102 protein-coding genes and 2 tRNA genes (2 of these 104 cut by a window edge) are annotated in these 115343 nt (G+C 55.2%); 58 read left to right on the top strand and 46 right to left on the bottom strand.

All coding sequences use genetic code 11. From position 1 onward, the window contains the following. Positions 1–1274, bottom strand: the 5' portion of a protein-coding gene (locus GWA01_RS01050) for a TonB-dependent receptor (protein WP_146793170.1). 913 nt of this gene lie to the left of the window's left edge; 1274 of the gene's 2187 nt are visible here — the first part of the coding sequence; the start codon lies at positions 1272–1274; its stop codon lies off the left edge, out of view. Positions 1275–1422: 148 nt separating this feature from the next. On the opposite strand from GWA01_RS01050, the gene GWA01_RS01045 reads away from it, so the two are divergent. Further along, complete coding sequence (locus GWA01_RS01045) at positions 1423–1629, top strand: TOBE domain-containing protein (protein WP_146793168.1); 207 nt, start codon at positions 1423–1425, stop codon at positions 1627–1629. A gap of 93 nt (positions 1630–1722) precedes the next feature. Continuing rightward, on the top strand, positions 1723–3147 hold the full coding sequence (locus GWA01_RS01040) for a mannose-1-phosphate guanylyltransferase/mannose-6-phosphate isomerase (protein ID WP_146793166.1): 1425 nt from the start codon (positions 1723–1725) through the stop codon (positions 3145–3147). A gap of 48 nt (positions 3148–3195) precedes the next feature. On the opposite strand, the gene GWA01_RS01035 is transcribed toward GWA01_RS01040, so the two are convergent. Genes GWA01_RS01035 through GWA01_RS01010 form a run of 6 tightly spaced genes read right to left on the bottom strand, consistent with a single transcriptional unit; the run spans position 3196 to position 7216 of the window. Further along, the gene (locus GWA01_RS01035; RefSeq protein WP_146793164.1) at positions 3196–3669 is read right to left on the bottom strand and encodes a molybdenum cofactor biosynthesis protein MoaE; all 474 of its coding nucleotides are present in this window, start codon (positions 3667–3669) and stop codon (positions 3196–3198) included. Then, positions 3666–3905 carry a MoaD/ThiS family protein gene (locus GWA01_RS01030; protein WP_228118263.1) on the bottom strand — a complete coding sequence of 80 codons (240 nt, stop codon included), beginning with the start codon at positions 3903–3905 and terminating at the stop codon, positions 3666–3668. The genes GWA01_RS01035 and GWA01_RS01030 overlap by 4 nt, the downstream gene beginning before the upstream one ends. Beyond that, on the bottom strand, positions 3905–4495 hold the full coding sequence (locus tag GWA01_RS01025) for a molybdenum cofactor guanylyltransferase (RefSeq protein ID WP_146793160.1): 591 nt from the start codon (positions 4493–4495) through the stop codon (positions 3905–3907). Before GWA01_RS01025 ends, GWA01_RS01030 begins: the two co-directional genes overlap by 1 nt. After that, on the bottom strand, positions 4492–4977 hold the full coding sequence (gene moaC / locus GWA01_RS01020) for a cyclic pyranopterin monophosphate synthase MoaC (protein WP_146793158.1): 486 nt from the start codon (positions 4975–4977) through the stop codon (positions 4492–4494). Before moaC ends, GWA01_RS01025 begins: the two co-directional genes overlap by 4 nt. A gap of 18 nt (positions 4978–4995) precedes the next feature. Next, a complete protein-coding gene (moaA, locus tag GWA01_RS01015) occupies positions 4996–6030 on the bottom strand; it encodes a GTP 3',8-cyclase MoaA (protein ID WP_146793156.1) in 1035 nt (344 codons plus the stop codon). Continuing rightward, a complete protein-coding gene (locus GWA01_RS01010) occupies positions 6020–7216 on the bottom strand; it encodes a molybdopterin molybdotransferase MoeA (RefSeq protein ID WP_146793154.1) in 1197 nt (398 codons plus the stop codon). The genes moaA and GWA01_RS01010 overlap by 11 nt, the downstream gene beginning before the upstream one ends. Positions 7217–7360: 144 nt before the next feature. On the opposite strand from GWA01_RS01010, the gene GWA01_RS01005 reads away from it, so the two are divergent. Both GWA01_RS01005 and GWA01_RS01000 read left to right on the top strand, forming a co-directional pair. Beyond that, positions 7361–8350, top strand: a complete 990-nt coding sequence (locus GWA01_RS01005; protein WP_146793152.1) for an XdhC family protein — start codon at positions 7361–7363, stop codon at positions 8348–8350. Next, positions 8347–8973 carry a nucleotidyltransferase family protein gene (locus GWA01_RS01000; protein WP_146793150.1) on the top strand — a complete coding sequence of 209 codons (627 nt, stop codon included), beginning with the start codon at positions 8347–8349 and terminating at the stop codon, positions 8971–8973. The genes GWA01_RS01005 and GWA01_RS01000 overlap by 4 nt, the downstream gene beginning before the upstream one ends. A 7-nt stretch (positions 8974–8980) precedes the next feature. Here the strand turns inward: GWA01_RS01000 and GWA01_RS00995 are convergent, their stop codons facing one another. The 3 genes from GWA01_RS00995 to rplM all read right to left on the bottom strand — a co-directional run bounded on the left by GWA01_RS00995 (position 8981) and on the right by rplM (position 11219). Beyond that, on the bottom strand, positions 8981–10060 hold the full coding sequence (locus GWA01_RS00995) for a branched-chain amino acid aminotransferase (protein WP_146793148.1): 1080 nt from the start codon (positions 10058–10060) through the stop codon (positions 8981–8983). 171 nt (positions 10061–10231) lie between these two features. Beyond that, a complete protein-coding gene (rpsI, locus tag GWA01_RS00990) occupies positions 10232–10735 on the bottom strand; it encodes a 30S ribosomal protein S9 (RefSeq protein WP_146793146.1) in 504 nt (167 codons plus the stop codon). A 10-nt stretch (positions 10736–10745) separates the two neighbouring features. After that, a complete protein-coding gene (gene rplM / locus GWA01_RS00985; protein ID WP_146793144.1) occupies positions 10746–11219 on the bottom strand; it encodes a 50S ribosomal protein L13 in 474 nt (157 codons plus the stop codon). Positions 11220–11516: 297 nt separating this feature from the next. On the opposite strand from rplM, the gene GWA01_RS00980 reads away from it, so the two are divergent. The 4 genes from GWA01_RS00980 to GWA01_RS00965 all read left to right on the top strand — a co-directional run bounded on the left by GWA01_RS00980 (position 11517) and on the right by GWA01_RS00965 (position 18499). Further along, positions 11517–12935 carry a hypothetical protein gene (locus GWA01_RS00980; protein WP_146793142.1) on the top strand — a complete coding sequence of 473 codons (1419 nt, stop codon included), beginning with the start codon at positions 11517–11519 and terminating at the stop codon, positions 12933–12935. Next, the gene (locus GWA01_RS00975; RefSeq protein WP_146793140.1) at positions 12932–13837 is read left to right on the top strand and encodes an SDR family oxidoreductase; all 906 of its coding nucleotides are present in this window, start codon (positions 12932–12934) and stop codon (positions 13835–13837) included. The genes GWA01_RS00980 and GWA01_RS00975 overlap by 4 nt, the downstream gene beginning before the upstream one ends. Positions 13838–14085: 248 nt before the next feature. Next, a complete protein-coding gene (locus GWA01_RS00970) occupies positions 14086–16458 on the top strand; it encodes a TonB-dependent receptor (RefSeq protein ID WP_146793138.1) in 2373 nt (790 codons plus the stop codon). A 13-nt stretch (positions 16459–16471) separates the two neighbouring features. Next, positions 16472–18499 (top strand): phosphocholine-specific phospholipase C, encoded by a 2028-nt coding sequence (locus GWA01_RS00965; protein WP_146793136.1) that lies wholly within the window; start codon positions 16472–16474, stop codon positions 18497–18499. Between the two features lie 198 nt (positions 18500–18697). Here GWA01_RS00965 and GWA01_RS00960 read toward each other — a convergent pair. Further along, a tRNA-His gene (locus GWA01_RS00960) sits at positions 18698–18773 on the bottom strand. A gap of 94 nt (positions 18774–18867) precedes the next feature. Next, positions 18868–19731 (bottom strand): SDR family oxidoreductase, encoded by an 864-nt coding sequence (locus tag GWA01_RS00955; protein WP_146793134.1) that lies wholly within the window; start codon positions 19729–19731, stop codon positions 18868–18870. Positions 19732–19912: 181 nt separating this feature from the next. Between GWA01_RS00955 and GWA01_RS00950 the strand changes: the two genes are divergently transcribed. Together GWA01_RS00950 and GWA01_RS00945 are read left to right on the top strand one after the other, a co-directional pair. After that, positions 19913–21367, top strand: coding sequence for a SulP family inorganic anion transporter (locus GWA01_RS00950; protein ID WP_146793132.1), 1455 nt, complete (start codon positions 19913–19915; stop codon positions 21365–21367). 171 nt (positions 21368–21538) lie between these two features. After that, entirely contained in the window at positions 21539–22720 is a 1182-nt protein-coding gene (locus GWA01_RS00945) for an OpgC family protein (RefSeq protein ID WP_146793130.1), read from the top strand. Here the strand turns inward: GWA01_RS00945 and hflX are convergent. Genes hflX through dusB form a run of 6 tightly spaced genes read right to left on the bottom strand, consistent with a single transcriptional unit; the run spans position 22693 to position 29906 of the window. Beyond that, positions 22693–24000 carry a GTPase HflX gene (gene hflX, locus GWA01_RS00940; RefSeq protein ID WP_228118261.1) on the bottom strand — a complete coding sequence of 436 codons (1308 nt, stop codon included), beginning with the start codon at positions 23998–24000 and terminating at the stop codon, positions 22693–22695. The genes GWA01_RS00945 and hflX overlap by 28 nt on opposite strands. Then, positions 23987–24247 carry an RNA chaperone Hfq gene (gene hfq, locus GWA01_RS00935; RefSeq protein WP_186819481.1) on the bottom strand — a complete coding sequence of 87 codons (261 nt, stop codon included), beginning with the start codon at positions 24245–24247 and terminating at the stop codon, positions 23987–23989. The genes hflX and hfq overlap by 14 nt, the downstream gene beginning before the upstream one ends. Positions 24248–24302: 55 nt before the next feature. Beyond that, on the bottom strand, positions 24303–25694 hold the full coding sequence (gene ntrX, locus GWA01_RS00930; RefSeq protein WP_146793123.1) for a nitrogen assimilation response regulator NtrX: 1392 nt from the start codon (positions 25692–25694) through the stop codon (positions 24303–24305). Beyond that, a complete protein-coding gene (locus GWA01_RS00925) occupies positions 25684–28053 on the bottom strand; it encodes a sensor histidine kinase NtrY-like (protein ID WP_146793121.1) in 2370 nt (789 codons plus the stop codon). The genes ntrX and GWA01_RS00925 overlap by 11 nt, the downstream gene beginning before the upstream one ends. Beyond that, the gene (locus GWA01_RS00920; protein ID WP_229316017.1) at positions 28050–28775 is read right to left on the bottom strand and encodes a helix-turn-helix domain-containing protein; all 726 of its coding nucleotides are present in this window, start codon (positions 28773–28775) and stop codon (positions 28050–28052) included. The genes GWA01_RS00925 and GWA01_RS00920 overlap by 4 nt, the downstream gene beginning before the upstream one ends. A 51-nt stretch (positions 28776–28826) precedes the next feature. Further along, complete coding sequence (dusB, locus tag GWA01_RS00915) at positions 28827–29906, bottom strand: tRNA dihydrouridine synthase DusB (protein WP_146793119.1); 1080 nt, start codon at positions 29904–29906, stop codon at positions 28827–28829. Positions 29907–30018: 112 nt separating this feature from the next. Between dusB and GWA01_RS00910 the strand changes: the two genes are divergently transcribed. Continuing rightward, a complete protein-coding gene (locus GWA01_RS00910) occupies positions 30019–30828 on the top strand; it encodes an alpha/beta fold hydrolase (protein ID WP_146793117.1) in 810 nt (269 codons plus the stop codon). Positions 30829–30832: 4 nt separating this feature from the next. Beyond that, positions 30833–31681, top strand: a complete 849-nt coding sequence (locus GWA01_RS00905) for a sugar phosphate isomerase/epimerase family protein (RefSeq protein WP_146793115.1) — start codon at positions 30833–30835, stop codon at positions 31679–31681. Between the two features lie 5 nt (positions 31682–31686). On the opposite strand, the gene GWA01_RS00900 is transcribed toward GWA01_RS00905, so the two are convergent. Next, on the bottom strand, positions 31687–31902 hold the full coding sequence (locus GWA01_RS00900) for a hypothetical protein (protein WP_146793113.1): 216 nt from the start codon (positions 31900–31902) through the stop codon (positions 31687–31689). A gap of 64 nt (positions 31903–31966) precedes the next feature. Between GWA01_RS00900 and GWA01_RS00895 the strand changes: the two genes are divergently transcribed. The 4 genes from GWA01_RS00895 to GWA01_RS00880 all read left to right on the top strand — a co-directional run bounded on the left by GWA01_RS00895 (position 31967) and on the right by GWA01_RS00880 (position 37602). Next, positions 31967–33040, top strand: a complete 1074-nt coding sequence (locus tag GWA01_RS00895) for a quinone-dependent dihydroorotate dehydrogenase (protein ID WP_146793111.1) — start codon at positions 31967–31969, stop codon at positions 33038–33040. Positions 33041–33162: 122 nt separating this feature from the next. Beyond that, a complete protein-coding gene (locus tag GWA01_RS00890; protein WP_146793109.1) occupies positions 33163–35529 on the top strand; it encodes a DUF3772 domain-containing protein in 2367 nt (788 codons plus the stop codon). A gap of 90 nt (positions 35530–35619) precedes the next feature. Beyond that, on the top strand, positions 35620–36108 hold the full coding sequence (locus tag GWA01_RS00885; protein ID WP_146793107.1) for a hypothetical protein: 489 nt from the start codon (positions 35620–35622) through the stop codon (positions 36106–36108). Positions 36109–36123: 15 nt separating this feature from the next. After that, positions 36124–37602: a glycosyltransferase family 2 protein gene (locus GWA01_RS00880; protein WP_146793105.1), complete on the top strand. Its 1479-nt coding sequence runs from the start codon at positions 36124–36126 to the stop codon at positions 37600–37602. A 6-nt stretch (positions 37603–37608) separates the two neighbouring features. Here the strand turns inward: GWA01_RS00880 and GWA01_RS00875 are convergent, their stop codons facing one another. From GWA01_RS00875 to GWA01_RS00865, 3 genes are read right to left on the bottom strand one after another with little or no spacing between them, the layout of a single operon-like run. Continuing rightward, complete coding sequence (locus GWA01_RS00875) at positions 37609–38619, bottom strand: zinc-binding alcohol dehydrogenase family protein (RefSeq protein WP_146793103.1); 1011 nt, start codon at positions 38617–38619, stop codon at positions 37609–37611. Positions 38620–38649: 30 nt separating this feature from the next. Continuing rightward, positions 38650–39834 carry a 5-demethoxyubiquinol-8 5-hydroxylase UbiM gene (ubiM, locus tag GWA01_RS00870; RefSeq protein ID WP_146793101.1) on the bottom strand — a complete coding sequence of 395 codons (1185 nt, stop codon included), beginning with the start codon at positions 39832–39834 and terminating at the stop codon, positions 38650–38652. 3 nt (positions 39835–39837) lie between these two features. After that, a complete protein-coding gene (locus GWA01_RS00865; protein WP_146793099.1) occupies positions 39838–40440 on the bottom strand; it encodes a nitroreductase family protein in 603 nt (200 codons plus the stop codon). 175 nt (positions 40441–40615) lie between these two features. Between GWA01_RS00865 and hisB the strand changes: the two genes are divergently transcribed. The 8 genes from hisB (at position 40616) to GWA01_RS00825 (ending at position 45227) form a co-directional block, all read left to right on the top strand. Further along, positions 40616–41218, top strand: a complete 603-nt coding sequence (hisB, locus tag GWA01_RS00860; RefSeq protein WP_228118258.1) for an imidazoleglycerol-phosphate dehydratase HisB — start codon at positions 40616–40618, stop codon at positions 41216–41218. Beyond that, the gene (locus GWA01_RS00855) at positions 41215–41604 is read left to right on the top strand and encodes a hypothetical protein (protein WP_146793097.1); all 390 of its coding nucleotides are present in this window, start codon (positions 41215–41217) and stop codon (positions 41602–41604) included. The genes hisB and GWA01_RS00855 overlap by 4 nt, the downstream gene beginning before the upstream one ends. Beyond that, the gene (gene hisH, locus GWA01_RS00850) at positions 41589–42227 is read left to right on the top strand and encodes an imidazole glycerol phosphate synthase subunit HisH (RefSeq protein WP_146793095.1); all 639 of its coding nucleotides are present in this window, start codon (positions 41589–41591) and stop codon (positions 42225–42227) included. The genes GWA01_RS00855 and hisH overlap by 16 nt, the downstream gene beginning before the upstream one ends. Then, positions 42224–43570, top strand: a complete 1347-nt coding sequence (hisA, locus tag GWA01_RS00845) for a 1-(5-phosphoribosyl)-5-[(5-phosphoribosylamino)methylideneamino]imidazole-4-carboxamide isomerase (protein ID WP_186819414.1) — start codon at positions 42224–42226, stop codon at positions 43568–43570. Before hisH ends, hisA begins: the two co-directional genes overlap by 4 nt. Continuing rightward, positions 43564–44325: an imidazole glycerol phosphate synthase subunit HisF gene (gene hisF, locus GWA01_RS00840; protein WP_146793091.1), complete on the top strand. Its 762-nt coding sequence runs from the start codon at positions 43564–43566 to the stop codon at positions 44323–44325. The genes hisA and hisF overlap by 7 nt, the downstream gene beginning before the upstream one ends. 5 nt (positions 44326–44330) lie before the next feature. Next, entirely contained in the window at positions 44331–44720 is a 390-nt protein-coding gene (locus tag GWA01_RS00835; RefSeq protein ID WP_186819413.1) for a phosphoribosyl-ATP diphosphatase, read from the top strand. A 14-nt stretch (positions 44721–44734) separates the two neighbouring features. Continuing rightward, positions 44735–45100 (top strand): histidine triad nucleotide-binding protein, encoded by a 366-nt coding sequence (locus GWA01_RS00830; RefSeq protein ID WP_146795372.1) that lies wholly within the window; start codon positions 44735–44737, stop codon positions 45098–45100. 51 nt (positions 45101–45151) lie between these two features. Continuing rightward, positions 45152–45227: transfer RNA gene (locus GWA01_RS00825), tRNA-Glu, on the top strand. A 330-nt stretch (positions 45228–45557) separates the two neighbouring features. On the opposite strand, the gene GWA01_RS00820 is transcribed toward GWA01_RS00825, so the two are convergent. After that, a complete protein-coding gene (locus tag GWA01_RS00820) occupies positions 45558–45818 on the bottom strand; it encodes a hypothetical protein (protein WP_146793089.1) in 261 nt (86 codons plus the stop codon). A gap of 240 nt (positions 45819–46058) precedes the next feature. Here GWA01_RS00820 and GWA01_RS00815 point away from each other — a divergent pair, with 240 nt between their 5' ends. Next, positions 46059–47690, top strand: a complete 1632-nt coding sequence (locus tag GWA01_RS00815; RefSeq protein WP_146793087.1) for an ABC-F family ATP-binding cassette domain-containing protein — start codon at positions 46059–46061, stop codon at positions 47688–47690. A gap of 127 nt (positions 47691–47817) precedes the next feature. Here the strand turns inward: GWA01_RS00815 and GWA01_RS00810 are convergent, their stop codons facing one another. Further along, a complete protein-coding gene (locus GWA01_RS00810) occupies positions 47818–49038 on the bottom strand; it encodes an MFS transporter (protein WP_146793085.1) in 1221 nt (406 codons plus the stop codon). A 309-nt stretch (positions 49039–49347) separates the two neighbouring features. Here GWA01_RS00810 and GWA01_RS00805 point away from each other — a divergent pair, with 309 nt between their 5' ends. From GWA01_RS00805 to GWA01_RS00790, 4 genes are read left to right on the top strand one after another with little or no spacing between them, the layout of a single operon-like run. Beyond that, positions 49348–50502: an MlaE family ABC transporter permease gene (locus GWA01_RS00805; protein WP_146793083.1), complete on the top strand. Its 1155-nt coding sequence runs from the start codon at positions 49348–49350 to the stop codon at positions 50500–50502. Positions 50503–50506: 4 nt separating this feature from the next. After that, positions 50507–51274: an ABC transporter ATP-binding protein gene (locus GWA01_RS00800; protein ID WP_146793081.1), complete on the top strand. Its 768-nt coding sequence runs from the start codon at positions 50507–50509 to the stop codon at positions 51272–51274. Beyond that, complete coding sequence (locus tag GWA01_RS00795; protein WP_146793079.1) at positions 51274–52236, top strand: MlaD family protein; 963 nt, start codon at positions 51274–51276, stop codon at positions 52234–52236. The genes GWA01_RS00800 and GWA01_RS00795 overlap by 1 nt, the downstream gene beginning before the upstream one ends. Beyond that, positions 52233–52802: a PqiC family protein gene (locus GWA01_RS00790; protein ID WP_146793077.1), complete on the top strand. Its 570-nt coding sequence runs from the start codon at positions 52233–52235 to the stop codon at positions 52800–52802. Before GWA01_RS00795 ends, GWA01_RS00790 begins: the two co-directional genes overlap by 4 nt. Positions 52803–52809: 7 nt before the next feature. Here GWA01_RS00790 and GWA01_RS00785 read toward each other — a convergent pair whose 3' ends face one another. Both GWA01_RS00785 and putA read right to left on the bottom strand, forming a co-directional pair. Next, complete coding sequence (locus GWA01_RS00785) at positions 52810–53754, bottom strand: glutaminase (RefSeq protein ID WP_146793074.1); 945 nt, start codon at positions 53752–53754, stop codon at positions 52810–52812. Between the two features lie 237 nt (positions 53755–53991). Continuing rightward, positions 53992–57564, bottom strand: a complete 3573-nt coding sequence (putA, locus tag GWA01_RS00780; protein ID WP_146793072.1) for a bifunctional proline dehydrogenase/L-glutamate gamma-semialdehyde dehydrogenase PutA — start codon at positions 57562–57564, stop codon at positions 53992–53994. 140 nt (positions 57565–57704) lie between these two features. On the opposite strand from putA, the gene GWA01_RS00775 reads away from it, so the two are divergent. The 7 genes from GWA01_RS00775 to GWA01_RS00745 all read left to right on the top strand — a co-directional run bounded on the left by GWA01_RS00775 (position 57705) and on the right by GWA01_RS00745 (position 66533). Continuing rightward, complete coding sequence (locus GWA01_RS00775) at positions 57705–58157, top strand: Lrp/AsnC ligand binding domain-containing protein (RefSeq protein WP_146793070.1); 453 nt, start codon at positions 57705–57707, stop codon at positions 58155–58157. 432 nt (positions 58158–58589) lie between these two features. After that, positions 58590–59825 carry an acyl-CoA dehydrogenase family protein gene (locus GWA01_RS00770; protein ID WP_146793068.1) on the top strand — a complete coding sequence of 412 codons (1236 nt, stop codon included), beginning with the start codon at positions 58590–58592 and terminating at the stop codon, positions 59823–59825. Further along, a complete protein-coding gene (locus GWA01_RS00765) occupies positions 59779–61248 on the top strand; it encodes an LLM class flavin-dependent oxidoreductase (RefSeq protein WP_228118256.1) in 1470 nt (489 codons plus the stop codon). The genes GWA01_RS00770 and GWA01_RS00765 overlap by 47 nt, the downstream gene beginning before the upstream one ends. Positions 61249–61297: 49 nt before the next feature. Next, positions 61298–63715 carry a TonB-dependent receptor gene (locus GWA01_RS00760; RefSeq protein ID WP_146793066.1) on the top strand — a complete coding sequence of 806 codons (2418 nt, stop codon included), beginning with the start codon at positions 61298–61300 and terminating at the stop codon, positions 63713–63715. Positions 63716–63719: 4 nt separating this feature from the next. Further along, the gene (locus GWA01_RS00755; protein WP_146793064.1) at positions 63720–65006 is read left to right on the top strand and encodes an MFS transporter; all 1287 of its coding nucleotides are present in this window, start codon (positions 63720–63722) and stop codon (positions 65004–65006) included. A 35-nt stretch (positions 65007–65041) separates the two neighbouring features. Further along, positions 65042–65953 (top strand): TauD/TfdA dioxygenase family protein, encoded by a 912-nt coding sequence (locus tag GWA01_RS00750; RefSeq protein WP_146793062.1) that lies wholly within the window; start codon positions 65042–65044, stop codon positions 65951–65953. 28 nt (positions 65954–65981) lie between these two features. Next, on the top strand, positions 65982–66533 hold the full coding sequence (locus GWA01_RS00745) for a flavin reductase (protein WP_146793060.1): 552 nt from the start codon (positions 65982–65984) through the stop codon (positions 66531–66533). 8 nt (positions 66534–66541) lie between these two features. Here the strand turns inward: GWA01_RS00745 and ctlX are convergent, their stop codons facing one another. Together ctlX and GWA01_RS00735 are read right to left on the bottom strand one after the other, a co-directional pair. Further along, the gene (gene ctlX, locus GWA01_RS00740) at positions 66542–67477 is read right to left on the bottom strand and encodes a citrulline utilization hydrolase CtlX (RefSeq protein ID WP_146793058.1); all 936 of its coding nucleotides are present in this window, start codon (positions 67475–67477) and stop codon (positions 66542–66544) included. Between the two features lie 30 nt (positions 67478–67507). After that, entirely contained in the window at positions 67508–68524 is a 1017-nt protein-coding gene (locus tag GWA01_RS00735; protein WP_146793056.1) for an ornithine cyclodeaminase, read from the bottom strand. A 126-nt stretch (positions 68525–68650) separates the two neighbouring features. Between GWA01_RS00735 and GWA01_RS00730 the strand changes: the two genes are divergently transcribed. After that, the gene (locus GWA01_RS00730; RefSeq protein ID WP_146793054.1) at positions 68651–69070 is read left to right on the top strand and encodes an Lrp/AsnC family transcriptional regulator; all 420 of its coding nucleotides are present in this window, start codon (positions 68651–68653) and stop codon (positions 69068–69070) included. Between the two features lie 18 nt (positions 69071–69088). Here the strand turns inward: GWA01_RS00730 and GWA01_RS00725 are convergent, their stop codons facing one another. Both GWA01_RS00725 and GWA01_RS13290 read right to left on the bottom strand, forming a co-directional pair. Then, positions 69089–69991 carry a LysR family transcriptional regulator gene (locus tag GWA01_RS00725; RefSeq protein WP_146793052.1) on the bottom strand — a complete coding sequence of 301 codons (903 nt, stop codon included), beginning with the start codon at positions 69989–69991 and terminating at the stop codon, positions 69089–69091. Between the two features lie 133 nt (positions 69992–70124). Next, positions 70125–70256, bottom strand: coding sequence for a hypothetical protein (locus tag GWA01_RS13290; RefSeq protein ID WP_264818529.1), 132 nt, complete (start codon positions 70254–70256; stop codon positions 70125–70127). A gap of 274 nt (positions 70257–70530) precedes the next feature. Between GWA01_RS13290 and GWA01_RS00720 the strand changes: the two genes are divergently transcribed. Together GWA01_RS00720 and GWA01_RS00715 are read left to right on the top strand one after the other, a co-directional pair. Then, positions 70531–71739 carry a lipase family protein gene (locus tag GWA01_RS00720; RefSeq protein WP_146793050.1) on the top strand — a complete coding sequence of 403 codons (1209 nt, stop codon included), beginning with the start codon at positions 70531–70533 and terminating at the stop codon, positions 71737–71739. Positions 71740–71890: 151 nt separating this feature from the next. Beyond that, positions 71891–72361, top strand: a complete 471-nt coding sequence (locus tag GWA01_RS00715; RefSeq protein ID WP_228118255.1) for a GAF domain-containing protein — start codon at positions 71891–71893, stop codon at positions 72359–72361. Here the strand turns inward: GWA01_RS00715 and GWA01_RS00710 are convergent. Continuing rightward, positions 72351–73310 (bottom strand): LysR family transcriptional regulator, encoded by a 960-nt coding sequence (locus GWA01_RS00710; RefSeq protein ID WP_146795366.1) that lies wholly within the window; start codon positions 73308–73310, stop codon positions 72351–72353. The genes GWA01_RS00715 and GWA01_RS00710 overlap by 11 nt on opposite strands. A gap of 119 nt (positions 73311–73429) precedes the next feature. Here GWA01_RS00710 and GWA01_RS00705 point away from each other — a divergent pair, with 119 nt between their 5' ends. From GWA01_RS00705 to bfr, 4 genes are all read left to right on the top strand, one after another. Further along, positions 73430–75061, top strand: a complete 1632-nt coding sequence (locus tag GWA01_RS00705; protein ID WP_228118254.1) for an MFS transporter — start codon at positions 73430–73432, stop codon at positions 75059–75061. Positions 75062–75077: 16 nt separating this feature from the next. Then, positions 75078–76154 (top strand): HlyD family secretion protein, encoded by a 1077-nt coding sequence (locus GWA01_RS00700; RefSeq protein ID WP_146793048.1) that lies wholly within the window; start codon positions 75078–75080, stop codon positions 76152–76154. Continuing rightward, positions 76141–77679, top strand: coding sequence for an efflux transporter outer membrane subunit (locus GWA01_RS00695; RefSeq protein WP_228118253.1), 1539 nt, complete (start codon positions 76141–76143; stop codon positions 77677–77679). The genes GWA01_RS00700 and GWA01_RS00695 overlap by 14 nt, the downstream gene beginning before the upstream one ends. A 208-nt stretch (positions 77680–77887) precedes the next feature. Next, the gene (bfr, locus tag GWA01_RS00690) at positions 77888–78376 is read left to right on the top strand and encodes a bacterioferritin (RefSeq protein ID WP_146793044.1); all 489 of its coding nucleotides are present in this window, start codon (positions 77888–77890) and stop codon (positions 78374–78376) included. A 45-nt stretch (positions 78377–78421) separates the two neighbouring features. On the opposite strand, the gene GWA01_RS00685 is transcribed toward bfr, so the two are convergent. Together GWA01_RS00685 and pepT are read right to left on the bottom strand one after the other, a co-directional pair. Further along, positions 78422–78670: a (2Fe-2S)-binding protein gene (locus tag GWA01_RS00685; protein WP_146793042.1), complete on the bottom strand. Its 249-nt coding sequence runs from the start codon at positions 78668–78670 to the stop codon at positions 78422–78424. Positions 78671–78813: 143 nt separating this feature from the next. Then, positions 78814–80037: a peptidase T gene (gene pepT / locus GWA01_RS00680; protein ID WP_146793039.1), complete on the bottom strand. Its 1224-nt coding sequence runs from the start codon at positions 80035–80037 to the stop codon at positions 78814–78816. A 373-nt stretch (positions 80038–80410) separates the two neighbouring features. On the opposite strand from pepT, the gene GWA01_RS00675 reads away from it, so the two are divergent. Together GWA01_RS00675 and GWA01_RS00670 are read left to right on the top strand one after the other, a co-directional pair. Continuing rightward, positions 80411–81766: a lipopolysaccharide biosynthesis protein gene (locus GWA01_RS00675; protein ID WP_146793037.1), complete on the top strand. Its 1356-nt coding sequence runs from the start codon at positions 80411–80413 to the stop codon at positions 81764–81766. Positions 81767–81791: 25 nt separating this feature from the next. Then, positions 81792–82640, top strand: coding sequence for a hypothetical protein (locus GWA01_RS00670; protein WP_146793035.1), 849 nt, complete (start codon positions 81792–81794; stop codon positions 82638–82640). Between the two features lie 46 nt (positions 82641–82686). Here the strand turns inward: GWA01_RS00670 and GWA01_RS00665 are convergent, their stop codons facing one another. From GWA01_RS00665 to GWA01_RS00655, 3 genes are all read right to left on the bottom strand, one after another. Then, the gene (locus GWA01_RS00665; RefSeq protein WP_146793033.1) at positions 82687–83442 is read right to left on the bottom strand and encodes a nucleoside/nucleotide kinase family protein; all 756 of its coding nucleotides are present in this window, start codon (positions 83440–83442) and stop codon (positions 82687–82689) included. After that, complete coding sequence (locus GWA01_RS00660; protein WP_146793031.1) at positions 83442–84167, bottom strand: nucleoside/nucleotide kinase family protein; 726 nt, start codon at positions 84165–84167, stop codon at positions 83442–83444. The genes GWA01_RS00665 and GWA01_RS00660 overlap by 1 nt, the downstream gene beginning before the upstream one ends. A gap of 432 nt (positions 84168–84599) precedes the next feature. Beyond that, entirely contained in the window at positions 84600–84803 is a 204-nt protein-coding gene (locus tag GWA01_RS00655; protein WP_146793029.1) for a hypothetical protein, read from the bottom strand. Positions 84804–85046: 243 nt separating this feature from the next. On the opposite strand from GWA01_RS00655, the gene GWA01_RS00650 reads away from it, so the two are divergent. From GWA01_RS00650 to GWA01_RS00630, 5 genes are all read left to right on the top strand, one after another. Next, positions 85047–85826 carry a DeoR/GlpR family DNA-binding transcription regulator gene (locus GWA01_RS00650; protein ID WP_146793027.1) on the top strand — a complete coding sequence of 260 codons (780 nt, stop codon included), beginning with the start codon at positions 85047–85049 and terminating at the stop codon, positions 85824–85826. A gap of 121 nt (positions 85827–85947) precedes the next feature. After that, entirely contained in the window at positions 85948–87528 is a 1581-nt protein-coding gene (glpD, locus tag GWA01_RS00645) for a glycerol-3-phosphate dehydrogenase (protein ID WP_146793025.1), read from the top strand. A gap of 39 nt (positions 87529–87567) precedes the next feature. Next, positions 87568–88458, top strand: a complete 891-nt coding sequence (locus GWA01_RS00640; protein WP_146793023.1) for an MIP/aquaporin family protein — start codon at positions 87568–87570, stop codon at positions 88456–88458. 25 nt (positions 88459–88483) lie between these two features. Further along, on the top strand, positions 88484–90028 hold the full coding sequence (gene glpK / locus GWA01_RS00635) for a glycerol kinase GlpK (protein WP_146793021.1): 1545 nt from the start codon (positions 88484–88486) through the stop codon (positions 90026–90028). A gap of 228 nt (positions 90029–90256) precedes the next feature. Next, positions 90257–90469 carry a helix-turn-helix domain-containing protein gene (locus GWA01_RS00630; RefSeq protein WP_146793019.1) on the top strand — a complete coding sequence of 71 codons (213 nt, stop codon included), beginning with the start codon at positions 90257–90259 and terminating at the stop codon, positions 90467–90469. Between the two features lie 90 nt (positions 90470–90559). Here GWA01_RS00630 and GWA01_RS00625 read toward each other — a convergent pair whose 3' ends face one another. Next, positions 90560–92833: a TonB-dependent receptor gene (locus GWA01_RS00625; protein WP_146793016.1), complete on the bottom strand. Its 2274-nt coding sequence runs from the start codon at positions 92831–92833 to the stop codon at positions 90560–90562. A 222-nt stretch (positions 92834–93055) separates the two neighbouring features. On the opposite strand from GWA01_RS00625, the gene GWA01_RS00620 reads away from it, so the two are divergent. Together GWA01_RS00620 and GWA01_RS00615 are read left to right on the top strand one after the other, a co-directional pair. Beyond that, positions 93056–95365 (top strand): TonB-dependent receptor, encoded by a 2310-nt coding sequence (locus tag GWA01_RS00620; protein WP_146793014.1) that lies wholly within the window; start codon positions 93056–93058, stop codon positions 95363–95365. A 210-nt stretch (positions 95366–95575) separates the two neighbouring features. Continuing rightward, positions 95576–96379: an SDR family NAD(P)-dependent oxidoreductase gene (locus tag GWA01_RS00615; RefSeq protein WP_146793012.1), complete on the top strand. Its 804-nt coding sequence runs from the start codon at positions 95576–95578 to the stop codon at positions 96377–96379. A 47-nt stretch (positions 96380–96426) separates the two neighbouring features. Here the strand turns inward: GWA01_RS00615 and GWA01_RS00610 are convergent, their stop codons facing one another. Next, positions 96427–97578 (bottom strand): glycosyltransferase, encoded by a 1152-nt coding sequence (locus GWA01_RS00610; protein WP_146793010.1) that lies wholly within the window; start codon positions 97576–97578, stop codon positions 96427–96429. Continuing rightward, entirely contained in the window at positions 97575–99698 is a 2124-nt protein-coding gene (locus GWA01_RS00605; RefSeq protein WP_146793008.1) for a hypothetical protein, read from the bottom strand. Before GWA01_RS00605 ends, GWA01_RS00610 begins: the two co-directional genes overlap by 4 nt. Before the next feature lie 301 nt (positions 99699–99999). Between GWA01_RS00605 and GWA01_RS00600 the strand changes: the two genes are divergently transcribed. Beyond that, positions 100000–101283, top strand: coding sequence for a cation:dicarboxylate symporter family transporter (locus GWA01_RS00600; protein ID WP_228118252.1), 1284 nt, complete (start codon positions 100000–100002; stop codon positions 101281–101283). Positions 101284–101333: 50 nt separating this feature from the next. On the opposite strand, the gene GWA01_RS00595 is transcribed toward GWA01_RS00600, so the two are convergent. Together GWA01_RS00595 and GWA01_RS00590 are read right to left on the bottom strand one after the other, a co-directional pair. Next, positions 101334–101996 (bottom strand): TetR/AcrR family transcriptional regulator, encoded by a 663-nt coding sequence (locus tag GWA01_RS00595; RefSeq protein ID WP_186819412.1) that lies wholly within the window; start codon positions 101994–101996, stop codon positions 101334–101336. A 221-nt stretch (positions 101997–102217) separates the two neighbouring features. Continuing rightward, the gene (locus tag GWA01_RS00590) at positions 102218–102748 is read right to left on the bottom strand and encodes a MauE/DoxX family redox-associated membrane protein (protein ID WP_146793006.1); all 531 of its coding nucleotides are present in this window, start codon (positions 102746–102748) and stop codon (positions 102218–102220) included. A gap of 580 nt (positions 102749–103328) precedes the next feature. Here GWA01_RS00590 and GWA01_RS00585 point away from each other — a divergent pair. The 4 genes from GWA01_RS00585 to GWA01_RS00570 all read left to right on the top strand — a co-directional run bounded on the left by GWA01_RS00585 (position 103329) and on the right by GWA01_RS00570 (position 108818). After that, complete coding sequence (locus GWA01_RS00585) at positions 103329–106436, top strand: TonB-dependent receptor plug domain-containing protein (RefSeq protein ID WP_186819411.1); 3108 nt, start codon at positions 103329–103331, stop codon at positions 106434–106436. Positions 106437–106723: 287 nt separating this feature from the next. Beyond that, entirely contained in the window at positions 106724–107017 is a 294-nt protein-coding gene (locus GWA01_RS00580; protein WP_146793004.1) for a hypothetical protein, read from the top strand. Then, positions 107017–108510, top strand: coding sequence for a PepSY-associated TM helix domain-containing protein (locus tag GWA01_RS00575; RefSeq protein ID WP_146793002.1), 1494 nt, complete (start codon positions 107017–107019; stop codon positions 108508–108510). The genes GWA01_RS00580 and GWA01_RS00575 overlap by 1 nt, the downstream gene beginning before the upstream one ends. Before the next feature lie 50 nt (positions 108511–108560). Continuing rightward, the gene (locus GWA01_RS00570) at positions 108561–108818 is read left to right on the top strand and encodes a hypothetical protein (RefSeq protein ID WP_146793000.1); all 258 of its coding nucleotides are present in this window, start codon (positions 108561–108563) and stop codon (positions 108816–108818) included. A gap of 22 nt (positions 108819–108840) precedes the next feature. Here GWA01_RS00570 and GWA01_RS00565 read toward each other — a convergent pair whose 3' ends face one another. Further along, the gene (locus GWA01_RS00565) at positions 108841–109896 is read right to left on the bottom strand and encodes an NAD(P)-dependent alcohol dehydrogenase (protein WP_146792998.1); all 1056 of its coding nucleotides are present in this window, start codon (positions 109894–109896) and stop codon (positions 108841–108843) included. A gap of 22 nt (positions 109897–109918) precedes the next feature. Continuing rightward, a complete protein-coding gene (locus GWA01_RS00560; RefSeq protein ID WP_146792996.1) occupies positions 109919–110974 on the bottom strand; it encodes an aldo/keto reductase in 1056 nt (351 codons plus the stop codon). A gap of 154 nt (positions 110975–111128) precedes the next feature. Here GWA01_RS00560 and GWA01_RS00555 point away from each other — a divergent pair, with 154 nt between their 5' ends. Further along, positions 111129–112043 (top strand): AraC family transcriptional regulator, encoded by a 915-nt coding sequence (locus GWA01_RS00555; RefSeq protein WP_146792994.1) that lies wholly within the window; start codon positions 111129–111131, stop codon positions 112041–112043. Here GWA01_RS00555 and GWA01_RS00550 read toward each other — a convergent pair whose 3' ends face one another. From GWA01_RS00550 to GWA01_RS00540, 3 genes are all read right to left on the bottom strand, one after another. After that, entirely contained in the window at positions 112044–112586 is a 543-nt protein-coding gene (locus GWA01_RS00550; protein ID WP_146792992.1) for a cupin domain-containing protein, read from the bottom strand. A gap of 412 nt (positions 112587–112998) precedes the next feature. Beyond that, positions 112999–114690 (bottom strand): bifunctional protein tyrosine phosphatase family protein/NAD(P)/FAD-dependent oxidoreductase, encoded by a 1692-nt coding sequence (locus GWA01_RS00545; protein ID WP_146792990.1) that lies wholly within the window; start codon positions 114688–114690, stop codon positions 112999–113001. A 46-nt stretch (positions 114691–114736) separates the two neighbouring features. After that, positions 114737–115343: the 3' portion of an MBL fold metallo-hydrolase gene (locus tag GWA01_RS00540; protein WP_146792988.1), read on the bottom strand. Its footprint extends 320 nt past the window's final position; 607 of the gene's 927 nt are visible here — the last part of the coding sequence; its start codon lies off the right edge, out of view; it ends in the stop codon at positions 114737–114739.

The following is a 115343-nucleotide window of genomic DNA, read 5'->3' as shown; positions in this document are numbered from 1 at the left end:
CCAGAAGAATAGGGCTGCGGGCTCGAAAAAGCTTTTGGATTTCCGAGCTGCGCCGTACCCAGAACATAGGACTGAGCGGACGTAGGATTATAGTTTCCCATCGTATAACCGTTAGTCCCCACCACAATCTGATGCTTCAACATCCAAGTGTGAAAAGTCCCGTTCAGATAAGCAAGATTGCTGCCAACCTTGAAGTTCTTGGCTGTCGCAGCTGCCGCTATCGTCTGACGATAGTTGCCAGCCGAATCCAGAAGCTGGTTCGCTGTGGTGAAAACATCGCGATAGGCGTTCTGGTAAAGCCCCCCCAGCGTCAGGCTCCAGTTGTCATTAAAATGATGAATGATCTTTGCCAGCGCCGTATTGGTCTCGGCATTATAGCCAGCCTGAGGCTGTCCATAATGCTCCCGGCTCAGATCAGGTGCCTGCGGCAGCTGAATGCTGGTACTGTATGAAAATGCACCCGGCAGCCCACGAACCGAATAGCTGTATTGACTGGCGTCGATCTGGATCACTGTGTTTGGCGACAGATGAATGTCAAAATCACCGCTGACCATATCACGACGCAGGTGCGAGCCCTGCACATAGCCCGTACCCTGCTGGTGCAGAAGATTCAGGCGATACCCAAACCAGCCATGACGGCCGACACGCCCGGAAAAATCTGCATTTTCCATCGGCGCACCAATGGAATCCACACCCACAACAAAGCGCTCCGTGCGGCGGTCGGTCGGGCGCTTGAGCGTATAATCAAAGGTTCCGGCCGGATTCTGAGGCCCATACAATGCACCGGAAAGGCCATTCAGTACCTGAAGACTGTCAAACTGTTCCGCTGCATATGGCGTCGTCGTGACCATGTTCAGCCCGTCGATACGCGAATTGGCGATAACGTCTGCTTCAAAACCACGGGATTGAGGGCGGCTGGTGTTCGGATCACCACGCTGCTCAAGCTGAACGGAAGGCATATACTGCGCCAGATCATTGATATTGCGCGCTTGCTGGTTGGTAATCACATCATGATTGACGGTCATAACTGAAAACGGCGTATCCAGCAGGGAACGTTCGCCCAGGGGACCCAGAACTGCAGTCTTTGTTCGATAATCCGCGACAGTCCCGGTTCCATTGCGGCTATGGACCGTAATATGCTCGGGCCTGGCAGCCTCATGGGTTGTCGCAACGGGCTTTGACGCATTGCGTTTGTCTGCCGTGTCAGCTGCCGAAGCCGAAAAAGTGAAGAGCAATGATTTCGCCACAAGACACGCAGAAACCTGTCGCTTCATGACCACCTCCCGAAAACTGAAACCTGAAATTCTCTCCGCTCCTTACTCCTCGCTTATTTCGGTGCACAGCACATCAGAGACATGTAACTCCATAAATTACGTTTAAGCCTGACAAGTGTGTCAGAAACACAACAGAAGGACCTTTCTCATGAAACTCAGCGCGCGCAACCAACTCAAAGGCACCATTCACAGCATCACGAAAGGTGCCACCACCTCTCACGTGACGATTGACGTCAATGGAACAGTCATCACGAGCGCCATTACAAATGAAGCCGTAGCAGAGCTGGGGCTCGAAGTTGGCAAAACAGCCTATGCCGTCATCAAAGCATCCAGCGTCATGGTCGGCGTCGACTGAACACAGATTTTCTTCCGGGAAATTTTTGCATGTTTCCCGGAATTGACTATTGCTGATGGCAGTCAGTCTTTTTCGAAGAAGTGCTTGCCTGCCATGAACATAAAAATTGTTCCTGTGATCCTTTCCGGAGGAACAGGAAGTCGTCTGTGGCCGGTATCGCGCCAGAGCTATCCCAAGCAATTCTGGCCGCTGCTGAATGAGCATTCCCTCATTCAGGACACAGCCATCCGCGGCCAGAAGATGGGATTACAAAGCCCGATCGTCATCTGTAACGCAGAGCACCGCTTCATCGTCGCGGAACAGCTTCGGGATGTCGGCATTTCAGATGCAAGAATCGTTCTGGAGCCAGTTGGGCGCAATTCAGCCCCCGCTATCGCAGCTGCGGCATTCCTTGTTGCGGAAACAGATCCGGACGCAATCTTGTGGATCATGGCCGCAGATGCCGCCATTACGGACGAAGAGCAGCTCGGCCTCTCACTTGAAGCTGCGGTCCGTGCGGCCAAAGGCGGCAGGATCGTCACATTTGGCATGCAGCCGACCCGTGCAGAAACGGGGTATGGCTATATCGAGCGTGGCGCAGAAATCCCGGGGATGCCCGGAGTTCATACCGTTTCACGTTTTATCGAAAAACCATCAGCAGAGCGTGCGGCCGACTTCCTCAGTGCAGGAACCTATCTCTGGAACTCGGGAATGTTTGTGGCACGGGCCAGCGTGCTCCTCTCTGAGACCAAAACTTTTGAGCCCGATATTTTTCTGAATGTCGGCGAGGCGGTTGCAAAACGCACAAGTGACATGGATTTCGAGCGCCTCGATCCGGAAAGCTTTTCAAACTCGCCCGAAATTTCGGTGGATTACGCCATCGCCGAACGCACGGCCCTTGCGGCGGTCGTAGCAGGGAATTTTGGCTGGTCCGATATTGGCAGCTGGGATTCCCTTTGGGATCTGAGCTCCAAAGACACTGACGGCAACGCAGTTTTTGGCGACGTTTTCCTTGATCGCACGCGCAACTGCTACGTGCGTTCAGACGGAGGCATAGTGGCGACGGTGACGGGCGTCGAAAATCTGATCGTTATCGTGACGCAGGATGCCGTCATGGTCACGCACCGGGATTGCGCACAGGACGTCAAAAAGATCGTCACACGGCTTGCCGCAGAGGGACGAAAAGAGGCGGCAGAGCATAACCGCAACTATCGCCCTTGGGGCTTTTACGAGAGCCTCACCCACGGCAACCGCTTCCACGTGAAGCGCATCATGGTGAAGCCTCAGCAGAAACTCTCCCTTCAGAAGCATTTCCATCGCGCCGAACACTGGGTCGTCGTCGCCGGAACAGCCCTTGTCACGCGAGGGACTGAACAACTTCTCATTCGGGAAAATGAGAGTATTTACCTCCCGCTCGGTGCGCTACACCGCCTTGAGAACCCGGGAAAAATTCCTCTGGTGCTCATTGAGGTGCAGTCAGGCCCATACCTGGGAGAAGATGATATCGTCAGAATCGAAGACGATTATCAGCGGGAATAAGCCCTTTCGCCATAAACGGGCAGCCCCAAAAGAGCTGCCCGTCTGTTCTCAATGATTGTGATTGCATGATCCATGGTCATGTTCGTGTTCGTGCGGCCGGTGAGTATGGTGACAGGCCACCCACTGGGTGTCTCCATCCAGATAGCGCTCGTTTTTCCAAACCGGCACACGGTGCTTAATTTCGTCGATGATATAACGACAAGCCCGAAAAGCAGCATCGCGATGTGGAGCGGAAACGCCGATCCATACTGCGACATCGCCAACGTTCAGGCTCCCGGTGCGATGCATGGCAACAGCATGGCTGATGTCATATCGCGCCATGGCTTCATCAAGGATGCGCTCGCCTTCTTTTGTGGCCAAAGCATCATAGGCTTCGTAATCGAGACCATCGACCGGACGACCTTCGTTGGTGTTGCGCACCCACCCCTCAAAAGAACAGAATCCCCCCGCCTGAGCGAGATGCAACGCGGCCCGCAAGGTCTCGATGCTAACTGGCTCCGACGCCATCTGAAACCTGTTCATCCGCCTGTCACCGGCGGAATAAACACCACCAGATCCCCCTCCCTGAGTGGCTGCGTCCATGGTGCAAAATCTCCGTTGATAGCCACCCGAAGCCGTTCCGGGCTGAATGGAAAACCGTAAGTCTCGCGAAGCTCATCATAGAGCGGACCAACCGTCTCGTGTGTGGTCTCAACAATTTGCAGCTTCTGACCAGCCAGCTCCCTGAGCTGCGCAAAATATTCCAAATGAATACGCATCAGGCACCTTCTCCAAGACGGCGAGCAGCGTCCAGACGCTCCTGCGGGGTGTTGATATTATCAAGGGCACCAGCATTCACTGGCGCGATCAGAAGCGTGTCACTGTTGATCAGACATTTGCGTGGGCACTTCTTTCCAGCGTCAACCTGCCGTTTTAAAGCTTCAAGAGCTGCCGGTTCCCAGACTGCGCAGAGCGGTTCAGGCAACCCATCGTGCTCGCTCCGATAGGCATACGCATCATACTTTCCATCTCGTGACAGCAAAAGATGATCCAGCGTCCCACGATCCAGAAGCGGCAGATCGCAGGCTACGACCAGCCACGACGCAGCAGGAAACCGCGCATGCGCCGACAATAACCCCGCAGCAGGGCCATCAACCTCAGACTGATCCACGATTACGGGAAATTCTCCCCTCAACGGATCATTCACCTGAGACTGGCGCACCGAAACAAAGCAGGACACCACCACCGACGACACAAGATCAAAAGCAGCTTCAAGCTGTGTGCGCCCCCGATAGATCAGGCCAGCCTTATCCTGCCCCATCCGCGTACTGAGCCCTCCTGCGAGAACCAGACCATAAAGCTCTGTCATGCATTTTCCAGACGGATAAAGTCGCGCTTGCCACCGTCTTTGCCCATCAATCGTACATCACGAATAATCATATCGTGAGACAATGCCTTACACATGTCATAAATGGTCAGTGCTGCAATGGATGCCCCGGTAAGTGCCTCCATTTCCACCCCCGTACGCCCCTTGCACGAGACCCGGCAATCAATCACCGCCTCATCCCCGTCCATGCTGATTTCCACACGGCAGCCACTGAGCGACAGCGGATGGCAGAGCGGAATTAACTGGGATGTCGCCTTGACACCCATAACACCCGCAATCTGTGCAACTGTCAGCACTGCACCTTTGGACGTCATGAAGCCGGCATCTGCCAGTGTCCGGGCAACATCAGACGGGAATACCAGTCGTGCCTGCGCGTGCGCACTCCGCTCGGTGACTTCTTTTCCGCTGATATCAACCATACGGGGATCCTCGCCCCGTTCATTTACATGCGTGAGCGTTTTCATGTTTCTCGGTTCCCCGGTCTATCCACCGATATAGTTCATTTCGATACGATGCGATGTCGGCGTATCGCCGTGCTCCGCACGTTCTTCGCTGTAGCGATCTGTCCTGACCGACCATATACCAGACAGAACATTCCTAAGCTCCTGATCATCTGCGCCACAGCGCAGGATATCCCTCAGATCTGTCCCTTTTGATGCAAACAGGCATGTGTAGAGCTGCCCCTCAGAAGAGAGGCGCGCCCGTGAACAATCTCCACAAAAGGGCGCACTGACGGAAGAAATGAACCCGACTTCACCCGCACCATCCGCATACCGGTACCGCCGCGCAACCTCCCCGCGATACTGCGGACCCACAGCCTCAAGGGGCCAGCGTGCATTGATGCGTTCGCGCAGTTCGGCAGACGGAACAACCTCGCTGCGTTCCCAGTGATTTCTTGTACCGACGTCCATATACTCGATGAAGCGCAACACAACGCCCGTGTGACGAAAGCGCTCCGCAAGATCCAGCACGCCCGCATCATTCACGCCACGCTGCACGACAGTGTTGAGCTTCACTCCTCCACGGAAGCCCAGACCCTGCGCATAAGCAATCGCTGACAAAACAGGATCAAGCTGTGCTCGCCCCCCGCTCATCCGGGCAAAAACAGCAGGGTCCAGACTATCCAGACTGACCGTAATGCGCTGAAGCCCGGCAGACTTGAGAGCATCTGCATGCCGCTCCAGCAGAACAGCATTTGTCGTGAGCGCAACGTCATTTACGCCATCAATAGCGGCCAGCCGTCCCACCAGATCCGTCAGTCCCGGACGTAGCAGCGGCTCACCGCCCGTAAGGCGCAGCTTCGTAACGCCCAGAGAGACCGCAACGCGTGCAACACGTTCGATCTCGTCAAAGTTCAAGCGCTCTTTTGGCTCAAGAAAGCGAAAATGCTCATGATACTTTGCTTCCGGCATGCAATAGGGACAGCGGAAATTACAGCGGTCCATGACCGAAATCCGCAAATCCTGAAGCGGGCGACCGTACTGATCACGGACGTGGCGCGACCGCTCACCAGGCATGAAACACCGCTCGGGTGCCCGCAGGCGCCTGCTCTTGCCCCGGATCAAGCTCAACAAAACCATCCGTGGACGCCAGATGACTGAAATCCCCAGACGTAGACATCGGCCGTGATGTTGCCAGAACACGACCTTCGTCGTCATGCCGAAGAGAAACAGGCAGAAAACGTGTCAGGGTTGGTATGCGGTCTGTGGCACTCTCCAGGATAACAGGATAGGTTCCGTCCGAACGCAGTCCCTGTCCCGCCAGCAGAAGCGGCACGACATAGCGCACGCCACAGCTTGTCGCCGATACCGGATTTCCGGGCAGGCCAAAAACCTGCTGTCCTTCCGGGCCAATCCCAAACCAGAGCGGCTTTCCGGGACGCTGTGCCACCTTGTGAAAGACGCGCTCCACGCCCAAACGGCCCAGAGCCTTTGGAACATGGTCGAAAATTCCCATTGAGACACCACCACTCAGAACCAGCACATCATGCCGTGAGAGTTGCGCCTCGAGAGCTTTAGTCGTCGCCTCCAGATCGTCTGGCACAATTGAGCGCTCAAGCCGGGTAAAGCCGCGCGAACAGAGCGAGCCCGTAATGGCATATTCATTTGAACGACGGATTTCCCAACCCCGCACCGGGGCATCCACATCAACCAGTTCATCACCTGTGGAAATGATGCCAATGGAAGGAATCCGTGAAACTTCCACCGAGGCGCAGCCATTAGCGGCAAGCACCGCCAACGCTGGTCCACCCAGGCGCACACCCCGCGACAAAAGCTCCGTGCCTGCCTCGCAGTCCGAAGCCCTACGATGAATGAACTGGCCTTTCTGCGGCGTATAACCAGACTCAAGCCGAAGAATTTTTCCGTGTCGCGACAGGCGCTCAATCGGGACGACCGTATCCGTACCCTCTGGCAGAACAGAGCCGGTCATGACTTCGATACATCCACGCCCGTCTCGCAAGCTCACGGGTGCTCCCCCAGCCCTCAAAACCCCTTCGCAGGGAAGATCCGGCCCGCTCCCACAACGCATTGCGATGCCGTCCATCATAACACGGTCATAAGGAGGCTGGGGACGCTCCGCCCTTACGGACTGCCGCAGAACACGGCCAGAAGCCGCTTCGATCGAAACCGTTTCTGTTCCAAAGTCACCCGCATAACGGAGAACAAGGTCAACAGCCTGTGCCACGCTCAGAAGTTCGTTCATCCCTGCCCCGCTGGCCCGTCATGCGAAAATACACGCCTGTCGATATAGACCTCCTGTGGTGCAGATCAACAGCCTGTATGGAAAGGGTATGTCATAAATGGATTTGGGGTTAGTCTATCGCCGCTGATAAGTGAGGAGGCGTTCATGACCACAGAGGATACGATCTCCCCACTTCCGGAATGGCCTGAATACGGTTTGGTGGAAGATCTGCTGCCCACACTGACCCGCTGGACTACCGAGGGAAGACGCGCAGCACTTGCAACCCTCGTAGGCATTACTGGTTCGTCTCCACGTCCCATGGGAAGCGAGATGGTCATTGCCGATAACGGCGAGGTTGCTGGGTATGTCTCTGGGGGATGTGTCGAAGCTGCCGTCATGCATGAAGCTCTTGCTTCACTCGCAGATGGCCTGCCCCGTACACTCGACTACGGCGCCGGCAGCCCCGTGCTGGACATCCAGCTTACATGCGGCGGTCGAATCACAATTTTCGTCCGCGCGATCACGGATCTGTCTGTCTATGTGAGTCGCCTGAGCGAAGCCCGTAAAGACCGGCGCGCCCTGACAGTGCTTACCAACCTCAAGACCGGCGAGATGCGATTTTCCGACGCTGAACATACGGCGGCGGCTTCTGGCGAATTCGCCAAACTGCATGAGCCTCCGACCCGCCTCATCCTTGCGGGGGGAGACCCCGTGACGCTCGCCATCCTCAAGCTCGCCCGCAGTATGGACATGGAGACTATCCTTCTGCGTCCGCTTGGTCCCGAACAGGGACCGCCCGGCCTAAGTGCCGCCAGCTATGATCGCCGTAATCTCGACAGGGCTTTCGAAAAGCTCCTTCCAGACCGCTGGACCGCTGTCTATACCCTGACGCATGATGCCTTCACCGATCTTCGCATTGCAGAATACGCCCTGAAATCCGCAGCTTTCTGCGTAGGCATTCTTGGCAGCCGTCGTAAAATTGCGAGCCGCGTTGATGCCCTGCGCAAGGCTGGCATCCCGGACGCCACATTGAAGCGCCTTCATCTGCCTGCTGGCATAGAAATTGGTGCGCGGTCTCCGGTCGAAATCGCAGTATCAATTCTGGCGCAGATTACCGCATCGAGAAACGCAACCCTGCCTCAAGTGACGCGATGAGCCGCCACGCTGCAATTCTTCTTGCCGCCGGGGGAAGCTCACGGCTCGGATTCCCTAAACAATTACTCCTGAAAAACAGCGTTCCACTGGTTCGTCAGATGGCTCAACTGCTGCTGGAAACCAACCCCGCCAGAGTGATTGTCGTGACCGGTGGAGCGTCAGAAGACGTCATGGCGGCACTACACGAATTACCCGTGGAGTGCGCTTTCAACCCGGAATGGAGGACAGGGCTTGCGAGCTCTGTTCAAAGCGGCATCCTCGAATTGCAGGGCACACGCTTCGAGGCTGCCCTGATCACTGCCACGGATCAGCCATTTCTGACGCTCAGCCATCTGCAACAACTCGTGGAGAGCCGCCCTGAGAATGGCGACATTATATCTGGATACGGTGTTGGCAAAGGGGGCGGAATACCTGTCTGCCTCAGCAGACGGACCACCGCCCGCCTGAGCGAACTGGATGGAGACGCTGGCTTCCGGAAGCTATGGAACGCTCACGAGCGGCCAGAGAGGATCGAAAACCCTGATCTTCTTTACGATATCGATACAGTGGAGAATCTGAACCTCGCGATCGACCGGGGCGTCATGGACGCTATTCAGCCGATCACGAGCTTCAATCATGCCTGAGAAAGCCTCAGACGATGCGGTGCACCCAGTTGAATGCATCATTCGTCCGGCCGCCCTGCAAATCAGTCAGAACTTTTTTCAGGCGCAGGGACACTGGGCCTGGCGTTGTACCATCGCCAAACTTTGCTTCGCCCGCAGGACGACGTAGCGAGCCGATTGGTGACAGAACAGCGGCTGTGCCACATGCAAAGGCTTCAACATATTTACCTGACGCCGCACCTTCGAAGAGCTCATCAATTTCGATCTGCTCCTCAACAACCTCAACGCCTTCTGCAGCTGCAAGCTTGATCAGGCTGTCGCGCGTAATGCCGCGCAGAATTGTACCACCAAGTGGCGGTGTAACGATTTTACCGTCATTGCGGACAAACATCACGTTCATGCCGCCCATTTCCTCAACAAACCTACGCTCACGCGCATCGAGGAACAGCACTTGATCACAGCCCTGCGCTTTGGACTCTGCCTGCGCCACGAGGCTGCCAGCATAGTTGCCACCACACTTGGCTTCACCCGTGCCGCCGATTGCAGCACGCGTGTAATTCTCCGACACCCAGACCGAGACGCAACCTGAACCGAAATATGCACCAACCGGACACGCAATCACGATGAACAGATATTCAGTTGCGGGCTTAACACCCAAAAATACTTCATTAGAGATCATGAAGGGACGCAGATAAAGGCTCTGCCCCTCGCCCGATGGCACCCAGTCCTGATCAATTTTTACAAGTTCATCGACCGCCTGCAAAAACAGGTTTTCAGGCAGGACAGCCATTCCCATGCGCTGTGCAGAAGCCGCAAAACGTGCTGCGTTGGCCTGTGGACGGAAACTGGCGATATGGCCATCCTCACCACGATAAGCCTTCATACCTTCGAAAATTTCCTGACCATAATGCAGGACGGTAGAAGCCGGATCGATGCTCAGAGGACGACGTGCCGTAACCTTCGCATCATGCCAGCCATCGGCTTCATTATAACGGATAATTGCCATGTGATCGGTGAAGACGCGACCGAACGAAGGATTGGCAAGCAGTTCTGCGCGACGCTCAGGAGCGGTGGGCGCGTCGGTTTTCTCGATGGTGAAAGTCGTCATGGAAAAACGGTTCCGGAAATGGCGTCAAATCAGTGCGTGCACTGTGCCACATAAACCGTCCAACTGGCGAGAGGCCAACAATCTCTTGCTACAAGCCTCTGACAGAAAACAAAAAAAAACCGGCCACATCGTGACCGGTTTTTTTGTGCAGTATCGAAACTTGCCGAGAAATCAGCGCTTCGAGAACTGGAAGGAACGACGTGCCTTGGCGCGACCGTACTTCTTACGCTCAACCGTACGGCTATCACGTGTCAGGAAGCCAGCAGCCTTCAGGATGCCGCGCAGACCTGGCTCGTAATGTGTCAGTGCACGGGAGATACCGTGACGGACTGCACCAGCCTGGCCGGAAAGACCACCACCAGCGACGGTGCAATACACGTCGAACTGGTTGTAGCGATCCACGATCAGGAACGGCTGGGTGATGAGCATACGCAGGACAGGACGTGCAAAATACGTCGTGACCACGCGGCCATTGACGATGATGTCACCCTTGCCAGGCTTGATCCAAACACGGGCAACGGCGTCTTTACGACGACCGGTTGCGTAGGAACGGCCCTGTGCATCGCGCTTCACTTCGTGAACCGGTGCAGAGTTGGTGGTGACAGGAGCAACGCCGGCAAGATCCTGCAGCGTGCCGGTGCGCTCGGCGGTGGGGCGCTCTTGGGTCTCGGACATGATACAGGCCTTACGACTCGTGGTTCAGGGTGTTCTTGCGGTTCATGGCGGCCACGTCCAGCTTGACGGGCTTCTGACCGTCATGCGGATGCTCTGTGCCAGCATAAACGTACAGGTGCTTCATCTGGGCGCGCTGCAGCGGGCCGCGCGTGATCATGCGCTCAACAGCCTTCTCCACAACATGGCCCGGGTTCTTGCCCCCAAGGCGCTGCGTGATGGTGCGCTGCTTGATGCCGCCCGGATGACCGGTGTGGTAGTGGAAGAGCTTCTGGCCAACCTTGTTGCCGGTCAGAACAACCTTCTCTGCATTGATAATGACGATGTTGTCGCCGCAATCAACGTGAGGGGTGAACTGCGGCTTGTGCTTGCCGCGCAGGCGGTTGGCAACGATGGTGGCGAGACGGCCGAGAACGAGCCCTTCGGCGTCGATCAGCACCCAGTTCTTCGTCACCTCCGCAGGTTTCAGCGAAAGCGTGGTCTTCATTAGTGACATTCCAGCTTGGGGCGTGACGTAAAGCCACACCGTGGATGGCGCCGTTCGGAACCGAACAGCGGATCAGGTGCGGCCTTATTGCGGGATGCGCGCCTCCCGTCAAGTATTCTTTGCAAAACAGAATAGGCGATTCCTGCCTGTTTCCCGCCATTTTTTACGATATGGTATTATGTTACCGCACATTATTCGTCTTCAAAGTTGCTCCACAGCCCCACAGTGATATCCTGCCCGCGAAATTCAGACACTCGTCCACCGCCGGGAGGCGCGGGCGCCAACAGGAATGACAACGTGAATAGACCCTGGCTCACCACGAGCCTGATCGGGGTGATCGCGGCCATGGGGGGCATTGGTGTCCATCATGAAGCCCGTGTTGAGCTCGAACGGGGACTCTCCCGCTTTCAGGCCACCCTCCCTCCGGGTGCGACATTTACCTATTCTTCGGCCCACCCCGCCATTCTGGCCCGGGGTGCCGTACTGACAGATGTCATCCTGCAAAACGGTAACCAGACTTTCCGTGCATCCAAAATGCATGTCGGACATCCACAGAGCACACCGGATGGGGGCCTTGTCATTTCCAGTCTCGATATCCGGGACCCATCCGTGCAGACGCCGTCGCTGATCATGCATGCCGATGCTTTGTCGTTTCGCAAACTCGTAACCCCGCCTCCTGAAGCAGGAAGTACCAATCTTACGACTATAAATCTGGATCACGTTGCGCTTGCACATGGGCGCGTTGATCATCTGACAATCCAGAACATAGCGCGCGCGCAGTCAGCTTCCACACCGCAAATTTATAATGTGACGTCCGATAAGGTTTCCATCGACGGATACGGCCCCACGACAACAACAACCCTCTCCCTGACGAACACCACAGCCATCGTCGGCAGGACAATCATCAAGCCCGGACAGCCACCACGTCCATTTTCCGCACAGCTTTCCCTTCAGACATTCCGTCTCAAACAGGCTTCCTTACCTGAAATCATTGGCGCCCTGCAGAACGGAACGCCCACTCCACTCAACACACCTCCAGCCGAAAGCTTTTCGGCTGACGGTTTTCAGATTTCAGCACCTGTCGGAAATTTCCGCATTGATCGCATGACAGGCAGCGGCAAGCAGCTCTCTGGTATTGCGTCATCGCAGTTCCTGATGAGCGGTCTTCACGTCAGGGTGCCCGGAAAGATGCTGCCCCTGACTATTGATGGGGCACATTCATCCGTTCGTATAACGCAGCATAACAATCCGCAGACTGGTGAAGCCAACTCCAACTGGCAGCTCGCTATTCCTTCTTTTGCCAACGTGACACTGGATTTGCACCTCACCCTGCCCGCACAGGAAAAGGACACAATTGTCCAACGTACGTCCCAGCAGATCCTGAACGGGAGCACGCTTTCTAGTCTGGCGATTTCCGTGCAGGGAGACCGCTTTATCAATGGCCTGTCGCGTCTGACCAGCAATACGAAGCTGGATGATGCGGGTCTTGCGAGTGCCAAACAACGAAACGTGCAGGTTGTCTCGATGCTCCTCGCACCTTTTCCAAATCTGGGAGCCGTTCCAGACTTCCTGAGTGATCCGAAGGGTCGCACGCTTACCCTCTCATATGCTCCCGCATCTCCGCTGCCTCTGGGCGCTCTTGGAGCAGTGGCATCGCGATCGACGTCCATTTTGCAGTTGATCAATCCAAACGACCTCAAAGCTGTCGTTCAATGAGCGAAACTGCGCTTTCCGCTCCAGTCTGCGTCATTGGAGCCAATGGCCGCTCGGGAGCAGCCCTGTGCCGGGCACTTATTGCGGAAAAGGTCCAAGTAATTGCGGTCGTGCGTAGCGCGGGCAAGCTTGCCCCAGACCTCGCCAGTTCATGCAAGGCCGTACGCATTGCCGAACTGACAGATCCAGTAGCGCTACCAATAGCTCTTGAGGGAGCATCGGTCGTCGTCAATACCGCACATGCCCGCCATATCCCGGAAATTCTGGCGGCGACACGCGCGCCTGTCGTAGCCCTCGGAAGCACACGCAAATTCACGAAATGGCCCGATGACCACGGACAGGGCGTTCTGGCCGGGGAAGCGGCACTGCGTGAGGATGGGCGGCCTTCTTTCATTCTGCACCCGACGATGATCTATGGGGCGCAGGGAGAGGACAATGTTCAGAGGCTCGCCCTACTGCTGGAGCGCCTGCCGATCGTCCCCCTGCCTGGAGGAGGGCGCTCCCTCGTGCAGCCCATTCACCAGGCAGACGTAACACGTGCCCTGCTCGCTGCCATTCATCTGCTGATCAAGGGAGACGTTGCGGCGCCTGAGAGCATCGTCATTGCAGGCGCGGATGCTGTTCCTTACCGGACATTTGTTCGCATGGTTCTGATGTTCTCAGGCCTTGGTGGACGACCGATCATCTCGCTTCCCGGATGGCTGCTGATCGCAGCATCACGCATCACGAAGCATATTCCCGGGCTTCCCCGTATCGCCCCTGAGGAAGTACGCCGCCTGCTTGAAGACAAAAATTTCGATACCACCCCCATGCAACGCAGACTCGGTGTTCATCCGACATCTCTGACAGCGGGGCTTCAACATCTCCTTGCAACACCACAAAACGGAACAGAAACGAAAGCCTGATGGCTGAGTGGCATGATAGTTTTATGACTACCCAGCTTTTACCTCACCAGACACATTCCTCTGTAATGTTTTAATTTTGTCATAAGTCATTATAAAATAACGATTTTAAATGGAATTATCAAACACGGCAGTTCACTAATTTTTTGTTTCAATGTCTTGAAACCATCACACGACACTCATTCAGTCCGTTCATATGGTCCCGTCCGCCACGTGGGGAGTTACCCCACCTTCTGACAGGGTCGACAGAAATGAAGCTGAAGCTTGCGCTTACCACCTGCCTCACGGGCGTTTTTGCCCTCTCCGGATCTGGTCTTGCGTGGGCACAGACTGCCCCTGAAAAAACTGATAAAGTCCATACCCGCAAAACTGCCTCGACAACAGCTTCCAAGCAGCACTCGGCGAATGCAAAACAAGGCATTGCAGAAGCAAAATCGCCTGAATCCATCATTGTTCTGGGCTCAGGTGCGGCCCGTGAAACACAGACGATCTCGCACAATGTCATTCAGCAATATGTCCCCGGAACGAGCCCGTTCAAGGCGCTTTCAAAGCTGCCCGGGGTCATGTTCACGACATCCGACCCGCTGGGTTCGTATGAATGGTCACAGCAAATCATCATCCGTGGCTTCGACCAGAGCCGCCTTGGCTTCACAATGGACGGCATACCGCTCGGCAACCTGTCATATGGCAATGACAATGGCCTTTCGATCGGCCGTGCGTTGCAAACTGAAAACAATGGCCCCGCTACCCTGAGTCAGGGCGCCGGATCTGTAGGCGTCGCCGCATCCAACGATCTTGGTGGCGCACTGGAATTCACATCCATTGATCCGACACGAAAATTCGGAGCAGATGTCGCGGGCACAGTCGGTTCTTCAGGAACATGGCGCACATTCGCCCGGATCAACAGCGGCGAACTCAAAGGGGGCGGCCGCTTCTACGTATCCTATAATCATCAGGACGCGAACAAGTGGAAGGGCGATGGCGTCCAGAAACAGGATCAGGCCAACGCAAAATATATTCAGCCATTTGGCGAGCATGTGAAGCTCACCGTTTTCGGTGACTGGTCCAAGCGCGCAGAAAACGATTATCAGGACATCTCGCTCGCCCAGATTAAGAAATACGGCTATAATCTGGATAATATCACGGGCAATTACGCGCTGGCGAAGCAGATTGGTTATGCCTACCAGAACGGCACGGCCTTTCCATCCAGCGTCCAAAATCAGGATACATCCTATTTCAACGCGGCAGGCCTTCGTGAGGACGCCCTGGGTTACGGGCGCCTCGACTTTGATATCACAAGCCGCCTGAAAGGGTACGTGACCGGCTATGGTCACACCAACACAGGTGAAGGCGCATGGGTCACACCCTACCTTCCCACCCCCACAGCTCTCGGTGGTTCACCGCTTTCAACACGCACAACAGAATACGACATTCACCGCGCGGGGTTCATTGGGGGCCTGACCTACAAGCTGGCCAATCACACAATCGAAGGCGGATTCTGGTTCGAAAACAACAACTTCGAGCAGGCACGCCGTTTCTATCCGCTCAACGTGAATGGCGCTCCTTCTTCCACATACTGGTATCAGGGCAACTCATTCTACACCCAGTGGCAGAGCGCCTTTAATACAAAGACCTATCAGGTCCATCTGGGAGACACCTGGCAGATCCTTCCCGCACTGAAGGTCAATTACGGCTTCAAATCGCTGATCGTGGACAATACGGCCCGAGCCATGAGCGGAAATTATCTCGGAACACCAACAGGCACCACATATCCATCCGGCTCTCTGAGCGCCTCAAACGGATTTCTGCCGCAAATCGGTGCAAATTACCGCCTCGATCACAACAACGAAATTTTCGCAGATTATTCCCGCAATATGGCAGCATTTGACAGCGCGCAGACATCCGGTCCGTTCTCTACGACGACCGCAGGATTTCAGGCACTGCAAGGCAAGCTGAAGCCGGAAATGTCCAACACCGAAGAGCTTGGATACCGCTTCCACAACCGCACGATTCAGGCATCGATTACTGGCTATTACGTCGAATTCGCCAACCGCCTGCTTTCTGTTACGCAGGGGGTAGGCATTTTAGGAAATGCTTCAGTCCTGACCAACGTAGGTGGCGTGACCGCCCGCGGCGTTGATATGGCATTCAACTGGCGCTTCGCAAAGAACTGGTCGCTGTTTGCGTCCTACGCATTCAACAACTCGTTCTATGACAACAATGTCTACGCTGACGGACAGATCTCGGCGCAAATCAAGAATAAAAATGTCGTAGGCATGCCGCGCAACCTTGCCAATGTGCAGCTTGGTTATGATGACGGGCGCATCTGGGGCAACGTGCTGATGCAGTTCCAGGATCGCCGCTACTACACATATACCAACGACGCATCCGTTCCGGCCAACGACATTTTCAACCTCAACGTGGGTTATCGTTTCCAGAGCCAGAACTGGTTCCTGCGCGGCGTGGACGCACAAATCAACGTCACCAACCTGTTCGACAAACGCTATGTCGCCACTGTCGGCAGCACGGGCTTTGTCAACTCCGATCCAAACGGCACCGTCCAGACCCTTCAGGCTGGCGCACCGCGCATGGTGTTCTTCACGCTACGCAAGCATTTCGACTGATCAGGAATCTTCCATGCCAGCTCCGACACCAAACCGTCGTCAGTTTCTCAAATTTGGTGCGGCTATGGCCGTGGCGGGAAGCCTTCCGGAGAACGTCCGGAAGGCTCTCGCCATTCCAGCCCACCGCGTCACCGGCACGATCATGGACGTCGAGCATGTCGTGATCCTCATGCAGGAAAACCGGTCCTTCGATCATTATTTCGGATGCATGCAAGGTGTCCGTGGTTACGGTGACCCCCGCGCGCCTCATCTGCCCGACGGAAATTCGGTTTTCGTACAGCCGGATGGAAAAGGGCACACCGTCATGCCTTTCCGCCTCAATACCATCCACACATCCAGTGCGTGTATCGCCAGCCTGGATCATAGCTGGAAAGGCAGTCAGAAAACCTGGAATGGATGGGATTGCTGGGTCCCTCACAAGACATCCATGACCATGGGTCATTTTGTCCGTGAAGACATTCCTTACTATTACGCACTGGCTGAAGCCTTCACGATCTGTGACTCCTATCACTGCTCGATATTCGGCCCGACCAACCCAAACCGACTCTTCCTGTTTTCAGGAACCAGTGGGCTCGCGGTCAATCAGGATGGCAAGCAGGCCACGACCAATTTCGACGATGGAAACTGGACAGCCGATATCTCGAAAGACAAACCCGATTTCGTACCCCTCCGCTGGACCACTTATGCAGAGGAACTCCAGAAAGCCGGTGTCTCCTGGCGGGTCTATCAGGAGTATGACAATTTCGGAGACAACCCCCTTGTTCAGTTCGCAACATTCCGGGGCGTCGAGCGGCATTCATGGCAATACCTGAATGCACGCCAGATTGTGCCCGGATCAACGGAAGACAACCAGCACGACCCTGAGGGCCGTTATCTTCTGGACGCATTTGAACACGACGTCGCGCATGGAACACTTCCGCAAGTCTCGTGGATTGTTCCGTCCGCAGCATTGTCCGAGCATCCAAACGCTCCTCCAGGCTATGGCGAACACCTTATTTCAAAACTGATGGATATCTTCGTCCGCCATCCGGAAACGTGGTCCAAAACAGCCTTCATTCTCAATTATGATGAAAATGACGGCTTTTTTGATCATATCCCCGCCCCCGTACCTGCGCTCGACAGCACACAGGGGTCCAGCACGGTCTCTACGGCAGGAGAGTCCTTTCAGGGAGAGCCGGTAGGCCTTGGCCCGCGCGTTCCAGCACTGGTCATTTCTCCCTGGACCAAGGGAGGATGGATCAATTCCCAGCTCTTCGACCACACATCCGTTCTTCGGTTTCTGGAAGCCCGCTTTGGCGTCCATGCACCCAACATCACGCCATGGCGAAGGGCCGTGTGTGGTGATCTGACCTCCGTGTTCGATTTTTCACAGCCTGACAGTTCATGGAACGCCGAACTGCCGGACACAGGTGCATATCTGGCGGAAACGCGCCATTCCTGCGCCTTTCCCCATCCGATTGTCCCGACCCATCAAAAGCTTCCAATGCAGGAGCCGGGTCAACGTCAGGCACGTGCGCTCCCGTACAGGCTACACGCAGACCTCACACAGACACAAAACGGACCGATACTCCTGATCGCCAATACCGGCTCAGAAGGTGCAGTTTTCCGTCTCCATAATGGCGGAGACACGCGCCATTATACTGTAGGCGCAGGCCATGAGGTTCCAGTTGAAATCGGGAGCGCCGGAGTAACGACACTCCATGGACCAAACGGCTTCTTTCGTTCCTTCAAGGCCCCGGACAAATTGCAGGGTAGCCTGAATGAAAGCGAGAACGGGATCAGTCTTACCCTGAAAAACACTGGTGAGCACGACATGATCGTCATGCTGACAAGCGCTTATAACGCTGGGATGCGCCAGGATATTGAAATCCTGAAAGGCGCCACAGCGCATTATGAACAGTCCGTCACAGACAGCGATCACTGGTATGATCTGCTCGCAACCGTCAGCGGAAAAAACGCTGCACACATGCATTTTGCGGGCCATGTAGAAAACGGAAAGTCCAGCAGAACCGATCCCCTGATCGGGCAAAATAACAGCTGACATACCGGACAGTGTCTTCCTGAACATTTTCAGAAGGCACTATCTGCCGCCTCGCATAGAGGCAGCAGTTGATACGCACACAATGCCACCAGCTATCCGGGCGCAAAAAAGCCCGGAGCGATCAGTAACTGACGCAGCATGAAGGCCTCCAGAAAAGGAGACCTGCTAACTTATTAATTTTTATATGAAAAAAAATGCTGGGGCGAATGACGGGGATCGAACCCGCGACAACCGGTACCACAAACCGGCGCTCTACCGACTGAGCTACATCCGCCACACAGCGATGCGTGATTTAGAGAATACGAAAGCGTTCGTCCAGCCCTTCATGCAATTTTTTTCATGAAGATGCAGATTTCTTTGCCCAGACGTCAGATCACCGGCACGCCACCTGTCACCGCAATATTGGCACCCGATATATAGCTCGCTTCATCACTTGCGAGCAAAACATACGCACATGCAAGCTCGGCGGGCTGACCGGGCCGCTTCATCGGGCTGTCTGCACCAAATTCGTGCACATGATCCTTGTCCATCGTCGCAGGGATAAGGGGCGTCCAGATAGGGCCGGGCGCTACCGTGTTGGAACGAATGCCCTTTTCACCCAGAAGTTCTGCGAGACCACCGCTGAAATTCTGGATCGCGCTCTTGGTTGCGGAATAGGCCAAAAGCTTGGGTTTCGGCCGATCAGCATTGACCGAAATCGTATGGATCAGGGAGCCGCCCTGAGGCATATGCGGGATCGCCAGTCGTGACATTCTGAACACCGCACCAGAATTGGTGGCAAAAGTATCATCCCATTCATCTTCGCTAATCTCATCCAGGCTGTGGCGCTCAATCTGGAATGCAGCGTTGTTGACGAGAATATCCAGTCGTCCGAATTCCGCGACCGTACGATCCACAATTTCCCGACAGACATCCCGATTCTTGATATCGCCGGGGACCAGAAGAGCCTTTCGCCCAGCTTTCCTAACCCATGACGCCGTCTCCTTCGCATCCTCCATTTCCTCGGGCAGAAAAGACAGCGTCACGTCCGCTCCCTCCCGGGCATAAGCGATGGCAACTGCACGCCCAATGCCGGAATCTCCGCCGGTAATGATGGCCACCTTGTCGCGAAGACGATCGTGCCCGACATAGCTCTGCTCACCATGATCAGGTTTGGGTGTCATTAGCGACGTCTGACCAGGAATGCGTTCCTGCAGGGGCGTGTTGAATGGCGACTTCGGATAGGCGCTCATGGTCGGTCTCCTGACAGATATGATGCCCTCCCAACGCCCTCCCCCCACGAAATGTTCAATCGTCTTTCAGGGAAATGCCGGGTTCATCCTCACGCTCTTTCCCGCTACACTGCCCTCACCATTGCCGCGCCGGGCCCGAATACGTCGCACCCTTTTCACTTCCAGTTACCAAGGGATTTTCATGACCCCCGCTCTCTATCGTCACCAGTGGGTACAGAACCCGCTGCGGGATGTGCTTGCCGGTATGGTGGGTACGTTTGCCCTCATTCCCGAAGTCATCGCGTTTTCCTATATCGCAGGCGTTGCCCCTGCCGTTTCGCTTTTCGCGTCTTTTGTTATTTCTGTATCCATCGCCATCTTTGGCGGCCGTCCGGGTATGATTTCCGGTGCGGCAGGATCAGTTGCGCTGGTAGCAGCACCGCTGGTCCACGCACATGGCGTGCAGTATATGCTTCTCGCCACGCTCATGGCGGGCGCATTGCAGGTTCTCTTTGGCGTCCTGCGCCTTCAGGCTGTCATGCGATTTGTATCGGCAGAAGTCCGCACAGGATTCGTCAACGCGCTCGCAATCATGATTTTTGCCGCTCAGGTTCCGCAGATGCTGGGCGTGACATGGCACACCTATGCGCTGATCGCGCTCGGGCTTGCGATCATCTATCTGCTTCCCAAACTTTCAGAAGCAATCCCATCGCCTCTGGTCTGCATTATTCTGCTGACGGGCATTGCCATGGCCGTCCCCATGCCCATTCATACCGTGGCTGACCTCGGTGCCCTCCCCACGGGCCTGCCACAACTGACCATTCCCCATGTGCCACTGACACTCTCAACGCTCTCTGTGGTGTTGCCATATGCCGTGGCAATGGCTGCTGTCGGCCTGCTGGAATCCATGATGACGGCCTCTGTCGTGGATGATCTGACAGACACGCACGGCAACCAGAAAATGGAATGCACAGGTCTTGGCATCTCCAATATCCTTGTCGGAGCATTCGGAGGCATTGCCGGTTGTGGCATGATCGGCCAGACCGTGGGCAACTTGCGCTATGGCGGACGTGGGCGCATTTCCACCTTCACGGCTGGCGCATTCCTGCTGTTGCTGATGGTCGCGCTCCATCGCTGGGTTGGCCAGGTGCCCATGGCAGCTCTCGTTGCCATCATGATCATGGTATCGATCAGCACCTTCTCATGGAGCAGCATCCAGGATCTGGCACGCCATCCAAAGCTTTCCAGCCTGACCATGCTGGTCACAGTTGCGGTCGTGGTGGCAACGCATGATCTGGCGGCAGGTGTCGCTGTGGGTGTTTTACTGTCAGGCGTGTTCTTCGCGTGGCAGGCAGCCAGACTGCTTACCGTCAGCCAGACGCGCTCAGGAGATGTGGAAACCTACACTGCCGCTGGTCAGGTCTTTTTCGCATCTGCCGATGCTCTGGGCGAGGCCATCAACTATCAGACAGACGCCCGAACCATCATTATCGATGTTTCCCGTGCCCGTTTCTGGGACATCACATCCGTACAGTCTCTTGAAAAAATAATCGGCAAACTGCGAAATCATGACAAGACTGTCGAAGTGCGTGGATTACAGCCGGAACAGCACGAAATCATCTCAGCACAGTCACAGGAAAATCTTCTGAGTATGTAAAAACTGCTACGATGCGGGCCCTGTTACAATACAGGTGCCCGTATGATCTTTTTGTAACTGGCAGGCCGCCGCACCTTCTGCTTTCTATCCAGAACAACCTTCACGAAAAACAGTCTGCGTTTTCAGGGCTGTCTCAGAAATGGCAGTTTTTACGGCCCCATGATCGCAAACATGACGCCCTTGGACCGCGGCGAACGGACTGAACGTCCCGCATCCATCGCTGCTGCCTCCCCCATACCCCGCACGATCCGTGACCATCGAATAGATTCCCTCAGGGGGGCCGCACTGCTCATGATGCTGGCCGATCACGTGCCGGATGATCTCCTCAACCGCATCACCATGCGTAATTTCGGCTTTGCCGATGCCGCAGAAATATTCGTCCTTCTCGCAGGGTATGCGTCCTTTCTGGCCTATGGGCGCCTGATAGACAGACAGGGCTGGAGCACCGGAATCAAGCGCATCGCAGGCCGATGTGGCAGACTCTATTTCTACCAAACGGCAATGACGCTCGTGTTCGTATGGACAGTCCGGCACTGGCGGCATTACGAACCTGTCCCTGAATATATCCTCGAGCCCCAACTTGCCCATGGATATGGCTGGCTCTGGCGCATTCTGACATTTGATGCGCTACCAAGTTATCTGAACATCCTGCCGCTCTATATTATCCTTCTGGCGCTTTTTCCCCTGATCTATCGGATCATGAAGGAAAGCGCCTGGGTCCTGTTCGGAATCAGTGCTGCCATCTGGGCCGTTTCAAATATTGACCCGCGCCTCACCATTCCAAACTGGCTGGACCCGAACGGATGGTATCTCAACCCGTTTGCCTGGCAGTTTCTCTACACACTTGGCGTGCTGGGAGCGCTCTGGGCCTCGCGCCATGGCGGAGATCTGCCCTACAAGCGCTGGGCAAGAACGCTTTGCTGGCTTTATCTCGCAGGCGCGTTCGTTTTGTGCTTCCCATACGAATACTGGCACGTACCCAGCCTGCGTCTGTTTCCCGCCCCCGCAGCAAACGGAAAATCCACACTCGTTCCATGGCGCCTGCTGGATATTCTTTCCATTTTCTATCTTGTGCAGTCTTCCGAACTGCTCAAACGCTTTTCAGGCGGAAAACTCGGACAGGCCTTGGCCATGCTGGGGCGCAATTCTCTTGAAATTTTCTCATTCAGCACTGTGCTGGATCTGGTGGGTCGCCTTGTTTTCGGAAGCTTCGGAACGGGTATCGCGCTTCAGATCATCATTAACGTTGTGGGCCTGACCCTCGTCTTCGTACTTGCCGTCCCGCTGGACCGCTCTCGCCAAAAAGCAAAAGCGGCCCGGAATAGTCAGGCTGCAGCAAGCCGGCCCGGATAAAGAATTTCGAAACGACTGCGATCAGCCGCAAAAAGACGGACATGAACATCCATTCCGTCTTCCTGATCCAGCCGCTCAATGACTTCACCATGATCATACAGCCACGCCAGTGCTGCGCCGTCTGTCACACTGAGCCTCACCTGCAGCACCTGCATGTTGCGCGTGAGCTGACGATCCAGCGCCTCGAACAGATCAGCCACCCCTTCGCCCGTAATAGCCGAAATGGCGACAGCATTATCGCGTTTGGGTACAGCCTCTATTCCGCCAACCAGATCTGCCTTGTTCAGGACCTCAATGGTGCGCTCAGGCCACTGAGCGTCGATCATGCCATCGCGTGCCATCCCATCCAGCACACCCAGAACATCCGCGCGCTGAGCCGCGCTGTCGGGATGAGCAATGTCACGCACGTGCAAAATGACATCCGCTTCCGAGACTTCTTCAAGAGTAGCCCGGAAAGCCGCAATCAACTCGGTAGGCAGTTCACTGATGAACCCAACAGTGTCTGACAGGATGATCTGCCGTCCCGATGGCAGCCGCAGGCCACGCATCGTAGGGTCCAGCGTTGCGAAAAGCTGGTCCTGTGCATGCACGGAAGACCCCGTCAGCGCATTGAACAGCGTGGACTTGCCCGCATTGGTGTAGCCAACGAGCGCAACGATCGGAAACGGGACGCGCCTGCGGGCATCACGATGCAGACCTCGGGTGCGCCGGACCTGATCCAGATCCTTGCGAAGGCGGACCAGACGCTCATCAAGCATCCGGCGATCCGCTTCAATCTGCGTTTCACCCGGCCCACCCAGAAAGCCAAAGCCTCCGCGCTGGCGCTCAAGATGGGTCCACAGACGAACAAGGCGGGAGCGCTGATATTCCAGATGAGCCAGCTCAACCTGAAGCACACCCTCACGCGTCGCTGCACGCGCGCCGAAAATATCAAGGATGAGGCCCGTCCGGTCCACCACCTTGCATCCAAGCGCCTTTTCCAGATTACGCTGCTGCACAGGTGAAAGACGGGCGTCCATGACCACCACATCGACCTGATCCAGCTTTACGGCTTCTGCAAGCTGCTCCACCTGACCGCTACCCAGCAGAGTTGCAGGACGACGGGCACGCAGAAGAATGGCAGCCTTCCGAACAACGACGAGACCAATGGAGGCAGTCAGCCCAACGGCTTCCTCAAGCCTGGCATCCGCTGCGCGGATTTCTTCCTGCGGACTGGCTTTTTCCCATGGGAGAATAACGGCAGCCCGTGTCGCGGGCCTTGCAGTTTCAAATCCGCTCAATGTCGCTTTCCATAAATCGGGGCATCGTGGCCACCGGCATGATTGTGCTGACGGCATGCTTGTAAACGAGCTGAACGTGCCCGTCGCGCCGCAGCAGAAGGGTCTGGCCGTCAAACTGGGCCACAACCCCCTGAAGTTTTACGCCATTGACGAGAAACACCGTGACCGGTGCTTCCGACTGACGCAGATGGTTTAAAAATACCTCCTGCACGCCCGTTGGATCGGCAGAAGACGGAAGGTCTGAAATCACTGTGGTATCAATTCACCGGTCTGGAGAAACTGGAAGGAAATTGGATGACCGCTCATCCGATCTGCGAACGGTCATCTTGTGTCACCCCAAGCTGCTTGAGCTTGCGATGCAACGCACTGCGCTCCATGCAGACGAAATTCGCCGTCCGACTGATGTTACCACCAAAACGCAAAAGCTGGACCTGAAGATACTGCGTCTCGAACAGGTCCCGCGCCTCACGCAGTGGCAGGCTCATCACATCAGCGCCTGAGTTGAGCCGCGTCATGGACGGGGCACCCTGGCTGATGGTCGTTGGCAGCATATCGGCCCGGATGGGATCGTTGCTATTGCCCGGCATCATGATGAGCATCCGTTCCATCAAATTGCGCAGTTCGCGCGCATTTCCGGGCCACTCATATGCCTGCAAGGCCGCAAGCGCATCTACGGAAAGCTCCCGTAAGGGAAGCCCGGCGGACGATGCACACCGTTCCAGAAAGTGGCGTGCAAGGCCGGGAATATCCTCCCGACGCTCCCGCAAGGACGGGATACGCAAAGGCACCACAGCCAGACGGTAATACAGATCCTCGCGAAAACGCTGCCCGATAATTTCTGTCTGCAGATCACGGTTCGTAGTCGCCATGACCCGGACATCCACCTTCACGCGGGTGGTCCCGCCAAGGCGTTCGAATGTCTGGTCCTGAAGGGCACGGACAATCTTGCCCTGTGTCTCCAGAGGCATATCCGCCACTTCATCAAGCAGCAACGTACCCCGATGCGCCCGCTCCAACACGCCCCGGCGCATGGGCTGACCGTTCTCGCCTTCAAGACCAAACAGCTCCTCTTCGAAGCGGTTTGGCGCAAGCGTTGCACAGTTCAGTGCAATGAACGGCCCCTCCGCACGGCGCGAGCGTGCGTGAAGCATCCGCGCAGCCACTTCCTTACCAGAGCCTGCTGGCCCCGTGATGAGGACACGCGAATTCGTTGGCGCAACCCGATCAATCTGAGACCGGATGGCTGCAATCGTCGGGCCATCCCCAAACAAGGAGGCTTCAGAACCCGCCCTCATCCGCAATTCGGCATTCTCTCTGCGCAAGCGATCCGCTTCGAGGGCGCGCTGGACAACCACCAGAAGCCTGTCCGACTGGAAGGGCTTCTCAATGAAATCATACGCGCCGTGACGTAGGCTCGCGACAGCAGTCTCAATGGTGCCATGCCCGGAGATCATGAGGATGGGGATACCCGGCTCCTCAGCCTGCATGATCTTGAGCAACTCGATGCCGTCCAGCTTGGAGTTCTGGATCCAGATATCGAGAATGACCAGCGATGGGCGATTCGTCCGGAAAGCAGCCAATGCCTGATCAGAATTGGCAGCTGTACGTGTCTTGTACCCTTCGTCGTTCAGGATACCTTCGACGAGGAACCGAATGTCCGGCTCGTCGTCGACGATCAGGATCTCATGTTCCATCTTCAACCCTCATTGTGCGACGCTTATCTTCTTCCTCGGTCTCTCGTTCTGCCAATGGCAACGAGAGCGTGACGAGCGTTCCCCGCCGTCCTGTGGACGGATCGGGTTGCCGATCGGCAAGCTGAAGCATCCCGGAATGGTCCTCCATGATCTTCTTGACAATCGCAAGACCCAAGCCTGTGCCCTTCGCCTTGTGCGTCACATAGGGTTCAGTCAGGCGGTGGCGTTCACCAACCGGAAGACCAACCCCGTCATCTTCTATCTCTAGCAGGACACGCCCTTCATGAATGTGCAACCCCATCACAATGTGACCTACGGGCAACAATGTCTCGCCATCGCCCGTTTCTCGCGCTTTTCCGCGGTTTGTCATGGCAATCGCGTCTGACGCATTTTGTAGAAGATTGGTCAGTGCTTGCCCAATCAAGCGCCTGTCGCAATGTATCATAGGTCCTATCGGGGGCAGCCCGACTGTTTCGTAGATGATTTCCGGATGCGCATTACGCTGCAATACAAGCGCCTCACGACACAGACGGGAGAAATCCTGCGTCTCCATAACTGGCTGGGGCATGCGCGCAAATGCCGAGAATTCATCGACCATGCGGCCAATGTCCCCAACCTGACGGACGATCGTATCCACCAGCTGGGCGTAGATTTCTGGATCGCTCTGTATTTCCTTGAGAAACCGGCGCTTCAGACGCTCTGCAGCAAGCTGGATCGGCGTTAATGGGTTTTTGATCTCATGTGCAATGCGCCGGGCTACATCCGCCCATGCCGCCTTGCGCTGTGCAGACTGCAGTGCCGTGATATCGTCGAATGTCACCACGTACCCCGCAACGTCGCTGCCGCGAAGTTCGGCCACCACGCGGACAAGCAATGTGCGGCCAGCACCTGCACCCACGCCATCTCCGGGACCACCGGGCCGCTGGGCGCCATCGGTATCAACCTGGATCTCGTCTGTATGAACGCGCTCAGGATCCTGATGCGCGGCTTCCAGAAGCCCTGCAAATTCCGGCACACAAAGCGCAAGCTGGGTTCCGATCTGAGGTACCAGATCCCGCTGCAACACATTAGATGCCGCACGGTTTGGTAGCTCAAGTACCTGCCCACGATCCAAACCGATCACACCCGCGGAGACGCCCGCCAGAACCGTCTCGGTAAAACGTCTGCGCTCGTTAATCTGATCGTATGCGACCATGAGCTCAGACCTCTGGCTCTCAAGCTGGTCCGTCATCCGGTTGAACGCTCGTGAAAGTGCCGTCACTTCATCATCGCGGTCACGGCCCCCACGCGTCCCTTCTGGCACGGGAACACGTACGGCCAGATCACCCTCAGAAATGCGCCGGGACGCCAAAATCAGCAGGCCGAGCGGATGAGCAATACGATTGGCGAGCGAGAGGCCCGTCAGCATTCCTACAGCCAAAACGAGCAGGCCCATCAACGCGAAAATAACCACGAACGTGATCTGCGTCTTGGCCCGATTGGCGATCATTCGCTGATAATCCGCCACTAACGTATCTGTACGCTGCATATGATGAACTACTTCTGGATCCACAGGACGGGTGATGACCAGCCAGAGGCCTGAATTGCCTCCAAGAGCCACCACTGCACGAACAATATGCTCGTCCGGGCGATCGAGGATCGCAGCGTCTCCCGCAGCTTTTGCCATTTCCACAACCGATTTCGGCGGCAGCGAGTGCGGTATGTCGGACGTGCCGAGAATGCCACCTGAAGCGATGATCTTGTTCGAAAGCGGGTCAAACACTTCTGCGTCTGACAGGCCGCGCTCCGTTACTTCGTCATCAAGAAGCACCTGAAGACGCGCCGGATCATGGAAAAGATCCGTGCCGTGCGCATACATCTCGTCGTTCTGCGCAGTGATCAACGTGTTGGCGAAAGCAAAGGCTTCCGTGCGGGTGTTGTCGTTATGCTCACGCAGATAGCCTGCCGCGACCGAACGTGCCTCCGTCAGGGCATTGTTCACACGGTTCGAAAACCAGATTTCCACGCCATAATGGAAGAACAGCGCTGCGACCGCTCCCACCACGATGGTTGGAGCAACCGCGACCACGCCAAATAACGTGATCAGCCTCACATGCAAACGCGCCCCCGCAAGCCCAAGCCTGCGTTCGGCAACCATTCGCCCTATCTGCACAACAGCCGCCGCACTGATAAGCATCAGCATGATGAAGTCGAGAAGGAAGACCACTGCCTGAAGCTGCGGAAGATGTGCCAGCGACATCCCACCCGCAAGGACCACGAAGGTTGCGAAGGCGAGGATCAGTGCCGTGACTGTGAGGAGAACCGCCCCGTTGGCACTGGTCAGACGTACCAGAAAGGTCCGCAGGGAAGGTCGTTTCACTCGTCGCCACCTTTCGGGACGATTATGTCCAGCTCACGGATACGTTTTCGAAGTGTGTTGCGATTCAGCCCAAGTATGGCGGCCGCACGGATCTGGTTGCCGCTCGTCCGTCGCAGTACCATCGTGATGAGAGGACGTTCAACCTCGCCTATGACACAGGAATGCAGGTCCCCGGCGCCATTTTCCAAACCTGTTTCAAGATACTCGCCCAGAGGTCTTTCGAGCGCACGGGCAATGCCACTTGGCCGCTCGTTACCCGCACCCGGCAGACGACAGACAGCGCTGATACGCTCCGGGCCAAGCTTCTGGGAAGGCTCCAGAGCAGAGAACCAGCGATGCAGACCTGCCTCAAAAGCACCCTGCCGCAAAAGCAGATGCGGATCATGCCGACTTGCCGCGATCAGGCGGATGCCATGATCCGCATGCTCCAGCAGTTCCATAAAACGCTCCTGCACAGAGGGGCAGAGGCAGTCTATTTCGTCCAGCAGAAGCGTGCCATCTCTGGCCTGCTCAATCCATCCCGCCTCACGGCCACCAAAAAGCGCCTCCTCACGCATCGCACGGGGAATTGCCGTGAGAGCAGCCACGACGAAGCGTCCGCTCGCCCGTGGACTGTGCGCGTGCAGACGCCGCGCCACATCCTGCCGGTCCAGGCGAGAGGCACCATAGAGAAACATCGGACGGACCGAGAGATCGGGAAGTGCCGGAAGGCGTGCCGTCACGCGGCGCGACCAATACGAAACAGACGATGTGGCAACCCTGGCGTCCTCACATCACGCTGCTTCGCGCGACAGGCTGGCAGCAGGCCCGCTCTCACGATCACGGACGATCCCTGCCTCGATATGACGATCATAGAACGCTTCAAGAAGCGCCACCACTTCTGGCGCATTGTCGATACGATTGACCGCAGAACGAAACGTCGCGGAGCCAGGCAGACCAGCCGAGTACCAGGACACATGCTTGCGCGCCAGACGCAGCCCGGGGCGCTCCCCGAAATGATCCAGCATCATGCTGTAATGCCGCAAGGCTATCGCTTTTTCGGTGGCAAGATCCGGGTCTGGAACGTCCTGCCCGGTTTTCAGGGAGCCTGCCACCTGCGCCGGGAACCATGGACGGCCATAACAGCCACGACCGATCATCACGCCATCCGCATTAGACTGATGTAATGCCATGCGGGCATCACGAATGGAATTGATGTCCCCGTTGACAATAACCGGAAGGGAAACAGCGTCCTTTACGGTTTTCACAAATTTCCAGTCGGCGGTACCATTGTAAAACATCTGGCGTGTCCGCCCATGTACGGTGACCATCCTGATACCGCTCTCTTCAGCGATCTTTGCCAGACGGGGCGCATTAAGACTGTTGTGATCCCAGCCCATACGCATCTTGAGCGTCACTGGAACGTCCACAGCGTTCACCGTCGCTTCCAGAAGGCGCGCCGCCAGAATTTCATCGCGCATCAGGGCAGAACCAGCCGTCTGCCCGATAGCGACTTTTTTCACGGGGCAGCCAAAGTTGATATCGATGAGGTTTGCCCCGCCATCAACCGCAATCTGCGCAGCTTTAGCCATAGCTTCGGGGTCACAGCCAGCAAGCTGCACGGCGTTCGGACCGCGCTCGGCCGAGCGCGCCATGCGCAGGGTGTTCTCGTTCTCACGCACCATCGCCCATGACGCGATCATTTCAGACACGACGAGCCCGGCTCCGAGATCTCTCGCAAGCTGACGGAACGGCAGATCCGTCACGCCAGAGAGTGGCGCGAGGATGACGGGATCTTCAATGATCACCCCGCGTCCAAGGTCGATCGGCCGCAGAACGCGGTTGGGGGCTTCGGGTAAGGCTGTGCTGGTCATGACCGTTTCAATTTACCGAGGCTGGCCGCCAAGCGCAAACGCTCCTTTTCCACGAAACCGTTAAAGGAGTCGATGCGCTAACACTCCCAACACCATAATCATGGAGAGCACCATGCCGCACATCACGGCGAGTGACGGAACCCATATTCATTATGAGGAGCAAGGCCAGGGCCGCCCCCTTATCATGATCCACGGCTGGACGTTCAGCGGACGCTTCTTCCATCGCAATATCGGCCCCATTTCCAGGCATGTCCGCGTCATCACCATGGACCTGCGCGGCCATGGCAAATCCGCCAAACCTAACCATGGCTACCGCATCTCACGTCTGGCCGCAGATCTTCGTGATCTGCTGCAGGCTCTGGATCTGTCTGATGTGACGTTGCTTGGGTGGTCTCTTGGTTGCCCCGTCATCTGGTCATATCTGGAGCTTTTCGGGCAGGAACGGGTTCGGGACGCGATTTTCGTCCAGCAGACCCCACGTCAGTATTTTTCTCCAGAATGGAAGCTCGGGCACGCCGTCTGCTATGATCAGGCGGGCCTGACCTACCTTCAGCAGCAGCTTTTCCTCAATGCCACGGAGTTCGACAAAGGCAATCTGGCGGGCTGCCTTAACAATCCCATTCCTGAAGACGAACAGAATTTTCTGCTCGCCGAAATGGCACAGAGCCCGGCACATGCCCGCAGCGAACTCATGGCAGACCATACAGTCCACGATTGGCGAGACCTTCTCCCAACGCTTCAGATAAAGTCACTGGTTCTGGTGGCCGAGAAGGATACGGTTCTGAATCCGGAAGGCCCTGCCTGGATTGCAGAACACATGCCCAACGCCCGAGCCGTGCGCTTCCAAGACAGCGCGCACATGCTCTTCATCGACGAGACCGAAAAATTCAACGAAACCGTCATTGATTTCGTGAAGGACTGACGAAATGTCTGATTTCCCATTCCGCTTCGGTATGAATGAATTCACAACGCAGCCTTGGACTTTCGAAGAGGACGTCACGCGCTACCGTGAGCTTGGTGTTGAGGCGATTGAGGTCTGCGAGGCCAAGCTTGATCCTTCCCGCATCAAAGACCAGATGCGTCTGGTAGAAGAAAGCGGGATGGAAATCAGCGCTGTCCAGCCATCTGTCCGGACGTTTTTCGGCAGTCGTATGGCCCCCGAACCAGCAGAAACCCAGGCGCGTGTTCTCAGACTGGAAAACAGCATCCGCACGCTCGCGCCTTACGCACCGGGGACGCTTTTTGTCACCAATACCGGCGCACCTCCGAATGGGAACGTACACAGGGTCATGGATGAAACGATCCAGCACCTGCGCGCCCTTTGTCCGTTGGCTGAGGACCTTGGTGTATCGCTCTCGCTGGAACCGCTGAATCCCACGTCGGTAAACGTGGAAAGCACAATCTGGACCATAGATCAGGCCATGGACATCATTGATGGTGTCGGGCACAGCGCGATGGGTCTGTGTCTCGATTACTGGAACATCTGGCAGCAGGACAATGTCTGTGCAGCCATCCGGCGGGCAGGATCAAAAATCAACGTGCTTCAGGTCAGTGACTGGCGCACCCCTTACTCGACCACCGATCGCCTTATTCCCGGAGATGGCTGCATTCCGTTGCACGACATGTTGAGCGCCACTTTCGAAGCGGGTTTCCGCGGAGCCTGCACGGTGGAGATTTTTTCCAGCGACGTACCTGACAGCCTCTACGACCGAGATCTGAAGGACGTTATCCGCGCAAGCCGGGCCGGACTGGAAAAAGCCTGGACCGGGCGCTGAACGGATTAGTCTATAGGGCCAATTTCCTGACGGTGGCGACCCAGCCCGGCGTCAGTAATGGCAAAGCGCCCATCAGAACGCAGGGCGCATAACCCCATACGTTCAAGACGCTCAAGGCATGGCTGATCCCGCAGCCCGGAAGGACGCCCGGCATCCTCGCACAGAAGCAGGCGATGAAGAGTCGAGCGACAGCATGTTTCGAGATAGGGTTCGTCCCACATCCTTCCGCATCTATCGCGTCCCTCCCCCTGCGCCAAGCACTGGTTTTAAGCTACAAGGCAATTCATGATCGATATCGGACACCTGGCCACGCCGCTCCTGCATCGCCTCGACACCGAGGCGGCCCATGAACTCGCCATCCATTCCCTGGCTCTCGGCCTTGGCGGCAAAGCCCCCAAGGACGTGCCAGCCCTTGCCACCCGCACGCTCGGGCTGCGCTTTCCAAACCCCATTGGTCTGGCCGCGGGTTTTGACAAAAACGCCCGTGCGATCCGCTCACTAGGCCAGCTTGGATTCGGCCATATCGAGGCCGGAACCGTGACCCCACGCCCCCAGCCCGGCAATCCTGGCCCCCGGCTGTTCCGCCTGCCCTCAGATGGCGCGATCATCAATCGCATGGGTTTCAATGGCTGCGGCATCAACCAGTTCTGCAAGCGTCTTGCGCGTCTGAACCGCCCAATGCCCAACGGCCGTACGCGCGGCTCAGTCGTGCCCCTAGGCGTCAATCTTGGCATCAACAAGATCGGCGCTGACCCTCTGCGCGATTACCCGGAGCTCGTATCACGTGTTCGCCCATATGCGGATTATGTGACGATCAACCTCTCCTCGCCCAACACGCCCGGCCTGCGTGATCTGCAGACCGCCGATACTCTGAGAGACCTGCTCGCAGCCATCAACACGCGCAACCCCGAGCGCCCACCCCTTCTGGTCAAACTTTCTCCAGATCTGGACGATTTATCATTCGAGCCAATTCTGGAAGCCGCCATTCAGGGCGGAGCAGACGGGCTGATCCTGACCAACACCACGCTCGCACGCCCTGATGAGCTTGGACATGAGCACCAAAATGAATCTGGAGGCCTGTCCGGACGCCCACTCGCACCAAGATCGCGCGACGTTCTCAAGCTCGTATCCGACCTTAACCGTGGGCGGATCGCCCTGATATCCTGCGGCGGCATCGAAAGCGGGCAGGACATTCTGGAGCGTATCCGCATGGGCGCGGATATGGTGCAGATCTATTCTTCGTTCGTCCTTCAGGGCCCCGGAATCCTTGGCCGAATCAAGCGTGAACTTCTTGAAGCAATGCGCCAACAGGGCTTTGAGAGCATTGCAGATGCGAAAGGTGTGGACCTGCCAGCCTGAGCCGCTCCACACCTCATGATGGCGCGGCCTTACGGCGCCATCGATTCATTTCGATCGAACCCTCCGCCCGACGCTCCGTTTGCGTTACACGCATCAGAACACGCATAGCGGAAGGATCACGAATGACAGACAGACGGACAGGTGCCTCGCACAATGCCCGTAAGGGCCGTTTCTGGGTTGCGGGGCTACTGGCTCTTGCCCTGATTGGCGGCGGTGCCAGTCAGGCGGATACTCCGCCTGCTGCGTCAACTCCCGTGGGAAAGGTCGCCGCCACAGACAATAATGCCCTGGGGTGGTCTTCCGTCTCCCCGACTCTAGGGCGCCAGCTCGACACTGACCAGAAATCCGTTCGCGACATCTTTCAAAGGCTTAACGGCGCTGACCCGGCCATGGGAGACATTGCGCTCGCCGACCTGACCAAACAGGTCTCGGCAATTCAGCAGGACACTCATGCCGTCATTGGCCAGATACAGTCCTATGACACGATCATTTCGTCTTTTCTTCAGGTTTTGGGCGACAAGCCTGCCGCAAATGAAGACGCCTCAATCACGGCCCAGCGCCAGCGGATGCAGAAAGATTCGCAAAGCGTAAAATCGATGCTCGTCCGTGCGCGTCTGTACGAACTTCAAGCCAAGCAGCTTGGCACTGTCATTGACGGCCGCCGCAGCCGCATCCAGCAGGCCACCCTTTCCCGCCGGACATCCTCGCCCATAGCGCCACATTTCTGGCATGCACTGGTGACGGAAAAAGCCGAGAACCAGTCTTCCGTCGAAAATAACGGTGTTCTGGCGGATTGGCCTTATCTTCTGGGCGGCACCTTTCTGGTCCTGATCCTCACCGGGCTGACGGCGTATCCCCTTTTGGCCGGCCTGCGTCGGCTCGGCGCGAAGCCCGAGGCTCTGCCTGCATCCACAGATAACAATGAAATCCCACGCGCAAGTGGCGTTGTGGCCATCACAGCGGGGGGCATGCTCTGTGCCATTCTCGCGCCAGTTCTTTGGCTGCTCTGGGAAATGATCACCATGGGCGGTGATGGCGGGCCCATTGCGGCCACCATCAGCGATACCATGCCGGTCTGCGGCTTCATTCTTGGCGCAGGACTTCCGATACTCGGCCGCGCCGGATTGCTGGCCAACAACGACATCAAAGCCCGGCATGCCCTGCGTGGCGTGGACTGGATGCTTGCCTGCGGCGTTCTGGCCCTTGATCTGCTGCACGCATTCCAGAGCCTGAAAGTCTTCGGCCCCACCCTGACCGTCCTCTTGGAAATCGTTTTTGCCCTTGCTGTCTCCATCAGTACCGTAAGCACCTGTCGTAGGCTCGGGCGACAGGCCGAAACGCGTCTGCTGGCGCCTTCCGTGCTGGGGCTCGCAACCCTCCTGACATTCGTCACGGTCATTGCCATCGTCCTCGGCTACGTCTCTTTCGCCTTTTCTCTCAATGGCTGGCTACTGGTCCTGGGGACTGGCATCGCAATCGTCGGATTGCTTGGAATGTGCTGGCGCGAGGCCATTGAGCGCCTTCTTGGTGCACGAGGCTTCTTCGGGAGCCGCCTCGTCCCGCTAGGCGTCGGGCCACGACGCCTCTCTCAGCTGACTGTCGTGCTGTCAGGCATCGGCAATGTCATGCTTCTGCTCATTCTGGTCTCAATTGTTCAAAGCGAAGGCGATTTTAATCTGGCGACGATCTTTGGTCGTCTCGGCCTACTGTTTTCCGGCAGCAATATCCGAGGCATTCCAATCTCGCTGGATACAGTCCTGATCTGCATTGGGCTGTTTATCGCCGCATATTACGCTATCCGCCAGACACGCAACTGGATGCGGGACCGCCTGTTCCCTACCACAACAATGGATATCGGTTCGCAGACCTCTATCCTGAGCGTCTTCACCTATTGCAGCTGGATCATCGTGGGACTTACCGTGCTCTCCGTAGCAGGGGTCTCCATCAAGAACCTGACATGGGTTGTCAGTGCACTCTCTGTTGGTATCGGTTTTGGTCTGCAGTCGATCGTGCAGAATTTCGTTTCGGGAATTATTCTGCTCGCTGAACGGCCTGTACGTGTCGGGGATGTTGTGGAGATCGCCGGAACCAGAGGAGACGTGAAACGCATCAGCGTACGCGCCACCAATATCGGACTGAGCGACGGCTCCACGATGATCGTTCCGAACTCCCAGTTCATCACGACGAACGTCAAGAACGCGACACTGGGGAGCACGGGAGCCGCACTCACACTGAGTTTCACCGTCCCCATCACGGCTGACCTTGATCAGGCCAGAGCCATGCTGCTCGAAGTCGCGGCAAAACGCCCCGAGGTCCTGTCCACGCCCACGCCAAAAGTCCGGGTAACGGCTATTGGAAGCGCTGCCGTGACAATGACACTCGGCATAAACCTCATCTCCGTACGTGAGAGCGGAAGTGTTCAGGATGCGATCCTGTTTGACGTATTTCGTCGTTTTCACGCGGAGGACATCGCAATCGCTACAACCTGAGTGCGAATATTTTTCTATCCTGCCGGAACTCGCTCTTCCGGCAGGGCTTATTTATTCTGACATGCTGTGAAAAAATCAGGGGTCAGGCTGATGCCAACTTCAACCAGAAATTTTGGAAAGAAGAATACAGGCCAGCTTTTCCACCTGCCTGTTCGCTCGCGAACGCTATCGCTTCGCGAAGCTGCCATCTACCTTGGACTTACTCCATCACGCTTAAGGACACTTGCCTTTCTTGGCACCGGGCCACAGCGTCATCGCTCATCGAAAGGCGCTACCGTCTATCAGCGCGATGCACTTGATCATTACGTTGCCACGCTACACGAGCGCGCAGGCATCTCAACGGCAGAAACAATCCGCCGGCGTGCAGAGCGAGCGCCTGCCCGGGACGATGCCCTGAGAGAACTTCTTGAAGATCCGAACACCAATCTTCCTGAACCTGACCCATTCATGATGTTGGCGACAAATGGGGAAGTGTGCGAGCATGGCGTGTTTTTGATGCTCAAGGTGCTGGCACTGTTCGGTTTCATCATGCTGTGCATTTCATCCACACCGCTTCTGCGGGCGCATTTCAACCAATAGCCGAGCACAGCACATATGAAAGTTTCCCTGGTCGCCATTCTTCGGGACGAGGCGCCTGATATCCTCGCCTGGCTCGGCTGGCATATAATGACGGGCGTTGACACTTTCATTCTGTTTGATGACGGATCAAAAGACGGAACGCTGGACCTGCTGCGCGATACCGCAACACTTCACGATATCCGAATATACGCAATCGATTACAGCGTTGATCCTCATCTGCACCGGCAACGTCTTGCTTACACAATAGCGCTCAACGGTCTTCAAGATGAATTCGATTGGGTCGGCTTGTTGGATGCTGATGAATACCTGCTCCTCTGCCGTCACAAAAACCTAAAAGAGTTCCTGAATGGCTTTGGCGAAGATGTAGGGGCAGTTGGTATCAATTGGTGCAATTATGGCAGTAATGGCTACGTCATAAAGCCAATAATGCCACCATTTTATGCATTCACGCGCCATTATTTACCTGACCATTATGTAAATCAGCATGTCAAAAGCTTTGTAAGACCTGCAAGCTGGAGCGGGGAATGGAACAATTTTCATTATTTTGAAAATGACCGACGCTACGTAAATCCAGATGGCCATGACATTGTCTGGTCAGAAACTCTTGGAAGAACTCAGGGCCTTCCCGCCTGGAATACGGCCAAAATCATGCATTACCAGCTTCGCAGCATGGAGCAGTATGTGGAACGTGCCAGGCGTCGCTCCGATATCCTCGTAAGGCCAGAAGGCTTTACGCAGTGTGATCATAATGACCTTTATGATCCACGCCCTTTCCAGCACACAACCGTTGTCATGGACTGGGTTCGTCGTGCTGTAGAACAGGGATGCGCACGCACGCTGGATGCGCTGGACATTGAGGATTTCAACGAGGCCACGCATTTGCCACCCTCTGAGCCTGCGTTACGCCTTTTAGGCATCAAACCCATGGAAGGGGACGATCTTGATATCGTCAATGGATCAATCCATCTCGTCAAAGATGGAGAAAACAGCCATCAACTGCTGGCTCTTCAAATTGGAGAAATCAAAAAAAAGGTTTTCCTGATTGTCATCAATAGCGAAGGAAATCTCATAAATTTTCGCATAGATGAAGACACCAGAGTCTTGGGAAACCTTAGCTATGAATTGATAGCTACTGCCTCCCCAGACCTGTTTGCCCTTCAGCAAGCCGCGTATAAAACCTATCTGACGGCCATGCCATTACCGCATGGGGGGGCCGTTATCGCAGACCGGCGTAAAATACAGGAATGGGAGCTTTTCCGCGTTCGTACTTTTGACCGAGGCGAGATCATAATAAAATTATACAATTCACCCTTCCTGACCTTTCTCCGCCGCGCACTCTCAAAGCCCATTACCATTCCGGCCATTGCGCGCCTGGCGCGAGAAGACATGCGTAAGACAATCGCCTGCTTACCTATTCTGCTATCTGCGATGTCTGAAGAGGACGCTAAAATGCTGAAATCCCGACTCGGCGTCCTCATTCGCTACATTCTCTGAAAAGCTTCAGAAACCACTCAGCACCATCTTGCCGATACCCTTGCCACTTTCCATCAGGGCATGAGCTTTTTTCAGGTTTTCAAGCGTGATGGCGCCTCCTTCTGAATGCAGGGTTGTCTTCAGAAGCCCGGCATCCACCAGTGACGCGACCTGAGCGAGAATGCGCCCCTGAACCGCCATGTCAGGCGTCTGGAACATTGGACGTGCAAACATGTACTCCCAATGAACGGAGAGAGATTTGCGCTTGAAGGGCATAATATCAAATTCACCCGGATCATCGATCATCGCGAGCGCGCCCATAGGCGCCAATGCCTGCACGATAGCGTCCCGATGCTGACCCGTACCATTCAGCCCTGCAACATAACGGACCTGAGGAATGCCTATGCGCTTGAGTTCCTGATCAAGCGGGCGCCTGTGATTGATAACATGATGGGCCCCCATACTCTGACACCACTCGACCGTCTCCGGCCGCGATGCCGTAACAATGACAGTCAGGCCTGTCAGCCGTCTCGCAATCTGCGTAAGGATAGAGCCCACGCCGCCTGCCCCACCGATGATCAGGATGGCGTCCTGATTATCCATTTCTCCCAGACGCAGACCCAGACGCTCAAAAAGCAGTTCCCACGCCGTAAGGGCTGTAAGTGGGAGAGCCGCTGCCTCAACATCCGTCAGACTTTCCGGGGCACGCGCGATCACCCGTTCATCAACCGCCTGAAACCGCGCATTACTACCATTGTGCTGCGCACTCCCTGAATAGAAAACCCGGTCTCCGGCTCGAAAACCCCGTACCTGACCACCGGCCGCAGCAACACGCCCTACAGCATCATAACCGAGTACACGCGGCTGACCGTCGGGAGGCGCAAGGGAGCGAAGCTTCGTATCCACCGGGTTGACGGAAACCGCCGATATTTCCACCACAACATCCCGCGGACCAGGCTCGGGCACAGGAATGTCAAATTCGACAAGCGCGTCACTTTCATCAAGACGCGTGGCGCGCAGATGTCCGAATGCCTTCATGAAGGACGTCCTCTTCTCAGAAACTACAGATCAGGAATGACGGTCCATAAGCATGTCCGTCACGGCACTCTTGAATGGCAGCAGACGGTTGGCCAAGGCCAGCCCGAGCTTTCGCGCAGCCAGAAAAGGTGCCTCGTCACGCGTATAGACAGTCGCAATTGTGTTGGTTGCAGCAAACAACGGTGCGGTGGCCACACGATGCACCCGGGCGAAATGCGCCAGAACGGAGGGCGCCCCCGCATCCCCAGGACCGTCAGCAATCGCACGCGCCAGAGTTTCCTGCCCTTTGAGCCCAAGGTTGAAACCATGAGCCGTAATGGGATGCATGCCAACAGCAGCATCACCGATCAGCGCAAACCTTGGCGCATGAAAACGATGCGCGTAAACCGCCTTCAATGGATAAACGCAGCGTGGACTTTCCAGCGTCATCTGGCCCATACGCTCGTGAGTACGCGCCGTAATTTCCGCGTTGAATGCGTCCTCATCCAGCGTTTTCAGGCGCGCGATCTCATCGTTCTCAAGCGTCAGGACCAGTGAGGACGAAGCACCGTCCCTGCCATCAGGTGCGATAGGCAACAATGCGATCGTCTGCCCTTCGTCAAACCACTGAAGCGCCGTGTTGGCATGGCCTGCAGGGTGATGCATGCGGCACACAAGAATGCTGCGCTGGAAATCATGAACGATCGCACCAATGCCCGCCGCATCCCGCAGGCGAGAAAAACGACCATCGGCCGCAATCAGGAGATCAGCTTCCAGAACGCTTCCATCTGCCAGCGTGACCTGAGCCATACGTGCATCATGGCGTGCCGTATCAATGCCCTGTCCCGCGCGAATCTCTAGACCCGGCACCGTGGCCGCCACACGATACAGCGCACGCCGGATCAAATGATTGGCAACCAGATGCCCCAGCGCATCAGGACCCGTTGCAGGAGCATCAAAAAGAAGCGGTGCCCCACCTGCCGCGCCGGTCTCGATACGGGCCGTATGCATCGGGCAAATGGAGGCTTGTGGAATCTGATCCCAGGCCCCGACACCCTTCAGCCAGTTAGACGCATGATGCGTTAGTGCGATCTCCCGGCCATCGAATGGTGGATTCGCTAGAACATCGACCGATGAACGCTCGACCACGCAAACCTTACGGCCGTCGCGGGCAAGAGAAATGGCACAGGCAAGGCCAACTGGCCCCCCACCGGCAATAATCGCATCATAGCGCATGGCTCAGTCGGCGTCCGCACCGAAAACTATGGTTTCGCCTTTCCAGATGGCAAAATAATCGTCGATATCCGGGCGCTTGCGGTCTTCGATGACCTTCTCCGGCGTACCCACGAATATGAACCCGGCTATGCGACCCGGCTCCGGCAGGCCAAGCGCATCCAGAAGGACACGATCCTCACAGAAAGGCCCCGTTACCCACATGCCGCCAAAACCCTCGGCGTGGAGCGCATTCAACACGTTCATGGCCCCCGCAGCCACCGTCATTTCCTGCTCGATGACCGGGATTTTGTGATCGTGGCGGATATGCATTCCAAGGGCGATGATCGCAGGCATGGTCGAAAAGCGATGATGACGCTTCTCCCGCTTGGCCTTGGGGGCATCAGGCTCCTGACGCTCCATGGCTTCCAGCACAAGGTCAGCAAACGCCTCACGATGCTTGCCCTTGATCACGGTATATCGCCAAGGTCGCAGCTTCCCGTGGTCCGGTGCCCGCAATCCTGTCGACAGGATGGTGCGGAGCTGATCTCCCTTCGGCGGAGGCTCAACGAGGCTGTCCGTCGAAGCGCGGGAGAGAAGAACATCGAGTGGGGAATGATGATGTGCCATTCTCAAGATATGGCGCGATACAGGCGCGACGCCAAGGGGGATAGAAAATTGGCAGTTCCCGGCATGACGGGAGGTGACAGAACACCCGGACTCGTCCACCTTGCGCGCGACTTTTGGCCCATTTCATTTCAGGTCAGCGTGGAAATCAGCCGCCCGCTGGTGTAGCAGGATCATCATGAGCATCAGCGAACCCCGTCAGGCCCGTCTGCATCGCACCACCAGCGAGACCGACATCACACTTTCCCTGTCCCTGGATGGGCATGGAACCGCACAACTGACGAGTGGCATCGGTTTTTTCGACCATATGCTCACAGCCCTTGCCAAACATGGCGGCCTGGATCTGGAACTCGACGTCAAGGGTGACCTGCATATTGACGGCCACCACACTGTGGAAGATGTCGGGATCGTTCTGGGGCAGGCATTTCGTCAGGCTGTGGGCGACAAGCGCGGCATCGAGCGCTTTGGGCACGCCCTCGTCCCGTTGGACGAAGCGCTGTGCGAGGCTGTCATTGATATCTCGGGGCGCCCCTATCTTGCGTGGAACGTAACCTTCCCCCGCGAGAAGATCGGCGAAATGGATACCGAGCTGTTCGAGGAATTTTTCCGCGCCTTTGCCATGTCTGCACATGTCGCGCTGCACCTCACCTGCAAGGCTGGCACAAATGCCCACCACATCGCGGAAAGCGCTTTCAAGGCTTTTGCCCGTGCCGTGCGCATGGCAGTCTCAGTTGATCCCCGCGCGCGCAATGCGATCCCTTCCACCAAGGGCGTCCTGTGAAACTCTATTACCCATGCATTGACCCCGATCACGCAGGCCAGAAACTGCCGGTAATGGTCTGTCAGGGTTTCTCCTGGCGTGTGCTGCTTTTCGGATGGCTCGGGCTGCTTTTTCACGGCGCATGGATCGCAGCACTGCTTACAGCAGCCGGGACAATTCTTCTGGGCGTCCTGATCCCCGGAAACTGGCATTTTGTCCTGATCGCGGCACTTCACGTCACGCTCTCGGCCTTCACGCCTGAAATCCGAATGTGGGAGCAGCGCATCAACGGTCACAGGATCGGCCAGCCCGTTGCTGCCACCAGCCCGGCACAGGCCCTTATGCGCTGGCTAGATCATCAGAAGCCTACCGCCACACCACCGGAGCTCCCATGCGCGTCGTTGTAATAGATTATAATGGCGGCAACCTCGCCTCCGCCGCTCAGGCTGCGCGCAAAGCCGCCAGCCTGAGTGACATCAGCGCAGACGTCACGATCACCCGCGATGCAGATGCCATCCTCAATGCGGATCGCCTGATCCTGCCTGGCCAGGGAGCCTTTGCAGACTGCGCAGCAGGTCTGGGAGCAGATCTGCGCTCCACACTGGAAACCGCAACGGCAAATGGCACCCCTTTCCTAGGGATCTGCGTCGGTATGCAGTTGATGTGTGAATACGGCCTTGAACATGGACGCACAGAAGGGCTGGGCTGGATCCCGGGCCATATACGACGCATGGACGAAGCTGCGGATGCCGGTCTCCGGTTGCCACATATGGGCTGGAACACACTCGATTTCGAGCCGGGCGCCCATCTTCTGACCAAAGGCCTGACGCCGGGAATGCATGGCTATTTCGTTCACTCCTACGCCCTGCATGACGGGGCTGCGGATGACCTGGTGGCATCTGCAAATTATGGCGCGCAGGTGCCCGCAATCGTGGCGCGCGGGAACCGTTGCGGAACACAGTTCCACGTCGAAAAAAGCCAGTCTGTAGGCCTGACAATCATGGGCAATTTCCTGAGGTGGGAAAAATGAGCGTTACCTGCGAGCGCATCACCTCGCATTTCTCCCCTGACGATCTGGAAAACCTGATCGAGGCCACAACGGCCGGAATTCTGGATGGCGGCGGTTTCGGCTGGGTGCAGCCGCCCGGCAATCAGGCGCTTGCGCGTTATTTCGAAGGGCTCCTGCTCGTCCCTGAACGCAGCCTCTATGTTGTGCGCGACGAAGGCGTCATCTGTGGGGCGGGTCAGGTCGTGCGGCCGCCAGCCAGCTATGAAGCCCATGCAGCCACAGCCAACATAACGGGCTTTTTCGTTGCCCCTTATGCCCGCGGGCGCGGCCTCGGCCGGGCTCTCGTGAAGGCCATGCTTCAGGGGGCTCGCAGCCTTGGCTGCAAAGTCGTCAATTGCGACGTGCGAGAAACGCACGCCACCGCTATCGGGCTGTTCCGCTCGCTCGGTTTCGAGCACTGGGGCACCCACCCATATTATGCACGGATCGGAGGCCAGACAGTGCGCGGACTTTTCCTGTCAAAGCTACTCGCTGGCGAGCACGAAGCAGCCCGCTGGCAGTCCAATATCGCACTACCGGACTCTGGAAGCTCCCCGGCACCAGCTCCTGCTGCTAGCCAAGACGCAGGCCTGACCCTCTATCCTGCGATCGACCTGAAAGATGGCGCCTGTGTGCGCCTGCGCCGCGGCGAAATGGAAGATGCCACGCATTATTCCGATGATCCCGCCGCTCAGGCACGGATGTTCGAAGAGGCAGGCTGCCGCCATCTGCACGTCGTGGACCTGAACGGGGCCTTTGCTGGCCGTTCCACCAATATTCCGGCTATCGAGGCCATTGTCGCGGCAACAAATCTTCCCGTTCAGTTGGGCGGCGGTATCCGTGACATGGCAGCCATTGACCGCTGGCTTGAGGCTGGCGTGTCACGCGTTATCCTCGGATCTGTCGCCGTAAAAGACCCGGACCTCGTGCGTCAGGCCGCGCGTGCATATCCCGGGCGCATCGTCGCAGGCATCGATGCGCGCATGGGCCGTGTCGCAACCGAGGGCTGGGCCGAAGTATCCGAACTAGAAGCGACCGATCTCGCGTTGCGCATGGAAGATGCCGGCGTTGCCGCCGTAATCTTCACGGAAATCACCCGTGATGGCATGCTCGCCGGCCTCGATCTGGACCAGACGGCCGATCTCGCACGGCGCCTCTCCATCCCCGTCATTGCCTCTGGAGGCGTGGGCGAACTGTCGCACCTTCAGGCTCTGCGCAACATTGCCCGTGATGTTCCAGGTATCACAGGCGTTATTGTAGGACGTGCCCTGTATGACGGACGGATCTCCCTTGAAGACGCCCTGAATGTGCTTGGCTCATGCTGAAGCTCCGCGTCATCCCCTGCCTGGACGTCAAGGACGGGCGCGTGGTCAAAGGCGTGAACTTCGTTTCCCTGCGTGACGCCGGTGATCCTGTCGAACAGGCAAAACTCTATGATGCGGCGGGCGCAGACGAACTGACATTTCTGGACATCACGGCGAGCGTTGAAAACCGCGATACCATTCTGGATGTCGTCCGCCGCACTGCAGAAGCCATATGCCTGCCGCTAACCGTTGGCGGTGGTGTCAGAACCTGCGATGACATGCGCCGCCTGCTGCTGGCAGGTGCAGACAAATGCGCCGTCAATTCCGCCGCGATAAAGCGTCCGGAACTGATTGCTGAAGCGGCTGAGCGATTTGGAAGCCAATGCGTCGTGGTAGCCATCGACGCGCGCTCAAACGAGCGTGGCGGCTGGGAAGTCTATGCCAAAGGGGGCCGAGAGCCCACCGGCCTTGATGCCATTACATGGGCCAGAAAGATGCAGGATCTTGGCGCAGGCGAAATCCTCCTCACCAGCATGGATCGAGACGGAACCCGCTCCGGCTTTGACCTGGATCTTCTCGACGCTGTTTGCGCCGCCGTGACGATCCCCGTGATCGCTTCCGGTGGTGTTGGCGAACTTGAACATTTTGTGGAAGGTGCAAAAGCAGGTGCCAGCGGGCTTCTGGCTGCCAGCGTCTTCCATTTTGGCCAATTCCAGGTGGGAGAGGTCAAAGCTGCACTAAATGAGGCCGGTCTACCGGTCAGGCTTGGGGAATAAAGACCATGGGTAAACCGGCAAAACGCGCATCTGTCGCCAAGGAAACCCCAGCAGAGGCAACAGTCGATGCACGCGTACTGCAGCGGCTGTTCGATACCGTCCTATCGCGTCGCGGCACAGATCCCAGCCTGAGCCATTCTGCACGCCTGATGGCCCGGGGCCGCAACAAAATCGCGCAAAAATTTGGCGAAGAAGCCGTCGAATGCCTGATTGAAGCTGTAAACGGCAACCACAAGGAACTCATCGGTGAGAGCGCTGACGTCCTCTACCACCTGATCGTCATGTGGGTAGATTCAGGCGTAACCCCTGAAGAAGTCTGGAACGAACTTCAGCGCCGTGAGGGCACCAGCGGGATTGCCGAGAAGGCTGCCCGCCCTAAAGAAAAGATCGGCTGAGCAGGAACCCTATGATGGCGTATGACAGCAGCAATATCTTTGCCCGTATCCTGCGGAAGGAAATTCCAGCGCGAACCGTCTATGAAGATGACTTCGCCCTCGCCTTCCACGATATCGCGCCACAGGCGCCAAAGCATGTCCTCGTAATTCCCAAGGGGCCATACATTTCCATCGCCGATTTTGGCGCAACAGCACCTTCAGATGAGATTGCAGGCTTCTGGCGCGCAGTCTCGAAGGTAGCGGAGCAGGAAGGCCTGACACAGGACGGCTTCCGCCTGATCAGCAATTCTGGCTCCAATTCAGGACAGGAAGTTCCGCATTTCCATGTGCATCTTTTCGGAGGCACAAAGCTCGGTCCACTCCTCGTGAAAAATTCCTGATAATAATACTTGCCAACAGGAATGAGGTCTTCTAAGAACGGCCTCGCTCTAGTCCCATTCGTCTAGAGGCCTAGGACACTGCCCTCTCACGGCGGCAACAGGGGTTCGAATCCCCTATGGGACACCATTGAGATTTTTTGATATTGTCATAATTTCTGCAATGGCTTGTTGAAGTCTCAAAAATCCAAAATCACAGCGATAGATCCGAACTCAGTTCGATAAATTACCCATGCTTTAAGCTTGGATGGTTACACTACGCGCCTTTCTGGACCAGTAATCTGGGCACGCTGGCTTCATGGGCCCAAACGGACCCCGCCTCAGAGAGTAGTGCGGACAATATCGTGGCTCTGACGCTGACACTCAATGCCACTGCGTTTTTCATACACTGGATTGCAGCTCAAGCCTGCGCCCTAATATCTCTGCTCTCAGCTATGCCAACGTTTCCCGAAATACCAGTTCAGGACCTTGAGATGGGCTGTCTCAGAATAATCTTGAGGATCAGGTAAGGGATGAAGAAATAGGCAATCTCGCAGACGAGAAGTACTTTAAGAAGCCACCCCATATCCACTTTCAGGAAAGAGTTTGCCAGCATATTGCCAAGACCCAGCATACATGCCGCACAGAAAAGTCCGAGTATATTACCGACGAGCCCACGCTCATTATTCATCTGATAAAGCGCTTCTGAAACGCTCCAGCGAGCTTGTTGAGGTGTGCTCATGTCTGCATGTTTCCTGATCATGAATGACTTCCCCCACTGGCAATCAACATTTCCACTCAGGAAATAAACACCGACAGACAGAGGCAGCCAGACTTCCGAACCTTTCGAAGGGGTGTATCGCGAGGGGGGCCACAACACAACAAATTCGCAAGGCACTTCCACCACTCCCGATATCGGTATGCTTTGAAGTGTTGTAGAGAGGCGCAGCCACCTCCTTCCGAAATTGGACTTACCCGCCACATGCTTCAGATCGACAGTCTCGTTTTTAACGCCTGGGGACGCCAGTTCTTCAACCGTGCCAGCGTGACGCTTCCCAACCCATCCAAGGTATCTCTTGTCGGACGGAACGGCGTTGGAAAATCGACGTTGTTCAAACTGATCAAGGGTGAGCTTCAGCCAGATTCAGGTGAAATCTCGATCCCCAAAGCTGCACGCGTTGCGGCCGTTGATCAGGAACATCCCGCGACACCCATCAGCCTTATCGACACCATTCTGGCCGCTGATCTGGAGCGCGCCGCTCTCATGGCCGAGCTTGAGACTGCTGATCCGGATCGCATGGGCGATATCTGGATGCGCCTGATCGAGATTGACGCAGACAGCGCCCCTTCCCGCGCGGCTGAAATTCTGAGTGGTCTGGGCTTCTCCACAGCCGACCTGGAACGACCGATGGCAGAGTTCTCGGGTGGCTGGCGTATGCGCGTTGCCCTTGCTGCGGCCCTGTTCTCCGAGCCCGATCTGCTTCTTCTCGATGAGCCCACGAACTACCTCGATCTTGAAGGGGCATTATGGCTCGAGGCACGCCTTGAGCGTTATCCGCATTCTGCCCTCATCATCAGCCATGATCGTGAGTTGCTCAACAATTCCGTTGGGTTCACGCTACATGTTTCAGAAGGAAAGCTGGAGCTCTACACCGGCGGCTATGATGATTTCGAACGTCAACGTGCCGAAAAAATCCGCCTCCAGAGCGCGACGAAAGCAAAGCAGGAAGCCGAGCGCGCCCATCTGCAATCGTTCGTGGATCGCTTCAAAGCGTCTGCTGCGAAGGCGGCTCAGGCTCAGAGCCGCGTTAAGAGACTGGCCAAGCTGGCACCGATCGAAACCACCATTGAAGCACAGGTTTCGCCGTTTCTTTTGCCATCTCCCGTGCGCCCGCTGGCTCCACCGCTTCTGCGTCTGGAAAATGTAGATGTTGGTTACGGCGATGATCCGGCCATCCTGCGAAATCTCGATCTGCGCCTCGATGTAGATGATCGTATCGGTCTTCTGGGCGTGAACGGCGCGGGTAAATCCACATTCGCGAAGATGGTCGCTGGCGCTCTGCAGGCGCGCTCGGGTCATGTTTCGCGCTCTCCGCGCCTGGAAGTCGGCTGGTTTCATCAGCATCAGATCGAAGCGCTGGACCCCAACCAAACTCCACTCGACATCATGCGTGAAGCTCGCCCCACCGATAGCGATCAATCACATCGCTCACGTCTGGCGCAGTTTGGCATCCATTTTGAAAAGCAGGGCACCAAGGTTGAGGCCCTTTCGGGCGGCGAGCGCGCGCGTCTGCTGCTCAATATCGTCGCGATGGCCGCCCCCCATCTGCTAATTCTCGATGAGCCGACAAACCATCTTGATATCGACAGTCGTCGCGCATTGCTGGATGCGCTGAATGAGTATGAGGGAGCCGTCATTCTCATCACTCATGATCGCTCGCTGATGGAACTGGTTGCCGACCGTCTATGGCTCGCATCTGACAACCAGATTGTACCATTTGAGGGCGATATGGACGACTACGCCCGCTTTGTGCTGGATCGCGCTAAAGGTGGCACATCCGCTCCTTCTCAGGCGGCCTCTAAAGAAAAGCGCAAAAAGAAAAATAAGAAATAAAAGTTCTGTTCTGTTTCAGAACGGACATTGGATAGCGGCAGGAAAACATTCGCATGTCCTGCCGCCACCATTTACACCTGTCTTGACGGCTCACTCGGGCTAGTCTTTAAACAAGGACGCGCTCCGCTTAGCGCAATGACGCTGAAGCTGCCTCTCTCCGGGCAAGAGAAATCGTAAAAAGAAAAACGCATAGACCCGCGACAGAGAGCGCTGCACCGCTCCACCCGATCGCACTATACCCATAACCCGCCTCCAGCAGAACGCTGCCCAGCGCTGCACCAACTGCGTTGGCCGTGTTGAAAGCGGAGTGATTCAGCGATGCTGCCAGTGTCTGTGCATCTCCCGCCACATCCATCAGCCGTGTCTGCATTGCAGGCCCGAGAGCAATCATGAAGGCCGGCAGGACAAAAACGTCTACCAGCAATCCCCACGGGTGATTGACCAGCCCGGCAAAGGCCATCATGGCAAACGTCGTCCCCACCAAAGCACCTATTGCCGTTAGATCAAGATTACGATCGACCATGAAGGCGCCGATATGCGTTCCGGCCAGCATCCCGCAACCCCAGACGATCATGTATGCCATCACGGCCCAACCGGGCAAATGCAGGACATGCGTGAGAATTGCGGTGAGGAAAGTGTAAGCACCAAACATGCCACCGAAACCTACAGCGCATGTGAGCAGTGTCAGCAGAACCTGTGGACGCCGAAATGCCGTAAGTTCGCTCAATGCGCTCCGCCCTGCACGGGGCGGATCAGAAGGCAGATAGCGCCAGAGCCCCGCGAAAATCACGCAACCAGCAAGACCTATGAGAAGGTATGCTGTCCGCCAGCCCAGATGGATGGCCGCAAAAGTCGAAAAAGGCGCCCCGATCACTGTGGACATTGCAATCCCGGACAGAACACGCCCTACCGCACGCCCACGCCGCGCACGTTCCACGAGCGAAGCCGCCACAAGCGCGGAGACACCGAACAGCGCGCCATGTGGAAGTCCCGTTATGAAACGCGCCAGTTCGACAAGCCCCATGCTCGGCATCACGACCGTCATAAAATTACCGATGCAGAACAGAGAGATCAAAATGAGGAGCAAACTCCGCTTCGGCAGAGCTGACCCCACGATCGCGAAGGCTGGCGCACCGAGCACAACACCCAGCGCATACGCCGAAATGGCGTACCCTGCGGACGCAGGGGTCACACTCATTGAACTGGCAAATTGCGGCAACATGCCCATGATTGCGAATTCGCCGGTCCCTACAACGAAAGTGCAGGCCATCAGCGTCATCATGGCCGCGCCGACACCGTGAGGCGCCACCGAGCGCGTAAGATCGCCGGGCAAGTGAGTGTTTTCCATATTCACAAGTATTTCCGTGTTGAGCCGCACCACGATGCCTGCGACGCGCGTCGTTTAACATAGCTCAATACAAACGAAACCTTATACTATTGTTGCAAAGCCAAAGGAGTCGGGACAAAGACGCAGCAGGAGCTTTAAAGCTTCACGATCCAGAGACGAACGCTCGACAATAATAGAACAGGCAGTGTCGAGACTCTTTACAGGATGCTTGTTTTACGGCGCTGACCGATCGGTCATTCTTACTCTTCCCCTGAGAGGCATTCCGCCATACACAATGAGTAATGACGATCTGAGAAAGCGAGACGACGCTTGCAACAGTCACGGGTATCAGGACCAGAAACACAGGCGGCGCCACAATGGCAGCTTGATACACGCGACAATGCGAGCATTCTGACCCTGAGCGGCACATGGCTTGCTCGAACTGGTAATATTCCTGCATTCCCCGAGAACGGCCTCGCCAAGGCACACAAGGGCACCCAGCTTTCGTTCGATACCGCGCACATAACAGACTGGGATACTGGTCTGATCGCATTTTTATGGGACCTGAAGCGCGTAGGGCATGATGCGGACATCGCTCTGGACATGCAGTCCCTGCCTGCTCCTGTCCGGCAGTTGTTGCAACTCCTGCCTGATGCGCCGCAGGACGCGCCAGCACCACATGCAAAGCGCATGCCTGTTCTGGAAAAAATCGGGCAAAGCAGCATCAGTAGTCTGGAGGAAGTCGGCACCGTATCCGAACTCGCAGCGCTGACAGCCAAAGGCGCTTTTCAGGCAGTCCGCGGGCGCAGCCGGATGCGCTTTGTGGACATTCTGGCGAACACTGCAGATGCAGGCCCCTACGCCCTGCTGATTGTTGGCGTCGTGAATTTCCTGATTGGCGCAATTCTGGCATTCGTAGGCGCTGTTGAACTTCAGAAATTCGCAGCTGGCGTTTATGTCGCAAGCCTCGTTGGGATTGCGATGGTTCGTGAAATGGCAGCGGTCATGACGGCCATCATCATGGCTGGCCGCACCGGAGGTTCCTACGCCGCACGCATTTCCACCATGCAGGGCAACGAAGAAATTGATGCCTTGAACGTGTTCGGCATTACGCCTTCAACCTATCTGATCCTGCCTGCAGTCCTGTCGCTCGTGATCACCATGCCGTTCCTATATCTGTATGGATGCCTGATAGGCATTCTCGGCGGCTTTATCGTGTCAATCTCCATGCTGGACCTCACACCTGCGGGATATTTCCATCAGACGTTCATTTCATTTGGTGTGGGCCAGTTCGTATTTGGCTTCGTCAAAAGTATTGTCTTTGGAGCGTTCATCGGCCTCACGAGTTGCCGGATAGGCCTGAAGGCCGGACGATCTGCTGCGGATGTCGGAATTGCCGCCACCCGGGCGGTCGTTGTGGGGATTGTGGGTGTCATCGCCATTGATGCCATTTTTGCGGTTCTGGCCGATGTCATCGGGATTTAAGAACATGACCGATCAGCCCATCCTCTCCATGCAAGACGTAACACTCGCGTTCGGCCCCAAAATCATCCAGAAAAACATAACGCTGAACGTCCGCAAGGGCAGTATTTTCGCGGTTATGGGTGGATCTGGCTGCGGCAAGAGCACATTGCTCAAAAGCATGATTGGCCTACTGCGCCCCACAACGGGTGCTTATCACGTTCAGGGCGATAATTACTGGAGCGGTACCGAAGCCGAGCGGACGGAAGTCAATCACAGATTTGGTGTGTTGTTTCAGAGCGGCGCATTATGGAGTTCCATGACCATCGGCGAGAATGTCGCTCTGCCTTTGCAGATGTTTACGGACCTCAAACCGCCAGTCATTCGTCGTCTGGTCGAACTCAAGCTTGGTTTTGTTGGCATGCTTCAGGCCATAGACCTCTACCCTTCCGAAATCAGTGGCGGCATGCGCAAACGGGCTGGCCTGGCACGTGCCATGGCGCTTGATCCCGACATCCTGTTTTTCGACGAGCCTTCAGCAGGGCTCGACCCGATTACGTCTGCAAGGCTTGATGATCTGATTCTGAATCTGCGCGACGGCCTGGGTGCTACGATCGTCATCGTAAGCCATGAGCTTTCCAGCCTTTTCAGCATCGCCGACGATGGCATTTTCCTGGATGCCAAAACCAAGATTCCGATCGCTCATGGCTCTCCGAGAGACCTGCGTGACCATTGCGATGAACCTCAGGTGCATGCCTTCATGCATCGTGAACGCGACGAAAAAGGAAGCAATTGATGAACAGGCAAGCCCTTGTTGGCGCGTTCGTTCTCGGGGGGATCGCACTGCTCGTTGCGGCGTTCGTGCTATTTGGAAACTTCCATCCATTCACCCGCACCGAAAAAGCAGTTCTGGTGTTCAACGGAGCATCATCAGGCCTCTCTGTTGGCGCACCCGTGACGTTCCGGGGCGTTCAGGTTGGAGCGGTGGACCGCGTCGTCATCGAATATGATGCGAACACAAAGAAAGCCTTCATCCCAGTTTATATCACCATGCGCCCAGACAACATTGTTCTCGCAGGAAGCAATAAAGCCAGCATGCCACACCTGCGGGATCTGGTTGCACAGGGGCTGCGTGGAGAAATGAACCTGCGCAGTTTTGTAACGGGCTCATCTGAAATCGATCTGGATTTTGCACCCGGCACACCGGCCGTCCTGCACCCTGACATCGCGACTGTGACCGAAATCCCCACCAAGCAATCTACCATTCAGGCCATGACGCAGACTTTGCAGGACCTGCCCATCAAACAGCTTGGTGACAACGCAAACACCGCGATGATCGCAATTCAGGAACTTTCGGAGCAGCTTGACCGAGACCTTCCCCCGCTTGTGAAAAGTGTTCATGAGACATCGGACCAAAGCCAGGCAATGATTATGGCGACCCGGGACCTTGTCGAAAAACTTCAGCCTGAACTCATGCGCACCCTCCAGAGCGTGGACCGTCTGGCCAATGCTGGCACGGACCAACTCGACGCACGTGGCAAAGAGCTCCATACCCTGCTCCAGACCAGCAATGACACCATCGCCAGAGCAGGCAAAAGCCTGAACAATATCGACAGCATGACATCACCGCGCTCTGCAGAACGCGTTAATCTGGAGGCCAGCCTCCGCGATCTGGCCGCTGCGGCATCAGCACTGCGTGGCTTTGCCGGAGACGTCGAGCGCAATCCGCAACTGTTGCTGACGGGACGCCGCCAATGAAATTTTCCTCCGCCTCGCTGGCAATTGCCACACTTCTGTTCAGCGGATGTGCATCCCCGCCGATACATTTTTATACGCTCGGAGCCCCAGCGGTACCGGGTGTTGCCCCTTCCCTTTCCGCTACAACGCACGTGATGGCCGTCACGCGCATCACCCTGCCGGATTATCTGGACACGCAGGATATTGTAGTACGTGACGGAGACCAGATTGACCGAAGCCCGAATGGTCGCTGGGCAAGCAGACTTTCACAGGGCGCCACGGACCTTCTGGCCGCACGTCTTGCACAAAGCTGGCCCTCTGTATTCGTGACCACTCAACCCCAGAGCGGAACACCGGACAACCGGCTCTCCGTGAATGTAAGTCGCCTCGACATCACGCATGACGGTCAGGGAACGCTTGAGGCAGACTGGGCTATTATCCCCCGCGACGAACACCTGCCTATCAAACACCAGCGTGCAGTCTTCACCACACACGGCAATGTTTCGACCGATACGGGTAACGCGGCTCTCACACGCAACTTGCTTGAGCAGCTTGCTTCAAGGATTGCACAAACCACAACACCCTGAGGGCCACTCAACTTGGGTGATGTGCATTGAAAACTGACCACCCCGTGCGCTGAACGAGGCGTTCCAGCGCACGGGTACCAAGCAGCGAATTGCCATGTCGGTTCAAACCCGGCGACCAGACCGCGACAGAAGCAATGCCAGGCGCAATAGCCAGAATGCCACCACCCACACCTGATTTCCCCGGCAATCCAACACGAATGGCGAATGCACCCGAGCCATCATAATGGCCACACATCATCATCAGCGCCATAATGGTCCGGGCATTACGCGGTGAAATTACCGCCTGTCCCGTCATGGGATTGCGTCCGCCCGTCATCAGATAAGTGCCTGTTTCTGCCAGCTGCTGGCAGTTCATTGTCAGGGCACACTGATGGAAGTAGAGATCAAGGGTATCAGGAACCAAATTATGAATATTCCCGAAATTACGCATGTAATTCGCAAGAGCAGCATTTCGAAAACCAGTCTCTTTTTCCTGAAGCGCTACATTCCGATCAATCGTGATACCGCTCTTATCGCTCACAAGAGGGCGCACAAGATCCAGAATTTTCTGCTGTGCGCCTTCAACACCATAATGCGAGACCAGCACATCAGAGACCACGATGGCCCCCGCGTTAATGAAAGGATTGCGGGGAATGCCGAGTTCGCTTTCAAGCTGCACAATGGAATTGAAAGCGCTGCCTGACGGCTCCTGCCGTACGCGCTGCCAAAGATCATCACCCAGCAGGTCAAGCGCCAGCGTGAAGCCGAATATTTTCGAGACACTCTGGATAGAAAAGGCCTCGTTCGCATCCCCGACCGTATGTACCTGGCCATCTGCCTCGATAACCGCCATACCGAATTTTGCAGGATCAACACACGCCAGAGGCGGAATATAATCCGCGACAGCCCCACGCTCGGAGACACCGCGCATTTCTTCGGCAATATCTTCAATGATGGTTGTGATTGACGTCATCTGCTTCTTCCAACTGACATAGCCACCGAAACTAGCAGCAGTGCGACGAAAGAAAAACTTCTGCCTCGCCCGAATATGGCAGGTGTAAAAGACTGGATGCCACGGCTTTCAGATGGATTTTGATCAAGCGATCAATGGCCGAGCCACAACGATGACCATGCTTACAGACACGCTGAAGATCCATTCAGGTCACTATCGTGCGGGTATTCGGGGCGAACAAACGCCCCGATAAAGACGCTATGAGACCATCATCAGAGCGGCATTACCGCCAGCCGCCGTCGTGTTCGTACTGACACAACGTTCAAGAACGAGAGCCTCCAGACGATATGAACCACCATCATCGTTGGTATGCAGCGTAACGATCTGTCCGGTACGCTTTGCAAGCACTTTTCCCAGAGCCAGTAAATCCGGCGCATCATGTGAACACAGAGCGACATCAATATGGTCCGCCAGATCAAATGGACGGATCCACTCCGAAAGTGTCGCCGGGAGGTTGGGAAAAGCGTCAAACATTTCCGGAAGCACAAGCACCCTGTTGCCCGTAGCAAGTGCCGCCGCAGCCTGACTCAACAGCGATGCAGCAGAGCCACCCGCACAAAGAACATTTCCCCGAGGCAACAGACTGTACAGGTTTTTCTCGCCGACAGGACCAGGAAGAGTCAGCTCCGTGCCTAAAGGCGTGCTCGTCAGCGCCGGTGCAGACGGTCTGACCTCACGCTCCCGCATCCACGCAGTATAAATGCTCATAATGGACGGCAGGGGCTGGCGCAGAGATAGCGGCAACGGAGGAGAGACGCCCAGAAGACGCCTCAGATATAGCGGGCCACCTGCCTTGGGGCCCGTGCCTGAAAGCCCATGACCACCAAAGGGCTGAACGCCCACAACAGCTCCGACCAGATTACGGTTCACATAAACGTTGCCAGCATGCGTGCGCTCCGTAACGCGGGCGATGGTCCTGTCGATCCGGGTATGTACACCAAATGTCAGCGCATAACCCGTCGCGTTGATATCATCCATAAGACGATCCAACCCCGCACGTGGGTAGCGCACCACATGCAGAACCGGACCGAAGATTTCCCGCTTCAGGACAGCGATGGACGGAATTTCAATGAGTGTGGGCGGTACGAACATCCCTTCCTCACAGCCCGCGGACAGCGGAGCCTGATACACGCGATAGCCCTTGGCCCTCATCTCTTCGATATGACGAAGGATGCCTGCCTGTGCTTCAGACGAAATAACCGGTCCGATATCAGTCGACAGAAGCTGCGGATTGCCAGTGCTCAGCTCTGTCATGGCGCCCTTGAGCATCGTCAGCACGCGATCCGCGCTTTCTTCCTGCAAACACAGCAGGCGCAACGCGCTACATCGTTGACCTGCACTATCGAAAGCCGAGGAAAGTGTATCTGCGACAACCTGCTCGGAGAGTGCCGAGCTATCCACGATCAGGGCATTCTGGCCACCTGTTTCGGCAATTAGGGGAACCGGAGTTCCATCCGGATTAAGCCGGTCAGCAAGCTGCTTCTGAATAAGGCGTGCAACCTCTGTAGACCCGGTAAACAGAACACCCGCCACCCGAGGATCACGCACGAGTTGTGCCCCTACGTTTCCAGCACCCGCCACAAGCTGCACCGCAAATTCCGGAACACCAGCTTCATGCAGGATCCGTACAGCCTCCTGAGCAATGAGTGGTGTCTCCTCGGCAGGCTTTGCCAGCACCACATTGCCCGCTGCCAGCGCGGCGGCAACCTGCCCCAGAAAAATAGCCAGCGGGAAATTCCAGGGGCTGATGCACGCCACAACGCCCAGAGGCTTCGATGTGGGCTCAGAAAATACCTCTCGTGAGCGCGCCGCGTAATAACGCAGAAAATCAACAGCCTCGCGGATTTCCGCTACCGCATTGGCATAGGATTTTCCCGCCTCCCGAATGATCAGCCCCATGAGAGGCTGCATCTCGTCCTCAAGAACATCCGCTGCCTTTTCCAGACACAGCGCACGCTGATCCGCCGAAAGCACCCCCCACTCCGTCGAGGCTATTTCTGCCGTGCTGATTGCTTCTGCCACGCTTTCCGCGGAGGCAAACACGATATGCCCCACGACATCCTGCAAATTAGCGGGATTAAGAACAGCGTGATCGCCCTCACCCCCCCATGTACGAGAAGCCGAAAGCACATCCGCAAGGGCGTGGAGCGTGGCTTCATCCGCCAGATCCAAACCCTGAGAGTTGGACCGCTCAGGCTGATAAAGGTTTCCGGGCAGACTGATGGACGGATTGCCCGCGCAATCTCCGGCAAGCATAACGGGATCTTCTATGAGTGTATCGACGGGGACGTTCTCGTCCTGAATACGATTTACAAAAGATGAATTGGCACCGTTTTCCAGCAGGCGGCGCACCAGATAGGCGAGCAACGTTTCATGTGTCCCCACAGGTGCATAAACCCGAACCGGGCGGTTCATCTTTTCAGGGCCAACGACCTCCTGATAAAGCGCCTCACCCATCCCATGCAGACACTGGAACTCATAACTTTCATCCGTAAAATCCGGACCTGCAATCGTGTAGATCGTCGCAAGTGTCTGGGCATTATGCGTCGCGAATTGTGGAAATATCTGCTGTGGGACAGACAGAAGTTTGCGGGCACAGGCGATATACGAAATGTCGGTATGGTTTTTGACCGTAAATACTGGAAAATCGCTTAGACCGTCCGTCTGCGCGCGCTTGATTTCGCTATCCCAGTAAGCCCCCTTCACCAATCTAACCATCAGACGATGGTCGCTGCGCCGGGCGAGATCAATCACCCAGTCCAGTACAAATGGTGCACGCTTCTGGTAAGCCTGAACTACGAAGCCAATGCCTTTCCAGCCCCGCAACGCTTCATCAAAGCAAAGGGCCTCCAGAAGATCGAGAGACAGTTCCAGACGGTCCGTCTCCTCGGCATCAATATTGAAGCCGATGTCATAGCCACAAGCCAGACGCGCAAGCTCGGTAACTCTGGGCAGAAGTTCCTCTAGAACACGCGCACGCTGAAGCCGACTATAGCGCGGGTGCAGAGCTGAAAGCTTTACCGAAATGCCTGGTCCACGATAAACGCCCTGCCCCGCAGACGCCTTACCAATTGCGTGAATTGCCTGCTCATAATCACGATAATAGCGCTCGGCATCTTCTGCTGTCGTCGCGGCTTCACCAAGCATATCGTATGAATAGCGGAAGCCTTTTTCATTGAACTTCCGACTATTCTTCAGAGCATGTTCGATTGTCTGTCCAGTAACGAACTGCTCGCCCATCAGACGCATGGCCATATCGACGCCACGACGGATCAACGGCTCACCGCAACGCACGAGCAGGCCTGTCAGCGCCCCCGAAACGCCGTCCAGTTCATGAGATGAAAGCAGACGCCCGGAGAAAACCAGCCCCCATGTGGCAGCATTTACAAAAAATGTACTGTCGGCACCCAGATGCTCACGCCAGTTGGCGCCTCCTATCTTGTCGCGAATTAGCGCGTCCCGTGTGGCTATATCTGGAATGCGAAGCAAAGCTTCCGCCAGACACATCAGGGCAATACCTTCCTGCGTCGAAAGATCGTACTCACGCACGAGCCCCTGAACCAATCCCGTGTCCCCGGCAGTGCGGAGCGATTTCACCAGATGGCGCGCCGTGTTCTTTACATTACGAACGGATTCAACCGGAAGCGTCGCCTCCAACGCGAGTGCTACAACACGCGACGCCTCAGGAACGCGCGTGTTTGCCGTAATGGTCTGACGAAGAGAGGAACGCGCAGGCACCGCAGTCTGCAAGGTCGAAAAAGGCTGTGTCATTACAGATCGATCCGGGAAAAATTTTCATCTCCGCTCTATCGTGACTTATGAAAAATTAAACATCGAATATCATTATGATGAACGAATTAAATTCAGTAACCTCGTATTTTTTCGAATTAAATTCTGCACTGAGGGCACTCATGGACGACGTCGATAAAAAAATTCTCGTTCGTTTACAACAGGATGGAAGGATCACGAACCTGGAACTTTCCCGCCTGATCCATCTTAGCCCAGCCGCCACACTTGAGCGCGTTCGCAAGCTTGAACAGACAGGTATCATCCGCGGATACATGGCCAAGCTGGACCCAGACGCCCTTCAATTAGGTCTGCTCGTGTTTGTGCAAGTGACCCTCGACAGGACAAGCCCGGGAATTTTCGATGACTTTTCAAAAGCCATAAAATCCATTCCCCAGATCAGCGAATGCCACATGGTGGCAGGGGGGTTCGACTACCTCATCAAGGCACGCGTGCGCGATATGAATGCCTATCGCAATTTCCTTGGCAAAACGCTTACGCGTTTGCCTGGTATTCGACAAACTCATACCTACACAGTGATGGAAGAAGTAAAGTCAAACAATGAACTTCCTTTATAGATCAAATACATCAAATTATTATTGAATTCTATATCTCTTTATAAAGGACCCATGATACCTGCGGAAACAAGCGCTGCCCGATAGCTTCTGGTGCAGAAAGTCCCTCTCACCTGAAGGATCAAGGGACTTTATTTATATGCCTATGATATTACCCTGCGTCAGCGCCTCCTACAAAGCTGATCCGCTTGCCACATAGGAACGCAGGTTTCGCTCATTATTAAACTAATTTACTTCGTTATTTTATTTAATATCGAATCATATTGTATTTCCGAAAAATACCATACTAGAGTGTCAATGTTCTATTAATAACCACCAAAGATAGTTTAATGTCTTGTCCTGCCTAACCTGACACTCGTTGCGCCCCGGCGTGCTTTCAAAAACCGGTTTGCTCTTTTCCTTCGGGAACAAGGTGCTGCCTGCAGGCTATCTGAAATGTCCAATATTTCTCTACGATCCCAGAAGCTCGAAAGCCTCTGGGGTGCAGGGCCAACTGCGCGCTATCCTCAGCTCAGGGCCACTTACGCGGCACTGTTCCAAAAGATCCGCGACAATGCCCTGGATGCAGAGCTCAACCGCGTTCTGCCTTTCGTGCCTCTACAGGCCCTCAAGGACGCAGGCTTCACGGCCCTTCGCGTTCCTGTCGAATTTGGTGGCAGTGGCGCAACACTGACAGAGCTTCTGGCGCTCATTACAGAACTCGGTTCGGCAGATTCCAACGTTGCACAGGCGCTCCGTGCGCATTTCGGCTTCGTTGAGCATCTCCTTTCCGAACCGGAAAGCGCCTATCGCACAAAATGGCTTATCCGTCTGGGAGCGGGAGAAACTGCCGGTGCGGCGGCGGCAGAAGGAGGCGGTTCGAAACGTGATCAGTTCAGCACCATCCTTGAAGAAAAGGACGGTCGCTGGGTCATCAACGGTAGCAAGTTCTTCACAACAGGATCGCTCTATGCGGACTGGTTGACCGTCACAGCAACCACCCATGACGGTCAGACCGCGAAATGCCTCGCAGCACGCCGTGACCCAGGTCTGGATATCGTAGATGACTGGGACGGTGTGGGACAGCGGCTGACCGCAAGCGGCACCGCACACTTCCGGAACGTTCTGGCAGATAGCGACGACATCCGCTTTGGCAACGTCGCGTTCCCATATTCGCAGGCTTTCTTCCAGCTTTATCATCTGGCTACCGTGGCAGGCATTGCCCGCGCTGCCGCCACGGATATTTCCGAAGCAGTCAAGCGCCGCAAACGCGGCTTTAGCCACGGAAACGCCGATCTTCCCGCACAGGACCCACAGATCCTGGAGATCGTAGGGCGTGTTTGCAGCAGCGCGTATGTCGCGGGGGCCGTTGTCTCCAGTGCATCATGCGCCTTGCAGGCCGTTTATGACAGCACCGAAGACGAGCGCGAAAATGCTGTGGTACGTGCAGAGCTTGAAGTCTGGCAGGCTCAGGATCAGGTTCTGCCGTTGGTTCTCAATGCAGCCAGCCTGCTGTTCGACGCACTGAGCGGCGCTGCGACGCTTCGTTCAGCCGGGCTTGATCGACATTGGCGCAACGTCCGCACAATTGCAGGGCACAACCCTCGCGTTTATCGCACGCGCGTAGTGGGTGATTACGCTGTCAATGGAACGCCTCCGCCCGAACAGTGGCGCGTTGGCCTGTCTTCGTAAGGGCATCCGCACGATGACTTCCCCCACTCCGAACACATCGCGTGATCGATACATGGTGCTCAATGCATTCACCATGGCCACTGTTTCGCACCTCAATTACGGCCTGTGGCGACACCCGGCCGACCAAACCCACAGATACAAAGATGTCGATTACTGGGTTGATCTTGCCAAGCTTCTGGACCGGGAGGGGTTTGACTGCCTGTTCATCGCAGATGCGCTGGGACAGATCGATGTTTATGGCAACAGCCCGGCTCCAGCACTGAAGCATGGCATCCAATCGCCATTGATCGATCCACTGATGCTGGTCTCGGCAATGGCAGCTGCGACAAAGTCTCTAGGTTTTGGCATCACACTTTCCACCACCTACGAACACCCCTATCAATTGGCCCGAAAACTCACGACGCTGGACCATCTGACGAAGGGCCGCATGGGCTGGAATGTTGTTACGTCCCAGCAGGAAAGTGCTGCGCGCAATCTCGGCCTCGAACGCCAGATTCCGCATGACGAACGTTACGAACGCGCCGATGAATTCATGGACGTTGTTTACAAACTCTGGATGAATTCGTGGGAAAATGACGCGGTTATCCGTGATCAGTCCCCCGCTGGCAGCGGAAACTGGGTTTATACAGACCCCGGCAAGGTTCACCCGATCCACCACGACGGCAAATATTTCCGCGTACCGGACGCCCATGTTTCGGAGCCCAGCCCCCAGCGCGTTCCGGTCATTCTACAGGCAGGCGCATCAGCGCGCGGCATAGACTTCGCCGCACGACACGCCGAAGTTATATTTGTAGTCGGCGCGGATGCTGCCGGAACAAAAGCCAATGTCCGCAAGATCCGCGAGGAAGCCGAAAAGCTCGGCCGTGATCCTGCGTCCCTGAAATTCATTTCAGCTGCAGCGGTGGTCGTGGGTGAAACCGAAGCCGAGGCGCTGGAAAAATTCCGGGATTACAAGACCTGGTATGATCCGATCGGCTCGATCATCCACTACTCCTCCATGACGGGTGTAGATTTTTCGCAGACGCCAACAGACAATGTCGTCACATACCGCCAGACCGAAGCAAGCCAGTCCGTGCTTAGCCAGTTCGATCCTGCCAAAAGCGGGCGCTCCTGGACGCTTGCGGAAGCGACAAGCCCCAAGGAAGGCTTTGGGCGTGCACGGACATTCGTGGGCGATGCGAAAGCCGTTGCTGACCAGATCGAAAGCTGGCTCGAAGCTTCGGAAACCGATGGCATCAACCTGATCCAGATTGTCAATCCAGACAGCTATCTGGATTTTGCCCGCCTCGTTCTTCCAGAACTGCGCAGCCGTGGGCGCATCCGTCCGCAGGCAGCGGGCACGTTACGCCAGAATTTATTCCCCGGGCTGGCCTCCGGAATTCCAGCCACAAGCCATCCATCACGCTGTTGCCCGAACTCGTAAATCAAAAAGACCTGCCTCCAATTAACACTGTCTTTTCGGGTTAAAACCAATGAACCGTTCCACTTTCCGAGCGCGTAGCTATGGCGTCTCCTTCACCGTTGCCGCGTCCCTCTCATTTGGCATTGCCGTTGCAGCACCCGCAAAAAATATCGATGAAACGGCCGTAAAAAAGTCCGTTGCGCGCCACCATCCCCTGCACGTTCGTGCGCAGGGGGCGGAAACGATCGGGGTCGAAGGGCGCCGTCAGGCAAACTGGGTCTCCAACCCCGTATCAGCGCAAACCATCCAGAATTACGTCGCGGGAACTAATGCGCTGAAAGCGCTGACAACACTGCCTGGCGTTCTATTTAATTCCGGTGATCCACAGGGCGTCAACACCTGGCAGAACTCGTTTCTGATGCATGGTTTCGACCAGAGCCAGATCGGAATGACGCTCGACGGCATGCCTCTTGGCGACCAGCAATTCAGCAACGTCAATGGCCTCAGCCCCACATCCGCCATTTCGTCCGAGAATATTGACCGCATAGATGTTTCGGCCTCCACAGGCTCCGAAAGCGTGGCCAGCACGTCCAATCTCGGTGGCACCGTCCAGTTCGTCTCACGCGATCCCTCGCACCATCGCGGTGGCACCATAAACCAGACATTTGGCAGCAATTCCATGTATCGGACGTTTGTGCGCGTAGACAGCGGTGACCTGAATAAGCAGGGCACCCGCTTTTATGTCTCCTACGCACGCAACGACACAGATAAGTGGCGCGGCGGGCAGGACCAGTTCATGCAGCAGGTGAATGCCAAAATCCTGCACCCCATCGGAGAAAGCAGCAAAATTACCGGCTTCTTCGATTATGCGGATCTGGAGATGCAGAACTATCAGGATTACAGCCTCGATATGTTCAACAACGGTGGTTACGCCATCGATAACCTGATCGGCACAAAGAACGGTTACGAAACGGCCTATCGCATTGCACTGGCGGAGCGTGGTCTTCCCGGCGGGGAAGTACCTGCGGCATATGCAAAACTCAAAAGCCCTTACACCGCGTCCTATTACGAAGGCGCCCAGCTTCAGCATTCTTACATGGGCGGTGTTACATCCGACCTCGCACTGACAGATCGCCTGCGCTGGCAGTCCACATTTTATGGGCATCGCTCTTTCCAGCGTGGATCAGTCGCAAGCCCGCTTCTGGACTCTCCAACCGGCGCGCCGCTGATCGATCAGGTGACCCAGCCCGATACAAACCGCTTCGGCCTGCGCTCCTCGCTATCCTACACAATTGCCCGACATGCCCTCAACGCGGGCGTCTGGTATGAAAACACCCATTTTGACGTCAACAAACTGGCGTATTCCGAGCCACTTCTGGCAGATGTGCTCAACGGGACGGCAACGCCCGTCAACGGCCTGAGCAATCTGGGCACGCCCTTCCAACGCATGTACGAGCAGGTATTCAACACCAATACGTTCGTAGGATACGTGCAGGACACGTACCACATCACAAACACCATCGCGCTGCATGCCGGGTTCAGGTCCGTTCTGAACACCACGCGTGTTGGCGTTCTCGCCAACTGGGAACCTTACACACGCACGACCGCACTCTCGGGCGGAAATTCACTGTCCGTCAGTAAGCCCTTTCTTCCACATTTCAGTGGCGAATGGCGCTTTGCGAGAGGGCATCAACTCTATTTCGATATTGCCGAGAACGTAAAAGTCTACCCGGTTTCCGGGTACAACAGCGGCACGTCTCCCCTTTCGACCACACAAGCAGCTTTCGAAGCCTCGCGGAACAGTCTGCAACCAGAAACAGACTGGAACTACGCCGTCGGATATCGCTATCTGGGGAAAGTCGTTTCCGGCTCGCTCTATGCTTACCGCACGGATTTCTCGAACCGGCTGCAACGTATTTCCACAGGCCCGACCACCAACCCATACACCACGATCAAAAACGTCGGCGGCGTTGCGATGAATGGTGTGGATGCCGGACTGACACTGACTCCGATCCATGGCCTCAGCCTGAGCAACAGCATCAGCTATAACCACGCGACTTACAGCGACAACGTCCCTGCAACCGTCAACGGGCAGCAGATCATCTATCACATCAAGGGGCAGCAGGTCGTTGCTTATCCGCAACTCATGTATCGCGGACAGCTTTCCTATACCTGGCATGACGCTTCCGCACATATCGAAACGCAATATGTCGGCAAACGTAACCTCAGCTACACCGGCGATACGAAAGTACCGGCTTACTGGCTGACCAATCTAGGCGCCCGATACGACCTAACTAAAACGCTGCACCGTTTCAGCCCAAGCAGCTTTGTCCATAACCTGTCCATAGATTTCAACGTCTATAACGTTACGAACGTCAAATACATCTCGACGATGGGCCAGAACGGCTATCCGATGAGCGGTGATTACCAGTCCATCGTGCTTGGTGCTCCCCGGCAGTATTTCGGCTCCGTACACGCGGATTTCTGATCCCATGTCAGAGCAGATCCAACACCTCTCCACCCCGGCGCCAGAATTGGTGCCACCCTTGGTAGGCTACCGGCCCCAGACATTTACAGCGCAGTATCTAGGGCTGCTAATCTTCATGATCGGAGATGGCGTCGAGATTGGCTACCTGTCCCCCTTTCTCGTCTCGGCTGGACAGACCGAACATTTCGTAGCTCTAATGTTCACGGTCTATGGGCTCGTTGCCGCCATCGGTGCATGGTTTTCGGGCCTGCTCTGCGATGTTTTCAGCAGCAGAACCATAATGACGGCTGGTCTCACCTTATGGGTGGTGCCGCAGATTCTTTTCCTTTCCATCGCCATCCCATCGCACTCAGACGCCCTTCTGCTTCTGACATACGGGCTGCGAGGTGCCGGATATCCACTATTTGCATACGGGCTACTGACACTGCTCGTAAAATCGGTGGAGAAAAAACGTCTGGGTCTGGCTGTAGGGCTGTTCTGGTTCTGCTTTACCTGCGGCCTACCGACGCTCGGATCGGTTGTCGCTGAAATGCTCCTGCCTCATTACGGGCAATACGTCACGCTGTGGATTGCACTGCTCGCCGTAGCCAGCGGCGGTGTGATCGCCCTCAGCAATATGGGGCATACGCGTCATCAATCCGCCATCACATCTGCTGGCTGGAACGACGTTCGCGATACCCTTGGTCTCACACTCGTGCTCGTCCGCAAAAATCCCTCTCTGGGGCTGGCCTGCGTGGTACGGGCCATCAATTCCAGCGCGGCACACGGCATCATCGTGTTCATGCCGTTCTATTTTACAACAACGCTCGGCCTCACTTCGGGCAACTGGATCCGCTTTCTCGAAATCATTTTCGGAAGCAATATTATCTTCAATCTCGTGATCGGCTTTGTCAGTGATTTCATTTCCTGGCGCAAAACCATCATCTGGTTTGGTGGTATCGGCAGCGCTCTGACCTGCGTTGGAATGTACTGGCTCCCTGCACTTTATGCCCATACCAGCCTTCCGCTCGTTTACCTCTCTGCAGCCCTGTTTGGGATGACACTGGCCGGGTACGTACCACTTTCTGCCCTGACACCCTCCCTCCTTCCTGAAAATCAGGGGATTGCGATGTCTCTGCTCAATCTTGGTGCAGGAAGCAGTGCCTGGATTGGCCCGTTCATTGTCTATCTTTTCAAATCATCGGTCGGGACCATCGGCATCATCTACATCTATGCGGGCCTGTTTCTGCTCAGCGCGCTCCTGACCGCCTTCATCAGACTTCCCCAAAAACTCCAGCCAGCAACCGCATAACAGGCACACTGCCCGTCCCTGAAGGAAATGTTCTCATGTCCGACCGGCTTTCACATCCGGCCCTTTCCGCCGAAAAAGTAACAGCCCGCATCGGCGCCATCATCCATGGCGTGGACGCCTCCGTCGATCTTCCGCCCGATCAGCAAACCTATCTCCGAGAGGCGCTGGCCCGCCACAAAGTCCTGTTCCTGCGTGATCAGCATCTGGACGATGAGCAGCACGAAAAATTCAGCCGCATTTTCGGGGAGCCAATCCTCCACCCTACAATCGCTGCTCCCACAGGTACGAAATATACCTTCGAGCTAAAATCCAAGAACGGCAGATCAACGGATTCATGGCACACGGACGTCACATTCGTGCCCGCATACCCCAAGGCTTCAATCCTCCGCGCGCTGGTCATTCCGCCCTATGGTGGCAGCACCACATGGGCCAATACCGCCACGGCATATGATGACCTGCCAGAGCCTCTGAAGCTGCTTGCAGACACCCTGTGGGCCATCCACGGGAACGATTACGACACCAATTATTATAAATTCGACGCCAACAAACACGAAATTGCTGAATTCAGAGCAGCTTTCGTCTCCAAGATCTATGAAACCGAACATCCCGTGGTTCGCATCCATCCGGAGACGGGCGAAAAAACACTTATCCTGGGACATTTCGTCAAAGGGCTGTCAGGCTTGCCTACCCTTGATGCAAACAAGATCATCGAGATTTTCCAGTCCTACATCACGCAGATTGAAAACACCGTGCGTTGGAGCTGGGCACCGGGTGACATCGCAATCTGGGACAACCGCGCCACCCAGCATTACGCCGTAGCAGATTTCGATACACACAGACGAGAACTCCGCCGCATCACCGTGAAAGGTGACACACCCATCAGTGTTGACGGGCGTAAAAGCCGCCTCCTCGTCGGGCCAGACTCAGGTGAAGCGCTGGACCACTGACAGCTCCAAAGGAAATCAGAGAACCATCATGACATCAGAAACACTTCTGGACGCTCCACCTTCAAACAACTTACGAAATGCCGTCACAGCCAATGACTTTCGTCAGGCCATGTCGCGTCTGAGTGCAGCCGTTACGATCGTCACAACCGATGGCCCGCTGGGGCCGCATGGAATGACGGCATCAGCTGTCTGTAGCGTGACAGACACGCCAGCCACTGTGCTGGTTTGCGTCAATCGCTCCACACGCTCTCACGACGTGTTGCGGGAACACGGGACGCTCGCAATCAATATTTTGGGCCATGAGCATCAGGATATTGCGATGCTGTTTGCCAGCAGCCGCAAGACCATGGAGGAGCGCTTTGCATCCGGGAGCTGGCATCGCGCCCATAATCATGCGCCTGTGCTTGCAGATGCAATCACAACACTGGTCTGCAGCATCAACAACATGCATGAAATCGGAACGCACTCCGTTCTATACTGTACGGTCGAAAACATTATGAATTCAAACCAGATAGGCGCTGGGCTCGCTTGGTTTGATCGTAATTTTCACGTTCTTCCACCTTACCAGAACGCCGAATAAAGTACTTTTCAAGCACCGGGCCGTGGGGTCAGATGCACCCCCGCCATCATGCAGCGAACCGATCCCCCCGCGAGCTCGATTGTTGGCACTTCCAGCGGCAATAACGTCGCAGAGCGCTCGATCGCCCGCTTCTGCTCGACGCTCAACGCCCTGAAAGCGCGACGCGAAAAGGCGAGTACACGCCCCTGCGATCCCGAAAGCTCAAGCGCGTTTCCAGAAAAATCATTGATCTGGGAGAAAGACAGATCAATGATTTCGCGACCATTCTCACTCAAACGATCGCGGATTTCTGCCCGCCTGCGTGGGTTGGTGATCGTATCAAGCCCGATCAGGGCAAAATCTGTTCCAACGCACATCAGCACATTGGTATGATAGATGAGCTGTCCGGCCTCATCCGCTGCATCGAAAACAATCGGCTCAAAATTGAAATGCGTGCAGAAGCGTTCCATCGCCACTTCATTGGTGCGGTTGGATTTTGCCGCATAAGCGATCCTGCTGATATGATCGAACACCATGGCCCCTGTGCCCTCAAGCGAGAGTCCGTCCTGCTCCAGCCCCGAATAATCAATGACATCCTGCACACGGTAATTGTGCTTAAGCATCTCGATCACATCCGAACGGCGCTCAAGGCGACGATTTGGCGAAAACATCGGGTACAGCGCAACATGACCACCCGCATGCGTCGAAAACCAGTTATTCGGGAAAACCGAGTCCGGCGTTTTTCTGCTCTCGTCTTCGAACATGTGAACGACAACACCTGCGGCTTCCAGTTTTTCCGCAGCCTGTGTCACTTCTGCATAAGCCTGCTCGGCGATGGCCTGAGCAGTGCGTGTTCCATCACGCTTCTGGAACACATTGTCCTGTTCGGTTTCCGGGTTTGGATAAAAATGATGCGGCCGGATCATGACCACTGCTTTGGGGGCCTGCACTGAAAAAGACGTCATGCCAAATATGTCCTATCCAAACAGAAAAAATCAGTACCGCGTCAGCAGACCAAACAGATCACGGGGATCCTTGGGTTCTGCAACAAGGTCTATTTCAACCTGAAAATCCGTATCCCGCACTTTGTCTCGCAGATATCGCAACGCCGAAAAATCTTCCGTGGCAAATCCCACGGAATCAAAAATCGTGATGTCCTGCTCAGTGCGACGTCCAGGCGCCTCACCGGTCATGACGTGCCAGAGTTCAGTTACCGGGAAATCTTCCGGCATCTGCTGGATTTCGCCTTCAATCCGGGTCTGTTCCGGAAATTCCACGAAGACCCGTCCACGGCTTAGAATATCAGCATGAAGCTCCGTTTTTCCGGGGCAATCGCCGCCAACAGCATTGATGTGAACACCAGCACCAATCATGTTGTCCGTCAAAATGGTGGCCTTAAGCTTGTCGGCCGTGACTGTGGTGATGATATCAGCACCCTGAACAGCTTCATGGCTGCTTCCGGCCACCGCAATTACCAAGCCGCTGTCGTTCATATTTGCACAGAATTTGCGGGCAGCATCGGGGTCCACGTCATAAACACGAAGATGCGTAATCCCCAGAAGAGCCTGAAAAGCCGTTGCCTGAAATTCGGACTGCGCGCCCAGACCAATAATCGCCATGACACGGCTGTCAGATCGCGCCAGATGCCGCGCTGCAACAGCGGACGTCGCTGCCGTTCGCAGTGCTGTAAGAAGTGTCATTTCGGAAAGTAGGAGCGGATAGCCGGTATTTACATCAGATAGAACGCCAAAAGCAGTGACTGTCTGCAAACCTTCACGCGTGTTTTTCGGGTGGCCATTGACGTATTTGAAGCCATACAAAACACTATCCGCAGTAGGCATCAGTTCAATCACACCATCACTGGAATGACTGGCAATACGTGAAACCTTCTCAAACTCAGGCCAACGGCGGAAATCATCCTCAATATAGCCTGCAAGTTCCTGCAGAAATGTTTTTATGCCGACATGCCGAACCAGTCGTACAAGATTTTCCACACCAACATACTGGACCATAATCTCACCCCTGCCTTGTTCGTGCAGGAATTATCCGCAAACAAAATGATTATTTTAACTGGCAATATGATTATATTATTATGATAATTTGATCATATTGCTACCCTATAAGGTACATATCGTCAGATGCATATTTTCGATAAGCTGGACCGGCAGTTGCTCGCCATACTTCGTCAGGATGGCCGGGCACCGGTCGCGAAACTTGCTGCTGCAATCGGCGTGTCCCGAGGCACTGTTCAGCTTCGGCTGGACCGCTTGCTGGAGAGCGGAGCCATTCTGGGGTTTACGGTGCGCGCCCGTGAAAACCACGATACCATCCGCGCCATTATGCTGATTGAGGTGGCAGGAAAATCCACCACAACGGTCATCAGATCTCTCCGAGCCGTGCCCGAACTGCACGCACTGCATACAACAAACGGCGCATGGGATCTCATTGCAGAAATACGTACCGACACGCTTGAAAATTTCGATAGGGTACTGCGGGAGGTAAGAATGATTGACGGCGTATTAAACTCGGAAACCAGCCTGATGCTCAGCACGATCTAAAGTCTTCCCGAAGCCCGGTCAGCCCATCAGATAGGATTGTAGTCTGGGCACAACAAACTCCAGAAAAGCCCTCACACGCTGTGGTGCCTGATGGCCCCCGTGATACAGCGCATGGATCGCCTCCACATCGTCCAGCCGCGCTTCGGACAGAACTTCGACCAGCGCACCAGATCGCAGATCCTCGCGCACATGATACTGCCCCAGACGCGCAAGCCCACCGCCCCAGAGCGCCATCCGACGTACGGTTTCACCATTATTGGCCAGTAATGGCCCGCTCACCATCCGGTCTACGATCCGCCCCCCTTCCTGAAACGGCCACACAGGGGCCGCCCGGCGGAAATTGAATCCCAGACATTGATGATGATCGAGGTCTGCCACAATGCGCGGTGTTCCTTTCCGCGCCAGATAGTCCGGAGAGGCGACAATCACCCGTCGTGCCGCCCCGATGCGCCACGCTGTCAGCGTAGAGTCAGGCAGCGGTCCAACCCGAAGTGCAACATCCGTCCTGTCCAGATACAGATCCACCATTTCGTCTGACAGAGACAAATCCACGACAATTTCCGGATGCGCCTCCCAGAATGCTGGCAAAAGTGGCTCGAGCCCGAGCGCACCAAACGCGACAGAAGCATTGACCCGCACTATACCCTTGGGCTGTGCAGACCCCTGCGAAACAGAACGCTCGATATCGTCCAGTTCTGACAGCAATACCTGTGCACGCTCATAATAAAGCTGCCCTTCCGGTGTGATGGTCAGACGCCGGGTCGAACGCTCGACTAGCCTTACCCCCAAACGCCCTTCAATCCGCGCAATTAACTTGCTGACCGTTGAAGGCGTCGTCATGGAAAGGCGTGCCGCCTCCGAAAAACTCCCGCTTTCCACCACACGCAGAAAAATCTGCATCTCGCCAACACGATTATCCATGACATCTCATCTATGAAACTGATTCACACGCTTTTGGGGAGTGGCCTCCGCTAATCAAGTGTTATGCACGCAGAAAAAGCCATGAAAGCCAGGGATCATTTTCACTTTCTTCAGCCATACCATCAGTTTCCGCTTACCGCACAGCCAGTAATGTGAGGACATTATTCCAGGCACTCTTGACGCGCTGGGACTGCCTGACCGGCGCAATTTCCGACGGTGACGCATCATCATCCAGCTCTGTCAGCAATGCCATACGAACAGACACGATGACAGATGGACCCTTTGGCGCGGCTTTTCACATCCTGCTCCAGCCACGCCAAAGTCCGAATACTGCCTGAACCAAGGTTTCGGGCACCATTACATAATCCGCTCTACATCTGTGATGTTAAGCTTTTATGACCGCACTCTGATAATCCCCCAAGACCAAAGGTAATCTGCGCGTTCTTACACAAACGGACCAATCGAATATTTCCTTTCTCCGGAAACGTCATGGTGGCAGTGTCTTCGCGACATTCACATGCACAGACAGGGCCGAGACGATGAACACCACAAAGCTTGCGCGATGCGCTGCCATCACACTGGGAACACTGGCCCTGAGCGCCTGCGCCACGACCCTGCCGCCCTCGCCAGCCATTCCTCTTCCGGCAGCCGGAGATCTTGTGAAATCTGCGCCGTTGGACGGAAAGCTGGCCCTGCCTAATGCTGGCACGTCACTGAGCATGACCTATCTGTCCACCAACGGCATTACCGGAAGCGGCACCATCCCCGTAACGGCCGAAGTGATTCTGCCCCCGGGACAGGCTCCCGCAGGAGGATGGCCAATTGTCGCCTGGGCTCATGGCACAGTCGGAATTGCATCGCAGTGCGCCCCTTCACTTAATCCTTATACGCCGCGCAACTCGGCCTATCTTTCCGAGTGGATCAAACGTGGCTTTGCCATCGTCGCCACTGACTATCAGGGTCTGGGCACTTCCGGCGTTCACCCCTACCTGAACACCCGGGCCGAGGCTTACAACGTCCTGGATTCAGTGCGCGCCGCTCTGAAGGGCGTTCCGGGCCTGAGCAACAAGGTGATGATTGTCGGCCAGTCGCAGGGAGCCGGTGCCGCATTTGCCGCAGCAGCTTTCGCCCCTCAATACGCACCGGACCTGAATATCCGCGGCACTGTGGCCACGGGCATTCCTTATATGAGCCCGCAGATCGTACAGGCCATGATGGCCTCAAACCAGAAGAAATCACCCAAGACCAAACAGGCAGCGTCTGTTGATCCCGTCGTGGCATATGGCCTTCTTATCGGCGCGTCTTATGGTGGTATCAATTCCAGCTTCGACCCTGCAACAGCGTTCACACCAAAAGCCATGAACGCCTATAATGCTGCCTCCAAGGTCTGCCTGACGCCCCTTCTGGATGAGGTCAAAAAGGATCACCTGACGCAGCGTAATGCGTTCCGTCCAGACATGGCAAAGGTCCTTACACCCGCTCTCAAAACAATGATGTACCCTACTCTCAAACTGAGCCAGCCACTCTTCGTGGGCACAGGCACAGCAGATGTGGACGTCGCAACGGCAGGGCAGCTCGCTCTCGTACATGATGCCTGTGCTGCCGGGACACTGGTTCAGGCCCATCTCTACAAAGGCAAGGATCACTCCGGCGCAGTGCTGACATCCCTGCCCGATTCCGAAATCTTCACCAAGGCCGTCATGAACGGCGAAACCCTGACCCCGCAGTGCTCACCCGTCGCGAAATAAGCACCACATAACGGTCCAACCACCGATATATGTGTCTCTCCCTGTCACGAGCCCTGCTCTGCCACGGGGAGAGACAAGAAACTGCTTCTGGACCAGATTTCTTTGCGGATTTAGGGTTCTCACCATTCCCTCTATCCGAAAGCATCCCCCCTTGAGTGCTCCTGTTCATTACCTCACCGTCGAGGATCTGCTGCCAACCGTGGAATCCGTTCTCTCTTCAGAAACGGATCTCATCGCCAACATGGCAAATGTCGCTGCCCTGCTTTTCGAGGCACTCCCAGAAATCAACTGGGCCGGATTTTATCTGTGGAAAGATGGTGAACTCGTGCTGGGCCCGTTTCAGGGGCGACTGGCCTGCACGCGGATACCAGCAGGAAAAGGTGTATGCGGAACAGTCGCGACCGAACACAAAACACTGGTCGTACCGGACGTACATCTCTTTCCGGGCCATATTGCGTGCGATGCCGCATCTGAATCCGAAATCGTCCTGCCGATACTGGTAAAAGACCGTTTCATCGGCGTTCTAGACATCGATAGCCCGATCAAGAACCGCTTTTCCCAAGAAGATCAGATCATGCTTGAAAGCATCGTCCGTCTGTTGATCAACAGCATCACGGTCTGAACGCTGGCTCAATGTAATCTTCCGGCACCACGCGGTCTTTCCCCCAGCACTGCTTGGCCACCCTGAAAAGCGTCTCTCGCATCCAGCGATGGGTCGGCTCCGTATCCCATCGCGGATGCCACGCCTGATAGGCCGTGATGGGCGGCAGGAGAAACGGAAAATCGAAAACTGCCAGTCCCAGCTTACGCACCGAGATATGGTCCAGAACAATGCCAGGCAGAGGCAAGATCATATCCGTCTCGCGCATGTTCTCGATCATCGCATGATATGTCGGCACGGTCAGAACCACATTGCGCGTCAGCCCATAGGTTTCCTTGAGCACGGCATCGATTGGTCCGCGCGCGCGACCACGGCGTGACACACTGATGTAGTTATACTGTGTCAGTGTATTGGGGGTGATCGGCGTATCGAAAATCGGATGGTCCTGCCGCACAAGGCCACGCATCTGATCGCGAAACAGGGTCTGACGGCGAATCTCAGACGTCAGGGAGTCTGTCGCTCCGATATAGAGATCAATCGTATCACGACGCAGAGCATCGTTGGCAGGGTCATCTATTTCCGGTGCAAATGTCAGCGTGCAGTTCGGGCATTCCTCTCGCAGGGCCTTGAGCAAAGGCCGCCCCAGAGTTGCTACGATCAGATCATTCGCACGGATCGTGAAGCGCAAAGAGAGTTTGCTCAGATCCGTAACCGCACGCGCCTCGATCAGGCGATCAGCATCCCGCACGACCATCTGAACACGGTCACGCAGGCTGATTGCAAAGGATGATGCCGTCATTCTGCGGCCAGACTGGATCAGGATCGGATCTCCGAAAACAGCTCTCAGCTTGGCAAGATTCCGGCTCATCGCAGGCTCGCTGATATTCAGGCGCTTCGCCGCAGACGATACGCTCTCTTCTTCCAGCAGCACCTGAAGGTAACGCAGGAGATCCAGATCATACCCACGCATCGCGCTCTCCATCTCAAAAAACCGGAACCATTTTGGATAATCTATCCGAAAAGTGGAATCCACAACTGGCAATAACGTGGCTTTTTCTGCACGAAGCTTGCGGCGAATATCCGGCCCTGATGACGCAAGCTGTTCAAACAAGCGCGGCAGCGGCCAGTCCGGCTGCCCCACACGCCCCTTCCTACATCCCGCCATTCGGCATGCGTACGATCGTGGGCTGTCTTGGTGTCCTGCTCGCAGTGCATGTCGTGGGATTCAACGAACACATCACCGAAATCGGCCTCGCCGACCTTCGGGGCGAGATGCATATGGGCCATGACGAAAGTCTGTGGTTCACCTCCATCTACGAGGCGTTCAACATTGCTTCCATGGCCTTCACGCCATGGTTCTATGTCACATTTTCACTCTATCGCTTCTCGTTGTTCGTCACGGCACTCATGGCCATGCTCGCCATTCCATTGCCGTTCATGCACGATCTCACGGCAGTTTATGTGCTGCGTGCCGTACAGGGCCTGAGCGCAGGGTGCCTGCCACCCATCCTCATGACGGTCATGCTCAAATATCTGCCTGCCCCCATCCGCGTCTTCGGAGTGGGTGGGTATGCAATGAGTGCCACTTTTGGCCCCAATCTCGGCGGTCCTCTGGAAGCACTGTGGTTCGAGCATGTAGGTTGGCAATGGCTGTACTGGGAAGTCCTGCCCCTCGCCGCGGTCGCTCTCGGAATGATCGCCTATGGCCTGCCGCGTGATCCCATGAACATGGCGCGCTTTCGCAATTTCAACTGGCGGGGCTTTCTGCTGGGCGTACCGTCTATCGTATGTGTCGTAACCGTTCTCTATCACGGTGACCGCCTCGACTGGTTCCGCTCCCCCCTCATTACCCATCTCACATTCTGGGGTGGCGCACTGTTCATCGGCTTTCTGGTCCATGAATGGTTCCATCACAGCCCGTTTTTCCGGATCCAGTTCTGGGGCAACCGTAACATTGCAATGTCAATGATAACGCTGGTCGCAACCCTTATGATCTGTGGGCTGATGGCGGAAATTCCTAGCGCGTATCTTATGGAAATCCGTGGTTACCGGCCCGTTCAGGCGGCTCCGATCTCGCTGATCGTGGCCCTCCCCCAACTCGCGCTGCTGCCGTTGACAGCTGCCCTGTGCAACATCCGTCGCGTGGACTGCCGCTATATTCTTGCATTCGGCATGTCGTGCATGGCGCTCGCAGCATGGCTCGGAAGCTGGCTCACCCCGGACTGGGTACGAGACAATTTCTACATCATCCAGATCCTGCAGGCGATCGGTCAGCCAACAGTTGTGATTCCGGTCCTGATGCTGGCCACCATGGCTCTCGGCCCGGCGGACGGCCCTCTGATCTCGGGCATGGTAAATATGCTCAAGGGTATGGCCAACGCCATTGCAGCGGCACTTTTCGCCATCCTGCTGCGTCGCCGCGAGCAATTCCATTCAGCGATGCTGCTGGAACGCCATGGCGACAATGCGACCTCGCTTCAGGGCTTCGGCAATCCCATCGGGGGGCAGCTTGCCGGAACCTCACCTGACAGTGCGCATGTCGGCCGCAATACCCTGGAGGTGTTTCACACCTTCCTCCACGAGCAATCCACCGTCCTCGCACTGGCTGACATCTACGTTGTCATCATGTGGATCTGCATCTTCTTCGTCGTCCTGACCGCAATCCTCCCAGGGCGCGTCTATCCACCGAGCGCCCCGAAGCCTCTCCCGTCTGCTTCCTGAATATCTGGATCCCGCAATGCCTTATGCCAAACCACTCCTCATCGCCGGATGCGCAACCGTAGCGCTCGCCGGTCTCGCCTGGACGGCTGATCGCTACGTCTCGGGCGATGGCGTGCACGAATATACCAATGACGCCTACGTCACTGCCGATTTCACCGCCGTTGCCCCCAAAGTTGGCGGCCGGATCGACCGCGTTCTTGCCGAAGACAATGAACACGTCAAAGCCGGGGATGAACTCGCCCATATCGAAGACGACGACTATCGCGCAGCCCTCGCGGTTGCCCATGGCAATGTCGCCGCGATGGAAGGTGATATCGCCAATCTCGAAGCCGAACTCAGGCGGCAGGCCTCAGTCATCAGCAGCGCTCAGGCAACGATCAACTCTGACGATGCAGCCCTGACCTTCGCCACACAGAATACTACCCGTTATCGCAACCTTGCGGCCGGCGGCGCCAGCACGACAGAGCAGCGCCAGGGCGCAGAAGCGCAAGAGCGCGAGGCTACAGCCGCCCGCGCCCGCGACATGGCAGCGCTCGAAACGGCACGAAGCGAAATCGACGTCCTCAAAGCCCAATTACAGCGGGCACAGGGCAATCTCTTGCGCGCGCAGGGAGAGGAACATCAAGCATCCCTTAACCTATCATATTGCACCATTCCTGCACCTGTTGAAGGCATTATCGGTGAGCGTGGCGTGCGCGTCGGTGCGTATGTGCACCCGGGCACTGCACTGCTGGCGGTCGTCCCGACACAGGCTGCTTATGTGCTGGCCAATTTCCAGGAAACGCAACTGACCCATATCCAGACGGGCCAGAGCGCAACAGTGGAAGTCGACACATTCCTAGGACATAAATTCAAGGCCCACGTGGACAGCGTGGCTCCCGCAACAGGTGTCGCATTTGCAGCCATCCAGCCAGACAATGCCACGGGCAATTTCACGAAAGTCGTGCAGCGTGTGCCGGTCAAGCTGACGATCGACCCAGGCCAACCACTCTCGGCAAAGCTGCGTGTTGGCATGTCCGTTGAGGCCAGTGTTGACACAGGATCCAAGCCATCTGGTCCCCATGCGGAGGACGCCCGTTATGCGTGGCGCTAAAAGCCTTACGATCAGCGCTGCCCTGCTCTCTCTCGCAGGATGTACCGTTGGCCCTGATTATCATCAGTCTGTCAGCACTGCCCCGTCAACATGGCACCAGAGCCTTGCCGCCGCGCAGAGCCATATTGTTGAGACAGGTGCTGCGCCCTCATGGTGGACGCTCTATAACGATCCGATCCTGACGAAGCTTGAGCAGAACGTGGCACAGGCCAATCTTGATCTACGCATCGCCAGCGAACGCTTCGGCGAGAGCGTGGCCGAGCGCGCCATCGCAAAAGCCGCCCAGCTTCCTCATTCAGAACTCGCCGCCTCCTATGCCCGCGAACGCGCCAGCCCGAATGGTGTCCTTGGGCTTCTGGGCACAATGGAAGAACAGGGCGCTGGCACCATCGCAAATGGCGAGCAGGGGTTCGGACCGGCCAGACTTCCCGGAAGCTCAGGCAGTAATGCGTTCAACCTGCCTCAATATGGCATGAGTGCCTCATGGGAAGTCGATTTCTGGGGCCACGTCCGACGGCAGGTTGAAGCCGCAACTGCCGCAATGCAGGCACAGGAAGATATGCGCCGCAATGTGCTCGTGTCCCTGATGGCCGAAACCGCACAGGACTATATCGCCCTGAGAGGCGTTCAGGCTCAGATAGCCATCACCCGGCAAAATCTGGATATCGCCCGTGACAGCGTGAGGCTGACGCAGCTTCGCTTTTCGCAGGGCGCTGCAACGCGCCTCGACGTGGCAGATGCAACAGGCCAGTACCATTCGTTCGAAGCCCGCTTACCCGTCCTGCAGAGCCAGGAAGTCCATCTCGTAAACGCGCTCTGCTTTCTAGTCGCGAAGCCGCCCGGCTCCCTCAAAACCGAGCTCGGTGAGGCAGGGGACATTCCGCCAGTACCGCACACCATCCCCACCGGTCTGCCCTCAGAGCTGGCAGAGCGTCGGCCCGACATCCGCATGGCAGAAGAAAAGCTCCACGCCGCAACAGCAAGCGTAGGCGTTGCAATCGCGGACTTCCTGCCCCGCATCACGCTCTCTGGAAGCCTGGATATTCAGGCCCTTCAGTTCAGCGGCCTGGGAAGCTGGGCTTCGCGGCAATATGGCTTTGGGCCAACGGCAACCATACCGCTCTTCGAAGGTGGCCGTCTTCGCGGGCAGCTGAAACTTCGGCGCATGCAGGAAAAGGAAGCCGCCATCGATCTTCAGCGCACAGTTCTCAAAGCATGGCAGGAAATCGATGACTCTATTGCCGATCTGAGCGCAGCGCAGACCCGAAGAGATCGCCTGCAGGCGGCGGTATCAGAAAACAGGGTCGCCGTGGATATCGCACGCCGCCAATATGCCGAGGGCGCAGGAGACTTCCTTCATGTGCTCACCATGCAGAACGCGCTTCTCGCCACACAGAGCGAGCTTGTGCAGGCAACAGCATCCGTTTCAGAAAGTGTAGCCCATCTCTATCGTGCCCTGGGCGGGGGCTGGGAACAGGCATACCCGCTCACGGCTTCAGCTCCGCAGAAGGCCCCACTGCTCTGAGTTCGCAACCTTCATGCGATGGCGCAATAGCGCTTCGCATGAAGGCTACTCAAAATGAAGATGCATGTAACAGGAATGCGACAAACAGAGTATTAAGAGTGATAATCATCTGCTTATTTTCTTGAAAACATCAAGTTTTTTTTGATTTACATCAGGATATTGTTTGCGATAAATTTCCTTATACAAACGCTGTCATAGGAAATTCATCATGGCTCTCAAAGACCCTAAAGTTATCGAGCATCTCAATATTCAGCTTACCAACGAGCTTACTGCAATTAATCAGTATTTCCTGCATGCACGCACCCTGCGTCATTGGGGCGTTACGCTTCTTGGCAAGAAAGAATATGAAGAATCGATCGAAGAAATGCGTCACGCCGACTGGCTGATCGAGCGCATTCTCTTTCTTGGGGGCCTGCCCAACGTCCAGCGTCTGAACACGATCATGATCGGTCAGGACGTTCAGGAAATTCTTGAATGCGACCTGAAGCTTGAAGCCAAGGCCCTCGAAGATCTGCGTGAAGGCGTTGCGTATTGCGAAAGCGTTCGTGACTACGTGTCACGCGATCTGCTGCTCAAGATCCTGAGCGACGAAGAAGAGCACGAGGACTTTATCGACCGCCAGTTCGACCTCATCAAGCAAATGGGCATCGAGCGCTACATTGCCCTGAACTCCGGCCCAGCTTCCGACCCGGCCTGAAGCACTTCCCCCTGTGCCCGCACCACGCAGGCACAGGGATTTCCATCAGGACATCGACATCCGGTCGGTATCTGCCAGAAGGCAGCCGCCCCCGGCTCTTTCTGAAGCCGCTGCAGCCGCAGGATCACGATCCCGCAGAGCGCTTCTAAGCATACACAGCATTCCCGGAACACAGTTCCCGCACTGAGCTTTGCAGCGCCTGGCCGAATAGATTTCGGCCGGACGTGACGCACCACTATCGATCGCGGCTTCCACATCCTTGTGAGACAGCGCGTTGCATGAGCAGACAATCATTCAGAGAGCTTCCGTACCCGGCTTGATGGCTGTTATCGATCCTTCTCTATATTGAAATTGATATTCGTTCGCAACTGAACGCCGAATCACGATTTTTTTCGTATCCCTTGGGCTGTCTCCATGAAGAAGACAGCCCCAAACCGTTAGCGAACCAGCAATGCGCGCGCCACTTCGTACGCTTTGACAAAAGATGGCACAGGCAAAAATTCGAATGGGGAATGGAAATTCAAACCGCCTGTAAAGAAATTAGGCGTTGGGATTCCCCGAGCCGACAACGCCGATCCATCTGTTCCGCCGCGCATCGGTAGCACCCGAGGCTCCACGCCAGCCTTCGTAAAGGCTTCCTCAAGCAGCGCAACGCTACGACGGTCATTGCCCATGCAAGATGCGATATTGGCATATGCATCGCTGATTTCGCAGGTGAGTGTCGCTCTTGGGAAAGCAGCCTGCGTTGCCGCAACGCAGTTCCGGACCTCATCCTTGCGTGCAGCAAAATTGGCAGCATCAAAATCACGGATGGAAATACTAAGCCGCGCCGTCGCCTGCCCTGCTTCCATGCCATTTACCCAAACATATCCCTCGCGCTCTTCCGTGTGCTCAGGCGTCTGCAAGGGATCAAACCGGGCGATAAGATCCTGTGCCACGAGTATTGGGTTCACCAGCACATTTTTCGCTGAAATCGGATGCGCAGTGACACCCTCAATCAGCACGCTGACCTGCGCTGCATTAAATGTCTCATACACGAACTCACCCAGCGCACAGGCATCGATTGTATAAGCCCAGTCAACGGGAAAACGCTCCAGATCCATGATCTTGGCACCACGCAATCCGATTTCCTCGTCAGGGACAAACGAGACATAAACATCCCCATGATCTGGCTTTTCGCGCACCAGTTCGGCCAGCAGCTCCATAACAACCGCGACCGCTGCCTTGTTATCCGCCCCCAGCACACTCGTTCCATCGCCCACAATGATATCCTGCCCGGCATACGGCAAAAATTCGGGACGCTCGGCAACACGAACCCAGAAATCCGTCTTTGCATTCAAACAGACATCCGTGCCCTCAAAATGGATTTTGCGTGGCCTGATTTCGGCGCTCAGGCCAACATCCACGGTGTCCATATGCGCGCAAAAGCCGATCTTCGGCTGCCCTGCGACGGTTGCCGGTAGGTGCGCCGTAAGGATGGCGTTTTCATCCAGATGCACATCACTCAGACCCAGGGCCTCGAGTTCAGCCTTCAAAAGGCGTGCAACATCCCATTGGCCGGGGGTGGATGGTACGATTGTGGAGTGCCCGTCACTCTGGCTCGTAACCGCGACATAACGAAAGAAGCGGTCGACCAGACGGTCAGCGAGAATGGCACTCATCAAAACATCTCCAGAAAAATAATGCGCCTATGTGCAGGCGGGATGTCTTTCGCTGCAAGCCCACAGCCGAAATGCGCCATGCAGGCAATTTGCGTCGCCACATCATGCTTCAACCCGAGTATAATCTCTACGACCGTGCCTCATTTGATAGTACGTCAAAGAAGTTGTGCCTGCGCGAAGAGATCGGAGTAGCTCTCTGCCTGAATTGCACTCAGAGCTCACAGGAAAGACTTTGTAAGTAATTTACTGATGACTTATTGGCTCCATCCTATCGACACCGACCGGAAAACATGGTCTCACCCGCAACCATGTCTGTCGCATTCGATCCGCTGCCCCGCAGCATTTACAGCGAATTTCGCGTAAGCACCGCCGCATGAAAAGCTGGTTCAAAGATGGTGTCCTGCGGGCGGTTCTGCGTAATGCAGGCTATCTGGGTTCGACAAAGCTGATCGGTGCCGTTCTGGGGCTTGGAGCGCTAATCTGCGCTGGCCGTGGAATGACGACAGCCGAATTCGGCACCCTGATGCTCATTCACACCTATGCCCTGGGTGCAGGTGCCCTGACGAAATTCCAGAGCTGGCAAATGATCCTGCGTTATGGAGCCCCGGCTTTACAACGCGGAGACTGGAAACTTCCTGAAGCCGCAATAAGATTTGGTTTTGGGCTTGATATCGCGTCGGGCACAATCGGCATGACGCTTGCAATGATCGTCCTACCGTTTTTCGGGCATTGGTTTGGCATTACGCAAAATCACACATTGATTGCACTTGCCTACTGCACCCTGATCCCGACCATGTCCTGCGCCACGCCCACCGGCGTTCTACGCCTTATGGACAGGTTTGATCTCATCGCGGGGCAGCAGATTGTCACCCCCCTGCTACGTGCAGTCGGTGCTGTGGTTTCGTGGGCGTTCTCGCTTGGTTTCCCGTTTTTTGTGCTGTCCTGGTACATCGCAGACATTATGGGAGATATGATCCTGTGGGTTCTGACGGCACAGGAACTGCGCCAGCATAAAATGCTGAAAGCCCTGCGCCCGAGCTTGATAGAAGCTCCCGCAAAACTTCCGGGCGTATGGAATTTCGTCTGGCTCACGAACCTCAACACAACTCTTGATGCGTGCTGGTCTCCGGTCGGAAACCTCATCGTAGGTGGTATGCTCGGCCCAAGTGCAGCAGGCCTGTATAAAATTTCCAGTACGCTTCTGGATTCAGCAGTCAAACCTGCCCGCATGCTTGAAAAGGGGTTTTATCCGGAAATCATGCGGCTTGACCCAAGCAGCCGTCAACCCTGGCAGCTTGCCCTGCGGACAGGCCTTCTTTCAGGAGCGATCGGGCTTGGCGTCGTTCTTGTTATTCTGATCGGCGGACAGCCATTCATCGGCCTGTTTGGTCCGCGCTATGCAGCAGCAGCCACACTGATGGCAATCATGTCTCCAGCACTGGTCATTTCCATGACAGGATTTCCGCTGGAATCACTCCTGTATATGGCAGGCCGCCTCAAGGCCGTTCTAATCGCGCAGGTTATTTCCGTAACGCTCTATATGGGCACGCTGGTCATCATGGCACAGACGTTTGGGCTATATGGGGCGGGAATAGCGTATGTAGCGGGTACATTCCTGCTCACTCTGCTGTCGCTTATCCCCACAATTCTCAGCTACGTTCGCAGGCAGCACATCGTGTCTCCAACGATCGCGACGGCCAAGGGCGTCCCGTCATCTTCCGGCAACTGAACCTCACGTGAAGCAGCAGGTTTTCATGAAAAAGAACATTACGCCCCTTAACAGGCCAAAGTTTTCAGATCAGCAGCTCGAGGCTCTTTTTGGGAATGTCCTGCAAGACGATGTGGCCCACCCCGATGCGCTTCTGCCTGCACACGTCACACTGGACTATGCGCAAGAAGATTTGATCGCCTGTTACAGGTTATGCTGGCAATTACTGGATAGAGGCGTGGATATACGGTCTTTTCGCCGGTTGATTGCCAGAATTGCACTTCAACAGCACGCCACAGAACGCGACCGACCCCTGTTTAAAAATGCCAGAGCAAAATTCAAGCATTTCCGTTTTGCCTGCGCGAACCTCGATAAACGCCATAGATACCCATGGTCTCTGAATTTTGTGACCAGCCTCATGGGCCATATGCAGGATGCGTTTAAAAACGGTCAGAAACTGCGCACAACAGGGTGGGGCATTGTTTTATGGCTGTCGATGCAGAAACTTCCTTATCTGATCGTACGTCGTCAAATGGCTGATTTTCTACCCGCAACGCCCTCTGATGTGCGGGCATATTTCCAATCTGAAAATCGCCGTATCGCTCGGGCTCTGGAAGGTGATCAAGTAACTGGCAAGGAATTTCACGAAATTCGCAAGATCATCAGCCGCCGCATTGCATTCAACGATACGCTTCGCACGGTTAGCCCATCCGAGCATAATGATCGCATCTCACTTTATCTCGCAACGATAAATGGGCTGATGGGAGATATGCATGACCGACTGGTGGAAATGAAAGTCCAGAAAACTCAGGATTATTATCAGGACCGTTTTCCACTACCCGCTGAAATTGCGCTCCGGCTCCGAATTTTCGTCACTCAAACCGATAAAGCATAATCTGGGAAAGGGCCGCCTGCCCTAGACTGCGGAGCAGGCAGAACTCTCAGGCCTTTTTTCGCATGACATCGCACACCAGACCCATCGTCTGTGAACGAACATTTTCATATGACTGGCGCGCGTCGACTGTTCGCAATGCCGCACCATTAAACTTAAGGCGTGGTGTGAGCGCGATCTTTGTGCGTAAAGCCTCGATATCGTGGTCGGGCTTGCGCGAATGCGCAGTTTCGGCGTCCACGTCCAGACGGATAACCAGATCGGGTGTTGTCTGTGCCATGCGCTGGTAAAGGCGATATTCTGCTCGTGCTAACCATGCCACAAACGCATTTCCAGCTCTGGCTGCGGAGAGGCCCGGTCCGTCACACTGGCCTGCTATTTCAGCTTGCGGATAACGATCGGTAATCACGATCACCCCATCCCTCCGCGCGCGCATCATGTGTTGAAAACGGCGGAAGCGCAGAAGTGAGAAACCAAACACGACAAGAGCGGTCATCACGCCAGGGATTTTTTCGCCCTTCGTTCTGGTCTTCTTGGCTTTGCTGGTCAAAACCTTTTCCAGAACCGGACCAACCAGAGGCAGTCGCCCGATCTTGCGGCCAATATCTCCCGATCCCAGACCCAGATAGGCATAGGTGGCAAGGTTCGTACGCCTGAGTGTTTTGACAAGGTCCGCACTGAGGCTCGATTTTCCAGATCCATCACATCCAATAAGCGCAATCAACGCGCCCTTTTTAGGAGCGCATGGAGCTACTTTTCCCGAGACGAGCCCAGACAGATCGACTGACAGCGTTGCAGCGTCCATTACAGCACCTCATGATATTGTTTGAGCACGTCCGAAATCGCGATCCGTGCTTTTTCAAGAACGGTTTCAAGAGGCTCGGTTGAATCCAGCTCCAGAACCGGAGCACCATTGAAGGTAAGCTTCGGGACGTCGGATATTTTACGTTGCAAGGACTCGTATCTATGGTCCGGCTTCCGCAAGAGAGCCGTCTCAAGGTCGATGTTCAGGCGAATAACCAGATCCGGAACATATTCTGACATCCAGTCATAAAGCCCCTGCTCCCGGCGCGTCAGGAAACGAGCGATAAAGCCGGAAGGATTCCGCGCGACCAGACCCGGGCCATCCATCGGGCCGGGTATGCCTGCCTGCGGATAACGATCCGTCAGAATAGCGATTCCTTTCCGATGCAGTCTGCGCATCCGCAAAAACCGGAAAACACGCCGCATGGACAGGACGAAAATAATCAAAGACACAAGCGCACCCGCGCCTTTCTCATCCCGCGCCTTCGAGGAACGGCTGACGATCTTTCTGTCTGCACTCGCACCAACGAAAGGCAACCTCGCGATCGCGCGACCTATATTGCCGGTCTGCTTTCCGAGATGACAGAAAGCTGTTGGGCGCTGCGTCTGCATCCAGGCCAGCAATGCCAGTCCAACCGTAGATTTTCCGCTGCCATCCGAACCGACAATCGCAATCAGCGGAGCCGGGTGTTTCGTCTTTCTGCGGGCGCTACCAACCAGGTGCATAGATCTGCCTGTATTCCTTCCGACGCGCCAGTCTCTCCGGTGGGCAAAAACAGCCGGAGGAGATATATAATCACGCACTTACTTAAGACTGAATTCGTACTAGGCAGAGTAAAATATTGCAATAATATGACAGCCCTCCAACGCGCAGAGCTGTCCTGCATGGCTCAAAAAGTCAGGAAAAAGGCCAGTCTTTTTAATATTTCAAAAAATATCATTTCGAATTCGAGATACCAAAAATCCACATTTTGGCGTCCTGGCACCAGAAATAAAGTGACTGGATTACAAAATCAGATGTTGTTTCGCGCTAAATATAAAAAATCCGCGAGTATGCCGCGTCTTTTTCAGAGATCATTCTGATTACGCGCCTGATCAGGAATAGGACGCGGTGCTCATTAATGCGCGTGCCTATATCCTGAATTTCAGCACCATAATTCAGAGACCACCTGTGTGCGTTGCCGGTATTTCTCCAGAGAGCGAACTGTGCGCGCTTGCAGGCGGCCCCTCCTGCTGCTCGCTTTGCCCAATGGGACCGCCGGGGCCACCTGCAGGGCCTGTCGTCGGGACTGGCCCTGAGCTGCAGGCCGAAATGGCGCAGATATAGCCGAACGCAACGAGGCTTCTGAGTGCATGTTTCATGAGGTTTTCCTTCTCTGAAGAGGTATCTGCCCAATCAGAACTTTAGGTGGTGCAGGAGACAAATAGGCCCACCCCGCGCTTCATTCATCTCCTAACCCTCTATCGGCATGATTGTTTCATCGTGAGGATCGTGTTTTTGGAGTGATGCTGCCTCAGTAAAACGAACGTCCAGATTGCCTCACTCGCACGAATGTGAGCATTTCCGAACATTCAGGCATCCGTACGCGTCTTGGGAAAATTCACATGATCACGCCACTACCGCAGATCAGCCCCCGTCAGGAACATATCGTCACGCTGGTACGCACCAACGGTTATATGTCGAATGAGGATCTGGCACAGCATTTCAACGTGGCTGTTCAGACCATTCGCAGGGATGTGGGCTTTCTTGCGGATAAGGGCTTCCTATGCCGACATCACGGCGGCGCAACCCCCGTTTCGACAGTTGAGAACATTGCCTATAACGAACGTCAGATCCTCAACTTCAATGCCAAGGAAGCCATCGGGCGGTACGCTGCTGCCCTGATCCCAGACAGATCATCGCTGTTCATCAACATCGGCACCACCACAGAATCATTTGCGCGCGCACTATCCACACATCGTGATCTTCGCGTGATTACGAACAATTTGCATGTGGCATCTCTGATCTCAGGACGTACCGACTTCAAGACCATAATCGCAGGTGGGCAGGTCCGTCCTCAGGACGGGGCCATCGTGGGCGCTGGCGCCATTGATTCCCTTGCCGCTTTCAGGGCGGAGTTTGGCGTTATTGGCATTAGCGGGATTGAAGAAGACGGCACGCTTCTCGATTTTGATCTCGACGAAATTCAGTGCGCACGGGCGATCATCCGCCATTCCCGCCGTGTCCTGCTGCTGGCGGACCACACGAAATTCAGCCGCCACCCGATGGGGCGTGTGGGAGATCTTTCCGATATCGACGATCTCATAACAGATCGCCCTGTTTCTGCAGAATTTCAGGAACATCTTACCAATGCAGGCGTCACGCTTCATATCGCCACCGGCTGACATCTCGCGATAAAAATAACACTTTACTGTTATCTATCACATAATTCTCTTTCCGAATGTTCGATACGCTCGTATACGAACCCAAGATGTTCGCTTTAGAACATGGTGACAGGAGAAAATTATGTCATCGATTCGAGAGATTTCGACCCCGGCCGAAGCAGCGACGCCCTATGACCTTCTGGTCGTTGGCGGCGGTATCAACGGCTGCGGTATTGCCCGCGACTGCGTCGGACGAGGTGCGAGCGTACTCCTCGTGGAACAGGACGACCTGGCCAGCCATACATCATCGGCCAGCACGAAGCTTATCCACGGCGGATTGCGCTACCTCGAATATTATGAATTCCGGCTCGTCCGCGAAGCGCTGATCGAGCGTGAACGCCTGCTGAAGATTGCCCCGCACATCATCTGGCCCATGCGGTTCGTGTTGCCGCATTCCAAAATGCTGCGCCCAGCCTGGTTGCTGCGCACGGGGCTGTTTCTGTACGATCATTTGTGCACGCACATGACGCTGCCCAAGACACGCGCTCTCAATCTGCGCACGGACATTACCGGCAAGCCACTGAGATCCGAATATGTTCGCGGGTTCGAATATTCAGACGGCTGGGTTCAGGACAGCCGTCTGGTGGTACTGAACGCCATGGACGCGGCCCGCCGCGGTGCGGATGTTCGGACGCGCACGCGACTGGTCAAAGCTGAGCGTGGCCCCAATTTCTGGACTGCCACCATCCAGAACAAAGACACTGGCGCCACGCAGACGATCAAGGCGCGGGCAATCGTCAATGCCGCTGGCCCCTGGGTTGCGGAACTGCTCCACGATCGCCTGAAGGTGACAAGTCAGAACCGCGTTCGTCTTGTGAAGGGAAGCCATATCGTGGTGCCCCGCATGTTCGAAAGCAAACAGGCTTACATCCTGCAAAACCCGGACAAGCGGATCGTCTTTGCCATCCCTTACGAACATGACTTCACACTCATTGGCACCACTGATGTGCCTTGGGAAAAAGACGCAGGCGAAGTGAGCATCTCCCCTGAGGAGATCAACTACCTGTGCGAGAGTGTAAACCGCTACTTCAAGCAGGGCATTTCACCGGATGACGTTGTCTGGAGCTATGCGGGTGTGCGCCCGCTATATGACGACAACTCCGGAAATGCGTCTGCCGTAACGCGTGATTATGTTCTGGATGTAGACGCGACTGCAGCGCCCATCCTGTCTGTGTTCGGCGGAAAGATCACAACGTTCCGCAAACTGGCAGAGCATGCCATCGAGAAACTGGCGCCTCATGTCAGCATTCTGAAGGCACCAGAATGGACGGCAGATGCGGCCCTTCCTGGCGGCGGCTTCGCACCATCGGAGTTCGATGCGCAGGTCAGCCGCCTCCGGACGTACGCGCCTCATCTGACGCAGGACAATGCTTGGCGCCTCATGCGGAATTACGGTCTGTGCGCCTTCGAAATCGCAACACCATCAGCGGGCGAAATGGGCCAGATGTTCGGCAAAGGTCTGAGCGCGCGCGAAGTGGACTATCTGATCGAACGTGAATGGGCACGATCGGCACAGGACATTCTGTGGCGCCGTTCCAAACTTGGACTCTTCATCGACGACGCAGGACAGGCCGCCCTTCAGACATATGTCGAAGATCGTCTGCACGCGGCAAAGTCACCCGTATTCGAGGACCGCTCAGGCTGGCAGCAGAACGTCGCCTGAGCACTCTCTTCCCGAAACTTCTCATGGCGGACAAAGGTCATGTCAGAGACTAAACGCTACATTGGTGAACTCATTTCAGAGTTCTTCGCAGTCGCCATCATCATCCTCTTTGGAGATGGTGTGGCTGCCATGTATTCCCTGTACGATCCCAGCCCGTACAAAACGGCCTATTGGGGCGTGTGTATCGTCTGGGGTTTGGGCGTTACCATCGCAATCTATGCGACTGGCGCCATCAGCGGCACGCATGCCAATCCGGCTGTGACGCTCGCCCTCGCGATGTTCCGCGGATTTTCGTGGAAAAAAGTTTTGCCCTACATGGGAGCCCAGGTTCTGGGCGGCCTCGCTGGAGCCGCACTCGTCTACTCGCTGTATGTGCCAGTCATCGACCATTACAATGCAATACATGGCCTGAGCCGTGCCATTGATGGCGGCTCTTCGGGTGTATTCTTCACGCATCCGGGAGACTTCGTTACGGTTTCACATGCTTTCTGGGACGAGCTAGTCCTCACGGCAGTGCTGGTTTTCGGTATTTTCGCGATTACCTGCCAGTACAATACACAGGCACCACAGGCCAACTCCAGTGCGCTCATTATCGGCCTTCTGGTGGCAGCGATCGGTGCATCCTGTGGTTACCTCGATGCATGGGCCATCAATCCTGCCCGTGACTTCGGTCCTCGTGTGTTCTGCTTCCTGGCAGGCTGGGGACAGGCCGCAATCCCTGCTCCCTCGGGTTACTGGTGGGTTCCGATCGTGGCTCCGTTGATCGGTGGCCCCATTGGTGCAGCCGTCTATCACTACGGCCTCCGCCCGTTCATGCCGAATGTTGTACCCCAGCAGATCGCCCCGATGACTGATGGGATCAATCTGGCCGAACCCGTCCTGGTCGTTTCCAACCCTGATACGTCCACCATTACCCATCACGCCTCCTGATCCCACCGTTGCTGGAGTAAGAACCATGACCACAAGAGACTGCATCCTCGCCATCGACCAGGGCACTACCTCGACGCGCAGCATCGTCTTCGACAGCACGACCAAGATGCTCTCCATCGCTCGTCGCGAGTTTCCCCAATACTATCCGGAGCCAGGATGGGTGGAGCATGACGCCGAGGAAATCTGGAAAGATGTGCTTGATACGGCCCGCGAGGCTCTGGCAGACGCTGGCGGGACATCGCGTGTTGCAGGCATTGGCATCACCAACCAGCGCGAGACAACCGTCATCTGGGAGCGCTCGACCGGCAAGCCGATCCATCGCGCGATCGTCTGGCAGGATCGTCGCACGGCTCAGGTTTGCAATCGCCTGAAGCAGGAAGGTGCAGAGCCCTTGGTCCGTTCGCGGACCGGCCTGATGCTGGACCCGTATTTCTCGGGCAGCAAGATCGCATGGATTCTAGACAACGTGCCCGGCGCACGGACCCGTGCCGAGGCTGGTGAACTGGCAGCAGGCACGATCGACAGCTTTCTGCTGTGGCGCCTGACCGGTGGCCGCGTGCATGCAACAGACATTACCAATGCCTGCCGGACAGCACTGTTCAACATCCATACACAGCAGTGGGATGCAGATCTGCTGAACACCTTCAATGTGCCAGAAAAGCTTCTCCCCGAAGTATGTGACAACAGCACGCGCTTTGGCGAGACGGACCGTGAGTTGTTCGGAGAACCTCTCATCATTGGCGGCATGGCTGGAGACCAGCACGCGGCGATGATCGGTCAGGCATGCTTCGAAGAAGGCATGGCCAAATCGACCTATGGCACCGGCTGCTTTATGCTGCTCAACACTGGCGACAAGCCCATCATGTCGCAGAACCGCCTGCTGACCACGATTGGCTACCGGATCAACAACAAGACGACCTACGCTCTTGAAGGATCGATCTTCGTCGCCGGTGCAGGCATCAAATGGCTGCGTGACGGACTGCACCTGATCACTCATGCCTCCCAGACAGATGACATGGCGACACGCATTCCAGACAGCCACGGCGTCTACATGGTGCCGGGTTTCGTGGGCCTTGGCGCTCCTCACTGGGACCCTGATGCACGCGGACTGATCTGTGGACTGACGCTGGGCTCAACACAGGCACACATTGCCCGCGCCGCACTGGAATCCGTTGCATTCCAGACCTACGATCTGGCGCATGCCATGCGCGAAGACGGCGCAATGCGTGCCAAGACCCTGCGTATCGACGGTGGGATGGCAGCCAATGACTGGTTCGCACAGTTCCTGTCCAGCATGCTGAAGGCAGATGTGGAGCGCCCAACCAACCTGGAAACCACGGCACTGGGCGCTGCATTCCTGGCCGGACTATCAACTGGCGTATGGAACAGTCTGGAAGAAGTCGCCGCAACCTGGAAACAGGAGCACATCTTCTCCCCGAAAATGGACCCGGCACAGCGACGCGTCATGCTCGACGGTTGGCACGACGCAGTGCGTCGCACCCTGACGCCTCGCCCAGCGGAAGCCACTGTGACACCACCCGCAACCGTCTCGGCCATCAAGGCGGCCTGATCCGCACATAAAATCATGACCGACAAGGCTGCCCGCATTACTGGGCAGCCTTTTTTATAACCTGCAGCTTATTGCTTTTCGATATTATCGAAAAGCAATAATAAACCTCTCATGATCCATCAGGGGAGTTATCAAACAATGCCGCGGAAAAGCTTTCAGTTCAGAGCGTCCTTCGGGGCCACCCTGTTATTGTGCACCTGCCTCGAACTGAACGCGGCATTCTAGGCGATGCCGATCGGTGTGGATCTGGATGCCGTTCTCCGTGCGCGGGGCATGTCGCTCACCGAACTCTCAGAAAGAGTCGGCCTGACACTTGCGAACCTCTCCATACTCAAAACCGGAAAAGCAAAGGCGATCCGGTTCTCGACGCTGGACGCGATATGCAGGGCACTTTCCTGCCAGCCCGCAGATTTACTACACTTCGAGCCTGACAAAGACTAAGGCCCATAACAGGAAAAACCCCGAACGCTATGCGCTCAGGGCCCTTCATCAGACTGTTAAGACATTTCCCGCAGCCAAAAAACTTAAAGCTCAGAATCTCTGCGAAATACCCGTCAGGATTGTCCGGCGCAGGCCATACTGAGGTGCACCGACGCCAATACCGCTGCCATCACGAAGTTCGTAACGGCGGTCAAACAGATTGGTAACGTCCAGACGAACCTGAGTGCGCTTGAGGAATGGAATCTGGAACAGATCCTTGAAGGACTGCACCAGCGAGAGGTTGAACGTCACATATTGAGGTACGGAAGCGCCATTCGGTGTCGCACCGTCCGAGCGCAGTCCACTACCATAAACCATTGTTGCGGAGAGGCGCATAGGATGACCCGTACGATGGAAAACCGTGTAGCTTCCACCTGCTGAAGCCGTCCAGCGCTGGTCATGGTCAAGATGTATCCAGTGCTTTTTGATATACGCCAGATCATCCGGATCGAAGTTCCACTGAGCGGTCGTAATATCTTTGCCAATGGCGCGGGACCAGGCGAAATTGCCATAAATGCTCAGCGGGCCACGCGTGTAGTCCGTGGCAAACTCATATCCGTGCACCTGACCACGACGGTAATTGAACACTGACAGCAGGACCGGCGATCCAAATTGCCCTTCGTCGATCATATTGTGAGCGAGCTTCATGTATCCATCAACCGAGGCATGCCAGCCTGGCAGGATCTCCTGCGAGAAACCCATATCGAAATAATGATCCCGCTCAGCCTTCACCGTGTTGTTCTGGAATGTTCCAGGCGCAGCAGACGTGTTGGCGAATTTGTTGAGCGATGCGCCACCAATCAGCTCAAACGGTGGGGGCGTGAAATAGCGCGAATATCCAGCGTGGAACGTCCCGCCATGCCATGGCTTGTAAACGATATTGATCCGCGGGCTGACCTGCTTGGAATGGGTATATTCATCCACACCATCGAAGCGTAGACCGTAATTGATGGTCAGGTTGCGGATCGGGTGCCACTCATCCTGTGCGTAGAGGCCATACATCCAGCCTGTACGACCACTTCCATCGTGGATGCTCATCGGGCTGTCAGCAAAAACAGCGTCCCCAGCATCATCTACGCCCGTCTGCGGGTAAACGGTGGAATCCGTTTTGGAAATCATGCGCTCGACGTAAATCTGATAGCCGAAACGAACAGTATGGTTCTTCGCCGCATGCCAGGTGGCATCCGTCTGGTTGCCCGTTGAGAATACTGATCGCGCTGCCTGCTGTGCAATGCCGTTATAAACCAGATCGCCCAGAAGATCGGGAGAATAGCGTAGTGAACTATAGCGAAGAACGGCAGAGCTCTGCACGCTCAAAGTTCCGATTTCCTTCTGCAGCGACAGGATACCGAAATCCGTGATCTCCTTCTGGTGCTCGTTCAGCGATGCGCTATCCACACTGCCATATACGTTCTGGGCCAGCGAACTGCCCAGAAAGTCCGGATTGGCAAACTGGCGCTGCTGGCCCGGATTGTTCGGCAACTGGTATTCAGCGTTCGAAACACCGGCCGTGAAGCTAATCCGTGTATTCTCGTCCGCGGTGTAACGTGCATGGCCAAGAAAATGATACTGGTTACTCAAATCATGGATGGCATTAAAACTTGGTGTTGGGTTCTCAATGCCCACGCGGTTATGGACGTAATCCGCCGTACCGAACCAGTCCCATTTACCGTGATGCCCACCATATTGCAGCGATGGGAACATATAGTCGCGCGCACCACCATAAATAGAGACGTCTCCACCTGCATCGGAGTAACCGTTCTTGGTGTTGATATCGATCACACCAGCCTGCAGAAAGCCATATTCGCTGGGTAGCGCACCCGTTGTGAGGGATAGAGAGTGGGCAAAGCGCGTCATCAGCGCCTGCCCGAACACACTCATTCCCTCTGGCAGGGCAACGCCATCCAGACGAAACTGGACCTCGTTATGGTCTCCACGCACATGGATCTGGCCATAACTGTCCTGCGCCACGCCCGGCGCCTGTAAAAGCAGGCTGGTCAGCGGTGCGTTGTCACCACCCGGGTTGGTCTCGATGTCCTGCCGTGAAAAGCGATAGGTTGTTGCACCCGTCGCAGGCTGAAGCGCGGCACGTGCCTGCTCCAGACGCGCATTAACGATCACATGATCTGCACCCGGAACGCTCGCTTCGGTTACAGTCGTTGTCGTACGGGTATTCTTGTCAGTGCTCGTGAACGCAGAGCGGCTGGAAGGCGCTGTTGTGTCCGCGGTATCGGTCCTCGCGCTCTGCGCGAAAGCAGGGCCGGCAAGAGCGGTGGTGCACCCCAGCAGCAGCAGAAATGAACGGGCGGACAGGAAGGATGGCATGCAGACCCCGAAATAGGAGGAATGTGGTCGGAAACAGTTCGTTTCGCCCTTTAATATGATACGTTATAACATATCAATAGAGAAAAACGACCCGGAGACCCTCTGTGTGCTTGCCCCCGCCCCAGTGTTGCATATAACCCGCAGTAAGGCTGGAGACGCACTCTGGCACCACTCAGAAACAGGCGGAATTTCGCCATCCCTACCGGAAGCAGTTACGTAGCCATGTCGTTCCGCAAGGTTTTATTTTCTGGTGCAGTCCTTTTCGGATGCAGCCACGCCTTCGCCGCGGGCTCCGCAACCCATCACCGCACGCACACGCATCAGCCACCAGCGCACACAAAAAATGAGCGTCTTCAAACCCCAACGACACGCCCTCATGCTCTGCAAAGCGGCAGACCGGAAAACATCGAAGTCGCGGGACGTCGCTCAGACTTCATGTTTCAATCCGCCCAGCATCTACCCGATGCAGACACACGACTGACAGCCGAGCGCCTGATCCAGCGCGGTGTCGTTACACTGCGCGATATAGAGCGCGTTGCGCCGAACCTGACGATCCAGTCCATCAATGGCACTGCATCCACCAACATGTATCTGCGCGGTGACGGCTTCAACGACTTCACGCAAAGCAACATGGCGCCGGTCGTCACTTATTTTGATGACGTCCCTTTTGCTTACTCTACAATGGCCAGTGGCCTGATGTTCGATCTGGCTGATGCGACCGTCACACCCGGCCCTGTGGGAACGACCCACGGCCAGTCCACCACGGGCGGCGAAGTACGTCTTCAAACGGCGGACCCGACAGATACATGGCATTACGGTGCCAGCGAAGATATCGCATCATATGCCCGCAGCCGAAGCGAGGCTTATGTTTCAGGCCCGATTGCAAAAAATCTCGACTTCCGTCTGGCAGGCCAGACACGTCAGGGCGGTGGCTGGCAAACAGACCCGCTCAACGGCAGTCATCTCGGTGATGCAAATTCCTGGGCGTTGCGCGGAAAGCTACGCTGGCGCCCGGACAGCCGGACGACAATTATGCTCGGTGGGCATTTTGTACAAGATGATAGTGAAGTCGTTACTGCAGTGCCGGTCAAAAGGCTGATCGGAACCCAACCCCTGCCATCTCTGGGCTGGGGCCAGGCTGAATGGTCTTCTCGCCCGCAATTTGCAGACCTCATAGGCCGGAAACGTGGCATCAAGCCTAGTGAACACAATCAGTTCTGGGGCTGGGATCTTCATATAGACCACGATTTCGGCATTGCGAAAATCACGTCCATTACGGCCTTCGAAACAGAGCGTGAAGGCGAATATACCGATCAGGATGGTACAGCCGCAGCGCAGGCCGACACATACCGAACCGTCGATGCCAACGTATTCACACAGGAATTGCGCCTGTCCTCATCAAGGCCTAACGACCGTCTGCAATGGGTCGTCGGGGCATTCTATCAGCGTAGCCGGATGAACCAGCGTTTCTTTTTCGACTATACGGACTACACCCCCGCACGCGGCTATATGATGGCGACTTCCTTCGGGATGAACCAGGAAAGCACCTCCGAATTCGGCCATGTCAGCTATCGCTTGCCACATCACCTGACGCTATTCGGCGGCCTTCTCCATGAACTGGATGACCGTGGGATTACCGGCCTTCAGTCCCAGATTTTTGGTCGCGGCACGACAACTTTCCATAGGGAGAGTACAGCGGCGAACCAGTTCGCAGGCCAGGTTGGAATTTCATGGCAGATGACACCCGGCACACTGCTCTATTACAAGATGAGCAAAGGCTTTAAGCCAGGCGGCTTTACAGCCAACAATACCCAGATTCAGGCCCAACTCCTCCCATTCGCACCAGAAACGGTCCTAACTTACGAGACCGGCTTTAAGAGCGACATCATTGCAAACAAACTGCGGATCAATGCGGCTGCGTTCTATAATGATTTTCACAATCAGCAGATCCTCGGGACCATCCTAATTCCGAATTTTGGCCCTCTCAGCCAGCTTACAAACGCCCCAAAATCCGAAAGCTGGGGCTTTGAGGGGACCATTGAGGCACACCCGATCAAACATGTGTTCATCACACAAAATCTGGGCTGGCAGCGCGGTAATTTTCAAAACTTCCCAACTGTAAACCGTGCAGCCACAAACGCCTATTATGCACGTACGGGTCACTGGAAAGCCATTAATGACAATTTTGCCGGCGTTGATAACGGGCAACCAAAGCTGACGCTCAATGGCCAGGCGGAATGGCGCCAGTCTCTCACAAACCAGCTTGGCCTCGATTTCGGACCGGACTGGACCTATCGCGGAAGCCAGTCCATCACGCCCGGCGGCACAGGATTCTATCGCCTTCCGCCTTACTTTCTTCTAGGTGCGCATGTAAGTCTCAGACCAACGTCCGGTCACTGGGAAGCGACACTCTATGCTTCAAATATTCTGAACCGCCAGTACTTCGAAAGCAGCGGACAAGCCACGACAACCTATTTTTATATTCCCGGTGCACCCCGATTCATCGGCGGACGTGTTTCCTGCGGCTTCTAATTCCAGAGCTGCAGGGCACTCGTGTCACGTCACGTGAGTGTGACTACAACAACCTGATTATCAGGCGCTATTGTCCGCGCCCAAGGCATTTTTTCTAGGGCCCTTCTTCACGGGGAACCTCCGGATAGATTGCCCATTAAGTGCAAGGCCGGATTTGAGATCCGGGACAGGGCGCACCTCGCCCAGCGTGCATCATCAGGATCATCAGGTATGTCGGATCAAACCGGAAACTTCGCCGGAAAAGTCATTCTCATCACGGGCGGGACAGGCAATATCGGCCTGGCGACAGCCTCACGGCTGGCAGGCATGGGTGCTGCTATCGCGTTGCTTGATCTGGATGAAGGCCGCCTTGCAGAAGCCTGCAAAGGCCTTGGGACACAAGACACGCTTGCGAAAGGCTATGTTTGCAACGTGACGTCTGTGGAGGACGTTCACAAAACGATCAATGCCATCATAAGTGATTTCGGGAAGATAGACTTCCTGTTCAATAATGCCGGATATCAGGGTTCCTTTGCACCGCTGCATACTTACCCTGAAGATGATTTTGCCCGCGTCATGCAGATCAATGTCTGTGGTGCGTTCAATGTCATGAAGGCTGTTTCCGAGCACATGGTGTCCCGTCGTTTTGGGCGTATCGTCAATACAGCGAGCATGGCCGGTGTTCAGGGTCCACCCAATATGGCGGCATATGCAGCCTCCAAATTCGCCATTGTAGGACTGACGCAGACAGCCTCCAAGGATCTCGCACCATACAACATCCGTGTAAACGCCATCAGCCCCGCCTTCATGGGACCAGGCTTCATGTGGGACCGTCAGGTTGAACTTCAGGCAAGCGCGGGTAGTCAGTATTTCTCCACTGATCCTGAAGAAGTCAGCCGCCAGATGATCAACAGCGTGCCTATGCGCCGATATGGAGACATCAACGAAATTCCTGGCGTTGTTGCTTTCCTGCTCGGCGAGGATTCCAGCTACATGACCGGCGTAAATCTACCGATCGCAGGTGGTATTCTTTAAGTCAGATGCTCAATGCGGGGCAGGTTTGACAGCAGCCTGCCCGTTTCTCAGATACGCCCCCGCAAGCGGGCAATAACCTTGCGAAGCGGCCCTGCCTTTCGCCAGATCCACCTTATCGGGCGTACCAGCGCGTTTATCAGCCCAAAGAGGCGAGATATCTGCACTTCAAGATGCCACAACTGTTTTTCAATTTTTTCAAGACGATAACGACTCTCATGCTGAAAATCAGAGAGCTGTGCTGCCAGCGCATCTGCATTGTGGCGTATAATCGTTTCCTGCAAAATATCCATGCGCTCATTGATGATCTGCTTCAGATGAAAGGCCTGCTGATGCAGCCCTTCTGCTTCATCGTTAACGCGTTTGGTCAATGTCTGGGTTAAGGCAAAGAGATGCGGTTCTGCAGCAAAACATTCCCGTAGCAGGCGATTTCGGAGTAATATGTTCTGAAGATCGTGGGCATCATTATGGTCAACAGTTGTGTTGCTATAGGCGGAAAAAGTTCCTGCGACCCGTTGATGATAAAATGCAAGTTTTCTACTGACGAACCCAATATCTCCGTGTTTCATAAGACGCAGATTGTATTCCCAGTCCCCCAACACAGGTAATGTTGCGTCAAACATCCCCACGGTTTTCAGCACACAGCTTCTGAAAAGGAGGCAAATGGGGGGAAACAGATTACCGAAAATCATACGTCCGAAATCTGCCGTTGAGTGCTTCCCCCATACCTGACGATCAATCTGACGAACCTGATCGTTTTCGATAATTTCGCGGATCACAACACATCCCGTAGTGACCGCCAGATAATGACTGTTTTCAGGCACATTCAGAAATGAAACGGCCGCACTCAAAAATTCAGGATGCCAGCTATCATCATCGTCATGGATGATGAAAAAATCTTCCGTTACCAGCGCGAGCGCCGAGTTGGATGCAGCTTCCATACCTTGGCTGGTTTCGTGATGAATGACAGTCAGGCGTCCTGCAAAAACAGGACGGTATGCCAGAAGAATGCCCTCCAGAGCTTCCGGGTCCCCTCCGTCATTAACGAGATAAAGGTGCCAGTTCTGATGTTTCTGCGACAGAACACTTGCCAGAGCGCGGGGCAGAAGGAGGGGGCGATCTTTGGTTCTGGTAACAATGGCGACGCTGGATCCACACACGGTATCTTCAGGCTCGTTGCTCGTCATGGGATGATGGGTCACTGCAATTGTCCGAGTGTTCTGGAGTCAACATGCGCGAACTGCTCCCGCGCCGTATGGAGAAATTTTGCACGAGTTTCTCCGCTTAGGCGGGATAACAGCGCAAGAGCAGAGGCCAATGGCCACGAACGATATTTCATATCCCATTCCGCTTCCTCGAGGTTTTCCACCCAAAGTTCTTCCAGAATGGGAACATGCACAGCATGTGAGAAATCTGAGCAATGCAAAATAGAGCCCAGAATTTCCATTTCACCTCTACCCGGAGACAGAGAAAGGCGTGCCAGAGCAGCCATCGCTGGAGCGACTTCGATCATCTCTGGCGTAAGGGCTTCACAACGCCCCTGCCCGTACACACGCTCCAAAACTTCCAACGTAGCCTTTTGAAAAGGAGCAATGAGACGTTGATGCGTGTCCTGCTCCGTACCATCACCGGCCACACAGGCCACCATGCGTCCGTGTTCAGAACGATACCCCGTAGTGGTTCCCTCTGGAGCAGCGAAGAGGTTTTCCAAAAGGTCCACTGCATTGCGAACTGCGTATTGTTCGGGGTCATGAATGAAATCGCTTCCAAATGCTCCTTCCATCCAACCTGCTGAAGGACGGTTTTTCTGGGCATCGTTCCACAAGCCGCAATAAAACCCGAATATACGGACCTGACACCCGGCATGGCGTAGGATACGCGCAATCGAAGACTGTAACGTTCCATTCCACCCGACGTCGACAAGCCCGACAGCACCTTCATGAAGCCCCTCCTGCTTAAGGTATTGGACTGCATTATCAAGATCCCCGCGCAAAATCTGATAGACGTCGCCAGAGTTACGCTGGAAAAGAGCTTTGAGGTTCCAGACATCGTCCGACACCAGTACATGCTCGTGAGACCCGAATATCTGGTGCGCCTCTTCCATCAACGGCGAGATACCGGATAGGCCACTGCGCTCAATAACGTGGCGGACCGTATATCCTGCACAACGATCAGCCAGAACATCGAGAGCATTCTGCCCCAGTTGAGCCGCAGAAGACGTCACAGCGGCGGCGCCAAGGTTCAGGGAACGGCGCGATACGTAAAGGTAAGACGTTGTAATGCCAGTGCGCTTACCGAAGTCCGCACACTCCCAGGTCGCATGCGGCAACCACCCATCTCGCGCACAGAAAAAGAGATGCCGTAGACCAAGCTCTTCCGCGCGTCGGGCTATCCACTTGGTATACCCTCCAACGACGACTGCCCCCCATGAACGGCCTAACGCACTCATGAGCGCGGCGTCCGTGCGTAGGCTTAAGGTGGTTCGTCCGAGTTGGGTGCTTCGAGCCTGAAGGGAAAACGGAAGGATATCAGGCGTGAGTGGACCGCCGGATCTCGGATACGAACAAACACGGGTAAAAGGATGGGGCTTTATCCCGCATGCGGCGGGACTGTCCCTGTCGCTGTGAGGATTGTCACCAATATGAAGAATACGAGACCAGGCTTCGACATGCTGACGTAGCACCGTCCATTGGGCACCCGAAGATTTCGTACATTGCGTTTCAGACGATACCAACAGAGGCAAGGCATCTGAATAACCACATATGCCAAGAAGGTGACGGACTGCTTCATGCGGCAGATACATGTCCGAGACGAACACCACCTTACACGCAGCAGCCTCAGCAATCCTGACTGCCGCCAGAATTTCTGGAACAGGGATCGTCAGTTGCGCCTCACATTCGACCTCAATCTTTGCAATCTCTTCAGAATATTTTTTAGAAACCGGGAAAAGCAAGGCCAACTCAGCAAGCACCTTAGAAAGCGTTACCTCATCCTGACCCAGATCCCGCGCCTTGATGCGTGCGCCGCGTTCAGCCTGCTCTCTGAATGCGGCAAACCCACAAAATCTGGTCCCATATTTTTCAACAAGAACAAGTTCTACAAGAGCGAAAACGTCTACTGGAGTTTCAACAAGCCGCGTTATCGCAGTATCAAAGACATCAATACTGACAACATCAATTCCTCCAAGCGACATCTTATAAGATTCAATCCACTCATCATCTATCCGCCACTTCCCAAGAATTTCATGGCGAAGAGAATCAGTGATTTCAGCAAGCATTTTCACTGACAGTTTTGCTTCTTTTGAAGTGAGGATACGAGCCATAAGAGCGCCTGAAATACCTTTTATTGAGATCAGTCTTACAGGGTCTGGCTGAATAAATAAGCCCTTTCAAGACACAGCCGACGCAGAACCTCCAAGATCGAGCCGACTACAGTTTGTGCCATAAAGGCTTGAAAAATCAACGTAGATATATTTTGCAATAATATTCAAACTTTACCAAAGATGAACCGTAACGCATTCGCACTGGTTTGACATACCCATAAATATTTGGGCTTTTATTCGAATGAAAAATTGATGTTCTCATCAATTCTAATTTTTCAGCCGTTTTAAGGAGCATGTTCTCATGAGCGAAACCCCAGCCGGTGCTGTGGCCGACCGCATGTCGGGCCTCTTCATGCAGGTGGTCATCGCTACAATCCTGGGATTACTTGTCGGTATCTATACGCCGTCATTTGCTCCTGACATTGCCTGGACAACAGCCCTTTTTCTCCGATTAATCATCATGGCGGTCGGCCCCCTGATGTTCTGCATCATCACAATGGGGATTGTCGGAGCAGGCTCCCTGAAAACCGTAGGGCGTCTGGGCGGAAAGGCACTACTTTATTTTGAAGCCATGACAACGGCTACACTCGTTATGGCTGTTGGAACCGCAATGCTTCTTGGCGTTGGAAAGGGTCTGTCGTTCACACCAACAGCCGAAGACGCCCGGATGGTCGCCGCATACAACACTAACGCACATCTTTTACACGATGGCGGCATCAGCGGCTTTCTGCTGTCATTAATTCCTAAAACTCCGATTTCTGCTTTTACGGATGGAAACATTCTACAGATTCTATTCTTCGCAATCCTAACCGGCTGCTGTCTGTCTCAGATTGGACCTGCAGGCGCTCCAGTCGTACAGTTGATAGATAGTGTCTCAACACTTTTCTCAAGAATGATGCGGTTCATCATTCGTTTCGCTCCTCTGGGTGTATTTGGAGCCGTGGCAACCACAACGGCACGCTATGGCCTGGGCACGATCTTTCATCTTGCTGGTTTCGTAGCCCTTTATTACTTTCTGATCGCAGTATTCATCATTTTCTTTCTGGGCACTTTCCTGAAGCTCTCAGGTGTAAATCCCATACATTTTGCACGTTATTTCCGTGAAGAAATAGCCATTGTGCTAACCACAACCACATCAGATGCAGTGCTTCCCAGTCTTATGGAAAAGCTGGAACAAATGGGCGTGGAGCGTGACGTTGTAGGACTTGTCGTGCCAGCAGGATATTCGTTCAATCTGGATGCTCTTTCAATCTACCTTGGGCTGGCACTTATCTTTCTGGCGAACGCAACCGGCACGCATCTGAGCATTGGCCAGATCGCCGTCATGCTGGTGACCGCCCTTTTCACCTCAAAGGGTGCTCATGGTGTGCCGGGCGTTGCCATCGTGGTGCTCGCTGCAACACTGGCCTCAATTCCATCCATCCCTGTTGCAAGCCTCGTGATGCTGTTGGCAGTGGACTGGTTTATCGGAATTGCCCGGGCCATTGGTAATTTTGCTGGAAATTGCGTTGCACCAGTCGTAATCGGTACCTGGGAAAATCGCATTGATCGTGAACGTCTTAAACAGACCTTGTCCATACACTGATCGTTTTACTCGCTCCATACCCCAGAAAAGGAACATTTAACGCGTAATAATCAGACTGTAGTCAAATTGGTATCAAACATCATTATATGGCAAATTTTTTGTATATCCCGGATGTTTTCATCGACATCAATCGGGTCCGGCCAGAAAATATCCATAGCGCGAAAATGAATGAGTCCTAATAACATATCCAAAATACTGCTCGGGTGATGACGAAAACCTCGCTCACCCCGCTCTGCTGCGCGTTTTAGAAAAATTTTCATCGTCTCATGTGCTGGCACTACGCTGACTTCACGCAGAAGCTCACCCATCTCCAGATTATGGACCGCTTCTCCAATCAATGTTCCATATGATTTTCCAAGTGGCGTATTAAGAAATCTCACACGCGCATCAATCAGGGCATCTACATCGCTGACAAGACTGCCAGTATCAATATCCGGAGCCATCATGGGACGCAGAAGGCGCAGAGCATCAAAGAACATTTCCTGCTTTGTGGACCAACGCCGATATACGGTCGCGGTAGACACACCAGAACGTCGCGCCACCCGGCTTATAGTGAGTTCCTGATACCCGTTTTCCGCAAGAACATCATAAATGGCACTCAATATGGTATCTTTGAGCAGTTGATTAATCGGGCGCCCTGGAGCACGACGCAGCGTCTCAACCAGCTTAGGCTGTTTATCATCACTAGCCAGAGAATACGCGACCTGAGACACAATTGATCCTCTTAGACAGGAACGAAAAAAACATTCTCCATTTTCGCTATGCTCAACATGAGAAAAATAATAGATGGTATTTTTAATAATTATATAAATTTTACTATATGTCGCATTATTGCGACACATTATCATGCAAAATAGCTTATGAAATAGAATAAAAGGGGAATATATTTTACATTATTACCAATGGAACTTTTCCAGACCTAAATTTTTGGATCTCAACCTTCATCCTGATCGACAGGAGGCTGCTGGAGCATAGAGAGCCCCGAGATACACAAAAGAAGAATGACGCCCCCTAAAGCCATGCCAATCCAGTCTTCTATAAATGAGGTCGGGCGTGGCATCATTCCTAAATAGAGAATAATGTTCGCCAACAGAATATTCAGCCACGCGGTCCTGCCTGAAACAGTGGCATGAAGGCCTGGCAGGCACCCACATTTTAAGTCACGACGACCACGAGCAATATTAACAATCATTGCCCCAGCGAAAATTGCCAGAAGCCCCGCAGCCATGACAGCCGCCCCCACTTTCTTGACACCCATCACAAGCCAGAGCCCGACAATAATCTCGAGTAGAACCAAAAGAAAGGTAACCAGCCATGCCAAATGAGCAGGCACCACCCTGTAGGCACCTACCGCTGCCACAGCACGCTTGAGATTGAACAGACGGTATCCGGCCGAGAACAGAAACAGCGTGGCGAACGCACCACTCACCATAGCGCTCAGAAGCGGCAGGAGAAGTTCGGTCATAATGCATCGTCCCTTTTAGAACGGCGCACGTGACAGAGCCTGCGCCAGACACTTTTACGGATCCCAATGATGAACCCAAACCATAAAGGCTGCAAACCATGCTGGAGCAGCTTCGGGCTCCGGCAGCTCAACAACCTGCCCCCTTTCCAGGGAGCCTTCGCTCAATGTTACGAATCGTTCACCCAGAGGGCCGAACAAGATGTTTGTGTCTCTATTTTAAACGATTTTCTATAGGATAATCTCGTTGAAATTATTGAATTTATCCGCAGAAAACTGGGGGCATTACTAATTTATTACAAATAATATATGTGCTGATTATGCAACAATAATTACAATTCCATCATGTTTCGCAATAAGCGAATTGCCTTGAATAAGTCGTTATGTGACCGTTCTGAAGAGCAATGAAACGGTAGATTGTCTGGGGTTATATAATTGAGATCGCTGCGCACCTGTGTAACCGGCCCCAAGGTCGGTTACACAGGCCTGTAGGCCTGCACGCAAAATGCACAGCACTCTCAAGTATTAATTTCACCGAACTAAATCGTTTTAGTTAAAACATTATGTATCGAGGAGGGTTTGCATGAAGCGTTCATCACGTTTTCGAAACGGGGTGCTGCTGTCGACAAGTCTGGCAGCAGGCTGGCTTGCGATTGAACCAATGAGTGCTTTCGCTCAGAGCGCTACTTCCTCGACTACCACTGACAGCAAGTCTTCTCACGCCCGCAAGCGCCCAGTGAAGCGTGTGAGTCAGCCGGTAGCTACGAGCGGACATTCAGTAACCACAACATCACCCACGACGCCAGCAGCACAGGTAACCACACAGAACCGTAAAGTTCTGAGTGCGGCGACTGTCGAACCTACTGCGCAGCCTGAAAGCATCGTTGTTACGGGCACACTCTTTCGTGACCCCAACATGAAGAGCGCCTCGCCGATCACACACATCACGGCGGCAGACCTGCAACAACGCGGTATTCATAACGTCACCGACGCCCTTCAGCTACTGTCTTCAAACGGTGCTGGAAACCTGACCAACGCATGGTCGGCGGGCGGTGGCTTTGCCGCAGGCGCGTCTGCTCCTTCCCTGAGAGGCCTGAGCACCGACTCAACCCTCGTATTAATGGACGGCCAGCGCCTTTCCTATTACCCACTTGCGGATGACGGCGAACGCAATTTCGTTGATACGAACTGGTTCCCTTCTTCCATCATGCAGTCGGTCGACGTTCTGCAGGATGGCGGCTCTGCAACATACGGCGCTGATGCTGTAGCGGGTGTTGTTAACTACGTAACCCGCAAGGAAATCAAGGGCTTCGAGGGAAACGCGGAAGGCGGCCTTTCACAGCGCGGAGATGCTGGTCACCAGAAGCTCTACGCAACGTATGGTTTCGGCGACCTTCACCGCGATGGCTACAACGTCTATATCAACTCTGAATACCAGCAGGACGATTCACTTTATTATCGCCAGGTACAGGCCCCATATAACAATGGTGACTTGACCAGCATTGGCGGCAGTAACGGAAACTATAATATCCTGAATAACGGTACTATTCAGAACTTTACAGCGACGCCATATGCTATCGCTCGCCCCGTAAGCAACACAACTGGAACACCAAGCGGCGCCTATCAGCTCATCAATCAGGGCGTAGGCTGCGGTTCACTTGGAGGTGTCGTAACCGGATCCGTCAATGCGACGGATAATGGCAAGTCACAGACCTGCACGCAGAATTCTCAGAGCTACGGACAGATCTCTCCATCGCTACGACGGATCAACGCTACAATTCATGGTACGGTAAACGTATCTGACCAGTCCCAGCTTGTAGCAATGTTCAACTATTCTCAGGTTCTTTCCGAGACCACAGGAACCCCTGCATCAATCAGGGCTTACTCGCAATCACGTGCTGCCAGCACTCTGACCAGCTACCTGCCTGTACTGCTGCCCAACGGCCAGCTGAACCCGAATAACCCCTTCGCAGCTCAGGGCGAAGAGGCACAGGTTATCGGCACAATGCCGAACCTGCTGCAGCACACAAGCGAGTTCAGCCAGAACTTCCGTGGTTCGGTGCGCTATAGTGGCTTCCTAAACTCTAACTGGGGCTCTGACTGGAACTACGACGTCAACTTCGTAGGCATGCAGACCTCTCTGAATCAGACAATCACCGGCGTCCCCACAATTTCCGGCCTTAAAGCCGCGATTGCAAATGGCACATATGACTTCGTAAATCCTGAAGATACCCCCCAGTCCGTCCTGAACTCGATTGCGCCCAAAAACTCCATCACAGCACGCTCCCGCGAATATTCCGGCGAAGCAACGCTGAGCAAGGGTCTTTTCAAGCTTCCAGGCGGCATGGCCCGTCTGGCCATTGGTGGCAATATTCGTAACGAATACATCAATGACCCGAACGCCAATCCATACGATTTGAACAACCCTGACGCACAGTACACAGGCTCGATCAACCCGGTCAGCGCCTATGGTCATCGCTGGGTCGAATCTGGCTTCTTCGAAGTCAATGCTCCAATCGTCAAGATGCTGGACGCCAACGTTTCTGGTCGTTATGACCATTATTCGGAAGGTTTCAGTCACTTTTCGCCAAAAGTCGGCGTGCAGTTCAAGCCGCTCGACCAGCTGACACTGCGTGGCACTTTCTCCAAAGGCTTCCGCGTCCCCAGCTTCGCAGAAACCGGCGGCACCACGATCGGCTATACGCCTTTCTCCGTCACGAACACCGCATGGCTTGCTGAGCATCAGAATGCAAACGGGACGCCTAACAGCTACGCCCAGACTTACTATCTAGGCCTACAAAATACCGGCAATCCTAACCTTCGCCCAGAAACATCCACCAACTTCTCTGCTGGTCCCGTTTTCACGCCTACAAAATGGCTCACGATCAGCGCGACTTATTACTATATTCGCAAGAATAACTACATTACGCCGAATACAAACGGCTATGGCACATGGGCAAATAACTGGGTCAACGCTTATATGACGGGTGGAGCAGCAGCAGCAGCAGCTTCTCTCCCTGCAAACGTGGGCATTATCGCCAACCCGGTCGATACCCAGAACCCGAGTGGCGCTCCACAGCCTGGTATTATTGAAGCTGGCTATATCAACGCCAACAAAATGTATACTGATGGCTTTGATCTGGCGCTTGATGCAAACACGAGCCTTCCAGGAATACTGCACAATATTCATCTGTACAGTAAGGGTCAGGCTACATACGTTCGCCGATTCAATCTGGTCAATTCAGATGGCTCCGTATATCATTACGCCGGAACACTTGGTCCGTATCAGGCAGTGTCCTCTTCTGGAACACCGCGCTGGCGCGCAAACTGGTCCAATACCTTCACCTGGAAGAAAATCTCCGTTACGCCGACGGTATATTATACCTCTGGCTACAAGAACGTTGCTGAAGATTACACAGGTTCCAACTCACGCTTCAGCTGCTCTAACGCAATCTCTAACAGCAACTTCGTTCCTTTCAGCTGCCATACCAAGGCTTTCTGGGACGTCGACCTGACACTCAACTATGCCTTCAACAAGCGTTGGTCCGCTTATGCCAACGTCTACAACCTGCTCGGCTTCCGGGCGCCGTATGATTTCGGTACCTATTCGGGCTACAACTATAACTCCTCATGGGCGCAGCAGGGCGTTGTCCTTCGCTCCTTCCAATTTGGTGTAGTCGGCGGCTTCTAATTCGCCAATCGAGTTCTTTTTCCTGCTGGAAAGAGGCCCGACAAAATCAGACCGCACAGCAAAACACCCACCGGAATATTCTGGTGGGTGTTTTTGTATTCAATGTAATCAAAACTAAAGCGTCATGCGGACGTGCTAACCAGAACAGCCCATCCGCACATGACACATTAAAGAGTCTGGACATCTCGGCGGAGAGCAGGCAAACATTAATTTTGATAATCATTCTCAAATAGCCATTCCCGGATTTTTACAACCGTGCCACTTCCCAGCTTCGCCACCCATATCTGATGGCGCCACCTTTTCCCCTGCCCAGACGGGCAGCCCCTTCGCGTAAATGGTTCCTGCGGGCAGGCATAGCCATCGCGCTCGGCTGGATGTGTGCACATTTAATTGTTGCAGGTTCACCGTCCTGGGCAGCAGAAAGTGGGCATGAGGCCGTCATTCTGGGGCAGATGATGGCTGTTCTTTCATTCCCGGTGGTGGTGCTCCTTGCGTTCGGATTAAAATCAAAAGAACTGGGGATTATTCTGGGTATCTGCGCCTGTATAATTGCAGCTCTTGCCGGACTGGTACATTCCTAATGCAGGATTCATTACGAGCCCGCATGGGGTGGCTTCACGGATGGCTGGGCTTCATGGTTGGCCTGATCCTTGTCTGTATTTTCATGACAGGCACCCTCGCCGTCTTTGACCGTGAATTCACACAATGGATGGAGCCCGAAATTTCGCCGGACGTCCCTGCATTCGATCCGATCTCTCTCGATAAACTGCGTCCCGCCATTCTGACTCTTCAACAGAAGGGCGAAAACCCGGTTCTGGATCTGCCATCAACGCGAGATCCGTATCTACGGCTGATCCACTTTGATGGCATGGAGTTCGTTGAGGACACTTTCAATCCATCAACCGGGCTGCCTCTACATGCCAGACAGACTGCGGGAGGAACCTTCTTCTTCGATCTACACGCGAACATGCGCTACGGAGTGACAGGCGTTATGGTGATCATGCTGGCAGGCCTTTGCCTGCTGGTCATCCTGCTGTCTGGAATCATCATTCATATGCGCAAGATCTTCACTGATCTGCTGCTTGTTCGTCCATTTGCTCCGCGCCTTCGTGCGTGGATGGATGTTCATGTTCTCGCTGGGGTCCCGTTTCTTCCGTTTGCGCTTTTCATGGCATATTCCGGAACGGTTATTCATTCTCGGGCTATCCTGCCCGCCGTCTCATATACAAGCTGCATCAGCGCGCTTTTTGAGCCCGCCAAACCTCAGAAACCCACGCAACCACCCGAGCTCCCCAAGCCCAAAAACCGGCATGCGCCCTTTAAAAACCCACCACCTCCCCTCACCTCTCTTACGCAGATCTTCAAAGACGCCAGTCATACATTGGGGGAAGGACAGGCAGGCCGCCTATTATTCAATAACAAGAAAATCTTCGTAACCCGCAGAGATTCATCTGGGCCGGAACTCACAGAGGAATATGTGACGTTCGACCGCATTGATGGGCATTTCCTGTCATATGTTTCCCATACGGGAATCGTTGCGAGAACAAACCAGATCATGCGTGGACTGCATTTTGCGCGCTGGGCGGGAACGGAAATGCGCTGGCTGTATTTTATGGCTGGGCTTTCCGGCGTCGTCATGATGGGAAGCGGGCTCGTCCTTTTCCTGATCAAGCGGCGCGAAACTTCAAAAAATCTGCTGATGTTCCGATTGGGAGAAGGACTAGCAATTGCAACACTTACGGGGCTTCCTCTGGCCGTTTTGTCATATCTCTGGGCGAACCGAATTCTTCCTGAAACTCTTCCCGCCAGAGCGATTGCGGAAGCACATATATTTGGTGCCGTCTGGGGCATGGCAGCTCTCTGCGGCCTATGCTTCAGCCTATTCAGACGTTCTGTTGTAGCCTGGAAAATAAATATTTGGGCATTTTCCATTATAAGCGCGGGAATACTGCCACTTGATATCCTTACACGCCCGTCTTTTACGCCCTTTCACACACCAACAGCTTTCGCCGCTGTGGATATGATAGCGCTGCTGTTGGCGTTTCTGTCTTTTCAGGGGGCGCGACGTCTGTGATATTTTTTATATCTATATTTTTATGGATCTGCAGCCTGACACTTCAGGCCATGAGCAATCCGAAGTTGCTTCATTGTGCTCGATTTGATCGCAACATCGCCCCCAGAGGAAGCATGGTGATCAGGTTCGGCGCACCTTTTATCGCGCTGATGCTGTGTGTTTACAGTCGCGCTTCAACCGCATTGCCCCAATGGGTCGGAACATTTTCCTTGGCAGCAATAATCGTTGCAGTGGGTTGGGCGATCATGGCCCGTCGGAGAAGCCTCAACCGCCCACCACTAAGAGCGACACGCTCAGAACACGCCTGAGACGCATCGCAACTTCATGGTATCAGACGCTTGCAGGAAGCGTTTTCATGTCAATCACAAAGCGATATTTAACGTCAGAACGCAGCATACGCTCATACGCTGTTTCAATCTGATCCATAGGGATCATTTCGATATCGGATGTAATCCCTTTTTCTCCGCAGAAATCGAGCATTTCCTGTGTCTCGGCAATGCCGCCGATCAAAGAACCACTGAAATTCCGACGCTTCATGATGAGACTGAAGACTGAGACCGGCATAGGCGCTTCAGGCGCACCGACCTGAACCAGCGTTCCGTCACGCTTCAGAAGTTCAAGATAAGCGTTGATGTCGTGATTGGCGGCAACCGCATCCAGGATGAAATCAAACCGTCCACGCTCTTTCGCCATTGCCTCCGGGTCCTTGGACAGCACAACTTCATGCGCACCCAGCCGGAGACCATCTTCAACCTTGCTTGCGGACGTCGTGAACAGAACGACTTCTGCTCCGAACGCGCGCGCAAACTTGACGCCCATATGGCCCAGCCCGCCAAGACCAACGATACCCACACGCTGCCCCGGGCCCACTTTCCAGTGGCGGAGTGGAGACCACGTTGTGATGCCCGCGCACAGCAATGGCGCAACAGCCGCCAGATCAAGATTTTCCGGCACTTTCAAAACAAAATCCTGATCGACGACGATGGCGCCGGAATATCCGCCAAGCGTGTTGCCACGGCCATGACGATCCTGCCCGTTATAGGTCCCGACCAGCCCCTCTTCGCAAAACTGCTCAAGCCCGTCTTTGCAGCTCGCACACTGGCGGCAGGAATCCACCATGCAGCCTACGCCGACCAGATCGCCCACCTTGAAGCGGGAAACATCAGAGCCGATTTCTGCAACCGTTCCGACGATTTCATGACCTGGAACGCATGGGTATACAGTACCACCCCACTCATTGCGGGCCTGATGGAGATCAGAATGACAGACGCCACAATACCGAATGTCTATCCGCACATCTGCCGGTCCCGTTTCCCTTCTCTCAAACGAGAAAGGATGAAGAGGTGTGTCTGATGATGAAGCGGCAAAACCTACACAAGAAAACATGTATCTTCTCCGTTTGCTGAAGTTAGGAATTCTGAGATGGTGCACCCGCTACGGCACCCGCGCGATACGCACTCTGCCTGTCGATCATCCAGCCAGGATATTCAGCAGGCAAAACACTGACGGCATCAAGTCTGGACAGTTCGTCCGCTGACAATACAATTCCAACCGACGCGATATTATCCTGAAGCTGCTCCGTCCGTTTTGCACCGGCGATAACACTCGTGACAACTTTCTGATGCAACAGCCACGCCAGAGCAATCTGCGCCACACTACAGCCATGAACTGTGGCAATCGGCCGCATGGCATCAATCACATCAAACGCACGATCCCTGTTGACTGGCGGGAAATCGAAGCGCGCACGACGCCCGTCTCCGGAGCTCGATGCTCCATCGCGATTGTACTTCCCGGAAAGCAACCCTCCTGCCAGAGGGCTCCAGACCATTAAGCCGACCTGTTCAGAAGTAAGAAGCGGAACAATCTCACGCTCAATATCGCGCCCTGCAATGGTGTAATACGCTTGCAGGGACCTGATTGGCGCGAGATTTTTGCGTTCTGAAATGCCAAGCGCTTTCGCAATATGCCAGGCAGCCCAGTTTGAAACCCCGATGTAACGCACGTCGCCACTACGAACCAGAATGTCCAGTGCTTCCATGGTTTCTTCTATCGGCGTCAGGGGATCAAAGCCGTGGATCTGATAGAGATCAATATGCTCGATCTGCAACCGCTTCAGGCTTGCCCTTGCTTGCGCGAGAATATGCGCCCTGGAAGCGCCCCGTGCGTTCGGCCCGCTTCCCATGGGTCCCAGAACCTTTGTAGCGATCACCACATCATCACGTGCAACACCCAGATTGCGCAGGGCTTGCCCCGTGATTTCCTCGGAATGTCCGGCCGCATAAACATTAGCCGTGTCAATGAAGTTGATACCTGCATCCAAAGCAACACGCAGCAATTCGTCTGCCTGTTGCTGTTGAAGGCTACCGATCTGACCCCAGATGCCATCGCTGCCACCAAACGTCATCGTACCGAGGCACAGTTCAGACACCAAAAGGCCAGTCTGGCCTAAAGGATTATATTTCATGGAACACTCCCGCTCAGCATGCCTCCATAATGAAGCTCAGCGCAGGTATGCTGATAGAAAGATACGCTCGCCTTTTTGCACTATCCGATCAAAGCTCACCTTTTGTCTTGTCGTATCAGGCGCCTGAGCCGTAAGCGGAAAGAGGAGAAATACGATGCTGACATCCATCACCACCCTTCGCGACATCATCGCAGAGCATGCCCATGAAGCAGACACGCAAACCGCCATACCCGGCCTGCACTTCTTCCGCTCTACGACGCCCACAATGCCCATCAACTGCATCTATGAACCCAGGCTGTGCATTATTGTGCAGGGACGCAAGGAAATCGTGCTTGGAACGCATGTATTCACATATGACGCTGAAAAATATCTGATCGCCACTGTCGACCTTCCCGTTTTGGGAGGTGTGACACAGGCATCTCCCGAGAAGCCCTATCTGTCGCTCAGCCTGGCTCTTGATCCATCGAAAATCGCATCGTTGCTTCTGGAGATGCCGAAACCGGGCAACTTTCTGAGCAATTCACCGGGCCTTGCTGTCAGCACCCTTACGACAGACCTGCTCCATCCCGTCAGTCGGCTGGCAGATCTTTTGAATACACCGCAGGACATTCCTGTCATGGGACCGCTCATCGAACGCGAAATCCTCTATCGCCTGCTGAATGGCGCTCAGGGAGGTATACTGCGCCAGATTGCGACGGCAGACAGCTATATCGCGCAGGTGAGCCAGGCCATTGCATGGATCCGCAAACATTACGCAGAGAACTTTGATATCGACACGTTATCGCGCGTTGCGGGAATGAGCGCCCCATCCTTTCACCGCCACTTCAGAGCCGTGACCATGATGAGTCCGATCCAGTACAGAACCCGCATCCGACTTCAGGAAGCACGCAAGCTGATGGTCGCCGATGGAAAGGATGCAGGAGAAGCCGGCTACACCGTGGGCTATGAAAGCCCGTCACAGTTCAGCCGGGAATATCGCAGGATGTTCGGAACACCACCTGCACGAGATACTGCCCGCATGCGACAGGCAGATCCTTTAGGGCAGTCACTCTTGGCCGAAGTCTCGTGATCAGAAAGTAGGCGGTGTACACGCACTGATGAGTTCACAAGGCTCCTCACTGATACATCGAAACCGGTGCGGGTTGCGGCTGTCAAAATAATAGGCATCCCCCGGACCGAGGATTGTCATCTGATCGCCAACAGTGACTTCCACCCGGCCTGAAATGATAATCCCTCCTTCCTCGCCCTGATGGGCATAAGGAGCGCTGCCGGTATCAGAGCCTGGAGCATAGTGCTCACGAAGGATCTGCAAGCTGCGTCCTGTAAGATTAGCGCCAATCTGAAGGAACGAAAGACCCCCGCTACCGATCTGCGTCAGTTCATGGGCACGATAGAAAAAGCGGTCTTCCTGATGCTCCGACAGACTGAAGAACTCTCCCAAAGTGATGGGAATACCGTCTAGAATACGCTTGAGCGTTCCGATGGACGGGTTCATGTCTTCTGATTCGATAAGTGAAATAGTGGAATTCGTCACACCCGTACGTTTGGCGAGTTCACGTTGGGACAAATTATGCGCTGTCCGTACGAAACGTAGCCTTGTCCCAAGATCCATTAATGTTCACCCCCAGAATGTTACGCAACCGGAGTATGTCACGTCATTCTGGAAAGAAAACCGGAAATTGTATTTTTTGTAGGCTCTGCATGTTTTTTCTATTTTCAGGTATGCATTTAAAATAGAGGCTCAACCGGGGCATTGGCGCCCATGCATATGAGGTTAGAGCCGAAACCATAATATCGAAGCAGAACCATCATGATACCCGCCTGATATTTTCATATTTAACGAAAATATACTTTCATACCATAGGCACCTGATCGTTCAGAAAACTATGCAATCGCAATATGAGAGTTCGCCCCAACGACATATACCATCGGCGGAACAGCCAGAATCGCCCCCGATCAGGCTGAGCGTAAACCCGACGATACCGCCGCAGAACAGTTCAGCCGTATGAAGCATGCCCGGACGATCAGCCGTCCTTGCGTGATGATGAAAGCGGACGGGGCCGGACAAACAGTTCCCGCCCCTTGAGCATGCCATGCCAGTAGAGCACAGGCATGATGTACTTTTTGAGCCACCAGGCCAGACGCGTCGGTCGCGTTCCCCTCATAAGCCAGAGAGGCATTGTGGGCGCAAGTTTGCCACCATAGCTGAACTCGGCCAGCACAATGCGGCCATTTTCAACCGTCAGCGGGCACGCACCATATCCGTCATACCCTGCTACAGGCGGTTCGTGCCTGAGAGCCGCCAAAACATTCACAGCAACCACAGGAGCCTGCACGCGCGCAGCAGCGGCGGTTTTGGCATTTGACGTTCCTGCCACGTCGCCAACAGCAAACACTTCCGGGTATTGGACGTGCTGCAAGGTTTCCGGATTGACCGCAACAAAGCCATCTGGACCTGCCAGAGCACTCTCACGCACGACCTTTGGTGCCTTCTGGGGCGGCACAACATGAAGCATGTCAAACTTGCGCTCGACGCGGATCGTACGATCCCCATCCTGGTAGTCGAAGCTGGCAATTCGGTTGGAGCCATCAACAGCCACAAGCTTTGAGCCAAGCTTGAGTTCCGCACCATATTTGCGCACATACTCCATGAGTGCCGGCACAAATTCCTTGACCCCGAAAAGACTGGGCGTAGCGGTATTAAACTCGACGGAAATACGATCCAGCGCCCCCCTTTTGCGCCATTTATCGCACGATAAATACATGGCTTTCTGCGGCGCGCCCGCACATTTGATCGGCATGGGCGGCTGCGTAAAAATAGCAGTCCCGCTCTTCATCTTGCTGACAAGTTTCCATGTATACGGCGCCAGATCGTAGCGATAATTGGACGTCACGCCGTTCTGGCCAAGCGTTTCTTCAAGGCCGGGAATAGCGCTCCAGTCCAGAGCAATACCCGTGGCCACCACCAGCGCCCCATACGACAGAACAGCACCATCATCCAGACTGACTTCGTGTGCGTCCGGGGCAAAGGAGGTCACATGGTTCCGAAGCCAGGTCACATCCTTTGGCATCAGGTTCGCTTCTGCCCGCAACGTCTGCTCAGGCTTGAATATCCCGGCGCCAACAAGTGTCCAGCCGGGTTGGTAGAAATGTTCCTCCGAAGGTTCCACAACAGCGATCGACAGAGATGGATCACGCTTGAGAAGGCTTGAAGCCACAGAGAGGCCACCAGCCCCACCGCCCACGATCACAACTTGGAAAAAGCGGCTGCCCGTTGAATTGTCATGTCGCGTGGATGGCTGAACGGTGAGGCGCTCCCCCAGTACCGTCAGATCCACCCCCGCCTGATGACCGATCTCCAGCAGTTCTTCCGCGGGACGAACACCAGCCTTGGCCAATGCCCAAATCTGCGCGGCTCTCGTGCCCGAGCGACAATACCCCAGAACAGACCCATGCATACGATCCAGAGCAAGCCGCATCTCACGGACCTGAGCATCATCGGGTAGTGTGCCGCTCCGCACTGGAATATAGGCGAAATCGATACCCTCAGCCTGCGCCGCGTTTGCAATCTCCTGCGCGAGGGGCTGCCCCGGCTCTTCGCCGTCTGGCCTGAGGCAGATAATCCCACTGTAACCAGCGACCTTAAAGACAGGAACGTCCTCGACAGAAATCTGGGAGGAAACGGCGTAACTGTCAGTCAGGGAACGATGGGCCATGTGGGATTTTTCTCCAGCAGGAAAGATTAGATACGCAGGGCAGGCCTCAGAGGCGATTTACGGGGATCTTGATGTAGCTCACCCCATCGCCTTCGGGCTCCGGCATATGGCCACCCCGCATATTGACCTGCACGGAAGGCAGGATAAGCCTGGGCATGGATAGCGTTGAATCACGGGATGTCCGCATCTCCACGAAGTCATCTTCCGTTACCCCGTCATGCACGTGAATATTCAGCGCGCGCTCGGCTGCAACGGTTGTTAGCCAGGCATACTCATCCCGACCCGGGGCCTTGTAATCGTGACACAGGAACAGACGCGTCTGTGGCGGCAGGGACAGAAGGCGGCGGATGGATTTGAACAGGCGGCGCGCATCCCCACCGGGAAAATCTGCACGTGCTGTTCCAAAGTCCGGCATGAAGATCGTATCACCGACAAAAGCCGCATTCCCGATGACGAACGCCAGATCCGCTGGCGTGTGACCGGGAACATGCAAAACGGTGACAGGCAGTTCTCCTATGGAAAATTTATCGTCGTCATGGAAAAGGTGATCAAACTGTGAGCCGTCACGGGCAAAGCGCGTTCCAGCATTGAAAATCTTGCCAAAAACTTCCTGTACGCGAATAATATCGGCGCCTATGGCAAGCTTTCCTCCC

It is taken from the genome of Gluconobacter wancherniae NBRC 103581, from assembly GCF_007988885.1.
Taxonomy (GTDB): domain Bacteria; phylum Pseudomonadota; class Alphaproteobacteria; order Acetobacterales; family Acetobacteraceae; genus Gluconobacter; species Gluconobacter wancherniae.
The sequence above is the reverse complement of the archived record's forward strand: the minus strand, read 5'-3'. Positions and strand labels throughout refer to the sequence as shown.

Coding starts and splice junctions, on each gene's coding strand:
- GWA01_RS00735 (WP_146793056.1), bottom strand. CDS start 68,524: ATGGTCCAGTATGTTGGTGTGGAAAATCTTGTACGACTGGTTCGGCAT.
- GWA01_RS00650 (WP_146793027.1), top strand. CDS start 85,047: ATGATCACGCCACTACCGCAGATCAGCCCCCGTCAGGAACATATCGTC.
- GWA01_RS00950 (WP_146793132.1), top strand. CDS start 19,913: ATGACCCCCGCTCTCTATCGTCACCAGTGGGTACAGAACCCGCTGCGG.
- GWA01_RS00830 (WP_146795372.1), top strand. CDS start 44,735: ATGGCGTATGACAGCAGCAATATCTTTGCCCGTATCCTGCGGAAGGAA.
- GWA01_RS01030 (WP_228118263.1), bottom strand. CDS start 3,905: ATGCGTATTCATTTGGAATATTTTGCGCAGCTCAGGGAGCTGGCTGGT.
- hisB (WP_228118258.1), top strand. CDS start 40,616: ATGAGCATCAGCGAACCCCGTCAGGCCCGTCTGCATCGCACCACCAGC.
- GWA01_RS01025 (WP_146793160.1), bottom strand. CDS start 4,495: ATGACAGAGCTTTATGGTCTGGTTCTCGCAGGAGGGCTCAGTACGCGG.
- GWA01_RS00665 (WP_146793033.1), bottom strand. CDS start 83,442: ATGGACGCTGCAACGCTGTCAGTCGATCTGTCTGGGCTCGTCTCGGGA.
- GWA01_RS00885 (WP_146793107.1), top strand. CDS start 35,620: ATGCCAACTTCAACCAGAAATTTTGGAAAGAAGAATACAGGCCAGCTT.
- GWA01_RS00820 (WP_146793089.1), bottom strand. CDS start 45,818: ATGAGCACACCTCAACAAGCTCGCTGGAGCGTTTCAGAAGCGCTTTAT.
- GWA01_RS00795 (WP_146793079.1), top strand. CDS start 51,274: ATGAACAGGCAAGCCCTTGTTGGCGCGTTCGTTCTCGGGGGGATCGCA.
- GWA01_RS00810 (WP_146793085.1), bottom strand. CDS start 49,038: ATGGAAAACACTCACTTGCCCGGCGATCTTACGCGCTCGGTGGCGCCT.
- GWA01_RS00900 (WP_146793113.1), bottom strand. CDS start 31,902: ATGTGGGACGAACCCTATCTCGAAACATGCTGTCGCTCGACTCTTCAT.
- GWA01_RS00655 (WP_146793029.1), bottom strand. CDS start 84,803: ATGAAACATGCACTCAGAAGCCTCGTTGCGTTCGGCTATATCTGCGCC.
- GWA01_RS00720 (WP_146793050.1), top strand. CDS start 70,531: ATGAACACCACAAAGCTTGCGCGATGCGCTGCCATCACACTGGGAACA.
- GWA01_RS00685 (WP_146793042.1), bottom strand. CDS start 78,670: ATGATTGTCTGCTCATGCAACGCGCTGTCTCACAAGGATGTGGAAGCC.
- ctlX (WP_146793058.1), bottom strand. CDS start 67,477: ATGACGTCTTTTTCAGTGCAGGCCCCCAAAGCAGTGGTCATGATCCGG.
- rpsI (WP_146793146.1), bottom strand. CDS start 10,735: ATGTCCGAGACCCAAGAGCGCCCCACCGCCGAGCGCACCGGCACGCTG.
- GWA01_RS00705 (WP_228118254.1), top strand. CDS start 73,430: ATGACGCAAGCTGTTCAAACAAGCGCGGCAGCGGCCAGTCCGGCTGCC.
- GWA01_RS00700 (WP_146793048.1), top strand. CDS start 75,078: ATGCCTTATGCCAAACCACTCCTCATCGCCGGATGCGCAACCGTAGCG.
- GWA01_RS00675 (WP_146793037.1), top strand. CDS start 80,411: ATGAAAAGCTGGTTCAAAGATGGTGTCCTGCGGGCGGTTCTGCGTAAT.
- GWA01_RS00695 (WP_228118253.1), top strand. CDS start 76,141: ATGCGTGGCGCTAAAAGCCTTACGATCAGCGCTGCCCTGCTCTCTCTC.
- GWA01_RS00815 (WP_146793087.1), top strand. CDS start 46,059: ATGCTTCAGATCGACAGTCTCGTTTTTAACGCCTGGGGACGCCAGTTC.
- GWA01_RS00625 (WP_146793016.1), bottom strand. CDS start 92,833: ATGCCATCCTTCCTGTCCGCCCGTTCATTTCTGCTGCTGCTGGGGTGC.
- bfr (WP_146793044.1), top strand. CDS start 77,888: ATGGCTCTCAAAGACCCTAAAGTTATCGAGCATCTCAATATTCAGCTT.
- pepT (WP_146793039.1), bottom strand. CDS start 80,037: ATGAGTGCCATTCTCGCTGACCGTCTGGTCGACCGCTTCTTTCGTTAT.
- dusB (WP_146793119.1), bottom strand. CDS start 29,906: ATGACCAGCACAGCCTTACCCGAAGCCCCCAACCGCGTTCTGCGGCCG.
- GWA01_RS00865 (WP_146793099.1), bottom strand. CDS start 40,440: ATGGCACATCATCATTCCCCACTCGATGTTCTTCTCTCCCGCGCTTCG.
- hisF (WP_146793091.1), top strand. CDS start 43,564: ATGCTGAAGCTCCGCGTCATCCCCTGCCTGGACGTCAAGGACGGGCGC.
- GWA01_RS00750 (WP_146793062.1), top strand. CDS start 65,042: ATGTCCGACCGGCTTTCACATCCGGCCCTTTCCGCCGAAAAAGTAACA.
- glpK (WP_146793021.1), top strand. CDS start 88,484: ATGACCACAAGAGACTGCATCCTCGCCATCGACCAGGGCACTACCTCG.
- GWA01_RS00970 (WP_146793138.1), top strand. CDS start 14,086: ATGAAGCTGAAGCTTGCGCTTACCACCTGCCTCACGGGCGTTTTTGCC.
- GWA01_RS00730 (WP_146793054.1), top strand. CDS start 68,651: ATGCATATTTTCGATAAGCTGGACCGGCAGTTGCTCGCCATACTTCGT.
- GWA01_RS00800 (WP_146793081.1), top strand. CDS start 50,507: ATGACCGATCAGCCCATCCTCTCCATGCAAGACGTAACACTCGCGTTC.
- hisH (WP_146793095.1), top strand. CDS start 41,589: ATGCGCGTCGTTGTAATAGATTATAATGGCGGCAACCTCGCCTCCGCC.
- GWA01_RS00770 (WP_146793068.1), top strand. CDS start 58,590: ATGTCCAATATTTCTCTACGATCCCAGAAGCTCGAAAGCCTCTGGGGT.
- putA (WP_146793072.1), bottom strand. CDS start 57,564: ATGACACAGCCTTTTTCGACCTTGCAGACTGCGGTGCCTGCGCGTTCC.
- GWA01_RS00910 (WP_146793117.1), top strand. CDS start 30,019: ATGCCGCACATCACGGCGAGTGACGGAACCCATATTCATTATGAGGAG.
- GWA01_RS00765 (WP_228118256.1), top strand. CDS start 59,779: ATGGAACGCCTCCGCCCGAACAGTGGCGCGTTGGCCTGTCTTCGTAAG.
- GWA01_RS00575 (WP_146793002.1), top strand. CDS start 107,017: ATGCAGGATTCATTACGAGCCCGCATGGGGTGGCTTCACGGATGGCTG.
- moaC (WP_146793158.1), bottom strand. CDS start 4,977: ATGAAAACGCTCACGCATGTAAATGAACGGGGCGAGGATCCCCGTATG.
- GWA01_RS00790 (WP_146793077.1), top strand. CDS start 52,233: ATGAAATTTTCCTCCGCCTCGCTGGCAATTGCCACACTTCTGTTCAGC.
- GWA01_RS00975 (WP_146793140.1), top strand. CDS start 12,932: ATGAGCGAAACTGCGCTTTCCGCTCCAGTCTGCGTCATTGGAGCCAAT.
- GWA01_RS00545 (WP_146792990.1), bottom strand. CDS start 114,690: ATGGCCCATCGTTCCCTGACTGACAGTTACGCCGTTTCCTCCCAGATT.
- GWA01_RS01010 (WP_146793154.1), bottom strand. CDS start 7,216: ATGAACGAACTTCTGAGCGTGGCACAGGCTGTTGACCTTGTTCTCCGT.
- GWA01_RS00630 (WP_146793019.1), top strand. CDS start 90,257: ATGCCGATCGGTGTGGATCTGGATGCCGTTCTCCGTGCGCGGGGCATG.
- GWA01_RS00755 (WP_146793064.1), top strand. CDS start 63,720: ATGTCAGAGCAGATCCAACACCTCTCCACCCCGGCGCCAGAATTGGTG.
- GWA01_RS00895 (WP_146793111.1), top strand. CDS start 31,967: ATGATCGATATCGGACACCTGGCCACGCCGCTCCTGCATCGCCTCGAC.
- GWA01_RS00550 (WP_146792992.1), bottom strand. CDS start 112,586: ATGGATCTTGGGACAAGGCTACGTTTCGTACGGACAGCGCATAATTTG.
- GWA01_RS00955 (WP_146793134.1), bottom strand. CDS start 19,731: ATGAGCGCCTATCCGAAGTCGCCATTCAACACGCCCCTGCAGGAACGC.
- GWA01_RS01045 (WP_146793168.1), top strand. CDS start 1,423: ATGAAACTCAGCGCGCGCAACCAACTCAAAGGCACCATTCACAGCATC.
- GWA01_RS00875 (WP_146793103.1), bottom strand. CDS start 38,619: ATGAAGGCATTCGGACATCTGCGCGCCACGCGTCTTGATGAAAGTGAC.
- GWA01_RS00890 (WP_146793109.1), top strand. CDS start 33,163: ATGACAGACAGACGGACAGGTGCCTCGCACAATGCCCGTAAGGGCCGT.
- GWA01_RS01000 (WP_146793150.1), top strand. CDS start 8,347: ATGAGCCGCCACGCTGCAATTCTTCTTGCCGCCGGGGGAAGCTCACGG.
- GWA01_RS00965 (WP_146793136.1), top strand. CDS start 16,472: ATGCCAGCTCCGACACCAAACCGTCGTCAGTTTCTCAAATTTGGTGCG.
- GWA01_RS00560 (WP_146792996.1), bottom strand. CDS start 110,974: ATGAAATATAATCCTTTAGGCCAGACTGGCCTTTTGGTGTCTGAACTG.
- GWA01_RS00565 (WP_146792998.1), bottom strand. CDS start 109,896: ATGTTTTCTTGTGTAGGTTTTGCCGCTTCATCATCAGACACACCTCTT.
- GWA01_RS00640 (WP_146793023.1), top strand. CDS start 87,568: ATGTCAGAGACTAAACGCTACATTGGTGAACTCATTTCAGAGTTCTTC.
- GWA01_RS00620 (WP_146793014.1), top strand. CDS start 93,056: ATGTCGTTCCGCAAGGTTTTATTTTCTGGTGCAGTCCTTTTCGGATGC.
- GWA01_RS00880 (WP_146793105.1), top strand. CDS start 36,124: ATGAAAGTTTCCCTGGTCGCCATTCTTCGGGACGAGGCGCCTGATATC.
- ntrX (WP_146793123.1), bottom strand. CDS start 25,694: ATGGAACATGAGATCCTGATCGTCGACGACGAGCCGGACATTCGGTTC.
- GWA01_RS00580 (WP_146793004.1), top strand. CDS start 106,724: ATGGCGCCACCTTTTCCCCTGCCCAGACGGGCAGCCCCTTCGCGTAAA.
- GWA01_RS00725 (WP_146793052.1), bottom strand. CDS start 69,991: ATGGATAATCGTGTTGGCGAGATGCAGATTTTTCTGCGTGTGGTGGAA.
- GWA01_RS00945 (WP_146793130.1), top strand. CDS start 21,539: ATGACGCCCTTGGACCGCGGCGAACGGACTGAACGTCCCGCATCCATC.
- GWA01_RS00760 (WP_146793066.1), top strand. CDS start 61,298: ATGAACCGTTCCACTTTCCGAGCGCGTAGCTATGGCGTCTCCTTCACC.
- GWA01_RS00615 (WP_146793012.1), top strand. CDS start 95,576: ATGTCGGATCAAACCGGAAACTTCGCCGGAAAAGTCATTCTCATCACG.
- GWA01_RS00570 (WP_146793000.1), top strand. CDS start 108,561: ATGAGCAATCCGAAGTTGCTTCATTGTGCTCGATTTGATCGCAACATC.
- GWA01_RS00710 (WP_146795366.1), bottom strand. CDS start 73,310: ATGCGTGGGTATGATCTGGATCTCCTGCGTTACCTTCAGGTGCTGCTG.
- GWA01_RS00605 (WP_146793008.1), bottom strand. CDS start 99,698: ATGGCTCGTATCCTCACTTCAAAAGAAGCAAAACTGTCAGTGAAAATG.
- GWA01_RS00590 (WP_146793006.1), bottom strand. CDS start 102,748: ATGACCGAACTTCTCCTGCCGCTTCTGAGCGCTATGGTGAGTGGTGCG.
- moaA (WP_146793156.1), bottom strand. CDS start 6,030: ATGCCTGGTGAGCGGTCGCGCCACGTCCGTGATCAGTACGGTCGCCCG.
- GWA01_RS00670 (WP_146793035.1), top strand. CDS start 81,792: ATGAAAAAGAACATTACGCCCCTTAACAGGCCAAAGTTTTCAGATCAG.
- GWA01_RS00585 (WP_186819411.1), top strand. CDS start 103,329: ATGAAGCGTTCATCACGTTTTCGAAACGGGGTGCTGCTGTCGACAAGT.
- GWA01_RS00835 (WP_186819413.1), top strand. CDS start 44,331: ATGGGTAAACCGGCAAAACGCGCATCTGTCGCCAAGGAAACCCCAGCA.
- hisA (WP_186819414.1), top strand. CDS start 42,224: ATGAGCGTTACCTGCGAGCGCATCACCTCGCATTTCTCCCCTGACGAT.
- GWA01_RS00785 (WP_146793074.1), bottom strand. CDS start 53,754: ATGACGTCAATCACAACCATCATTGAAGATATTGCCGAAGAAATGCGC.
- GWA01_RS00775 (WP_146793070.1), top strand. CDS start 57,705: ATGGACGACGTCGATAAAAAAATTCTCGTTCGTTTACAACAGGATGGA.
- GWA01_RS01040 (WP_146793166.1), top strand. CDS start 1,723: ATGAACATAAAAATTGTTCCTGTGATCCTTTCCGGAGGAACAGGAAGT.
- GWA01_RS00745 (WP_146793060.1), top strand. CDS start 65,982: ATGACATCAGAAACACTTCTGGACGCTCCACCTTCAAACAACTTACGA.
- GWA01_RS00995 (WP_146793148.1), bottom strand. CDS start 10,060: ATGACGACTTTCACCATCGAGAAAACCGACGCGCCCACCGCTCCTGAG.
- GWA01_RS00905 (WP_146793115.1), top strand. CDS start 30,833: ATGTCTGATTTCCCATTCCGCTTCGGTATGAATGAATTCACAACGCAG.
- GWA01_RS01035 (WP_146793164.1), bottom strand. CDS start 3,669: ATGAACAGGTTTCAGATGGCGTCGGAGCCAGTTAGCATCGAGACCTTG.
- GWA01_RS00555 (WP_146792994.1), top strand. CDS start 111,129: ATGCTGACATCCATCACCACCCTTCGCGACATCATCGCAGAGCATGCC.
- GWA01_RS01005 (WP_146793152.1), top strand. CDS start 7,361: ATGACCACAGAGGATACGATCTCCCCACTTCCGGAATGGCCTGAATAC.
- GWA01_RS00600 (WP_228118252.1), top strand. CDS start 100,000: ATGAGCGAAACCCCAGCCGGTGCTGTGGCCGACCGCATGTCGGGCCTC.
- ubiM (WP_146793101.1), bottom strand. CDS start 39,834: ATGCGCTATGATGCGATTATTGCCGGTGGGGGGCCAGTTGGCCTTGCC.
- glpD (WP_146793025.1), top strand. CDS start 85,948: ATGTCATCGATTCGAGAGATTTCGACCCCGGCCGAAGCAGCGACGCCC.
- rplM (WP_146793144.1), bottom strand. CDS start 11,219: ATGAAGACCACGCTTTCGCTGAAACCTGCGGAGGTGACGAAGAACTGG.
- GWA01_RS00660 (WP_146793031.1), bottom strand. CDS start 84,167: ATGCACCTGGTTGGTAGCGCCCGCAGAAAGACGAAACACCCGGCTCCG.